The organism is Nitrosophilus kaiyonis (genome assembly GCF_027943725.1).
Classification (GTDB): domain Bacteria; phylum Campylobacterota; class Campylobacteria; order Campylobacterales; family Nitratiruptoraceae; genus Nitrosophilus_A; species Nitrosophilus_A kaiyonis.
Genome location: NZ_AP025696.1, coordinates 1,574,169 through 1,689,511, shown reverse-complemented (window position 1 = coordinate 1,689,511; position 115,343 = coordinate 1,574,169). Strand labels below are relative to the sequence as shown.

The 115,343-nt window shown below is 28.9% G+C and carries 110 protein-coding genes, 2 tRNA genes and 1 other RNA gene (2 of these 113 cut by a window edge); 70 read left to right on the top strand and 43 right to left on the bottom strand.

The annotated features are described in order from the left end of the window. Positions 1-356 carry the 3' end of a penicillin-binding protein 2 gene (mrdA, locus tag QML81_RS08815; RefSeq protein ID WP_281951064.1) on the top strand. 1,438 nt of this gene lie to the left of the window's left edge, so the window shows 356 of its 1,794 coding nt (coding positions 1,439-1,794); its start codon lies beyond the left edge, outside the window; it ends in the stop codon at positions 354-356. Here mrdA and QML81_RS08810 read toward each other — a convergent pair whose 3' ends face one another. Both QML81_RS08810 and ybeY read right to left on the bottom strand, forming a co-directional pair. Beyond that, on the bottom strand, positions 357-1,289 hold the full coding sequence (locus tag QML81_RS08810) for a calcium/sodium antiporter (RefSeq protein ID WP_281951063.1): 933 nt from the start codon (positions 1,287-1,289) through the stop codon (positions 357-359). Between the two features lie 135 nt (positions 1,290-1,424). Further along, on the bottom strand, positions 1,425-1,844 hold the full coding sequence (gene ybeY / locus QML81_RS08805; protein WP_281951062.1) for an rRNA maturation RNase YbeY: 420 nt from the start codon (positions 1,842-1,844) through the stop codon (positions 1,425-1,427). Between the two features lie 118 nt (positions 1,845-1,962). On the opposite strand from ybeY, the gene QML81_RS08800 reads away from it, so the two are divergent. Genes QML81_RS08800 through queC form a run of 4 tightly spaced genes read left to right on the top strand, consistent with a single transcriptional unit; the run spans position 1,963 to position 5,984 of the window. Continuing rightward, positions 1,963-3,960, top strand: a complete 1,998-nt coding sequence (locus tag QML81_RS08800; protein ID WP_281951061.1) for a methyl-accepting chemotaxis protein — start codon at positions 1,963-1,965, stop codon at positions 3,958-3,960. Next, positions 3,957-4,526 (top strand): CheB methylesterase domain-containing protein, encoded by a 570-nt coding sequence (locus QML81_RS08795; RefSeq protein ID WP_281951060.1) that lies wholly within the window; start codon positions 3,957-3,959, stop codon positions 4,524-4,526. The genes QML81_RS08800 and QML81_RS08795 overlap by 4 nt, the downstream gene beginning before the upstream one ends. Then, on the top strand, positions 4,519-5,286 hold the full coding sequence (locus tag QML81_RS08790; protein ID WP_281951059.1) for a CheR family methyltransferase: 768 nt from the start codon (positions 4,519-4,521) through the stop codon (positions 5,284-5,286). Before QML81_RS08795 ends, QML81_RS08790 begins: the two co-directional genes overlap by 8 nt. Before the next feature lie 29 nt (positions 5,287-5,315). Further along, positions 5,316-5,984, top strand: a complete 669-nt coding sequence (gene queC / locus QML81_RS08785) for a 7-cyano-7-deazaguanine synthase QueC (protein ID WP_281951058.1) — start codon at positions 5,316-5,318, stop codon at positions 5,982-5,984. Between the two features lie 335 nt (positions 5,985-6,319). Here queC and QML81_RS08780 read toward each other — a convergent pair whose 3' ends face one another. The 7 genes from QML81_RS08780 to mobB all read right to left on the bottom strand — a co-directional run bounded on the left by QML81_RS08780 (position 6,320) and on the right by mobB (position 13,137). Next, positions 6,320-7,411, bottom strand: a complete 1,092-nt coding sequence (locus QML81_RS08780) for a TRAP transporter substrate-binding protein (protein WP_281951057.1) — start codon at positions 7,409-7,411, stop codon at positions 6,320-6,322. Positions 7,412-7,543: 132 nt separating this feature from the next. Next, positions 7,544-8,701: a calcium:cation antiporter gene (locus QML81_RS08775; protein WP_281951056.1), complete on the bottom strand. Its 1,158-nt coding sequence runs from the start codon at positions 8,699-8,701 to the stop codon at positions 7,544-7,546. Positions 8,702-8,713: 12 nt separating this feature from the next. Beyond that, positions 8,714-9,682, bottom strand: coding sequence for a hypothetical protein (locus QML81_RS08770; RefSeq protein ID WP_281951055.1), 969 nt, complete (start codon positions 9,680-9,682; stop codon positions 8,714-8,716). Further along, positions 9,679-11,595 (bottom strand): methionine--tRNA ligase, encoded by a 1,917-nt coding sequence (gene metG / locus QML81_RS08765; RefSeq protein ID WP_281951054.1) that lies wholly within the window; start codon positions 11,593-11,595, stop codon positions 9,679-9,681. The genes QML81_RS08770 and metG overlap by 4 nt, the downstream gene beginning before the upstream one ends. Before the next feature lie 15 nt (positions 11,596-11,610). Continuing rightward, positions 11,611-11,805: a hypothetical protein gene (locus tag QML81_RS08760; RefSeq protein WP_281951053.1), complete on the bottom strand. Its 195-nt coding sequence runs from the start codon at positions 11,803-11,805 to the stop codon at positions 11,611-11,613. Then, positions 11,790-12,650, bottom strand: a complete 861-nt coding sequence (locus QML81_RS08755) for a class 1 fructose-bisphosphatase (protein ID WP_281951052.1) — start codon at positions 12,648-12,650, stop codon at positions 11,790-11,792. The genes QML81_RS08760 and QML81_RS08755 overlap by 16 nt, the downstream gene beginning before the upstream one ends. Before the next feature lies 1 nt (position 12,651). Beyond that, the gene (gene mobB / locus QML81_RS08750) at positions 12,652-13,137 is read right to left on the bottom strand and encodes a molybdopterin-guanine dinucleotide biosynthesis protein B (protein ID WP_281951051.1); all 486 of its coding nucleotides are present in this window, start codon (positions 13,135-13,137) and stop codon (positions 12,652-12,654) included. A 123-nt stretch (positions 13,138-13,260) separates the two neighbouring features. Between mobB and QML81_RS08745 the strand changes: the two genes are divergently transcribed. Then, positions 13,261-13,737: a hypothetical protein gene (locus tag QML81_RS08745; RefSeq protein ID WP_281951050.1), complete on the top strand. Its 477-nt coding sequence runs from the start codon at positions 13,261-13,263 to the stop codon at positions 13,735-13,737. On the opposite strand, the gene QML81_RS08740 is transcribed toward QML81_RS08745, so the two are convergent. Genes QML81_RS08740 through gltX form a run of 3 tightly spaced genes read right to left on the bottom strand, consistent with a single transcriptional unit; the run spans position 13,697 to position 16,952 of the window. Then, a complete protein-coding gene (locus QML81_RS08740) occupies positions 13,697-15,358 on the bottom strand; it encodes a transglycosylase SLT domain-containing protein (protein WP_281951049.1) in 1,662 nt (553 codons plus the stop codon). The genes QML81_RS08745 and QML81_RS08740 overlap by 41 nt on opposite strands. Then, positions 15,358-15,654: a YggT family protein gene (locus tag QML81_RS08735; RefSeq protein ID WP_281951048.1), complete on the bottom strand. Its 297-nt coding sequence runs from the start codon at positions 15,652-15,654 to the stop codon at positions 15,358-15,360. Before QML81_RS08735 ends, QML81_RS08740 begins: the two co-directional genes overlap by 1 nt. Next, a complete protein-coding gene (gene gltX / locus QML81_RS08730) occupies positions 15,645-16,952 on the bottom strand; it encodes a glutamate--tRNA ligase (protein WP_281951047.1) in 1,308 nt (435 codons plus the stop codon). The genes QML81_RS08735 and gltX overlap by 10 nt, the downstream gene beginning before the upstream one ends. Before the next feature lie 159 nt (positions 16,953-17,111). Here gltX and QML81_RS08725 point away from each other — a divergent pair, with 159 nt between their 5' ends. Together QML81_RS08725 and QML81_RS08720 are read left to right on the top strand one after the other, a co-directional pair. After that, the gene (locus QML81_RS08725; protein ID WP_281951046.1) at positions 17,112-17,930 is read left to right on the top strand and encodes a phosphatidylserine decarboxylase; all 819 of its coding nucleotides are present in this window, start codon (positions 17,112-17,114) and stop codon (positions 17,928-17,930) included. Between the two features lies 1 nt (position 17,931). Beyond that, the gene (locus QML81_RS08720) at positions 17,932-18,210 is read left to right on the top strand and encodes a hypothetical protein (RefSeq protein ID WP_281951045.1); all 279 of its coding nucleotides are present in this window, start codon (positions 17,932-17,934) and stop codon (positions 18,208-18,210) included. Positions 18,211-18,217: 7 nt separating this feature from the next. Here QML81_RS08720 and QML81_RS08715 read toward each other — a convergent pair whose 3' ends face one another. Next, positions 18,218-18,727 carry a rhodanese-like domain-containing protein gene (locus QML81_RS08715; protein ID WP_281951044.1) on the bottom strand — a complete coding sequence of 170 codons (510 nt, stop codon included), beginning with the start codon at positions 18,725-18,727 and terminating at the stop codon, positions 18,218-18,220. A gap of 218 nt (positions 18,728-18,945) precedes the next feature. Here QML81_RS08715 and QML81_RS08710 point away from each other — a divergent pair, with 218 nt between their 5' ends. From QML81_RS08710 to QML81_RS08660, 11 genes are all read left to right on the top strand, one after another. Next, positions 18,946-20,103 carry an OprD family outer membrane porin gene (locus QML81_RS08710; protein WP_281951043.1) on the top strand — a complete coding sequence of 386 codons (1,158 nt, stop codon included), beginning with the start codon at positions 18,946-18,948 and terminating at the stop codon, positions 20,101-20,103. 8 nt (positions 20,104-20,111) lie between these two features. Next, positions 20,112-20,333 (top strand): FeoA family protein, encoded by a 222-nt coding sequence (locus QML81_RS08705; protein WP_281951042.1) that lies wholly within the window; start codon positions 20,112-20,114, stop codon positions 20,331-20,333. Positions 20,334-20,457: 124 nt separating this feature from the next. After that, the gene (feoB, locus tag QML81_RS08700) at positions 20,458-22,554 is read left to right on the top strand and encodes a ferrous iron transport protein B (protein WP_281951041.1); all 2,097 of its coding nucleotides are present in this window, start codon (positions 20,458-20,460) and stop codon (positions 22,552-22,554) included. 55 nt (positions 22,555-22,609) lie between these two features. Further along, complete coding sequence (locus QML81_RS08695; RefSeq protein WP_281951040.1) at positions 22,610-23,383, top strand: M48 family metallopeptidase; 774 nt, start codon at positions 22,610-22,612, stop codon at positions 23,381-23,383. A 46-nt stretch (positions 23,384-23,429) separates the two neighbouring features. After that, positions 23,430-23,861 carry a CoA-binding protein gene (locus QML81_RS08690; RefSeq protein ID WP_281951039.1) on the top strand — a complete coding sequence of 144 codons (432 nt, stop codon included), beginning with the start codon at positions 23,430-23,432 and terminating at the stop codon, positions 23,859-23,861. 184 nt (positions 23,862-24,045) lie between these two features. After that, a complete protein-coding gene (gene ilvA / locus QML81_RS08685; RefSeq protein ID WP_281951038.1) occupies positions 24,046-25,257 on the top strand; it encodes a threonine ammonia-lyase in 1,212 nt (403 codons plus the stop codon). Then, positions 25,257-26,168 carry a Ppx/GppA phosphatase family protein gene (locus tag QML81_RS08680; RefSeq protein WP_281951037.1) on the top strand — a complete coding sequence of 304 codons (912 nt, stop codon included), beginning with the start codon at positions 25,257-25,259 and terminating at the stop codon, positions 26,166-26,168. The genes ilvA and QML81_RS08680 overlap by 1 nt, the downstream gene beginning before the upstream one ends. Before the next feature lie 360 nt (positions 26,169-26,528). Next, the gene (locus tag QML81_RS08675) at positions 26,529-28,223 is read left to right on the top strand and encodes an acetolactate synthase large subunit (RefSeq protein WP_281951036.1); all 1,695 of its coding nucleotides are present in this window, start codon (positions 26,529-26,531) and stop codon (positions 28,221-28,223) included. A gap of 2 nt (positions 28,224-28,225) precedes the next feature. Next, the gene (gene ilvN / locus QML81_RS08670; RefSeq protein ID WP_281951035.1) at positions 28,226-28,693 is read left to right on the top strand and encodes an acetolactate synthase small subunit; all 468 of its coding nucleotides are present in this window, start codon (positions 28,226-28,228) and stop codon (positions 28,691-28,693) included. Positions 28,694-28,842: 149 nt separating this feature from the next. Next, positions 28,843-29,796: a UDP-3-O-(3-hydroxymyristoyl)glucosamine N-acyltransferase gene (gene lpxD / locus QML81_RS08665; protein ID WP_281951034.1), complete on the top strand. Its 954-nt coding sequence runs from the start codon at positions 28,843-28,845 to the stop codon at positions 29,794-29,796. A 55-nt stretch (positions 29,797-29,851) separates the two neighbouring features. After that, positions 29,852-30,145: a hypothetical protein gene (locus QML81_RS08660; RefSeq protein WP_281951033.1), complete on the top strand. Its 294-nt coding sequence runs from the start codon at positions 29,852-29,854 to the stop codon at positions 30,143-30,145. Between the two features lie 10 nt (positions 30,146-30,155). Here the strand turns inward: QML81_RS08660 and QML81_RS08655 are convergent, their stop codons facing one another. From QML81_RS08655 to QML81_RS08605, 11 genes are all read right to left on the bottom strand, one after another. Beyond that, complete coding sequence (locus QML81_RS08655) at positions 30,156-32,105, bottom strand: glycyl radical enzyme family protein (protein ID WP_281951032.1); 1,950 nt, start codon at positions 32,103-32,105, stop codon at positions 30,156-30,158. Between the two features lie 151 nt (positions 32,106-32,256). Continuing rightward, a complete protein-coding gene (locus tag QML81_RS08650; protein WP_281951031.1) occupies positions 32,257-33,420 on the bottom strand; it encodes a pyridoxal phosphate-dependent aminotransferase in 1,164 nt (387 codons plus the stop codon). Positions 33,421-33,461: 41 nt separating this feature from the next. Then, positions 33,462-34,172 (bottom strand): serine O-acetyltransferase, encoded by a 711-nt coding sequence (gene cysE, locus QML81_RS08645; RefSeq protein ID WP_281951030.1) that lies wholly within the window; start codon positions 34,170-34,172, stop codon positions 33,462-33,464. Beyond that, a complete protein-coding gene (gene speA / locus QML81_RS08640; protein ID WP_281951029.1) occupies positions 34,165-36,012 on the bottom strand; it encodes a biosynthetic arginine decarboxylase in 1,848 nt (615 codons plus the stop codon). Before speA ends, cysE begins: the two co-directional genes overlap by 8 nt. After that, complete coding sequence (hisS, locus tag QML81_RS08635; RefSeq protein WP_281951028.1) at positions 36,005-37,243, bottom strand: histidine--tRNA ligase; 1,239 nt, start codon at positions 37,241-37,243, stop codon at positions 36,005-36,007. The genes speA and hisS overlap by 8 nt, the downstream gene beginning before the upstream one ends. Before the next feature lie 2 nt (positions 37,244-37,245). After that, positions 37,246-37,821, bottom strand: coding sequence for a dTMP kinase (tmk, locus tag QML81_RS08630; protein WP_281951027.1), 576 nt, complete (start codon positions 37,819-37,821; stop codon positions 37,246-37,248). A 69-nt stretch (positions 37,822-37,890) separates the two neighbouring features. Further along, entirely contained in the window at positions 37,891-38,364 is a 474-nt protein-coding gene (gene coaD, locus QML81_RS08625) for a pantetheine-phosphate adenylyltransferase (protein ID WP_281951026.1), read from the bottom strand. Continuing rightward, positions 38,357-38,884 (bottom strand): UbiX family flavin prenyltransferase, encoded by a 528-nt coding sequence (locus QML81_RS08620; protein ID WP_281951025.1) that lies wholly within the window; start codon positions 38,882-38,884, stop codon positions 38,357-38,359. Before QML81_RS08620 ends, coaD begins: the two co-directional genes overlap by 8 nt. 90 nt (positions 38,885-38,974) lie before the next feature. After that, positions 38,975-39,049, bottom strand: a tRNA-Gly gene (locus QML81_RS08615). 6 nt (positions 39,050-39,055) lie between these two features. Beyond that, positions 39,056-39,141: transfer RNA gene (locus tag QML81_RS08610), tRNA-Leu, on the bottom strand. Between the two features lie 92 nt (positions 39,142-39,233). After that, complete coding sequence (locus QML81_RS08605; protein WP_281951024.1) at positions 39,234-39,509, bottom strand: HU family DNA-binding protein; 276 nt, start codon at positions 39,507-39,509, stop codon at positions 39,234-39,236. Between the two features lie 278 nt (positions 39,510-39,787). Between QML81_RS08605 and QML81_RS08600 the strand changes: the two genes are divergently transcribed. From QML81_RS08600 to acnB, 5 genes are all read left to right on the top strand, one after another. Then, positions 39,788-41,329: an ABC1 kinase family protein gene (locus QML81_RS08600; protein WP_281951023.1), complete on the top strand. Its 1,542-nt coding sequence runs from the start codon at positions 39,788-39,790 to the stop codon at positions 41,327-41,329. A gap of 132 nt (positions 41,330-41,461) precedes the next feature. Then, the gene (locus QML81_RS08595; protein WP_281951022.1) at positions 41,462-43,507 is read left to right on the top strand and encodes an FtsK/SpoIIIE family DNA translocase; all 2,046 of its coding nucleotides are present in this window, start codon (positions 41,462-41,464) and stop codon (positions 43,505-43,507) included. Between the two features lie 19 nt (positions 43,508-43,526). Further along, positions 43,527-44,789, top strand: a complete 1,263-nt coding sequence (locus tag QML81_RS08590; RefSeq protein ID WP_281951021.1) for an MgtC/SapB family protein — start codon at positions 43,527-43,529, stop codon at positions 44,787-44,789. A 100-nt stretch (positions 44,790-44,889) separates the two neighbouring features. Next, positions 44,890-45,396 carry a hypothetical protein gene (locus QML81_RS08585; RefSeq protein ID WP_281951020.1) on the top strand — a complete coding sequence of 169 codons (507 nt, stop codon included), beginning with the start codon at positions 44,890-44,892 and terminating at the stop codon, positions 45,394-45,396. A 10-nt stretch (positions 45,397-45,406) separates the two neighbouring features. Further along, the gene (gene acnB, locus QML81_RS08580; RefSeq protein WP_281951019.1) at positions 45,407-47,989 is read left to right on the top strand and encodes a bifunctional aconitate hydratase 2/2-methylisocitrate dehydratase; all 2,583 of its coding nucleotides are present in this window, start codon (positions 45,407-45,409) and stop codon (positions 47,987-47,989) included. 23 nt (positions 47,990-48,012) lie between these two features. Here acnB and lolA read toward each other — a convergent pair whose 3' ends face one another. Then, entirely contained in the window at positions 48,013-48,525 is a 513-nt protein-coding gene (gene lolA / locus QML81_RS08575) for a LolA-like outer membrane lipoprotein chaperone (RefSeq protein WP_281951018.1), read from the bottom strand. A 202-nt stretch (positions 48,526-48,727) separates the two neighbouring features. On the opposite strand from lolA, the gene secA reads away from it, so the two are divergent. Together secA and QML81_RS08565 are read left to right on the top strand one after the other, a co-directional pair. Continuing rightward, a complete protein-coding gene (gene secA, locus QML81_RS08570) occupies positions 48,728-51,331 on the top strand; it encodes a preprotein translocase subunit SecA (RefSeq protein WP_281951017.1) in 2,604 nt (867 codons plus the stop codon). Positions 51,332-51,546: 215 nt separating this feature from the next. Next, positions 51,547-52,749 carry an ABC transporter permease gene (locus tag QML81_RS08565; RefSeq protein ID WP_281951016.1) on the top strand — a complete coding sequence of 401 codons (1,203 nt, stop codon included), beginning with the start codon at positions 51,547-51,549 and terminating at the stop codon, positions 52,747-52,749. Between the two features lie 7 nt (positions 52,750-52,756). On the opposite strand, the gene QML81_RS08560 is transcribed toward QML81_RS08565, so the two are convergent. After that, positions 52,757-55,186, bottom strand: coding sequence for a YhdP family protein (locus QML81_RS08560; protein WP_281951015.1), 2,430 nt, complete (start codon positions 55,184-55,186; stop codon positions 52,757-52,759). A gap of 7 nt (positions 55,187-55,193) precedes the next feature. Here QML81_RS08560 and mltG point away from each other — a divergent pair, with 7 nt between their 5' ends. From mltG to rnpB, 13 genes are all read left to right on the top strand, one after another. Then, complete coding sequence (mltG, locus tag QML81_RS08555; RefSeq protein WP_425596325.1) at positions 55,194-56,192, top strand: endolytic transglycosylase MltG; 999 nt, start codon at positions 55,194-55,196, stop codon at positions 56,190-56,192. 106 nt (positions 56,193-56,298) lie between these two features. Beyond that, the gene (locus tag QML81_RS08550; protein ID WP_281951013.1) at positions 56,299-58,509 is read left to right on the top strand and encodes an NADP-dependent isocitrate dehydrogenase; all 2,211 of its coding nucleotides are present in this window, start codon (positions 56,299-56,301) and stop codon (positions 58,507-58,509) included. 51 nt (positions 58,510-58,560) lie between these two features. Beyond that, on the top strand, positions 58,561-59,517 hold the full coding sequence (gene mdh, locus QML81_RS08545) for a malate dehydrogenase (protein ID WP_281951012.1): 957 nt from the start codon (positions 58,561-58,563) through the stop codon (positions 59,515-59,517). Further along, positions 59,518-60,378, top strand: coding sequence for a fumarate hydratase (locus QML81_RS08540; RefSeq protein WP_281951011.1), 861 nt, complete (start codon positions 59,518-59,520; stop codon positions 60,376-60,378). It begins immediately after the preceding gene. Positions 60,379-60,387: 9 nt separating this feature from the next. Beyond that, positions 60,388-60,942: a Fe-S-containing hydro-lyase gene (locus tag QML81_RS08535; protein ID WP_281951010.1), complete on the top strand. Its 555-nt coding sequence runs from the start codon at positions 60,388-60,390 to the stop codon at positions 60,940-60,942. 11 nt (positions 60,943-60,953) lie between these two features. After that, positions 60,954-62,126 (top strand): ADP-forming succinate--CoA ligase subunit beta, encoded by a 1,173-nt coding sequence (sucC, locus tag QML81_RS08530; RefSeq protein WP_281951009.1) that lies wholly within the window; start codon positions 60,954-60,956, stop codon positions 62,124-62,126. Next, a complete protein-coding gene (gene sucD / locus QML81_RS08525) occupies positions 62,126-62,998 on the top strand; it encodes a succinate--CoA ligase subunit alpha (RefSeq protein WP_281951008.1) in 873 nt (290 codons plus the stop codon). Before sucC ends, sucD begins: the two co-directional genes overlap by 1 nt. Continuing rightward, a complete protein-coding gene (locus QML81_RS08520) occupies positions 62,995-63,279 on the top strand; it encodes a heavy-metal-associated domain-containing protein (RefSeq protein ID WP_281951007.1) in 285 nt (94 codons plus the stop codon). The genes sucD and QML81_RS08520 overlap by 4 nt, the downstream gene beginning before the upstream one ends. Before the next feature lie 9 nt (positions 63,280-63,288). After that, positions 63,289-63,627, top strand: coding sequence for a 4Fe-4S dicluster domain-containing protein (locus tag QML81_RS08515; protein WP_281951006.1), 339 nt, complete (start codon positions 63,289-63,291; stop codon positions 63,625-63,627). Positions 63,628-63,636: 9 nt separating this feature from the next. Next, on the top strand, positions 63,637-64,785 hold the full coding sequence (locus tag QML81_RS08510; protein ID WP_281951005.1) for a 2-oxoglutarate synthase subunit alpha: 1,149 nt from the start codon (positions 63,637-63,639) through the stop codon (positions 64,783-64,785). Positions 64,786-64,795: 10 nt separating this feature from the next. Further along, the gene (locus QML81_RS08505) at positions 64,796-65,650 is read left to right on the top strand and encodes a 2-oxoglutarate ferredoxin oxidoreductase subunit beta (RefSeq protein ID WP_281951004.1); all 855 of its coding nucleotides are present in this window, start codon (positions 64,796-64,798) and stop codon (positions 65,648-65,650) included. An 83-nt stretch (positions 65,651-65,733) separates the two neighbouring features. Then, a complete protein-coding gene (locus tag QML81_RS08500) occupies positions 65,734-66,303 on the top strand; it encodes a 2-oxoglutarate:acceptor oxidoreductase subunit OorC (RefSeq protein ID WP_281951003.1) in 570 nt (189 codons plus the stop codon). A gap of 177 nt (positions 66,304-66,480) precedes the next feature. After that, positions 66,481-66,880, top strand: an RNA gene (gene rnpB / locus QML81_RS08495) — RNase P RNA component class A. Here rnpB and QML81_RS08490 read toward each other — a convergent pair. Next, positions 66,879-67,349, bottom strand: coding sequence for a DUF2231 domain-containing protein (locus QML81_RS08490; protein ID WP_281951002.1), 471 nt, complete (start codon positions 67,347-67,349; stop codon positions 66,879-66,881). The two genes, rnpB and QML81_RS08490, sit on opposite strands and share 2 nt — an antisense overlap. Positions 67,350-67,428: 79 nt before the next feature. Continuing rightward, the gene (locus tag QML81_RS08485) at positions 67,429-69,231 is read right to left on the bottom strand and encodes a mechanosensitive ion channel domain-containing protein (RefSeq protein WP_281951001.1); all 1,803 of its coding nucleotides are present in this window, start codon (positions 69,229-69,231) and stop codon (positions 67,429-67,431) included. Positions 69,232-69,304: 73 nt separating this feature from the next. Here QML81_RS08485 and QML81_RS08480 point away from each other — a divergent pair, with 73 nt between their 5' ends. After that, positions 69,305-70,234 (top strand): EI24 domain-containing protein, encoded by a 930-nt coding sequence (locus QML81_RS08480; RefSeq protein ID WP_281951000.1) that lies wholly within the window; start codon positions 69,305-69,307, stop codon positions 70,232-70,234. On the opposite strand, the gene QML81_RS08475 is transcribed toward QML81_RS08480, so the two are convergent. Together QML81_RS08475 and QML81_RS08470 are read right to left on the bottom strand one after the other, a co-directional pair. Continuing rightward, on the bottom strand, positions 70,231-70,677 hold the full coding sequence (locus QML81_RS08475; RefSeq protein WP_281950999.1) for a Fur family transcriptional regulator: 447 nt from the start codon (positions 70,675-70,677) through the stop codon (positions 70,231-70,233). The two genes, QML81_RS08480 and QML81_RS08475, sit on opposite strands and share 4 nt — an antisense overlap. 9 nt (positions 70,678-70,686) lie before the next feature. After that, entirely contained in the window at positions 70,687-71,001 is a 315-nt protein-coding gene (locus tag QML81_RS08470; RefSeq protein ID WP_281950998.1) for a TraR/DksA family transcriptional regulator, read from the bottom strand. Between the two features lie 66 nt (positions 71,002-71,067). Here QML81_RS08470 and metK point away from each other — a divergent pair, with 66 nt between their 5' ends. After that, the gene (gene metK, locus QML81_RS08465) at positions 71,068-72,258 is read left to right on the top strand and encodes a methionine adenosyltransferase (RefSeq protein WP_281950997.1); all 1,191 of its coding nucleotides are present in this window, start codon (positions 71,068-71,070) and stop codon (positions 72,256-72,258) included. Here the strand turns inward: metK and QML81_RS08460 are convergent. Next, entirely contained in the window at positions 72,242-74,638 is a 2,397-nt protein-coding gene (locus QML81_RS08460) for an AAA family ATPase (protein WP_281950996.1), read from the bottom strand. The two genes, metK and QML81_RS08460, sit on opposite strands and share 17 nt — an antisense overlap. A gap of 66 nt (positions 74,639-74,704) precedes the next feature. Between QML81_RS08460 and QML81_RS08455 the strand changes: the two genes are divergently transcribed. From QML81_RS08455 to thiS, 7 genes are read left to right on the top strand one after another with little or no spacing between them, the layout of a single operon-like run. Next, positions 74,705-75,496 carry an HlyD family secretion protein gene (locus tag QML81_RS08455; protein ID WP_281950995.1) on the top strand — a complete coding sequence of 264 codons (792 nt, stop codon included), beginning with the start codon at positions 74,705-74,707 and terminating at the stop codon, positions 75,494-75,496. Further along, complete coding sequence (locus tag QML81_RS08450) at positions 75,493-77,223, top strand: molybdopterin-containing oxidoreductase family protein (protein ID WP_281950994.1); 1,731 nt, start codon at positions 75,493-75,495, stop codon at positions 77,221-77,223. The genes QML81_RS08455 and QML81_RS08450 overlap by 4 nt, the downstream gene beginning before the upstream one ends. Further along, positions 77,220-78,407, top strand: a complete 1,188-nt coding sequence (locus tag QML81_RS08445) for an aspartate aminotransferase family protein (RefSeq protein WP_281950993.1) — start codon at positions 77,220-77,222, stop codon at positions 78,405-78,407. The genes QML81_RS08450 and QML81_RS08445 overlap by 4 nt, the downstream gene beginning before the upstream one ends. Further along, positions 78,407-79,588, top strand: a complete 1,182-nt coding sequence (locus QML81_RS08440; RefSeq protein WP_281950992.1) for a TolC family protein — start codon at positions 78,407-78,409, stop codon at positions 79,586-79,588. The genes QML81_RS08445 and QML81_RS08440 overlap by 1 nt, the downstream gene beginning before the upstream one ends. Next, positions 79,581-80,570 (top strand): SAM-dependent methyltransferase, encoded by a 990-nt coding sequence (locus QML81_RS08435; RefSeq protein ID WP_281950991.1) that lies wholly within the window; start codon positions 79,581-79,583, stop codon positions 80,568-80,570. The genes QML81_RS08440 and QML81_RS08435 overlap by 8 nt, the downstream gene beginning before the upstream one ends. A 60-nt stretch (positions 80,571-80,630) precedes the next feature. Next, complete coding sequence (locus QML81_RS08430) at positions 80,631-81,176, top strand: ankyrin repeat domain-containing protein (RefSeq protein ID WP_281950990.1); 546 nt, start codon at positions 80,631-80,633, stop codon at positions 81,174-81,176. After that, positions 81,173-81,373, top strand: coding sequence for a sulfur carrier protein ThiS (gene thiS, locus QML81_RS08425; protein ID WP_281950989.1), 201 nt, complete (start codon positions 81,173-81,175; stop codon positions 81,371-81,373). Before QML81_RS08430 ends, thiS begins: the two co-directional genes overlap by 4 nt. Here the strand turns inward: thiS and acpS are convergent. Continuing rightward, the gene (acpS, locus tag QML81_RS08420; RefSeq protein WP_281950988.1) at positions 81,350-81,715 is read right to left on the bottom strand and encodes a holo-ACP synthase; all 366 of its coding nucleotides are present in this window, start codon (positions 81,713-81,715) and stop codon (positions 81,350-81,352) included. The two genes, thiS and acpS, sit on opposite strands and share 24 nt — an antisense overlap. Positions 81,716-81,879: 164 nt before the next feature. Here acpS and QML81_RS08415 point away from each other — a divergent pair, with 164 nt between their 5' ends. Continuing rightward, positions 81,880-82,671 carry an MlaE family ABC transporter permease gene (locus tag QML81_RS08415; RefSeq protein WP_281950987.1) on the top strand — a complete coding sequence of 264 codons (792 nt, stop codon included), beginning with the start codon at positions 81,880-81,882 and terminating at the stop codon, positions 82,669-82,671. A gap of 114 nt (positions 82,672-82,785) precedes the next feature. On the opposite strand, the gene QML81_RS08410 is transcribed toward QML81_RS08415, so the two are convergent. The 4 genes from QML81_RS08410 to QML81_RS08395 form a co-directional block, all read right to left on the bottom strand. Further along, a complete protein-coding gene (locus QML81_RS08410) occupies positions 82,786-83,052 on the bottom strand; it encodes a hypothetical protein (protein ID WP_281950986.1) in 267 nt (88 codons plus the stop codon). A 175-nt stretch (positions 83,053-83,227) separates the two neighbouring features. Continuing rightward, positions 83,228-84,568, bottom strand: a complete 1,341-nt coding sequence (radA, locus tag QML81_RS08405) for a DNA repair protein RadA (RefSeq protein WP_281950985.1) — start codon at positions 84,566-84,568, stop codon at positions 83,228-83,230. A 2-nt stretch (positions 84,569-84,570) separates the two neighbouring features. Beyond that, positions 84,571-85,440: a signal recognition particle-docking protein FtsY gene (gene ftsY, locus QML81_RS08400; protein ID WP_281950984.1), complete on the bottom strand. Its 870-nt coding sequence runs from the start codon at positions 85,438-85,440 to the stop codon at positions 84,571-84,573. Continuing rightward, complete coding sequence (locus QML81_RS08395) at positions 85,441-86,019, bottom strand: TlpA family protein disulfide reductase (RefSeq protein WP_281950983.1); 579 nt, start codon at positions 86,017-86,019, stop codon at positions 85,441-85,443. Positions 86,020-86,069: 50 nt separating this feature from the next. Between QML81_RS08395 and QML81_RS08390 the strand changes: the two genes are divergently transcribed. Beyond that, positions 86,070-86,720, top strand: a complete 651-nt coding sequence (locus tag QML81_RS08390) for a 5-formyltetrahydrofolate cyclo-ligase (RefSeq protein ID WP_281950982.1) — start codon at positions 86,070-86,072, stop codon at positions 86,718-86,720. Then, complete coding sequence (gene rny, locus QML81_RS08385; protein WP_281950981.1) at positions 86,632-88,200, top strand: ribonuclease Y; 1,569 nt, start codon at positions 86,632-86,634, stop codon at positions 88,198-88,200. The genes QML81_RS08390 and rny overlap by 89 nt, the downstream gene beginning before the upstream one ends. Before the next feature lie 205 nt (positions 88,201-88,405). On the opposite strand, the gene QML81_RS08380 is transcribed toward rny, so the two are convergent. Both QML81_RS08380 and QML81_RS08375 read right to left on the bottom strand, forming a co-directional pair. Next, positions 88,406-89,287, bottom strand: a complete 882-nt coding sequence (locus tag QML81_RS08380; RefSeq protein WP_281950980.1) for a cation diffusion facilitator family transporter — start codon at positions 89,285-89,287, stop codon at positions 88,406-88,408. A gap of 31 nt (positions 89,288-89,318) precedes the next feature. Next, the gene (locus tag QML81_RS08375; RefSeq protein ID WP_281950979.1) at positions 89,319-89,867 is read right to left on the bottom strand and encodes a hypothetical protein; all 549 of its coding nucleotides are present in this window, start codon (positions 89,865-89,867) and stop codon (positions 89,319-89,321) included. Positions 89,868-90,138: 271 nt separating this feature from the next. Between QML81_RS08375 and cmoB the strand changes: the two genes are divergently transcribed. Genes cmoB through QML81_RS08355 form a run of 4 tightly spaced genes read left to right on the top strand, consistent with a single transcriptional unit; the run spans position 90,139 to position 92,505 of the window. After that, a complete protein-coding gene (gene cmoB / locus QML81_RS08370; RefSeq protein ID WP_281950978.1) occupies positions 90,139-91,041 on the top strand; it encodes a tRNA 5-methoxyuridine(34)/uridine 5-oxyacetic acid(34) synthase CmoB in 903 nt (300 codons plus the stop codon). Then, the gene (locus QML81_RS08365; protein ID WP_281950977.1) at positions 91,038-91,787 is read left to right on the top strand and encodes a TIGR01458 family HAD-type hydrolase; all 750 of its coding nucleotides are present in this window, start codon (positions 91,038-91,040) and stop codon (positions 91,785-91,787) included. Before cmoB ends, QML81_RS08365 begins: the two co-directional genes overlap by 4 nt. Next, positions 91,784-92,122: an arsenate reductase family protein gene (locus QML81_RS08360; RefSeq protein WP_281950976.1), complete on the top strand. Its 339-nt coding sequence runs from the start codon at positions 91,784-91,786 to the stop codon at positions 92,120-92,122. The genes QML81_RS08365 and QML81_RS08360 overlap by 4 nt, the downstream gene beginning before the upstream one ends. Further along, entirely contained in the window at positions 92,122-92,505 is a 384-nt protein-coding gene (locus QML81_RS08355; RefSeq protein ID WP_281952038.1) for a hotdog domain-containing protein, read from the top strand. Before QML81_RS08360 ends, QML81_RS08355 begins: the two co-directional genes overlap by 1 nt. Here QML81_RS08355 and QML81_RS08350 read toward each other — a convergent pair. Continuing rightward, positions 92,502-93,095: an MBL fold metallo-hydrolase gene (locus QML81_RS08350; protein WP_281950975.1), complete on the bottom strand. Its 594-nt coding sequence runs from the start codon at positions 93,093-93,095 to the stop codon at positions 92,502-92,504. The genes QML81_RS08355 and QML81_RS08350 overlap by 4 nt on opposite strands. A 21-nt stretch (positions 93,096-93,116) precedes the next feature. On the opposite strand from QML81_RS08350, the gene QML81_RS08345 reads away from it, so the two are divergent. The 7 genes from QML81_RS08345 (at position 93,117) to QML81_RS08315 (ending at position 100,470) form a co-directional block, all read left to right on the top strand. Beyond that, positions 93,117-93,935: a ferritin-like domain-containing protein gene (locus QML81_RS08345; protein ID WP_281950974.1), complete on the top strand. Its 819-nt coding sequence runs from the start codon at positions 93,117-93,119 to the stop codon at positions 93,933-93,935. 96 nt (positions 93,936-94,031) lie between these two features. Further along, positions 94,032-95,168 (top strand): DegT/DnrJ/EryC1/StrS family aminotransferase, encoded by a 1,137-nt coding sequence (locus QML81_RS08340; protein WP_281950973.1) that lies wholly within the window; start codon positions 94,032-94,034, stop codon positions 95,166-95,168. Between the two features lie 14 nt (positions 95,169-95,182). Next, on the top strand, positions 95,183-96,133 hold the full coding sequence (locus QML81_RS08335; RefSeq protein ID WP_281950972.1) for a tetraacyldisaccharide 4'-kinase: 951 nt from the start codon (positions 95,183-95,185) through the stop codon (positions 96,131-96,133). Then, the gene (gene argB / locus QML81_RS08330; RefSeq protein ID WP_281950971.1) at positions 96,096-96,947 is read left to right on the top strand and encodes an acetylglutamate kinase; all 852 of its coding nucleotides are present in this window, start codon (positions 96,096-96,098) and stop codon (positions 96,945-96,947) included. Before QML81_RS08335 ends, argB begins: the two co-directional genes overlap by 38 nt. A 229-nt stretch (positions 96,948-97,176) precedes the next feature. Further along, positions 97,177-97,491 carry a divalent-cation tolerance protein CutA gene (gene cutA / locus QML81_RS08325; RefSeq protein ID WP_281950970.1) on the top strand — a complete coding sequence of 105 codons (315 nt, stop codon included), beginning with the start codon at positions 97,177-97,179 and terminating at the stop codon, positions 97,489-97,491. A 36-nt stretch (positions 97,492-97,527) separates the two neighbouring features. Further along, on the top strand, positions 97,528-99,003 hold the full coding sequence (gene thrC, locus QML81_RS08320) for a threonine synthase (protein WP_281950969.1): 1,476 nt from the start codon (positions 97,528-97,530) through the stop codon (positions 99,001-99,003). A gap of 27 nt (positions 99,004-99,030) precedes the next feature. Continuing rightward, positions 99,031-100,470, top strand: a complete 1,440-nt coding sequence (locus tag QML81_RS08315) for a DNA recombination protein RmuC (RefSeq protein ID WP_281950968.1) — start codon at positions 99,031-99,033, stop codon at positions 100,468-100,470. Positions 100,471-100,474: 4 nt separating this feature from the next. Here the strand turns inward: QML81_RS08315 and abc-f are convergent, their stop codons facing one another. Next, positions 100,475-102,412 carry a ribosomal protection-like ABC-F family protein gene (gene abc-f / locus QML81_RS08310; protein WP_281950967.1) on the bottom strand — a complete coding sequence of 646 codons (1,938 nt, stop codon included), beginning with the start codon at positions 102,410-102,412 and terminating at the stop codon, positions 100,475-100,477. Between the two features lie 118 nt (positions 102,413-102,530). On the opposite strand from abc-f, the gene QML81_RS08305 reads away from it, so the two are divergent. From QML81_RS08305 to QML81_RS08290, 4 genes are read left to right on the top strand one after another with little or no spacing between them, the layout of a single operon-like run. Further along, the gene (locus QML81_RS08305) at positions 102,531-103,793 is read left to right on the top strand and encodes a M48 family metallopeptidase (protein WP_281950966.1); all 1,263 of its coding nucleotides are present in this window, start codon (positions 102,531-102,533) and stop codon (positions 103,791-103,793) included. After that, positions 103,783-104,631: a peptide chain release factor N(5)-glutamine methyltransferase gene (gene prmC, locus QML81_RS08300; protein ID WP_281950965.1), complete on the top strand. Its 849-nt coding sequence runs from the start codon at positions 103,783-103,785 to the stop codon at positions 104,629-104,631. The genes QML81_RS08305 and prmC overlap by 11 nt, the downstream gene beginning before the upstream one ends. Continuing rightward, positions 104,609-105,085 carry a DUF4149 domain-containing protein gene (locus tag QML81_RS08295; RefSeq protein WP_281950964.1) on the top strand — a complete coding sequence of 159 codons (477 nt, stop codon included), beginning with the start codon at positions 104,609-104,611 and terminating at the stop codon, positions 105,083-105,085. Before prmC ends, QML81_RS08295 begins: the two co-directional genes overlap by 23 nt. A 15-nt stretch (positions 105,086-105,100) precedes the next feature. After that, positions 105,101-105,865 carry an ABC transporter ATP-binding protein gene (locus QML81_RS08290; protein ID WP_281950963.1) on the top strand — a complete coding sequence of 255 codons (765 nt, stop codon included), beginning with the start codon at positions 105,101-105,103 and terminating at the stop codon, positions 105,863-105,865. Positions 105,866-105,894: 29 nt separating this feature from the next. Here QML81_RS08290 and ftsZ read toward each other — a convergent pair whose 3' ends face one another. From ftsZ to QML81_RS08275, 3 genes are read right to left on the bottom strand one after another with little or no spacing between them, the layout of a single operon-like run. Beyond that, complete coding sequence (gene ftsZ / locus QML81_RS08285; RefSeq protein ID WP_281950962.1) at positions 105,895-107,016, bottom strand: cell division protein FtsZ; 1,122 nt, start codon at positions 107,014-107,016, stop codon at positions 105,895-105,897. 12 nt (positions 107,017-107,028) lie between these two features. Then, positions 107,029-108,378 carry a cell division protein FtsA gene (gene ftsA, locus QML81_RS08280; RefSeq protein WP_281950961.1) on the bottom strand — a complete coding sequence of 450 codons (1,350 nt, stop codon included), beginning with the start codon at positions 108,376-108,378 and terminating at the stop codon, positions 107,029-107,031. Next, positions 108,379-109,848: a peptidylprolyl isomerase gene (locus QML81_RS08275; RefSeq protein WP_281950960.1), complete on the bottom strand. Its 1,470-nt coding sequence runs from the start codon at positions 109,846-109,848 to the stop codon at positions 108,379-108,381. A 387-nt stretch (positions 109,849-110,235) separates the two neighbouring features. Here QML81_RS08275 and QML81_RS08270 point away from each other — a divergent pair, with 387 nt between their 5' ends. From QML81_RS08270 to QML81_RS08255, 4 genes are all read left to right on the top strand, one after another. Beyond that, on the top strand, positions 110,236-111,549 hold the full coding sequence (locus tag QML81_RS08270) for an adenosylmethionine--8-amino-7-oxononanoate transaminase (protein ID WP_281950959.1): 1,314 nt from the start codon (positions 110,236-110,238) through the stop codon (positions 111,547-111,549). Between the two features lie 405 nt (positions 111,550-111,954). Next, positions 111,955-112,872 carry a 16S rRNA (cytosine(1402)-N(4))-methyltransferase RsmH gene (gene rsmH / locus QML81_RS08265; protein WP_281950958.1) on the top strand — a complete coding sequence of 306 codons (918 nt, stop codon included), beginning with the start codon at positions 111,955-111,957 and terminating at the stop codon, positions 112,870-112,872. Between the two features lie 3 nt (positions 112,873-112,875). Further along, on the top strand, positions 112,876-113,163 hold the full coding sequence (locus QML81_RS08260; protein ID WP_281950957.1) for a hypothetical protein: 288 nt from the start codon (positions 112,876-112,878) through the stop codon (positions 113,161-113,163). A 138-nt stretch (positions 113,164-113,301) separates the two neighbouring features. After that, positions 113,302-115,343, top strand: partial view of an efflux RND transporter permease subunit gene (locus QML81_RS08255; protein WP_281950956.1) — the 5' portion only. It continues 1,048 nt past the right edge of the window; the window shows 2,042 of its 3,090 coding nt (coding positions 1-2,042); it begins with the start codon at positions 113,302-113,304; its stop codon lies off the right edge, out of view.

Sequence of the window (115,343 nt, the reverse complement as noted above, 5' to 3'; positions counted from 1 at the left end):
ATATTCAAAGAAGAAAATTAAAAACTATACAAAAAGCAATGTATGAGGTTTGTAACCATCCAAAAGGTACAGCTACTGCTCATATAGATACAAAAATAAAAATAGCTGGAAAAACTGGTACTGCTCAGGTTGTAGGTATTCCACAAGATGAAAAGAAAAGAATGAAAGAGGATGAATTAAAATATTTCAGTAGATCTCACGCTTGGCTTACTACATATGGGCCCTATAAAAAACCTAAATATATAGTGACAGTATTAGTTGAACATGGCGGTCACGGTGGTAGTGCGGCTGGCCCAATAGTATCTAAGATATATGATAAACTTATTGAACTAGGATATATTAAAGCTGGCCATTAATTATAAATGTACAATTGAGTTATATGCAAAAAGAGCTAAAATTGATAAAAGTGCAATACCTGCAGATTTATTATACATTCTATTTGCAGTTATAAATACTAAAATTACTGATACAACTAAAGCAGTAGAAATATCAAATATATATTTATGAATATCAATTTTAAGCGGATTTACTAAAGCAGCTGAACCAAGAACAACTGTAAAATTTGCAGCATTTGATCCAATAATATTTCCTATACTCATATCAGCTTTTTTATTTATTGCCGCTACTATACTAACTATTAATTCTGGAAGACTTGTACCAAAAGCTATAAGAAATAGACCAATTATCCATTCACTTATTCCAAACTCTCTTGCTATATTTGAGGCACTCTCTACTGCATAATCTGCTCCTTTTACAACAAAAATAAAACCAAGGATTAAAAATATAATAGTTTTACTCCATTTAAATGGCTCTTTTTCTAAATCTTTATCTATCTCTTCACTTAAAAGTGTTGCCTCTTTTGATAAAAATATCAAATATCCAACCATCAATATTAAAAATAAAATTCCCTCAAATCTTGTTATAACTGAATCAAATGCCATTAAAATAAAGACAAAAACTGGTATTAAAGCCCATGTACTATCTTTTGCAAAAATATCTCTTTTTGGAGATATATTTTTTGCTATTAAAAATATTAGACCAAGAACTAATGTGATATTTAATATCACACTTCCTAAAACATTTGCAACAGCCATTTCACTTTTGTGGTTATAACTTGCTGCAATACTTGCTGCCATTTCAGGTAGGCTTGTGCCAAGAGCAACTAATGTTGCTCCGATAACAAATTCAGATATATTAAAATGCAGAGCAATCCTTTCTGACTCTTTTATAATAATATCAGCACCTTTTATAAGTACCGCCATAGATATTATAAATATTAAAAAATCCAAAAATGCTCCTTTTTTAGTTTGACACTGGATATTAGAATTAGATAATGGTAATTAGTTTTTAACTATCACTATCCACTATCACTAATCCCTAATGACTAATGTCTAATATCTAATGACTTTAATTTTCTAACTAACTTAATTCTCATTTCTTATAATTAAACTTTTAGGAAGATGAAATTTTTCAATAATCTCTTTTTCTTTTTCTCTCATCTCACCAGAATCTTTTTCATGATCATATCCTAAAAGATGTAAAAGACCATGAATAAATAAGAGAGCAAATTCCTCTAAAGGAGAGTGTCCATATTTTTGTGCAGCGTCCAAAACTTTATCCAATGATATGACTATCACTCCAAGCATTGATCCAGGAGTATCTTCTAATGGAAAACTTAATACATCTGTTGGTTTATCAATACCTCTAAACTCTTTATTTAATTTTTTTATCTCTTCGTCATCTGTTAAAATTAACTCTATATCTTTTTGGGTTAAAGAATCTGCAATATTTTCAAGGAGTTTTATATCAAACTGATATTCAGTTCTATTATCAAATTCAATCATTTTTAATCCTTAATTTTTTTATAAATTGTATCAAAATAATCTTTAGAATAATGTTGTTTAATTTAATTTAAATATTAAAATAATAAAATATCTATTATCATTTTTTTAAGGATTTTAGATGGGCTTTTTAAAAGATATGACAATTAAAGCAAAACTAATACTTCTTGTTGCAATATCTGTATTTAGTACTGCAATATTATCTTATATATTAATTTCTAATAATTATCATGATTTAAACAAGAATCAAGATATAAAAAGAGAGATTTATCTTGCTATAAAAATTTCAAATCTTGTTCATGAATTGCAAAAAGAGAGGGGAAGGACTGCAGGATTTTTAGGAAGTGGTGGTAAAAAATTTAGCATGGAGATTAAAGAGCAAAGAAAATTAACTGATAAAAGAAAAAAAGAACTTGAAAATTTTATAAAATCTGAAAGCTTTGAAAAAATAAATATTAAAATTAAAAATAGATTTAAAAAAGCAAATAACTTACTTCAAATTATTAATAAAGTAAGAAATAAAATAGACAGTTTCAAGATTAATGCTAAAGATGCCATTAGCTATTATACTAAGATGAATGGGCTTTTTTTAGATACTATAGCTATGGTTTCAAAAAAAGCACATAATGAAAAGCTAGCAAAAGAGTTAATAGCATATACAAATTTTTTACTCTCTAAAGAAAGAGCAGGAATAGAAAGAGCTGTTCTTTCAAATACCTTTGCAAGAGATAAATTTCTTCCAGGTTTTTTTGTAAAATTTATCACTTTAATAAGTGAGCAAAAGTCTTTTTTAAAATCTTTTGAAGTTGCAGCGCCACAAAATTTTATAAATTATTATAAACAGACTTTAAAAGGAAAAGCTGTAGATGAAGTTAAAAGAATGGAAAATATTGCTATAGAAAAAGCAAATATTGGGGGATTCAATATTGATCCATCTTATTGGTTTAAAGAGATTACTATGAAAATAAATCTTTTAAAAAAAGTGGAAGATTATATCTCTAAAGAATTAATAAAAAGTATTGATATTGAAATATCAAAAGAGGAAAAAAATATTTTGATAAATTCAATATACACTATAGTTGCAATATTTATTACACTATTATTAGGATACTTGATAGCATACAGATCTATAAATCTTCCGATATCTAAAATAAGAAATATTCTTGAGGATATTGCACATAATAAAGATTTAACGAAAAAAATAGAGTTAGATACAAAAGATGAGATAGGCGAAATAGCTACAAGTATTAATGAAGTTTTAAGCTCTTCAAAAAATGCTATTATACAAGCAAAAATAGCAGCTCAAGAAGATGCCTCTATAGCAGCAGAGTTAAGCTCTACAGCAATGGAAATAGGAAAAAGAGCAGAAGAGGAAGCAACTATAGTATCTGAAACTACAAATAAAGCTAATGCAACTAAATCCCCGCTAGAAGAGTCTATAAAAAGTTTAGATGCATCTAGCTCAGATATATCTAAAGCTAATGAAAAGCTTGAGAGTACAAAAGAGACTATTCTTAATTTTATAGATATAGTTAAAGAGAGTGCTGAAAATGAGTCTAAAGTAGTTAAAGATCTTGAAAATCTTGTAAAAAGAGCCGATGAGACAAAAGATGTTTTGGATTTAATAGAAAATATTGCTAATCAGACAAATTTACTAGCCTTAAATGCTGCAATTGAAGCTGCTAGAGCTGGTGAGCATGGAAAAGGCTTTGCAGTAGTTGCAGAAGAGGTAAGAAATTTGGCTGAAAAATCTGGCGAACATGTCGAAACTATAAATGAAACTATAAATCGTTTAATCTCTTCAATAAATGAAATTAGCAATTTGATTTCAAATAATGCAAAAGAGTTCGTAAAATTAACTGATTCAGCAAGTAAAGTAGAAAAAGATGTAGATGAAATTACAGAAGTTATGGAAACAACTGTGAATAAATCAAAAGATTCATCAACAAAAATAAAAGAGATTAGTAAAGAGATAGAAGAGATAATCGCTGATATTGATAAAATCAATGAAATATCATCTTCAAATGCAAGAAGTGTTGAAGAGATTGCAACAGCAACAGAACATTTATACAAACAGATTGAAGATTTAAGTAATTTATTGGACCAGTTTAAAACATGAAAATAGTAGCTATTGGTGTTTCTACTGGTGGGCCTTCTATAATAGAAAAAATTATAAAATCTCTTGATAAAAAAATTGATGGAGCAATAGTCATATGTTTACATATGCAGCCTGAAATTATTGAAAATTTTATAAAAAGACTCTCATCAATAACTAAAATCCCAATTTTAATTACTGATAATTTTTTAAATATTCAAAAAGGATATATCTATATTTGTACAGCTCAAAAAGATACAATTTATAAAAATGATAAAGATGAATATTTTATTTTAGCAAATGATAATCACTCATTTTATAAACCAGATATAAATAGATTTTTTCTATCTTTAGCTAAAGAAAAAAAAGATATAAAAAATACTCTTGCAGTTATTTTAACTGGTATTGGAGAAGATGGTGTAGAGGGACTATTAATGCTAAAAGAAAAGGGGGCTAAAACTATTGCTTCAAATAAAGAGAGTTCTGTTGTATATGGTATGCCAAGGAGAGCAAAAGAGTTAAATGCATGTGATGAAGTTCTCTCTCTTGATGAAATTATAAAAGAGATAAAAAGATTTTTAAATGACTAATTGCCTTATTAATATTTTAAAACTTTTTAAAGAAAGAACTGGAATTGTATTTGAGAGTAGATTAAATATTTTAGAGCAAAAAATCATTAGATTTTTTAAGGATTTAAATTTTTCTAATTGTGAGCTATTTTATGAGGAATTAAAAAGTAATGATGAGCTTTTCCAATATTTTACAAACTTTTTAACTGTTTCTGAAAGCTATTTTTATAGAGAAATTAAACATTTTGAATTTGTAGTGGAAAAGATTAAAGAAAATAGATCAAAATCATATAAAATTTTATCTCTTCCTTGTGCTAGTGGAGAAGAACCTTACACTCTTTTGATATTTCTTTTAGAAAATAATATAGAGAATTTTGAAATAATAGGTGCAGATATAAATTCAAAAGTATTAGAGATAGCAAAAACAGCAATCTATCCAAAAAGAAGAGTTATGTATGTGCCTCAAAATATATTAGAAAAATATTTTGAAAAATTGGGCAATAGTTATATGCTCAAAGATGAATATAAAAAAAATATAAAATTTATTCAACAAAATATATTTGATCATTCAATTTATAGTATCGGAAAATTTGATTTTATATTTTGCAGAAACCTATTTATCTATTTTGATGATGAAAAAAGAGAAGAAGCTTTAAAGATTTTTAGAGATTTGCTACATTTAGGAGGATATCTAATATTGGGACATGCTGATATTGTAAAAAATATAAAAGGTTTTGAAAAAGTTAAATATAATGGATTGCAAATTCTTAAAAAAATTTGATAAAATCACAATAAAAAATTGGGATTTAAATGAAAAAAGCAGTATGTATAATTAGCGGTGGAATGGATAGTGCTGTAGCTTCATATATAGCAAAAAAAGAAGGGTATGAGATAATTGCATTACATTTTAATTATGGACAAAGAACTGAAAATAAAGAGCTAAAATGTTTTAGAGCAATTTCAAATAAATTAAGTGCCAAAAGTTATGAAATAGACCTTCCTTTTTTTAAACAAATTGGAGCCTCAGCATTAGTTGATAAAAATATAGCTGTACCAACTGAAGGGATTAAACCTGGTGTTCCGGTAACCTATGTACCATTTAGAAATGGTATATTTTTAAGTATTGCTGCTGCAGTAGCTGAAAAAGAGGGAGCAGAAGCAATTTATATAGGAATTGTTGAAGAGGATAGTAGTGGCTATCCAGATTGTAAAGAGAGTTTTATAGAAGCAATGACAAAAGCTATAAATCTTGGAACTAAAGATGAAACAAATATAGAGATAAAAACTCCTCTTATACATCTTCATAAAGAAGATATTGTTAGTAAAGCATTAGAGCTTGATGTACCGCTTGAACTTACATGGAGCTGTTATCAAGCTGAAGATGAGGCTTGTGGTGTTTGCGATAGCTGCAGATTAAGACTAAAAGGATTTGAAAAAGCTGGAGTAAAGGATAAAATACCATATAAAATTAGTCATTAGTCATTAGACATTAGTCATTGGGAATTGGGAATTAGGAATTTGGAATTAGTTTTCCTTCAACCTTCAGCCTATTCCACTTTACAGCTTATTTCCCCACTCATCATACTCGCCATACTTACCATATTCAACACACTCAACTAATCTAACCACAAATCTTCATTCGCTTTGCTCATTTGATTTGCTTCAAGGTAAACCAGCTGTTCGTATGCTCAGACACGAAATTCCTTGAATTTCGGCTTCGCATATACTCTCGTCTTCGCTCGGGTACAGACAACAAGCAGTTGTTGTCTTAAAGCTTCGCTTTACCCTCGCTCACTTACCATACTTACCTAAAATTACGATCTCATTCTTAAATAGTTTTTTAAACTTATATTTGTCCATTTTCTATTTTCCATCCAAAAAGGCTCAATTTTTTCCCAAACCATTTTAAAATCTTTGCTTTTTTCACTTTGCTCGCTTATTACTTTTATAAGAGCTTTTTTTGCTTCATCTATAATTTCCTCAGGCCAATCTTTTAATATAACACCATACTCATTTAATTTTTTCATTGCTTTTGCATTTTGAGCTTGAAAATCATAAACCATTGTTGCATTTAACTCATTAGCACAAGAATTAATTATCGCTTTTATATCATTATTTAGCTTATCCCAGAATTTTTTATTAAAAGTAAGCTCTAAAACACTTCCTGGCTCATGAAAACCACTATAATAAAACTTTGCTACTTTATAAAAACCCATTTTTATATCAAGAGCTGGTCCAACCCACTCAGTAGCATCTATAACACCTCTTTCAAGAGCTGTATATATTTCACCTGCAGCAATATTTATAGGATTTACTCCAAGTTTTGCCATAACTTCTCCACCAAGGCCAGGAATCCTCATCTTTAAACCTTTTAAGTCATCAATGCTTTTTATCTCTTTTCTAAACCAACCTCCCATTTGAACACCAGTATTTCCTCCAAGAAGAGGGTAGAGGTTGTATTTGGCGTATAACTCTCTCCAAATATTAAGTCCCTCTCCAAAAAGCATCCATGCGCCCATTTCATCTGATGTAAATCCAAAAGGAAAGCCACCAAAAAGGCTAAAAGCAGCATTTTTTCCTTTCCAGTAATAGGGCCCTGAGTGAAAAGCTTCAATTTGGCCACTGCTACAAGCATCAAATACGCCAAGAGCAGGGACCAGTATATTTTTTGGAAATACTTTTATCTCAATTTCACCATCACTTGCATCTTCTACTTTTTTAGCAAATCTATTTACTCCCTCTCCCATAATAGGAAAATTAGCCGGCCAGCTTGTACAAAGTTTTATCTCAATTTTTCTCTTTTTTGAGATATTTACTGAGCTATAGTGTTTTTCTTCTCTTTTGCAACCAGAAAGAATAGATGCTGTAGCAATAGCTGTAGTTGTTAGAAAAACTCTTCTTTTCATAGTGACCCTTTTAAGTATAAAATAGTTGTGTAGTTAAAAAGGTTAAAATGGTCGAGTAGTTAAAAAAGTCGAGTAATAATGAAATAAAAACCACTCAACTACTCAACCAATCAACCAATCATCCATTCAGCATCAATAAAGTGCTGCAATGACTGCAAAACATGAAAAAAGCATTAAATGTGAAATTCCTTCAATATAGTTTGTTTCACCATCATCTGTTGTTTTCCAAGCTAGTATTACAGTAAATATCAAAGCACCTATTTGTAAAGAGTTAAAATCTAATGTAAAATGGATATGATTTATATATGCTAAAAACATAAGTATTGGAACAGTTAACAAAATAGATACCGTTGATGCCCCCATTGCAATGTTTATAACTCTTTGAATCTGGTCATCTTTTGCAGCTTTAATTGCAGTAAAAAGTTCAGGAGATACACTTATTATAGCTATAATTAAACCTGCGAGCCCAGTCGAGATTCCAAGTTCTTTAAAAACGGGCATACCATCAGTGGCAAATATTTCAGCAACAAAACCAACGTATAGAATCAAAAGAAATATTATAAAAAGGTTTAAAAAATTAGGAAATTTATCAAAAATATAGTGTTCCTCTTCTTCCTCTTCTTCTCCAATTTTTCTTTTCATTCTCATTATTCTACTTCTTGCAGTTGATTTAAAAAAGTGAGAGTGAGTTTTAGTTTGAAAAATATATATAATTACGTAAAAAAGAATAAGCATAACCGATATTATTACACTAGCCTTAGTTAATTTTTCTTCAGGATTATCTGAAAATTGTAGTAAGCTTGGAACTAAAAGTGCAAGTGCTGAAACAAATAAAATTGTTGTATAAGTACTTGATGTATCTTCATTATGCTCTTGCTCTTTGAAAGCAAGTCCACCTACAAAAACAGCAAGTCCAAGCAATACATTCATATCAACAATAACAGCAGATATTATTCCACTTTTTACAGTTGCTAAACTCTCAACTGTAGAATGTCCTTCTCCATTTAAAATCATAAACAATAGTAAAATTTCAACTGCTACTGCACTAAATGTTAATACAAAACTACCATAAGGCTCTCCAAGTCTTTCAGCTAAAATTTCTGCAATTTCTGAGATTGTGACTGAGAGTGCCCCTATTGATATAGCAGCTAAAATTGTACTGGTGTAAGTTAAACCTTTTGTATGAGATAAAAAAGCAAGAATTCCAAAAATAATACCAAAAAAGATGTCCCAATATGCAGAAAACAGGTCAGATAAATGAAGGGATGAGGGTTTATCTGAAGATTCCAATGTATTTACTCCTTAAAAAAGTGTTTTTTGATTTTTAATTTGTGAAAAATTTTTTAATTTAAAGTCTTTAATTCCAATTAATGCAAAATTATAGTTCAAATTGTACAAAATTTCATATATTTTATCAAATTCATTAATGACTAAAAAATTGTTATCTATGTATTTTGGGCTTATAAAAATTTTTTTTGCCCATTTTGCATTATTTTTTAAAAACTCTTTTTCTCTTTTTAAAAGTTTTTCATTAGTTTCAACTATTATAACTCTATCACTTTTACCAAATTCCAATTGATTTAAATATTTATCAACAAAATATGGTTTAAAATGGGGAAAATTTTCAAGATTTTTAAAACTATATAAGATATTAAACTCTTCAAAAATTGATAGAACCTTTTTTAATTCATCAATAAAAATTGGTGATATTTGGACTCTTTCAAAATATTTTTTATTGAATACAAAAGATATTTCAAAAAGATATCTATTTATTATTTTTATCTCTTTTGTTTTATTTAAATTATAAATATCTAAAGCCAATCTTTTTAATAGCTCTTTATCTTTTAAGAAAATCAGTTTTGGGCTATTTTGATAAAAATTTATCAATGAATCGATAAAATCATCTTCAATAAATAGTATTTCACTGTTTAATAATAAATTTTTTGCAAGTTCAAATTCAATATCTGTTACTAAAAAAAGAGGTATTTGCTCTTTTATTATTAAAAATCTTAATAGTTTTAATGCAGCATTTTGAAGATTATCAACTTTTATCCAAGCAATCTCTTGGTCAGTTATTTGAGTCCACCCTTCAAAAACAATAGCATAAGCTCCATTTTTTATAGCAATCTCTATTTCATTTTTATCTTTTGCAAAAAATAGATCACCTCTTTTTATTAAATTTACATCGAAAGTAAAATTATTTATAACAGATATTTCAGGAGAGTTTTTCAACTCTCCGCCAATAAGAAAAATAAGATTTTCAATTCTCATTTAACTAAAGTTCCAGGCTTTTTTCTTTTTTGAGGTGAAATAAGAGTTAAACCATCTTCATCTTTAGCAGCTAAAATCATTCCTTCACTTAAAATCCCCATGAGTTTTGCAGGTTTTAAATTAGCTACAACACAAACTTGCATATCTATAAGATCTTGAGGATTATAGTACTCTTTTATGCCAGCAACTATCTGCCTTGGCTTTTCTTCACCAAGATCAACCATAATTTTTAGAAGTTTTTTGCTTTTTGGAACTTCAACTGCTTCTAATATAGTACCTACTTTTATTTCTACTTTTAAAAAGTCATCAATTGAAATTAAACCTTTTTCTTCTTTAGTTTCTTTTTTTGCCTCTTTTTTAGGCTCCTTTTTTGTTTCTTGCATTAATGGTTCTTCAATTTTTGGAAATAGAGGTGGTATTTTTTTAATTGTAAAATTATTTAAATATTCAAAATTCTCTATATATTTTTCAAAACTTTCTTGGTTTATTTCAAAATCAAGAGCATCTGCAATTTTAGAAGAGGTTTTAGGCATTATAGGATAGAGTAAAATCGCACATTTGGCTAATATATTTGCAACTAATGATATTGTTGCCATAGCTTCATCTGTTTTTCCTTCTTTCATTTTACTCCATGGAGCATAAAAGTCTATAGATCTGTTTGCAATAGATAGAGTTTTCCAAAGCTCTTCTAGATAACGATTGAATTTCATATCATAGATATATTTTTCTAATGATTGAGTTATATTTTTTATCTCTTCAATCTCTTTTTTATGGTATTTTTCTAAATCAGAGCTTTTAATTTCATAATCAAAATATTTACCACTCATCCCTATTATTCTATTTAACAGGTTTCCAAGGTCATTACTTAGATCACTATTTATTCTATCAATTAACGCTCTTTGACTAAAATCTCCATCTTGACCAAAAGGAACTTCTCTTAATAAGAAATATCTAAAATTTTCTAATCCATAAGCATCTGCTACTTTTTTTGGATCAACAACATTTCCTTTTGATTTGCTCATCTTTTCGCCATTTCTTGTCCACCAGCCATGAGCTGCTATATGTTTTGGCAAAGGAAGGCCCAGGCTCATTAGAAATGCTGGCCAATAAATTGCGTGAAATCTTAAAATATCTTTCCCAACAAGATGGTAATCAGCCGGCCAATAATGCATTAATTTTTCATCAGTTCCATACCCTAAAGCAGTTATATAGTTTAAAAGAGCATCAAGCCAAACATACATAACATGTTTTGGATCATTTATGGATTTAGGAAGTTTTATCCCCCAATCAAAACTTGTTCTTGTAATAGATAGATCATTAAGACCAGCTTCAACAAATCTTATAACTTCATTTTTTTTAGATTTTGGTAAAATTGGATCCGCCTCTTCATACCATTTTAGTAGATCCTCTTGATATTTTGAGAGTCTAAAAAAATAGCTTTCCTCTTTTACAATAGTTGTAACTTTTCCACAATCTGGACAAAATTCACCCTCTATCAATTGAGATTCAGGAAAAAACGCTTCACAGCTGATACAATAATGCCCTTCATATGTACCTTTATATATATCTCCTCTTTCATACATAATCTCAAATGCTTTTTGAACACCTATAATATGCTCTTTATCTGTTGTTCTTATAAATTTATCATAGCTAATATCAAAATAGTCCCAAAGCTCTTTAAATTTAGCACTTATCTCATCAGCATATTCTTTTGGAGTTTTTCCTTTTGCTTTTGCAGATTGTTCAATCTTTTGTCCATGTTCATCTGTACCTGTTAGAAAAAATGTATCATATCCTCTTAGCCTGAAAAATCTTGCAGCACTATCTGCTATTATTGTTGTGTAAGCATGACCAATATGTGGAACATCATTTACATAATATATAGGAGTAGTTATATACATCTTTTTTTGCATAAAAATCCTTTTAATTTAAAATTCAAATCCGCCGCCTTGGCCTTTATTCATACTTTCATAAACAGCATTTACATATTCATTTCTTATCTTACACCCAATAATCTCTTTACATTTAAGACAACTATCAATTTTTTTATCTTTTTGGCACTCTTTTAAAATTTTTGTTTTTTCAATAAGAGCTTTTTCATATTGATCTACTGTTTTTTCCACTGTTTCCCTTTTGAGTAATACTCTTTAACTCTTTTGATTTCATAGTGTGATCCAAAAAAGCAAGGAGTTGTTTGATGAATGTTTTCTATATTTAGATCTAAAAGTCTTTCCCCCTTATCATTTATAGCAAATCCACCAGCTTTTTCATAAACATTTGCAAATGGAAAAACTTCAAATACTCTTCTTAACTTACCCATAGGTTTGTCATTTGTCCCTGGATAGCTAAAAATACCTCCACCTTTTACTAAAATTTGATGAAGGTCTGGAACCATACCTCCAGAATATCTTAAACGATAACCTTCTTTAAAAAATGATTCTACAAGTTCTTTATGATGAGGATACCACTCTTTTTGTGTTCCTCCTGGAGCATTTAATTTCCCTTTTTCATTAAGTTTCAACTCTTCCATAAACACAAAATCATCATTTTTTAAAATATATCTTTCTACTTTAATTGTTGCAATTACCAACTCAACTCTTGGTCCATAAACAATATAAGCTGATGCCACAAGATCCTTTCCGTTAAAGCTATTTTCATAAATTCCAAAAATTGATCCTACACTTAAATCAACATCAATTAAACTACTTCCATCAAGTGGGTCATACCCTATTAGATATTTTCCATTTTCATTAATTGTTATTGGATCGCTTTTTTCTTCACTTGCTAAAATTTTTACAGAGTTTATTTTTGAAAGCTCTTCCTCAATAATATTATCACTTAAAACATCCAGTTTTAATTGCTGTTCTCCAGAACAGTTTTCTCCCTCACAATAACCAAAATCCTCATGAATTATAGCTTGATGAATTTTTTTTGCGCTTTTTTTTATAGCTTCAAAAATCTCTTGCATATCAAACCCTTTTTGCGTTTTTAAAAATCCAATCTATTATTGAATCAATATCATTCAAATCTAAAATTTCAATATTTTGTGGAATTTTACTTTTATCTATGCTTTCATCTATAGCTACAGCTTTTATATAATCAAAATAGCTTTCATCTATAGTGTTTCTAAAAATTGCTATTCTTGGAAGCGGCAGAGTCTTTAAACCTTCAACCAACATAATATCAAAATCATCAACCATATTGATAATATTTTCAATATTTTTTTTTCTATGAGAAAAATATGTTGTTCTTGTAGGAGATGTTATGACCACTTCTGCTCCTGTTTGGAAAAATTTATAACTATCTTTTCCCTCTATATCAAATTTTGCTTTATCTTTTGGGTCATTTTTTACAATAACGATTTTATATTTATCAATTAGTTTTTTAGCTATTTTTTCTATAAGAGTAGTTTTTCCGCTATTTGATGGCCCAGTAAAAGCTATAGCCAATCTCATTTTATCCCTTTATTTAAAATCAAATGAATTTTACCAAATGTTAGATAAAAACCAGTTAAGCTGTTTTCTTGTATAATTTTTGTTTGAATAATAAATATTTCTAAAAAGTTTAAAAGGAATTATATGAAAAAAATATCTACTCTTTTTATTTTTTTTGTTTTTATAATATTTACTGGATGTGCACAAAAAAGTGGTTTTTCATTTTTTAGCAAAGATAAGCCTTATGAAAGAGCCATTACATATACAAAAAAGGGTGAGATTGTAGTTTCTATGGAAAATAAAGCTTTCATAATAGCTACATATCTAAATCCAATTAAAAATTATAAAGATGGAGAGTATTTTTTTGTTAGAGTATATATAGCAAATGATTTTAGTGATGAAGAAAAAAGTGGCCTTTTTAATCCAAAATATCATTTATCATTAAATAATAGTAAGCCTCTTGATATAAAAAAATTGACAAATGAAGATTCTCTTTCAAAAGAGATGCCAATGGTAAAACCTTGGTATAAACTATATTTGGTAAAATTTCCAAAAACTGTGGGTACTAAAAAGCTTATATTTAAAAGCGATGATTATGGTCAAACAGTTTTAATTTTTTAATAAGAGAAATTAATTTCTCTTTCTCTTCAAAAATATTAAGATATATTATATAGTTTAATAACACTTTTTTACCATACTTTCTACTTTCACTATATGGGATCATCTCCATTGCTAAAAATGGTTGAAATTTACTATTATCAAAAATATTTTTTTCAACTATTTTTCTTTTCAAAAAACCTATTCCTCCATTATATGCATAAGCAATTAACAGTGGATGAGATAATTTTTTTTCAAGAAATTTGAGATGATAAATAGCAAATTCAATATTTTTTTTCTCATTAAACATCATATCTAAGTCAAAATTTTTTATCTTTTTATCTTTTGCAATTGCTTTAGCCAAAAATGGCATAATTTGCATAACACCTAATGCAAATGAGTGAGAGATAGAAGAGGGTATGAATCTACTCTCTTGTCTTGCAATAGCATATATTAAAGCTCTCTTTTTTACACTCAAATTTTTAAGCAAATTTTCATATGGCGTTATAAATGGGTGAATGCTATATTTTGATAATTTTTCAATTATAAATGCATAAACTGGCAATAGTTTTTTTGATTTAAATTTTTTAGAATAATTAAAAAGCTCTTCTTTATTCATATTTTTTATACTATTTAAAATTTCAAGCCATAAAAATGGGTCATTTATGTTTTGATTTTTATTTGTATCAATTGAAACAGCAGGAGATGAGATATAAATTATTTTTGATCTATTAATATCATTAAATTTAAAACTCTCATTTTCTAATTTTACTTTTTTTATATTTATTTTTTTACCCATTTTCTCATAAGCATAATAGGTATAAATATTTAAATCTTTTGATTTAAGTAGCTCATTTAAATATTTTTTATTTTTTGAAATAAGATATAGCCAAAAATTGCATTTATCAATATCAAAAGTATAGTAAGCTTTTTCTTTTGCATTTTTTAGATATCTCTTTGCCAAATTTAAAAGATTATATTTTATTGCAAGCATTGCTATCATAAAACTGCTATTATGAGATAGTTCATCTGGATTTAAGTTAAAAAAAGAAAAATGTACTTTTTTTAGTTTTGGATTTGTCGCTGCTAAATTAATAAATGAATCAAATCTTTTATCTTTTTTTAAATCATTTAAAATATATGTTGGAATTGCATAATTTAATGTTTCTTCTCTGAATTTATCTCCTACACTCATATAGATATCTAAAAAAAGATGTTTATATTTTAGAAGCAAAAAGAAAGGGTGTTTTTGATGTAATATCCAATATTTTGTATATATTTTAAATGGTTTTATTTTTTTTAAAATTTTTTCTTGGGTTTTAAAATCTTTGTTTATAAATCTATAAGGAGTCGGCCAAACAGCAATACAAGAAGAATCTTTGGGAAATTCTATTTTTTTCATACATTTTGCAATTTTTATAACTTCACTATCCCCACTTTTTGGAGCAAATTTTAAAAAGATTTTTCTATTTACATTTTTTATCTGATAAAAAGCCTCCCAAGCCTCTTTTTTTGTAATATTTTGATCAAAAAATTTCCATATATAATAATCTTTAGCAACAGAAGCTGGTTTTGAAGATAAAAAATCAAGAGTTACCTCTTTTGAAAAAAGTAAAAGAGGTAACAGAAATATTAAAAATCTCATTACAGTGAATATGCTAATTGAAACAATAATTTTACTAAAAACAGATCAATAAATTGAAGCGCAATTATAACGATCAATGGAGCTAAATCTATTCCTCCAATAACTGTTGGAATATATCTTCTTATAAAATGATATACAGGTTCAGTCAATCTATATAAAGTTTGAACAATAGGATTAAATGGATCAGGTCTAACCCAGCTTATTAATGCTGCAATAATCACTACCCAAATATAGATATTTATAACCATATGTAAAATATTTGCTATCGCTTCTAAAAGTGTTGATATTACCACCATTTTGCTACCTCTTCAATTTTATTTTTCAATATTGGAAAAATTTTACTAAGTTCTGGTCCATGCTCTTGATTAGTTAGCATTATTCTTAAAGGTTTAAAAAACTGTTTTCCTTTTAATGAACTCTTTTTCATTAACTCTTTTTTAAATTCATCAAAATTTTCACTATTTTTTATAACTTCTAATATATTTTCTTTTAATATATTAGCCTCTTTTTCAAAATCTTTATAATCTCTTTTTTCATTGAAAATTTTATCTATTTTATTCTTTAATTCATTTAATGTACTTGCTTCTTCAAGATATATTTTTGCTAATTCTCCTATTTGGCTATCTTCATATCCTAACAGTTTTGCAAGTTTTTCTTCTTGAAGTAGTTTAAGATGTTCTCTGTTTATATATCTTAATTTGTCTATATCAAATTTTGGGCTTGAATTTGAAAGATTTTTTAAATCAAACCACTCTATTGCTTCGTTTAGTGTAAATATCTCTTTTGGAGTTTTATTGCCAAGTAAAATTAGATAATTTGCTATAGCTTCTGGCAAAAAACCCTCTTCAAGGAGCCATTTCACACTAGAGGCCTTTTCTCTTTTACTCATTTTTTTACCATGAATATTTAAAATAATTGGAAGATGACAATATATGATATCTTTTGTATATCCGAGAGCTTTTCTTATATGTATCTGTTTTGGAGTATTAGATAAATGGTCTTCGCCTCTTATTACATAGGTAATATCATGTAACATATCATCAATTGCACATGCAAAATTGTAAGTTGGCCTTCCATCTGCTCTTAAAATTACAAATGAATCAACTTCATTTGGATCAAAACTCATTTTTCCTTTTAAAATATCTTCAAACTTTATTGAAGATTTTGGCTTTTTGATTCTAATAACAAAAGGTTCAGCTCTTTTTGAAGCTTCCTCTATGGTAATCTCTTCACATTTTCCACTATATCTATAGGCTCTTTTTTCTTTTTTAGCTTTTTCTCTTTCAATTTCTAATTCTTGTGGTGTACAAAAACAAGCGAAAGCCTTTTTCTCTTGAAGTAGTTTATATGCAAAATTTTGATGAAAATTTATATTTTGGCTTTGATATAAAAGCTCATCCCATTTAATATTAAATTTTTTTAAAATTTCCATTATCTCTTTATCTTTTCCCTCAATATTTCTTTCAATATCAGTATCTTCAATTCTAAGTAAAAATCTCTCATTTTTTTGTTTTGCAACAATATAATTAAATATAGCAACTCTTAAATTTCCTATATGCATATCTCCTGTAGGACTTGGCGCAAACCTTAACATAAAACTCCTTTAAATTAGTAACTGGGAATTAGGAATTTGGAATTAGATTTTAAGTTGAGTGTAATCGACTATTTTAACTAATTCCTAATTTCCAAATAACAGTTTTGTGATTTTATCCAAAATTTGATATATTTAGCATAAATTTTTTTAGGGCTTTATATGAGAAAAAGAGTAGTAACAAATATAATATCAGCTGGGTTTGGAAAATTTGCAAGTAAAAGATTTCACCCAATATTACAAAAATTTATCAATAGTTCATATATTAAACTTCTTGGTTTAGATATGAGCGAATTTAAAGAGGCAAGAGATTATAAAAGCCTTAATGAACTATTTACAAGAGAACTAATCAAAAAAAGAGATATCGATTATCAAGAAGATTCTATAATATCTCCGACTGATTCATTAATAACAGAATGTGGAAAATTAAAAAAAGATAAATCTTTGCAAATAAAAGGCATGGAATATAGTATTGATTCTTTACTTATTGAATGTAAAGAAAATCTAAATAAAATATATGATGGTGATTTTATAAATTTTTATCTTTCTCCTAAAGATTATCATAGATATCATGTTCCTTGTGATATGCAGATTTTAAAAGTTATTCATGTTCCTGGCAAGTTGTATCCTGTTAATTTAAGATATCTTAAAAAAAAGATAAATCTTTTTATAGAAAATGAAAGAGTTATACTTGAGTGTAAAAACAAAGAAGATAGACTTTTTTATATTGTTCTTGTTGGGGCTTTAAATGTAGGGCAAATGACCTTGGTATTTGAAAAAAGAGTAGAAACAAATAAAAATAGAGAATTAAGTATTTATAAATATAATAATCTTTGGATGAATAAAGGCGAATTATTGGGATATTTTAAAATGGGCTCAACTGTTGTTATGCTATTTGAAAAAAATAGTGTAAAATTAGATGTAAGACCTGGACAAAATGTTAAATTTGGTCAAAAAGTTGCAAAATGGATAAAGGATTAAAATGCAAGATAATGATATATTGATAGTAGAAGCTGAAATTTTACCCAATGGAGTTGGCGGATGGGTAATTAAAGCTGTAAATAAAGAGACAAATGAAGAGAGATTTTGTAATACTATAGAAGAGTATAGTGCTTTTTTAAATGAATCTGTATATACTACGCAAAAAGATAATTTCCAAGCTATATGGCTTGAATCTCCAAAAGCAACTCCTGAGATGATTGCAGATGTTAGAGAAAAACTTATGAAGTTTTATAATGAGATGGAAAATAGGGGAGAATAAGCAATATCTATTCTCCACCATATGGTAGATTTGATTTTTTCCAACCAAATATAAAACCATCTTCTACATTATAAACTTCATTTATTCCATTCTTAGCCAATATATTTGCTGCATATTGGCTTCTTGCGCCACTTCTACAAATGATTAACAATGCTCTGTTTGGAAATTTTTTGATAACCTGTTTAACATCTTCTAAAAAATTTCTGTTTTCTATAGGAATAATTTCATACATTTTATGTGAATCTAAAGCTTTAGATTTTTTAAGCTCTAACTTAGAAAAATTTATTCTGCTTTTTATATCTTTTGTTTTAAAAGAGTAATAAAAAATAGGAATATTTATAGCCCCTATGGCATGTCCAGCATAAATAAACTCACCAGGAGTTCTAACATCGATTAAAATTGCTCCATTTTTTTGCATCTCATATGCTTCTTTAGGCGAGATATCATCTTCGTAATAGATTTTATCCTCTGCAAAAACAGCAACAAATATCAAAAAAAATAAAAATATCTTTTTCATAAAATCTCCTAAATTAAAAATATAATTTAATCAAATGCACTATAAAAGTAAATATATATAACTATAATAATTGGAGTGTAATTTTACAACATTTTTCCATCTTGTAAAATAAAAGTTTTGAATTGCACCTATTGTATTAATGATAATGATTATCAAGATTAAGAAATAAATAAGTTTATTTTTTGTACTATTTCATAAAATCTATTTTGGAGACAATTATGAAAAAAGGATTGTTGTTATCTGCAGTTTTGGCAAACATGATTTTTGCTAATGAAAGTTTTTTGGATTACTATTTGGAAATTAGAGGAGGATATATTTATATTGACCAAAAACAAGATATTGATAAAAAAGCTTTTGGAATAGGTGGAAATATTCATTTTGATACAAAAGACTTTTATGGATTTAAAGCTGGAGTTTCATTGTATACTCTTCAAGATTTTGGCTTAAATCCTAAAAAAGAAGAGATTGCTGAAGAGTTTTATGGCGAAAAAAGAGATGGATTTAGTTTTGTTAATGAGGCTTATTTATCATATCAATATAAAGATACACAAATAAAAGCTGGAAGATTTCTATTTGATTCTCCGCATGCTGATAGTGATGATATAATGATGACACCAAACTTTTTTGAAGGGTATCTAATAAAAAACAGTAGTTTTGATAATATCATACTTACTTTAGCCCATTTAAATAAAATGGCAGGATGGGAAAATGGAGCAGATATTAAAAAATTTGTAAATTTAAATGAAACATTAGGAATTGAAGAAAAAACTGACGGGTTAAGTATTGCAGCACTTGAATATGAAAAAGATAATTTAGCATTTTCTATCTGGGGATATAAACTTTATGATATAGCAAATATTTTCTATATAGAATCATCTTATGGATTTAGTATCAATGATTTAGAAATTAATTTTGCTTTGCAATTTGATAGAGCAAAAGATAGTGGAGAATCTTTGATGAATGATATAGATACTAAAACTTTTGGTGCAATGATAGAAAATTCATATAAGAATTTTACTCTATCTTTAGCATATAATAAAGAGTTTGGAGACACAGGCAGTATGTTTAGTTTTGGTGGCGGTCCATTTTTTACATCAATGGAAGACCAAACAATTGACGGGGTAGAAGATAAAGATGCAAAAAGTTATAACATAGGTTTTGATTATGGCTTTGATGAATACAATTTTGGTCTCATTTATGGAAAGTTTGAAGTAGATGATAAAGAAAGTTATGAAACAAAAGAGATAGATGCATATATAGAAGCAAAGCTTTTGTATGATATAGAAGCACAAATAGTTTATGCGAATATTAATGATATGACACAATCAAATGAAGATAAAGATATTTTCAAAGTAATATTAAAAAGAAGTTTTTAGGAGAGATTATGAAAAAAGTATCTCAAATGAATATAGGTGATGAGGCAGTTATAAAGAAAATAACTGCAAAAGAGCCTATAAAAGGAAGACTCTCTGCAATGGGAATAACAAAAGGAAATAGAATAAAACTTCTTGATTACACTTTAAAAAAACAGACATGGGAAGTTGATGTAGAAGGAACAAGAGTGGCTCTTAGAAAAGAGGAAGCAGATTCTATTTTGGTTGAGTAGTTGAGTGGATAAGTGGATGAGTAGTTGAGTAGTTAAGTAGAACTAATAGTTATAAAACCACTTAACAAAATATAACCACTCAACTAATTTAACTTTTTTAACCAATTTCAATAAGAGGTAGATAATGGGAAAGATAAAGGTAGTTATGGTTGGTCAACCCAATGTTGGAAAATCTTCAATTATAAATTCAATGAGTGGAGCAAGGCTTCATGTTGGAAATTTTGCAGGGGTTACTGTTGAAAAAAAAGAGGTTTTTTTAAAAAAAGATGATTTTGATATTGAGATAGTTGACCTTCCTGGAATCTATTCATTAAATGCATATACACCTGAAGAGCATGTAGCAAAAAATTATCTTTTAAATGAAGACTATGATGTTATTATAAATGTAGTTGATGCAAATGTTTTACAAAGAAATTTGATTTTTACAATGCAACTTTTAGATATGCATAAAAAGATGATTCTTGTTGTAAATATGATAGATGAGGTAGAAAAAAAAGGTGGAAAAATTGATGCAGATAAACTCTCAACTCTTCTTGGTATTCCAGTTATTTTAACATCTGCTAAAGAACACAGAGGCGTTGATGAAATAGTAGATAAAATTATTGAAGTTTATAAAAATGCAAAACCAAAAAGAAAGATTTTTTATAATGAAAAAATAGAGGATGAAATAGAAAATATATCAAAAATTTTAATGAAATCTCCACATTTTAAAGATAAAGATTTAGCAAGATTTTATGTCATTAGGCTATTGGAAAAGGATGAAGATATTTATAAAATTGTTCATGATCTTCCAATTTTTTTAGAACTGCATGAAGAGCTTGGTGAAAGTATAAAAAGATTGAAACTTGAATTTGATGAAGATAGTGTAGCAGATATTTTAGCCAATGAAAGAAATGCTCTATCTAAAAGTATTGTTATGCAATCAATGATACTTCCAAAAAAAGAGTCTCTAACAGACAAAATTGATAATATTTTGATTCATCCAATTTTTGGACTTCCGATATTTTTGTTTTTTATGTGGGCTCTGTTTCAATTAACTTTTGAGATAGGCTCAATACCTATGGATTATATTGACCAAACTGTAACAAATTTTGCTAATTGGTTAAGAAGTATTTTGCCTGAAGGCGATCTAAATTCAGTAATAACTGATGGTGTAATACCAGCAGTTGGTGCAATTATAATGTTTTTGCCAAATATTTTAATTTTGTTTTTAGGAATCAATCTACTTGAGCAAACTGGTTATATGGCAAGAGCAGCATTTTTACTTGATGGATTTTTGAAAAAATTTGGTCTTCAAGGAAAAGCGTTTATCCCACTTGTAAGTGGTTTTGGATGTACTGTTCCAGCATATATGGCTGCAAGAACTTTAAAAAATCCAAAAGATAGAATTATTACAATGCTTGTTCTTGGATTTATGAATTGTAGTGCAAGACTTCCTGTATATGTTTTATTAATAGCTGCATTTTTCCCTACACATAGTGCTGGAAATGTATTGTTTGCAATATATATTGGAGGGGCAATACTTGGTTTAATAGTTGCAAAAATTTTAAGAATGGTTCTTTTTAAAGGAGAGCCTGAGCCTTTTGTTATGGAGATGCCACCATATAGATTTCCATCAATAAAAGCGCTTGCTATGGAGCTTTGGATAAAGTCAAAAATATTTATAAAAAAAGCTGGAACATTTATTGCAGGCGCTGCAATGATAATCTGGTTTTTAAGCTCATATCCAGTAAATGAAAATTTAGAAAATGAGTATGCAAAAAAAATAGAATTAGCAACAAGTGATGAGCAAAAAGTTAATCTTCAAAATGAACTTGCTGCAAAAGAGTTGGAAAATAGCTATCTTGGAAGTTTTGGAAAATTTATTGAGCCAGTTTTTGAACCAATTGGATTTGATTGGAGGCTGTCAGTTGCAACTCTAAGTGGACTTGCAGCAAAAGAGGTTGTAGTATCTACTTTAGCAACATTATATGCTGTTGGAGAAGTAGATGAGAGCAGTTCAACTTTGATTAAAAAGTTAAGGGAAAATATTGATTTTAAAGCTGCAATAGCTTTAATAGTTATTATTATGATTTATTCTCCTTGTGTTGCTGCTATGAGTACGTTTTATGCTGAAGTTCCACAATGGGTATGGAGAGCTTTTTATACTATCTACCCAAATGTTTTAGCTTGGATTTTAGCTTTTATAGCATATCATACATTATCCCTTTTTGGTTTATGATTTTTGGGGCTTTGCCCCAAAAATTTGATATCATTTTAAAAAATTAGGGGTAATTATGAAAAGACTTCTTGTAACTATACTTTTTCCTATCTTTTTTTTATCATGTGCAAAAAATCCTTATATTAATAGGTCTCAGCTAATATTAATTTCTCCATCTCAAGAGATTCAGCTTGGATTGCAAGCAAAACAAGAAATTTTAAAAAAACAAAAATTATCAAAAGACCCTTATTATAATGAGCTTGTAAAAAAAGTATCACAAAGAATTGCAAAAGTTGCTGAAAAAGAGTTTCATCCAAATTTTCAATGGGAGTTTTATGTTTTAAAATCAAAAGAGATTAATGCTTTTTGTCTTCCTGGTGGTAAAATTTTTGTTTATACTGGACTTTTAAAAATTGTTGATAACGAAGATCAATTAGCAACAGTTATAGGACATGAAGTAGCCCATGCAATACTTAGACATGGAAGTGAAAGAGCAAGCATTGCAATGGTAAGCAGTATTGCAAGAGATTTAGTTGAAAAAGGCTTAAATGTATCTTCTTCAAAATGGGGTCCACTTTTTGATTTGGCATATGGAGTTGGTTCAAAATATGGAATAATATATCCATATAGTAGAAAATTTGAATATGAAGCTGATCAAGTGGGCCTATATTTAATGTATAAAGCTTGTTATGATTTAAATGAAGCCATAAGATTTTGGCAAAAGATGATACAAATTTCCAAAAAAAATATTCCAGAATTTTTATCTACTCACCCTTCAGATATTCATAGAATTGAAAGAATAAAAAAATATATAAAATATTTAAAAACATTGCCTCGAGATTGTTATTAAGAATTAACTTTAGTTTTGATAAAATCTTTTCAAAAAAGGGGATATAATGGAGTGTGAATTTCCTACAATTAACGCAAATTTAGATGAAATAAAAGAGATTTTCAAAGAGGTAAAAACAATTGCTGTAATTGGACTCTCTCCAAATCCTTCAAAAGATAGTCATAAAGTTGCTGCATATCTTCAAAAAGTTGGATATAAAATAATTCCAGTCTATCCAAAAGAGGAGACTATATTGGGAGAAAAAGTATATAGAAAACTATCAGATATTCCAGAAAAAATTGATATGATAGATATTTTTAGAAAACCTGCTGCAGTATTACCAATTGTAGAAGAAGCAATAAAAAGAAAAGATGTAAAAGTTATTTGGATGCAAGCAGGCATTGTCAATAATGAGGCTGCACAAAAAGCTAAAGATGCTGGTTTGAAAGTCGTTCAAAACAGATGTACTATGGTTGATCATAGAAATTTATTTAGTTGAGTGAGTTGAGTAGGGTGAGTTAGAAAGTAAGAGAGTTAGAAAGTGAGAAAGTTAGAGTCATTAGTCATTAAGTCATTTGTTATTGGGGATTAGTGATAGTGGATAGTGATAGTTAAAAACTAATTCCCAATTACTAATGTCCGATGTCTAATGTCAAACACTACACCAACAACAAAGGTTTTTAATGGTTAAATTGGAAAAAATTAAAGAAGCACAAAAAAGAGTTTCAAAAGTTGCTACAAAAACACCTTTTGCATATGCACCAATTCTTTCAAAAAGATTTGGATGTGATATTTTTTTGAAAAAAGAGAATCTCCAAGTCACTGGTGCATTTAAAATCAGAGGAGCTTTTAATAAAATATCTTTATTAAATGAAGAAGAGAAAAAAAGGGGTGTAGTTGCTGCAAGTGCAGGCAATCATGCACAGGGGGTTGCTTTTAGTGCAAACTATTATAATATAAAAGCAACTATTGTTATGCCTGAAAATACACCACTTACAAAAATCAATGGGGTTAAATCATATGGAGCAGAAGTTTTACTACATGGTTCAAATTATGATGAAGCATATCTATTTGCAAAAGATTTAGCAAAAAAACAAAATAGAGTATTTGTGCATCCTTTTGCAGATGAGGATGTAATGGCAGGTCAAGGAACTATTGCACTGGAGATATTAGAAGAAAATAGTAATATAGATACAGTTGTTGTACCTATAGGAGGTGGTGGTTTAATTGCAGGAATGGCAAGTGCAATAAAACAGATAAATCCGAATATAAAAGTGATAGGTGTAACTGCAGCTGGAGCTCCGGCAATGAGAGAGTCATATATGCTTGGTAAACCAATAGATTCAACTGAAGTTAGAACAATAGCAGATGGTATAGCTGTTAGAGATACTTCAAAAATGACTTTGGATATTATTTTAGAGTGTGTGGATGATATTGTTGAAGTGGATGATGAAGAGATTGCAGATGCAATTTTGTTTTTGCTTGAAAATCAAAAGTTGGTAGTAGAAGGAGCTGGAGCGGTTGGTGTTGCTGCACTTTTATACGATAAACTTGATATCAATAATAATTCAAAAGTTGCTATTTTATTGAGCGGCGGTAATATTGATGTAACGATGCTTTCAGTAATAATTGAGAAAGGTTTAATTAAATCATACAGAAAAATGAAACTTATAGTAACACTTATAGATAAACCAGGTTCTTTAATGAAACTTACTGAAATTTTAGCAGATGCTAGTGCAAATATTGTTCAGATTGGATATGATAGAACTTCTGCATCTTTGGCATATGGAGATGCAAATGTTTCAATAGGTCTTGAGACTAAAGGGAAAGAGCATCAAGAAAAGATAAGAGAACTTTTAACTAAGCATGGATATAGATTTTATGAGGAATCTTAATGATTGCTATTGATATCGGCTCAAATTCTCTTAGAGCAATACAGATAGATTGTTATTCCTTAGATAAGATTTTTGAATATGAAAAAGTTGTTCAGACAGCTGACAATCTTGAAAAAAGCTCTGAAATATCAAAAGAGGCTTTAGATAGAATTGCAAAAGCTATAAAAGAGATACAAAAAAGAATAGATTTTTCAAAAGAGAGTGTAAAAGCTGTAGCAACAGCGGCATTTAGAAAAGCAAAAAATCAAAAAGAGGCAATTGAATATATAAAAGAAAAAACTGGAATTGATATTGAAGTAATTGATCCTGATATGGAAGGATTTTATAGTGCAGTAGCAGTAGAGCATTTGCTTTCAAGACTTGGCCTAAACAGTGAAAAGTTTTTAATGTGTGATATTGGTGGTGCATCTGTTGAATTTGTTATAAAAAATAAAGAAGAGATAGTTACAAAAAGTTTTGATTTTGGTATAGTTACAATTGCTCAAAGATTCAAAACAAAAGAGAATATTGTTTTTGGTATTAAAAAATATATGGAAGAAATAAAAATATTTTTAAATGATACATATGAGATTTTTGGAAAACCTAAAAGATTTGTGGCAACTGGGGGGACTCCTACAACAATTGCAGCAATTAAAAAAAATTTAGATTATCAAAATTATAATAGTGATATTGTTAATGGAACAGTTCTTTTTCCAACTGATATTGATAATGCTTTAAATAAACTTTTAAAATTAAGCAGCAGTGAAAGAGCAAAACTTGTTGGAAAGGGTAGAGAAGATTTTATAATACCAGGAGTACTGATTTTAAAAGAGATTATGAAAACTGCAGATTTTGATGAAGTTTTAGTTAGTGATGAGGGTGTTAGAGAAGGGGTAGCCCTTATAGGATGTAAAAAAATTTTAAGTAAATAAATATAAAAATATAAAGAAAATATTTTTTTAGATAAAATAAGGGCGCCTCTAAAAACTATTTATAACTTATAGCTTTTATAGGTTGTTCTTAGAGGAGGCGTAGCTTTGCAGGCTATGCTATAGCATAGTCAAAAAGCTACAACGAAGTATAAGGCTAAACTTATGAAAGCCCAAAGGGAAGGCAAATATGGTACAATCTTTGGCGAAAAATTTCATCGATTTAGCTTTGGCTAAACCTCAAAAATTTTTCATCCAAATCTTACACCATCTTTGCCTTCTATGAATTATAAATAGTTTTTAGAGGTGCCCATAAGATAAATTTTGTCGTTTTTAATTAAAAAGAAAAGCTTAGGAGATATGATGGAGCAGATGAGTGGTGCGCGTATGGTTGTTGAGGCTATGCGCAAAGAGAATGTTGAAGTAGTTTTTGGATATCCTGGCGGCGCGATAATGAATGTATATGATGAGATTTATAAACATAAATATTTTCAACATATATTAACAAGACATGAACAAGCTGCAGTCCATGCAGCAGATGGTTATGCAAGAGCAACTGGAAAAGTTGGTGTTGCTTTTGTTACTTCAGGACCAGGATTTACAAATGCAGTAACTGGTCTTGCAACTGCTTATATGGATTCGATACCATTAGTTGTAATTAGTGGTCAGGTTCCAATTTCTATGATTGGAACAGATGCATTTCAAGAGATAGATGCTGTTGGTATTAGTAGACCTTGTACAAAACATAATTTTTTAGTAAAAGATGTAAATGAACTTCCTTTAATTTTAAAAGAGGCTTTTTATCTTGCAAGAAGTGGAAGACCAGGTCCAGTTCATGTGGATATACCAAAAGATGTTACTGCTCAAATAGGAGAGTTTAATTATCCAGATGAGATAAAACTTGAAACTTATAAACCTACATATAAAGGAAACAAAAGACAGATAAAAAAAGCAGTAGAAGCTATAGCTAATGCTAAAAAACCTGTTTTTTATCTTGGTGGCGGAATAGTTAGAAGTGGTGCAGCAGATTTAGTAAGAGAATTAGTAAGTTTTACGGGAATTCCAGCTGTTGAAACATTAATGGCAAGAGGTGTTTTAAGATATGATGATCCTTTGCTTCTTGGAATGGTTGGAATGCATGGCTCATATGCAGCTAATATGGCAATGAGCGAAGCAGATCTTTTAATTGCTTTAGGGCCAAGATTTGATGATAGAGTTACAGGAAAACTAAGTGAATTTGCCAAATATGCACAAATTATACATGTTGATATAGATCCAAGTAGTATAGGAAAACTTGTACATGTAGATTATCCAATAGTTGGTGATTTAAAAAATGTTTTAAAAGAGATGCTTCCATTAGTAAAAGAGAAAGTAGATAAAGATAGATATGAGAGTTGGAGAGAAATATTAAAAAGATATGATGAGCTTCATCCTTTAACATATGAAGATAGCGATGAGGTGTTAAAACCTGAATGGGTTATTCAAAGAGTAGGTGAAAAGCTAAAAGGTAAAGCAAGAATATCAACTGATGTTGGTCAGCATCAAATGTGGACTGCCCAATTTTATCCATTTACTAGACCAAATGAGTTAATTACAAGCGGTGGGCTTGGTACTATGGGATTTGGATTTCCTGCTGCTATGGGAGTAAAAAGAGGTGTAAAAGATGAGATATCTATAAATTTTAGTGGTGATGGATCAATTTTGATGAATATTCAAGAATTAATAACTGCTGTTGAATATAGGCTTCCAGTTATAAATATTGTTTTAAATAATCACTATCTTGGAATGGTAAGACAGTGGCAAACATTTTTTTATGATAAAAGGTATGCTGAAACAGACCTTTCAATGCAGCCCGATTTTGTTAAAGTAGCTGAAAGTTTTGGTGGTATAGGTTATAGAGTTGAAACAAAAGAGGAGTTTGATAAAGCTCTTGATGATGCAATAAGTAAAGGTGTAGTAGCAATAATTGATGTTATTATTGATAGATATGAAAATGTATTGCCAATGGTTCCAGCTGGCGGAAGTTTATATAATATGCTTTTAGAGTATAAGGACTAATCATGAATGAAAGAAGAGTTATTTCTGTAATTGTAGAGAATGAACATGGAGTATTATCAAGAATTTCTGGACTGTTTGCTGGAAGAGGATATAATATAGAGACTTTAACTGTTGCTCCAATTCCAAATACAAAATTTTCAAGATTAACTATTGTTACAAGCGGTAGTCCAAGAGTAATTGAACAAATTATAAAACAGCTTCATAAACTAATTCCAGTATATAAAGTTATTGAACATGAAGAGCTAATTGAAAAAGAGATGGTTTTAGCAAAAGTTCCGTTAAGTGAAAAACTTGCTGACATAGAGGCCTTATGTAGAGCTTATAATGGAAGCATTGCTAATGTTGGAAAAGATGGAATTATAGTAATGGTAGCAGATGAGCCAAAAAGAGTGAGCTATTTTATAAAAGCTTTAGATAGATTTAATCCAAAAGAGATTATTAGAGGTGGAGTTGTTGCAATAGAGAGGTAGTTGAATAAGGTGAGTTAGAAAGTTAGGGGATAAGCTGTGAAGTGGAATAGGCTGAAGGCTGAAGGAAATTAATTCCCAATTCCCAATTCCCAATTCCTAATTCCTAATGCCCAATGTCCAATATCTAAATTAAAAATTTAGGAAAATATATGAAATTAAGTTTTTTAGCAAAAGAGTTAAATTTAAAATATATTGGTGAAGATAAAGAAATTGAAGGTATACAAAGTCTTGATAAAGCAGGTCCAAACCAACTCTCTTTTTTGGAAAATAAAAAATATTTAAAAGATTTAAAATCCACAAATGCTGCTGCAGTTATTTTACATGAAAAATTTATAAAAGAACTTCCCTCTAATGTAAGTGCTCTTGTAAGTGATGAACCATATCTTACTTTGGCTTATATTTCAAAATATTTTGCAAAAGAGCCTTATCAAATATCTGGAAATAAGCCAAAAATTGGTAAAAACTGTAAAATTGCTCCAAATGTATATGTAGGTTATGATAGTGAAATTGGTGATAATGTTACTTTGATGAGTGGAGTTGTAGTTGGAGATAATGTAAAAATTGGGAAAAATACATTAATTTATCCAAATGTTACAATTTATAGGGATTGTATTATTGGAGCAAATTGTATTATTCATTCAGGTACAGTTATTGGAAGCGATGGGTATGGGTTTGCTCATACAAAAGATGGCAGACATATAAAAATATATCAAAATGGTAATGTTATTATAGAAGATGATGTTGAGATTGGTGCTAACTGTACTATTGATAGAGCTGTTTTTGACTCTACTGTTATTAGAAGAGGAACAAAACTAGATAACTTAATTCAAATTGGGCACAACTCTATTATAGGTGAAAATGTTTTAATGGCATCTCAAGTTGGAATTTCTGGCTCATCTATTCTTGGTAGAAATGTTGTGATGGGTGGACAAAGTGCAACTGCTGGTCATTTAAAAATTGGTGATTTTGCAATTATAGCTGCAAGAGGTGGCGTTACAAAATCTATAGAAGGTGGAAAAACTTATGCTGGTTTTCCTTTAATGCTTCATAAAGAGTGGTTAAAACTTCAAGCAATTTTAGCAAGGCTTGTAAAGAAAAAGTAAAATTTAAATTAAATTTGTTATACTTATTATAGTTAAGTTAGAAAAAGGAGAAGAGATGGCTAAAACTCAAAGTGAAATAAAAATTTTTAATTTATATGGAACAAAAGAGGGTGTAGTATCAGTAGCTCATGTTACAGAGCCTTATGGACCGAAAAGCGAACCTGTTGTAAGTATTGGAATATCTTTAAATGGAAATGCAAAAGAGCCAGAATGGAAAGTTCATATTCCTTATGAGAATATTGATGATTTAATAGATGCATTAAACTTAGCAAAAAAAGAGTTTGGAAAAGATTATATTCCAGAAGATATTAATCCAGATGTAGATGAAGGCATAGTAGGAGGAGAATAATTATCTCCTTCTATCTAAATGTGCAACTCAAAGAGCTGCAAAATCTCTCTCCCGTTGCTTCATGACCTGTATATTTTGACCAGTCAAGTTTAGGAAAAGATTTCATTAATTTTTCATACTCCTCTTTACTAATTTTAGAAAATGGCATTTGAGGGTAGATGTGATCACTTTTTGGAAGCATAGTTACAGATTTTATCATAGGCAAAAACTCTTTTAAAATATTTGCTATATCTTTTGCTTTATATTCTTTGGAAAATTCTATAGTATTTGATACCATATTGTCTGACCACTCTCTTTGAAGTGTGGCTAAAATCATCATCTGTTCCCAAACAGTTACATCTTGTACACTTTTAGGATTGTCATATTTAATTGGAAATTCAAATACATAAGTGTTTTCATCATACATATCTATTTCATATGGTACATTTGATTCTTTTAAAAATTTTCCAAGCTCTGAATTTTTTCCTATTCTAATTCTTCTTATTGCATAAGTAAATGGAGGATAATGCATACCTGGGCTAGTTCCAGCTAAGATACTTATCGTTCCAGATGGTTTTACTGCAGTAACTTTTAGTGATATTGGTATTCCAGCACCAATTGCTAAATTTTTATTTATTTCTCTTACTTTCTTATATCCTGCTCTTAGCCATTTTATTAGAGTTTCAAAACCTTTTTTTTCTATAAAATCTGCTACACCAGATACACTAACACCGACTCTTCTATTTCTTGCAATAATTTTATTTGTCTCTTCTCTATGAGTTGGAAGTAGATTAACTGTTGAGGCATAAAATGTAGCATATTCAACCATTTTTAAAAATTCATCTATATTTTCGCATCTGCTTATAAAAATTTCTGCTAAATTACAGAGTTCATAACTCTCAAGTGCAATCTCTCCACAAGGATTACTTAACCATGCTTTATCTTTTATCTCTTCGCCAAATCTTCCATAATGTTGCATATTTTCCAAATTTAATATACCAGGCTCTCCATTTTTTTCAATTAATGCTGCTATTTCATCTAATACTTTATAATCATTAATATCTTTTATTAAAATAGAGTTATTCGATATCCAACCAATCTCTGCTCTATCAGGATATTTTTCATAATTTTTTAAATTTAAAAAAGTCTTATCATATGGTGATCCTATGGCAATTTCAGCAGATCTTCTGATATTTCCAGATACTACACATACACCAAGTTCATTAAAAATATCAACAACACATCTTGTTTTATCTATTTTTCCTTCTATATAATCATCCATTGTCTTTTCAATATTTTTATGTAGCCTTTTTAAAGGCTCAGGTCCACCTGCTATTCCTCCAAACATTTTTAGTTCACTTCCAGCAGGTCTTATTTTAGAGTAGTCAAAGCGATAAAATGGTCTATTTTTTATATAACTCTCAAGTAATAGTCTAACTGATTTAACCCATCCCTCTTTTGAATCTTCTATTATATAAATTAGATAATTTTTTTTATCTGGTTTATTTGCTTTGCCATCCCAAGCAGTATTAAAACCTACTCCTGCTCCTACCATTAGCATATCCATTGCCCAATCTGCCGCATTTACAAGATCAGTTGTATCAACTGCTGCACAATTATATAAAGCAGCACTTCCTCTTTCATAAATATATTCTGTACCCATTATCCAAAGGCCTCTTCCTGGAGGAAGCCATTTCATTTTAAAGGCATTTATTGCCATATTTTTAGCAAATTCAATATAATCTTCATCTCTCCAAGAAAGATTATATTTTCTATAGTGGTTTTTTCTTATAGAAAAAATACCTTCAATTACTCTTATAATAGTATCTGGCCAATGTTCATGAGAATTGGGTCCTGTTTTTCTACTATATGTTCTATAGTATGTTGTTTCACCAAATGCACCAAATCCAAAAATTGGTTTTAAATTTTTTAAATATTCTTTAAAGTCATTTGGAAGAAAAAATCTTTCAGTAACATACACGGCTTTCTCCATATTTTTAATAAAGGCATACTATCTTTATTATATCAAAAGAGAATTGTAATAGCTGAAAATTGCAAAGTTTTTGAAGAAAAATGATAGATTTCAAAATATTAAAGTAAAAAAAGAAGGGGGTAGGGCAAAACCCTAAAGATTAGTAGTTTTTTATAAAATTTTCTATTCTTATAATTCCCTCTTTTATAGTATTTAAATCAGTAGCAAAACTAAATCTAAAATATCCCTCTTTACCAAATCCAATACCAGGAACTATAGCAACTCCTGCTTTTTCCAGTAACTCTTTTGCAAATTTCATTGAATCTTTTTCTATTTTTGAGTGGTTAACAAAAAGATAAAAAGCACCATCAGGTTTTATAACATTTAATCCATCAATTTTATTAAAAAGCTCTACTGCTTCATCTCTTCTTTTTTTGAATTCATTTTTCATATATTCAATATCTTTATCAATTGTTCCATCAAGACCTGGAATTGCGGCTTTTTGTGTAATAGAGCAGATATTTGATGTGCTTTGTGATTGAAGTTTTTTCATAGCTTTTATCATCTCTTCATTAGCAGAGGCTAAATAACCAAATCTCCATCCAGTCATTGCTGCAGATTTACTAAGGCCGTTTATTGTTATTGTTCTATTGTACATATCTTCATTGATTGATGCAGTGGAAGTAAATTCTCCATCATAAGTTAATTTTTCATACATCTCATCACTTGCTACATATATATTTGTACCTTTTAAAACTTCTGCTAAAGATTCAAGCTCATTTTTTGAATATACTGCTCCTGTTGGATTAGATGGAGTTGTTAATATAAGAAGTTTTGTTTTTGAAGTTATTGCATTTTTTAATTGATTTGGTGTTATTTTGAATCCATTTTCTTCAGAAGTTTCTATAAAAACAGGCTTTCCGCCGCTATATTTTACAAGTTCTGGATAAGTTACCCAATATGGTGCTGGAATAATAACTTCATCATCTTCATCTATCAATGTTTGAAAAAGATTAAAAAGTGACTGTTTTGCACCATTGCTAACAATAATCTGTTTTCTTGAATACTCTAAATTGTTTTCTCTTTTTAGTTTATCACTTATTGCATCAAGAAGCTCCGGAATACCTTCAACTGCTGTATATTTTGTAAAACCTTCATCTATTGCTTTTTTTGCAGCCTCTTTTATGGCTTTTGGAGTATCAAAATCTGGCTCGCCTGCAGAAAAACTAAGAATATCTTTACCTTGAGCTTTAAGCTCCCTTGCTAATGATGTTATAGCCATAGTTAATGATTCTGAAAGAGATTCAATTCTTTTTGAAAACATTTCTATCCTTTTAAAGTTTTAGAGGTGCCATTGAAATTATACTAACTTTTCATAGATTTTATAAAGGCTTCATATATATGTTCTAACTCTTCTTCCTCTTTTAGTATATTTTTGTTACCAGTTAATAATGCATGCTCTAATATAGCCACCCTTTTTATTAAGTATTCAAACATCTCTTTATCAATATCAGGTAGTTTATTGTGACTTAACATCGATTTATCAAGACCTTTTTTTATTATTCTAGCTGGAATTCCAACTGCTGTTGAGTCATCTGGCACATCTTTTACAACAACAGAGTTTGCCCCAATTCTCACATTTTTGCCTAAAGTTATATTTCCAAGAACTTTTGCACCAGCTCCTATAACAGTACCACTTTTTATAGTAGGGTGTCTTTTCCCTTTTTCTAAACTAACTCCGCCCAAAGTTACTTGCTGATATATTAAAACATCATCTTCAATAATTGTTGTTTCTCCAATAACAACTCCAATACCATGATCTATAAATACTCTTCTTCCAATAGTAGCTGCTGGATGTATATCAATACCTGTAAATATTTGATTTATTCCCATAAGTATTCTTGCAAGAAGTTTAAATCCTTTTTTATATAATCTATTTGCAATTCTATACCAAAATATTGCCCAAACACCAGGATAGTTAGTTAATAATTCAAATTTAGATCTAATAGCAGGATCTCTTTGAAATGCAATAGAAAAATCCTCTTTAATGATCTCCCATAAAGAGATTTTATTCATTGTTTTCCTTTTTAGGTGTCATTTTAAGATAACTATTTTCATTTAAAATAAGTGCTAATAATTCGAAAATTTTCTCTTTTTCTTCACTCTCAATTAGTTCTGAATTTGCAAGATTTGTTTTTAGATTGCTTTGAAGTTCATTTAAATCATAATCCATATCATATAAAATATCTAATATACTTTGGGCTTCAACAATGTTTTCAAGACTATATCCATTATCATCAAACTCTACAGTAACTTCTGTAGGATGGGTAAAAAGATTATGTTTCATTCCTAAAATTTCTTGGTAAGCTCCCACAAGAAAAAAAGCAAGAAAATATTCTTCTTTTTTCAAATCAATATCATGTAAAAATAGAGGATAATCTATATTAAAATCTATCTCTCCATCACTATCACAAGTAATATCCCATAAAGATGCACTTCTTGTAGGTTGAATATTTAGCATATTTAATGGCATAACTGGAAATCTTTGTTTTAAACCCCAAAAATCAGGTAAACTTTGAAAAAGAGAAAAATTTAAAAGATATCTCTCTTGCACTCTATCTTGAATTCTTTTTAGCTCTTGATAATTTGATTTTTTTGTTAGTTCAATCGCTTTTTTGATTATTAAATGAACCAATATTTCAGTGTTGCTTCTATCTTGAAGATCAATATATCCAAGATCAAAAAGAGTAAGCAGTGATTCCATATGATCTAAACTATCATGAAGATACTCTATTGCATTTTTTCTATTTATTGTTTTGTAAAGATCATATAGTTCTTGAACAAGGGGAGGATTATTTTTTTTAAGTTTTAATCCGCGCTCAGTATATTCTTGGCTAAAGAGTTCTAAAACTGGTGCTATTAAAACTGCATGAGGCGCAGCTATAAATCTGCCAGATTCTGTAAAAATATCTGGCTGTACAACCCCTTTTTGTTCTGCAATCTCTTTTAATAAAAAGACAACATCATTTGTAAATTCTGTAATTGTATAATTTCTTGTATGAAGATTTTCATGTTGAGAATATTCAACCGCTAAACCTCCGCCAAGGTTTATAGCAGTTAGATTTTTTGCCCCCATTTTTCTAAGTTCAGCATAAATATTGCCAGCCTCTCTTAAAGCTCTTTTAACAGGGCCAATTTCACTAATCTGGCTTCCAATATGAAAATGTATCATTTTAAATCTATCTAATAGACTGTTTTCTTTTAAAAGTTCAACTGCTTCAAGCAGTTCAGTGGATGTAAGACCAAATTTAGAATTTATTCCTCCACTTTTTGCCCATATTCCAATACCTGAGCTATGAAGTCTAATTCTAAGGCCAATATTTGGGATAGGTTCACCAAGCTCTTTAGAAACTTCCAATATAGTTTCTAACTCATTTAAACCCTCAATAGTTAAAGTTATATTAAAACCCATTTTAGCAGCTATAAAGCCAAGGCTTATCATTCCTTTATCTTTAAAACCATTAACAGTTATAGGTGCATTTTTATTATTGTATGCCATAGCAATAATGAGCTCAGCTTTACTTCCAGCTTCAAGTCCATAATTGTACTCTTTTGCAATATCTACTAAAGATGATATAAAATTTGGAAACTGATTAACTTTAAGAGGAAAAACAGCATTAAATCCACCTTCATAATTGAAGGTTTTCATAGCTCTTTGAAACTCTTTATATAAAGTATCAATCTGCTTTTTTATTAAGTGAGGAAATCTTAAAAGAAGAGGCCCTCTGATACCAGTTTCTCTTATTTTTTTTGTAATTTCAAGTAAAGATGGCTTATTTTTATAATTTACTTTAACAACACCATCTTCAATGAAAAAGTTATTGTTTGACCATATTTTTATTCCATAATCAAACATCAATTTCTCCAAATTTTTTTAAAAAGAAATCTATTTTTAAAATCTCTTCTTTTTTTTCATCAAGATCTTTTACCCATATACTATTTTTCTCTAATTCATCCTCTCCGATAATAGCTGCAAATTTTGCATTTGATTTGTCAGCTCCTTTTAGATGTGCTTTTAAGCTTTTTTTATTATATATAAAAATAACTTTTTGTTTTTTTCTTAAATTTGTAGCAATTTCAAATGCTTTATCTTTTGCATTTTCTGTTAAAACTCCAAGATATATTCCCTCTCTTTTATTTTGAGGCAATTCAATAAGATCTAATATTCTTTCAATTCCAATAGCAAAACCAATTGCAGGAGTTGGTTTACCTCCCATGAATTCAACTAGTCTATCAAATCTTCCTCCACCTGCAATAGCATTTTGAGAACCAAGCGAACTGCTTACAAATTCAAATGCAGTTTTTGTATAATAATCAAGCCCTCTAACTAAAAAAATATCAATTTCATAAGAGATTTTGTTTTTTTGCAAAATATCTTGCAGTTTTTCAAAATCTTTTTTACAATCTTCGCATAAATTATCTAAAAGCTTTGGTGCATCTACATATACATCTTTGCAAGCATCGACTTTACAATCAAGCACTCTTATAGGATTTGTTGCTTTTCTTCTAATACAATCTTCACAAATTTTTGCTTCTTTAGTATCTAAAAACTCTATCAATTTTTTTCTATAAACTGGCATACATTTTTCACAGCCAAGAGAGTTTATTTTTAATGTATAATCGATATTGTAAAAATCTAGTATATCTTTTAATAATATTATCATATTTGCATCTTCATAAACACTTGGCTCTCCAAATGTTTCACATCCAAACTGATGAAACTCTCTAAGTCTTCCCTTCTGTGGCCTTTCATATCTAAACATAGGTCCATAATAGAAATATCTAAAAATTCCCTCTTTTCTATCAAATTTATGCTCAATAAAACTTCTAACGACTCCAGCTGTTCCTTCAGGTCTCAAACAGACGCTATTTCCGCCTTTATCTATAAATTCATACATCTCTTTGCCAACAATATCGCTTGACTCACCAACGCTTCTTTTAAAAAGTGAAGTCTCTTCAAGTATTGGCGTTTCAATATATTCAAAACCAAAATTATTGGCTAATTTAGAAGCGGTATTGATAAAATGAAGATATTTTTCACTAACTGGAGGTAAAATATCTTTCATACCTCTTAAAGCTTTTATCATAATCAACCCTTTTTTATAAAATCTACTATTTTTTTATTTATTTTTAAAACATCATCATTTGCATCTAAAATTAAATGCTTAATATTTGATCTATTTAATGCCTCTTTCATAAAATTTTGAACTTTTAAAAGATAATCAACTCCTCTTTTTTCTATTGAATCAAGTTTTTCTATATGCATTCTTTTTTCAAGTTCATTTTTGTCAATTTCAATAAAAATTATTTTATCTGGAAAAATCTCCTCAAGAGCCAATTCATTTAGTTCAAAAAGTTTTTCATAAGATAGATTTGATTTAATATGGGCATAAGCTATACCAGAAATAAATCCTCTATCGCTTATTATTAATCTTTTAATATTAGGTTTTATTACTTTTTCTAAATGTTCATTTCTATCAGCTAAAAAAAGAAAAACCTCTGCAATTGGTGAAATTGAATCATTTAATACAATTTCTCTTATTTTTTTTCCAAATTCGGTTCCACCAGGTTCCTTTGTAAAAATTGCATCTTTAAACTCTTTTTTTAATAGTTCAATTTGAGTACTTTTTCCTACTCGATCTATTCCTTCTAAAACAACATACATATTTGCTCCGATATTAGTAATGAGTGATCAGTATGTAATTAATTTTATCTGATTACTGATCACTTCTTACTATTTACTAATTTTTAAATCCTCAACAATCTCTTCAGGTACCAAATGACTAACATCACCATTAAATTTAAGTATAGTTCTAACTACAGATGAACTAATAAAGGCATTTTTTAAATTTGGCATAAGATATATTGTTTCCAAATCAGTTTTTAATGACTGATTAGCATATCCCATTTGAAGTTCATATTCAAAATCGCTAACTGCCCTTAATCCTCTTATAACTACATTTGCATTTTGTTCATTACAAAAATCAACTAATAATGAATCAAAAGTTAAAACTTTTACATTTTCATATTTTTTTGTAGCTTTTTTTGCCATATAAACTCTTTTTTCAATATCAAACATCGGCTTTTTCTCTTTGGATAAAGCAATAGCTACAATAACTTCATCAAAAAGTTTTGATGCTCTTTTTATTATATCAACGTGCCCATTAGTTATAGGATCAAAAGTTCCAGGATAGATAACTTTATTCATTTTTACCCCATCTTTTATATAATGAATGTTCTATTCCAATTAAATCGAACCATTTGCCAATTATAAAATTTTCCATATCATCAAGATTTTTTTGTTCACTATAATATCCCAAAATAGGAGGTGCAATTATAACATTTAATAAAGATAGTTTATACATATTTTCTAAAGCAATTGAACTAAATGGAATCTCTCTTGGAGCAATAAGTAACTTTTTTTTCTCTTTTATTACTACACTCGCAGCTCTTGTTATAAGATTATCACTAATACCTACAGCTATTTTTGCTAAAGTATTCATTGAACAAGGAATAATCATCATAGCATCGATACCAAAACTTCCACTCGCTGGACCTTCCCAGATTTCATTATTATTAAATATATTATAGCCTTGCTCTTTTAATGAGACTAACTTTGAATTTTCACTTACAATTAAGTATTTTTGATGATTTTTAGGGATAAGAGAATATGCTTTTAATCCAAGATTTACTCCACTTGCACCAGAAATCGCAATCAAAATTTTCAAAACAATCCTTTAAATAATTTTGTAGAATTATAGAGGTACCCATAAGATTTTATAATAATTAAAATAAGAAGAATATAAAAGGGGGAAATATGGAGCGGGAGACGGGATTCGAACCCGCGACCCCAACCTTGGCAAGGTTGTGCTCTACCCCTGAGCTACTCCCGCACTGTATGGTACCGAGGGAGGGACTCGAACCCTCACGGGCAAAGCCCACGAGATTTTGAGTCTCGCGTGTCTACCAGTTTCACCACCTCGGCAAAATGTTTTGGAATTTTACAATGATAGTACTTAAAAAAGATTTAATTTATCTTGTTAGAAACGGCCCGAAGGCCGTAAATATGAAGAATTATTACTTAGCTACTGCTTCTTTTAATTTTTTACCAACTCTAAATTTTACAACTCTTGTAGCAGGAACTTTAACTACTCTATTTGTACCAGGAACTTTTGCTTCTCTTTCAGCTCTTTGTGCTGTAGTAAATGTACCAAATCCAATAAATGCTACATCTTCACCTTTTGCCAAAGCCTCAGTAATAGTCTCAAGTGCTGCGTCTATAACTTTTTGAGTGTCTTTTTTAGACAATCCAGCTTTTTCTGCAACAGCATTGATAAAATCAGCTTTTTTCATTGCACATCCTTTTAAGAAAATTTATTACATTTCTATTGTACAGATTTTTTTTAAAAAATTCAAGGAAATTTGCATTTTTTTTATCTAAAAAGTGTGATAAATAGGTAAAATTAACTAATATTTATATTTAAAGTTATAAAAAATCAGTTAAAATTATAGTTCCTAAAAAATGGGATTATTAAAAATTGTATTATAGAAGTTAATAAAATGAGATTCAATTTTTTGTTAAAAATAATATTTAATATTGTAAAATTTAAAAAATTAAAAAGTTTAAAATTATGAAAAAATATTATCATCCATTAAGAATTTATAAAATATTTATCTTCTTAGTAACTATTTTTTTATTAATTAAAAAAAAGAAAAGATTTCTATTATTTAAACCTCTTAAACCAAAAGAATTAAAAAATACTATAATTGGTCTTGGAGCATCTTTTATAAAACTTTCGCAAGTACTTGCCACGAGGGCTGATTTTTTTTCTTTGGATTATATAAATGAATTAAAAGAGCTTCATGATGAATTACCTCCTATGAATAAAGAAGATTTTTTAAAAGTTTATAATAGAGCATTTAAGGATGATATTTTTTCATATTTTGAAAATAAACCAATTGCAAGTGCTTCAATAGGAGAAGTTCATAAAGCGAGACTAAAATCTGGTGAATTAGTTGCTGTAAAATTAAGAAGATATAACATTGAAAAGCAGGTAAAAGCAGATATAAAAATTTTAAATTTTTTCAATAATTTATTTAGACCATTTTTCTCTTTATATACAAAAAACTCAATTGATGCTGTTATATCTGAATTTTCCAAAATGATACTTGAAGAGATTGATTTTTTACATGAGGTAAAAAATCTTCAAGATTTTTCTAAAACTTATAAAAAAAGTGGGGTTAAATTTCCAAAAGCTTATTTGAAATATTGTAGTGAGAATGCAATAGTGATGAGTTTTGAAAGAGGCTATAGATTTGATGATAGAGAGAATTTAAAAAGATTAAATATCGATTTTTATGAAATAATGAATAAATTAATTCTTTTTTACACAGATCAAATGCTTATTAGAGGATATTTTCATGCTGACCCACATCCTGGGAACCTTTTGGTAAATGAAGATGGACAACTTATTTTATTAGATTTTGGCATGGTAAAAAAGATTTCAAATCAAACAAGAATTGCAATCATTGAACTAATAAAATCGGCGAATGAAAGAGATTTTGAGTTATATATCGCAGCATGTAAAAGACTCGGTATCATAGCTTATAATGCTCCACAAAATCTCTTAGAAGAGTTTGCTCAAAAAATGTTTGATATCTTTAGTGATGAAAATCTATCAAGTTCATCAATGCAAAAATTAGCTTTTGATCTTTTATCTACAACAAAAGAACTTCCATTTAAACTTCCCCAAGAAGCTATATTTATCCTAAGGGCAAGTGCAATAATTGAAGGTCTTGGAACAACATATATTGAAAATTTTAATGGTATAAAAGATATTTTGCCAGTTTTACAAAAACATATTCCTGATGCATTAGGAGCAAAAGAGAGATTTTTTGAATTAATAAAAAATGATATTACAAGTTTTCCTTTGACCCATAGAAGAATAAAAAAAATTATTACAGATATGAGTGAAAGCGCTTTTGTTATTCATTTAAGTCAAGACTCAATTGAACTTTTTATAGAAAAAATAAAAGTTATTTTAAAACCTATTTTACAAGGAGCAGTTTTTATTATCTTATCTTTTTATTTTTTATATAGCGACTTTTCTTATAAAGAGTATATCTCCATAATATTTTTAGTGTTTGGTATTATAAGATTAATATTTATATGAATTTTGTATAATTTTAATTTCTAAATATTATAAACAAAAGGAGTTTCCATTTTAAAAGATATATTATTTATTGTAATTGGAGTCATTTTTTTATATTTAGGACTTTCTACAATTATTGCAGACCCTGCATATGTGGGAAAATTTGGATATAGATTTGCTAATTTTAATAAAGAGTATTTTGGCTATATCTCTTTTTTGTATCTTTTTATTCTTCTTTATCCTTTATTTAAGATATATAAAAATCCAAAATTTAATAAAAGAAGTGCAGAAATTTTTGTTGCATCATTGCTTATGCTTTTTTCTTTTTTAATTTTTCAATCTTTAGTTACTAATGGCACATTAAGTGGAAAATTTGGCAATTATATTATTGAATTTATCAAACCATATATTGGTCTTGCTGGTGCATGGTTTTTTTGGTTTATCATATTTGCAATATCTTTAATACTAATATTTGACAAAAATCTTGAAGAGTTGATACTTGAAAAAACTGTATCAAAACAGAAAAATGAAAAAACAGTTAATATAAAAAAGCCAAAAGAATCAATTTATACAGATAATTTAGCAAAACCAAATGAGCAGCAAGATTTTATAGATTATAAAGAAAAAGTTGAAGAATTAAAAGAAAATGAAATTGAACAAATAGAAATTGTTGATGAAAGCCCAAAAACGAGTAATGAAAAGATTGAGCAAAACTCCTCTTTGATAACAGAAATTGTTGATGAGTTGGAAGAGAATAAAAAGCTTTTAGAAAGTGTTGAAAAAGGGAAATTGGAAAAACCAAAAAACTTTAAACTTCCTCCTTTAAATTTTTTACAAAAGCCCTCTAAGAAAAAGAGTAGTGTGAATGAGGCTGAAATTGATAAAAAAATAAAAGAGCTTATAGAAAAACTTGCCAAATTTAAAATAGAAGGAGATGTTGTAAGAACATATACTGGGCCAGTTGTTACAACATTTGAATTTAAACCTGCACCTCATATTAAGGTTTCTAAAATTTTAAATCTTCAAGATGATTTGGCAATGGCCCTGAAAGCAAAAACTATAAGAATACAAGCACCAGTTCCTGGGAAAGATGTTGTTGGTATAGAGATTCCAAATAAAGAGATTGAGACAATATATTTAAGAGAGATACTTGAGAGTGATATTTTTAAAAATGCCGCATCTCCTTTAACAATTGCTCTTGGAAAAGATATTGTTGGTAAACCTTTTGTAACGGATCTTAAAAAGCTCCCACATCTTTTAATAGCTGGAACAACTGGTAGCGGAAAAAGTGTTGGAATTAACTCTATAATTATTAGTCTTTTATATAGAAATTCTCCGGATAATTTAAAATTGATGTTAATCGATCCAAAAATGCTTGAATTTTCTATTTATAATGATATTCCTCATCTTTTAACACCAGTTATTACTAAATCTAAACAGGCCGTGATCGCTCTTAATAATATGGTTGCAGAAATGGAAAGACGATATCAATTGATGAGTCAGACAAAAACAAAAAATATAGAAGGTTATAATAAAAAGGCAAAAAAAGAGGGTTTTGAACCTATGCCTTATATTGTTGTCACAATAGATGAATTAGCAGATTTAATGATGACAAGTGGCAAAGAAGTTGAATATTCAATCGCAAGACTTGCTCAAATGGCTAGAGCAAGTGGAATACATTTAATTGTTGCAACACAAAGACCAAGTGTAGATGTTGTTACTGGTCTAATTAAAGCAAATTTGCCAAGTAGAATAAGTTTTAAAGTAGGGCAAAAAATTGATTCTAAAGTTATTTTAGATACATTTGGAGCTGAAAGCCTTCTTGGACGTGGAGATATGCTTTTTACTCCTCCAGGAGTTACAGGTCTTATAAGACTTCATGCTCCTTGGGTTAGTGAAACAGAGATTGAAAAAATTGTAGAATTTTTGAAAGAGCAAAGAACTCCAGAATATGATGAAAAATTTTTAAAAGAAGAAATTAGTTCAAACAATACAAATGAAAATATAGATGAAGAACTTGATGAACTCTATGAAGATGCAAAAGAGATTGTTTTAAAAGAGAGAAAAACTTCGATTAGTTATCTTCAAAGAAGATTGCAAATAGGATACAATAGGGCAGCAAGAATTGTTGAACAATTGGAAAATACAGGAATTCTTTCATCTCCAAATAGTAAAGGAAATAGAGAGATTTTAGTATGAGGGCAAAAAAGAGTTTAAAATGGATATAGATTTTGCAACCTCATTTATTCTTTCTGCAGTTTTAGGTTTTATGATAGGTTTACAAAGGGAATTGCAAACCTATTATGAAAAATCTCAAGAATTTGGGGGTGCAAGAACTTTTGCAATAATATCAATTATAGGATTTATAGCTGCAAAATTAACAGATTATAATAATTTAATTTTCCCTGCCATTTTATTAGGATTGATATTTTTTTTAACATATATTCATATAAAAACATTAAAAATTACAAAAGATATTGGGACTACAACGGAATTTGCTGCAATTGCAACTTTTTTAACAGGCTCTATTGTTTTTTTTCTTGATAAGCAAAGTGGTGTATTTAGTGCAATAATCATTCTTTTTCTTTTAGAATTGAAAAGTAAAATAAAAGAGGTTGAGGGAAAAATAACTAGAAAAGATGTTACTTCAGCTATTCTTTTTGCATTAATGACTTTTGTTATATTACCGATCTTGCCAAATAAAAGTATTGATCCTTTTGGGATTTTTAACCCATATCAAATATGGTTGATGGTTGTTTTGATTGCAGGTCTCTCTTTTTTTGGTTATGTTGCTGTTAAAAGTATAGGAGCAAAACAGGGCCTAATTCTTTCTGGTTTTTTTGGTGGATTGGTCTCTTCAACTGCTGTTGCAATAACTTTTGCTAAAAAATCTGTATTTAATAAAGAGCTTATCCCATATTTGGCTGTTACTATTGGTATTGCCTCAAGTACAATGTTTTTTAGAGTTATTATTGAGGTGGCTTTAATTGATAAGAGATTATTAGAATATATTTTTTATCCTTTTATCTTATCTACCATTTTAGGCTATTTCTATCTATATATTATTTACAAAAAAGCAAAAATCAAAATTTCACACTCTACAATAGAATTTAAAAACCCATTAGAATTAAAAGAAGCTTTAAAAATAGGTATTATGTTTGGAATAATTTTTGGTGCAGTTTCATTAATAGAGAGAAACTTTGGAGATATAGGAGTATATTTATTATCTATAATTTCTGGACTTACAGATGTAGATGCAATAACTCTTTCTCTTGCGAATATGAGTAGAGAAGGTAAAATTGCATTAAACAGTGCGGTTTTATCAATTATTTTTGCATCAATTTCAAACTCTTTTGCAAAAATGTTAATAGTTTTTTATTTAGGTGGTAAAAGAATAGGAATCTATATCTTTATATTTTTCATAATAACCACAGTTCCACTATTAGGATATATAATGTTAAAATTACATAATATGCTGTAACAATATTACACATAGATTTTTTTATGTGTTACATGTTGAAACAATGTTATAAAAGTTATAATTTTATTTGATAAAATTGAATACATCAAAAGGAGGTAATATGGAAAGGGTTTTAGAAAAAGTTGAGGAAAATGTTAAACATTTTGAAGAACTTGTAAAAGAAAGTGAAGAAGAGTTAAAAGAGATTGATTTAAAACTAAATAGCGTTAAGGAAAAACTCTTAAAAAAAGAGGAAGAGATATTAGAAGTCTCATCACAAATAAGAGAAAATGAACATAAGATCAATGAAGTTCTTGATAAGTTAAGAAAAATTAAAAAATTATTAGCTAAAGAAGATAGTCCAAGAGAAAGAGAGAATCTATTAGCCCAAAGAAGAAAGTTGTTAGAAGAACTTGGAGAGTTAAATGAAAAAGATAGTGAACTTAAAAACAGACATAGAGAGTTGACTTTTGAGGAAGATAAACTTTTAGAAGAGGAAGCAAAACTAGAAGATGAAAAAACAAATTGGATGCAAAAACATGAAAGATTTTTAAAAAAATTACAACATAATATTGATATATTGCAAAAAAGATTATCTCAATTTAAACAAATTCACAACATTAAATAAAGGAGTATAAATGGGTTTTATTGAAGAGTATAGAAAAGAGGCTGCTGAGAGAGAAAAGCTTGGTATTCCTCCAAAGCCTTTAACTGCAAAACAAGTTGCTGAAGTTATAGAACTACTTAAACAAGTTCCTATTGTAGAAGAAGAATTTTTAATGGATCTTCTTTTAAATAGAGTTCCTCCTGGTGTTGATGATGCTGCTTATGTAAAAGCTGCATTTTTAAGAGATATCATTAGAGGTCATACAAAAACTGCAGCTATTAGTCCTAAACATGCAGTTGAAATTCTTGGTACTATGCTTGGTGGATATAATGTAGGTCCACTTGTAGAAGCTCTTTCTCATGAAGATGAAGAGGTTGCAAAAGCTGCAGCAGAAGCTTTAAAAAAGACTCTACTTGTTTATGATGCATTTAATGATGTTGTAGAACTTGCAAAAAATAACAAATTTGCAAAAGAGGTACTTGAATCTTGGGCAAATGCTGAATGGTTTTTAAATAGAAAGCCACTTCCAGAATCATTAAAAGTTGTTGTTTTTAAAGTTCCAGGTGAGACAAACACTGATGATCTATCTCCTGCAAGTGAAGCTTGGAGTAGAAGTGATATTCCACTTCATGCCCTTTCTATGTTAAAAGCAAAAATGCCTGATGCTCAAGATACCATTAAAAGATTAAAAGAAGAGACTAAACTTCCAGTAGCATTTGTAGGTGATGTTGTAGGAACAGGAAGTAGTAGAAAATCAGGGATAAACTCTGTTCAATGGTGGATAGGTGAAGATATTCCACATGTTCCAAATAAAAGAACAGGTGGTGTAATTATTGGTGGTATTATTGCTCCAATATTTTTTAATACTGCAGAAGATTCTGGTGCTCTTCCAATAGAGGCTCCTGTTGATAAATTAGAAACTGGTGATATTATTGAAATTAGACCGTATGAAGGAAAAATATTAAAAAATGGTGAAGTTGTAAGCGAATTTAAACTTAAACCAAATACTTTACCGGATGAATATAGAGCTGGAGGAAGAATTCCATTAATCATAGGTAGAGGTCTAACAAGAAAAGCAAGAGCTGTTCTTGGAATGGAAGAGGAAAATATTTTTGCAAGACCAGAGCAACCTGAAGGTAAAGAGGGAGTTGGATATACTCTTGCTCAAAAAATGGTTGGACGTGCTTGTGGAATGGAAGGTGTTAGACCAGGGATGTATGTGGAGCCTGAAACTTTAACCGTTGGAAGCCAAGATACTACTGGAGCTATGACAAGAGATGAGATAAAAGAGTTGGCAGCATTAAGTTTTGGAGCAGATTTTGTTCTTCAAAGTTTTTGTCATACTGCGGCATATCCAAAACCAGCTGATATTGAACTTCAACATACACTACCTGAATTTATCACAAGTAGAGGTGGAGTTAGCTTAAAACCGGGTGATGGTGTTATTCATAGCTGGCTAAATAGAATGGTTCTTCCAGATACTGTTGGAACTGGTGGAGATAGCCATACAAGATTTCCTATAGGTATTAGTTTTCCAGCTGGTTCTGGTCTAGTTGCTTTTGCAGCTGTTACTGGAAGTATGCCACTTAATATGCCTGAATCTGTACTTGTTAGATTTAGTGGAGAGCTTCAGCCAGGAATTACTTTGAGAGATCTTGTTAATGCAATTCCATATTTTGCAATTAAACAAGGACTTTTAACAGTTGAGAAAAAAGGTAAGAAAAATATTTTTGCTGGACGTGTTTTAGAAATTGAAGGACTTCCATTTTTAAAAGTTGAGCAAGCATTTGAGCTTAGCGATGCAAGTGCTGAAAGAAGTGCAGCAGCATGTACTGTTGCTCTTGATGAAGAGCCAGTTGTAGAATATCTAAAATCAAATATTAAACTTATAGAGAAAATGATTGAAGCTGGATATGAGGATAAAAGAACTCTTGAGAGAAGAATGAAAAAGATGCAAGAGTGGCTAAAAGAGCCAAAACTTATGAAAGCAGATAAAAATGCAGAGTATGCTGCTGTTATTGAGATAGATCTAAATGAGATAACTGAGCCAATTGTTGCATGTCCAAATGACCCTGATGATGTTGCAACATTAAGTGAAGTTTTAGCTGATCCTAATAGACCTCATAAAATAGATGAAGTATTTGTTGGTAGCTGTATGACAAATATTGGACATTATAGAGCACTTGGCGAAGTATTAAAAGGCGAAGGACAAGTTCCTGTAAGACTTTGGATAGCTCCTCCTACTAAAATGGATGAAGAAGAACTCATTGAAGAGGGATATTATTCTATTTATGCTGCAGCTGGTGCTAGAACAGAGCTTCCTGGATGTAGCTTATGTATGGGTAACCAGGCAAGAGTTAGAGATGGAGCAACTGTTTTTAGTACAAGTACAAGAAACTTTGACAATAGAATGGGTAAAGATGCTAAAGTTTATCTTGGCAGTGCAGAACTTGCTGCAGTTACTGCTATACTTGGCAGAATCCCAACTAAAGAAGAGTATCTTGAAATAGTTCCTAAAAAATTAGCAGGTAAAGAGGATAAAGTATATAGTTACTTAAATTTTGACCAAATCAATGAGCAACTTCTAGAAGAGATGGTTCATAAATATGTATAATAGTTTAGGCGATTTCGCCTAAACTATTGAAAAATAACATCATATTCTGGATTAATTTTATATTCAAATATTTTATCTTCAATATCTATATTTTTCTTTGGATTCAAAAAAACAATCTCGATATTGTTGTCAAGTTCATCTTTAAAGATTATTTTTTTTAGGTTTTGATTATTATCAAGGAATATTTTAAAATTTTGATCTTTATAGATTGCTATATATAGATTTTCTTTAACTTTTTTTGCATTTTTTAATATATCTATTATATTTTTTGTTTCACTAAAATGGCTAATTGTTACCTGTTCAATTTCTGGTTCAATTATTACTACTTGATCGTTAATAATATATATTGATTTTATAATAGGCTCTTTATACTTCCATAAAATTTTTGCTGGCTTTTTAAAATATAATTCTCCTTTATATTTTACAATTTTGTTATTGCTTTTTACAGTTTGTAAAAAAGAGCTTTTAAAAGAGTCAATATCTATTTGTGCAAATAAAATAATTTGGGAAATGATAAATAAAACTAATGTTTTCACTATTTTTTTCTCCTTAATATAAAAAAAATTTAAAATTATGATAAAATTTCATACTAAAAGCTACTGTTGAGTAGTTAAAATGGTTTATTTTAAAATGGATAATTAATAGTTAAGTGGTGTTATAAAACCATTTTAACTACTTAACAATAAAAATTAAAACCACTTGACTATTTTAGCATTTTTATAAGAACAAAGGAAAAAAATGATTAAAACTTTAGTGCAAAAAGTTATTGGAACAAAAAATGATAGAGAACTTAAAAGATATCAAAAAAGAGTTAAAAAGATTAATGCTTTAGAAAAAAAGTATGAAAAATATAGTGATGATGAATTAAAAGAAGCTTTTAATGAACTTAGAAATAAAGTAATAAATAAAGAAGCAACAATGGATGAAGTTCTTGAAGACTCTTTTGCAATAACAAGAGAGGCAAGCAAAAGAGTTCTTGGTATGAGGCACTTTGATGTTCAGCTTATTGGTGGTATTGTTTTACATGAGGGAAGAATTGCTGAGATGAAAACAGGGGAGGGTAAAACTCTTGTTGCAACTTTAGCAGTAGCCTTAAATGCAATGACTGGAGAAGGGGTTCATGTTGTTACTGTAAATGATTATCTTGCGCGACGTGATGCCACTGAAATGGGAAAACTTTATAACTTTTTAGGTTATAGTGTAGGGTGTATAACAGGTGATATTGATGATGATTTAGAGAGAAAAAAGCAATATGAAGCTGATATAACCTATGGAACAAATAATGAGTTTGGCTTTGATTATTTAAGAGATAATATGAAATATTCACTTGAAGAGATGGTTCAAAGAGGGCACAATTATGCAATAGTTGATGAAGTTGACTCTATTTTAATAGATGAAGCTAGAACTCCTTTAATAATTTCTGGACCTACAAATAGAAAACTTGATAACTATTTAAGAGCAGATAAGATTGCAAAACAGCTTGAAAAAGATAAACATTTTAAAGTAGATGAAAAAGATAGAGTTATATTACTAACAGAAGAGGGGATATCAAAAGCTGAAGAGCTTTTTGGTGTAGAAAATTTATATAGTTTAGAAAATGCAATTTTAGCACACCATTTAGATCAAGCATTAAAAGCAAACTATCTTTTTGAAAAAGATGTTGATTATGTTGTGAGGAATGGAGAAGTTGTTATAGTTGATGAGTTTACAGGAAGACTTAGTGAGGGAAGAAGGTTTAGTGAAGGACTTCACCAAGCATTAGAGGCAAAAGAGGGAGTTGAGATAAAAGAGGAGTCTCAAACTCTTGCTGATATTACATTTCAAAACTATTTTAGAATGTATAAAAAACTTGCTGGTATGACAGGTACTGCACAAACAGAAGCTACTGAGTTTTCTCAGATATATAATTTAGAAGTTATCTCAATACCAACTAATAGACCAGTTATTAGAAAAGATCATGATGATTTAATCTTTAAAACGGAAAAAGAAAAATTTAATGCTGTTATAAAGAAGATAAAAGAGTTACATAAAAAGGGTCAACCTGTTCTTGTTGGTACTACTTCAATTGAAAAAAATGAATTGTTACATGAACTTTTAAAAAGAGAAAAAATTCCACATTCAGTTTTAAATGCAAAACATCATGAACAAGAGGCTGAAATAATTGCTCAAGCTGGAAAAAAGGGAGCAGTTACAGTTGCTACTAATATGGCTGGACGTGGTGTTGATATTAAAATTGATGATGAAGTAAAAGAGCTTGGTGGACTTTTTATATTAGGTACAGAAAGACATGAAAGTAGAAGGATAGATAATCAGTTAAGAGGTCGTGCAGGACGTCAAGGGGATCCAGGTGAGAGTCAATTCTTTTTGAGTTTAGAAGATAATCTACTTAGAATTTTTGGTGGTGACAGAATAAAAAATATAATGGAAAGAATCGGTATAAAAGAGGGTGAACATATTGAATCGAAAATGGTGACAAGAGCTGTTGAAAAAGCACAGAAAAAAGTTGAGGCGATGCATTTTGAATCAAGAAAATATATTCTTGAATATGATGATGTTGCAAATGAGCAAAGAAAAACTATATATAAATTTAGAAAAGAGCTTTTAAATCCTGAATATGATATTGAATCTAAAATTAAAGAAAATCGTGAAGAATTTGTTGAAAATATATTAAATGAGTGCGAAATTTTCTCTGAATCTCCAAAAGAGGATTTCAATTTAGAAAAGCTAATTCTAAAACTCAAAGAGGAACTTAGAAGTGATTTTAATTTAGAAGAGTTATCAAATAAAGATTATGATGAATTAAAAAATTATATTTTAGAGAAACTAGAGTCTGAATACGATAAAAAAATGAGTGTTGTAGATGAAAATCAAAGAAGAGAAATTGAAAGAATTTTATATCTGCAAATTCTTGATAATGGATGGAGAGACCATCTTTATCAAATGGATATATTAAAAACAGGAATAGGTCTTAGAGGATATAATCAAAAAGATCCATTAGTTGAATATAAAAAAGAGAGTTTTAATCTTTTTATGGAATTGGTACAAAATATTAAATTTGAATATATTAGAACACTTCATACAATAGAACTTAGAGACGAAAAAGAAGAGGAAGAGATAAAAAGATTAGAAGAAGAGCTTAAGAAAATGGAAGAAGAGTTAAAATCTCAAGCAGTATTGCAATATGGTGAGAGTATTCAAAATGAAGAGAGAAAAACACCTATAGTTTCTCAAAAAAAACCAAAAAGAAATGAGCCTTGCCCTTGTGGAAGTGGAAAAAAATATAAACACTGCTGTGGAAAAAGCGGCCCTAAAAAGGGTGTATTAGCTGAGTCTCATGTGTAAGTGAGAAGCGGAGAAGAAGCGAAGCAGTGAAGCTGCGAAGCAGGATAGTGGAATAGGGGCATAGTGGAATAGTCGAGTATGTTGAGTTAGAGTTAAGAATTAAGTGTGTAGAATTTAGTGTTAATTTAAACATTTAATATTTAACTCTTAACACCAATTCCTAATTTCCAATTTCTAATGACTAATGTCTAATGTCTAAAATCTCAAGGTAATAAATGGATAAAAATTTTGTTTTTTATATAGTAAAAAGATATCTTCGTTTTGATAAAGATCAGCCGTTTATTTTTCTCTCAGCTCTTCTTGCTTTTTTAGGGATTTGTGTTGGAGTTATGGTATTAATTATTGCAATGGCTATAATGAATGGATTTGATAAAGAGTTTGAAAAAAAACTTTTTACAATGAATTATCCATTAACAATATATCCTAAACTGCCAGGAGCTGTAAATCAACATTTATTAGAAAATTTAGAAAAAAAATTTTCCAATTTTATATTTAGTCCCTATGTTACAACACAAGCTATATTAAAAAAAGGCGATATTATGGAAGGAGGGATTTTATTTGGTGTTGATTTTGAAAAAGAGAAAAAGATAAATGATGTTATAAAAAAATATTTAGGAAATAAAAAAGTTGAAAAATTTGAAGCAATTGTCGGAAAAGGAATATATGATAGATTGTATATAAATGAAGGCGAAAAAGTAGTTTTTATATTTACAAAAAGCGAGCCAGGTGGATTTACTCTTTCTCCATTAATAAAAAGATTCAAAATAAAAGGATATTTTAAATCTGGTCTAATTGCATATGATAAAGCTTATGTATATACAACAATCGATTCTCTAAGAAAAATATTGAGGATAAAAAGAGACGAATTTAGTGGTATTCATATATATTCAAAAAATCCTCAAGAGGATATAAAAATTATTAAAAAATCTCTTCCAAAAAATGTAGGAGTAGTTGGTTGGTGGCAACAAAATGGTAACTTTTTTGCAGCTCTTACTATGGAGAAAAGAGCTCTTTTTATCGTTTTAATGTTAATAATATTAATAGCAGCTTTAAATATTGTCAGCTCTTTATTAATGACAGTGATGAATAGAAGAAAAGAGATTGCTCTTTTATTATCTCTTGGTGCTACAAAAAAAGAGATTAAAGCAATATTTTTCTATTTAGGTTCAATCATTGGTGGATTGGGGATAATATTTGGCTCAATTTTGGGACTTTTAGGAATATTTATACTTGGAAAATTTGATATTGTAAAACTCCCTCCAGATGTATATGGTACAAGTAAACTCCCATTAGATCTATCTATTATTGATTTTAATATGATAATATTTGGAGCCATTATTATAATTTTATTTTCATCCTATTATCCTGCAAAAAAAGCGACAGATATAAAAGTTATTGACGTTTTAAGAAATGAATAAATAATTGCTATTTAAAAATTTTAAAAGGTAGTTGTAGTGTTCTTTTGATAATATTTATAGGAGCTTTTATTGTCTCTTCAGGCAATTTTGTTGAAATTTTGGGCTTAATTAAGTCTCCTTCCAATTTTAAAACAGTTGATATTTTTCCTTCTTTGCCTAAAATAATATATCCAGCTATAGGTATCTTTTTAATAATATCTGTTACCTTTTTTAAAGTCTGTAATTTCAATATCATATTTATTGTGTTTTCTTTTAAATTTATAATTCCAACTCCTTCAATATTTACACTTTTTCCATTAAATTTTAGATCATCTATATATAACATATCTTTTTTTAGTCTAAATTTTATTTCTCCTTTTTTAATTTTTAAACCTTTAGTACTATAACCTGGATCAGAAAATGTGACAAGTGCGGGAATTGTATTTAAAAATGCCATTATATTATTTATTAATGCAAGATCTTTTAATGTAGCATTGTAAAATTTTACTTTTCCACTTAAATTATTTAGGTTGCCTTTAGCTTCTAAATTATAAACTCCACCTATTATTCCATAAATATTTAGAAATGTTTTTACAAATTCATCATTAAGTTTTTTAGCTGATATCGAAAAATAATCAATATTTCCATATGCTTTTATTAAACTTTTTTTATATATATTTTCAAATTCAAATCTTTTTTCAAAATTTTTAAAAGTAAACCTATTAGATAAAATTTTATGATTATCAATGATGATATTACTATTTTTTCCAAAAATGAAAAATCTGCTTGAGTCTTTTTTATCTGTTTTTAGAATATTTTTATTAAGATAAATATCATAAGAATATATATAAATTTTTGGAATTTGAGAGTATAGAAACTTTATCTTATCATTTATAACAATTTTTGTATTATTTTTTTCTATTTTTCCTTTAATTTTAAAAAAAGTTACAGATTTTCCTTTTTTGTCAAATAATATTTTATTTGGTTTTTCTAACTCTCCATCAATCAAAAAAGAGTTAAAATCTTTTGTTTTTATATTTAATTTGCCTTTTTTAATATCTGCTTTTTTTAAAATAGGTGAATAATTTTTTATTTTTGAAAGATCTTTTAATACTATTTCAAAAGATTTATCCTTATAGATTTTAATTACACTGTTTAAATTTTCAAAAGATAGTTGTGTGAAATTATCTTGTTTAAAATCCAAATAGAGTTTTTCATTTAAATTTTGTGCTTTTATCAGTTCAAAACTATTGAATTTTTGATAAATATTTAAATTTGTAAGTATTAATTTTGCTTCTTTTTTATCGAAGAAAATTTTACCTTTAGCATTTGCAGAAACTATATTGCTAATTGCTAATTGAGAATCTATTATTGAAAGAGTCGAGTTTTTCAGTTTTAAGTGAGCATTTTTTATAATAAGATCAAAATCCGAAATGTTTAATACTGAATTTTGTGTATAAAAATCCCCACTTACATCGACATTAAAATTTTTGAAATCAACATTAATTTTTACAATCGCTCTTGTCTCTCCACTTTTTTGATATAGTGGAAGATTGATATTATATGCCAATAAAAGAGATTTTATTTCATTATCAATCTTTGTTTTTGTTTTTATAATAATATCAATATATGATTTTCCATATATTAGATTTTTGATAACTACAAAACTACCTGATAAATCTATGTTTTCATATTTTGGCGTGTGAAGTTTAAAATATAAAGAATCATTTTTAAAAACTACATCTATTTTTTTACATTTTACCTTTTTTGCTTTTTTGTTAAATTCAATTTGTGCATTGTATGCAGTAGCTAAACCTTCTATTTTTTTTGGATCATATATTTTTTTGGAATTTAGATCTATCTCTCCTTTTAAAAATTTTAAAATATATCTTTTTGCAACAATTTTTTTATAAATCCAATCAGAAATATCTTTATTTAAGTGAAATCTATCTGTAATTTTTTTTAGATTTTCATTTTTAAAATATCTGCTTTTTACTAAAAAATCAATCTTGTCATTTTTGTATTTTATATATATATCTCCTTTTATATTGTCAATATCATATTTGCCTCTATAGCTTACAAAGCCCGTTCTTAAATCAAAAATTGCATTGCCAGTAGTATTGAAATTAAAATTTTTATGTAAAAAATTTGGAATATAAGCATAAATTTTATGGTCTTTTAATTTTAGTTTTGCGGCTAATTGATAACTATCGGTATCAATAAAATATATGTCATCAGTGTATAGAAAAGTAACATGATAATTTAAAAAATCGATTTTTTGTACATTGATATTTTGAAATAGAAGTGGTAGATATTTGAAACTTCTTATATAGTTTTCAATATCTTTTTTTCTATTTTTTCTTTTTTCTCTTTCTATTTTTATATTTTCTATATTTAAAATAAGTTTTTTATCAAGTTTTAGGTACAATCCTTTTATATATATTTTTGGTAGATACAAGTTGGAAATTTCAATACCATTTTTGAGAAAAAAATATGTTAAAAAGAGTAATAGGAGAGCAGCAATAAAAAAACTTGTTAAAACCTTTGCAATTTTAGAACTAATTTTTATAATCATATTAATACTTTCATTCTATCTAGCTCAGCCTATAAAATCGACAAAAGTAGTCTATATTCCAAAAGGAAGTATAAATAAGATTATATCATACCTTAAAAGAAAAAACTTTAGTTTGACAAATCTAGATACTATTTTCTTAAGATTTATCGGTTCGCCTCAATCTGGATGGATTGATATTAAAAAAGAGAATTTAAGTAGAGGAGATTTTTTATATAAACTTACAAAAGCGAAAGCTGCAATGGTAAATATTACTTTAATCCCTGGAGAGACTACTGAAATATTTTTAGATCAAGTTGCAAAAAAATTAAAATTAAATAATATTAAATTAAAAAAAATATATTCTAAAATTTCTCCCTATCCTGAAGGAGTATTGATTCCAGATAGTTATAATATTCCTATTGGTATTGATGAGAAACATTTCATTTATTATATGGTAAGAATTTCTTTGGAAAGACACAAAAATTTGTCAATTAAATTTTTTGGAAATTATAACCAGAAAAAATGGTTTGAAAAATATATTACAATTGCATCTATAATAGAAAAAGAGGCCGCAAATAAAGATGAAATGCCATTAATAAGTGCTGTAATATATAATAGATTAAAAATAGGTATGCCTCTTCAGATGGATGGGACTTTAAATTATGGAAAATATTCGCATATAAAAGTTACACCAAAAAGAATAAAAAATGATAATAGTTCTTTTAATACATACAAAAATAGAGGCCTTCCTCCTTATCCAGTATGTACAGTAAGTTTAGATGCAATTAAAGCTGCAATTTTTCCCGCAAAAGTTTCTTATCTCTACTTTGTAAAAAATAAAAATAAAAAACATCTCTTTTCTTCTACATATAAAAAACATTTGATGAATATAAAAGCTGTGAAGAAATGAAACAAAATTAATAACTCTCATTTTATAAACTAATAATTGATAAAAATTAAATATACAAATTGTTACTATTAGAACAGTTAATCTTTATAAAATTAAAGGAGAAAATATGGCAAAAATAGTTTGGACAAAAATTGATGAAGCTCCGGCTTTGGCAACTTATTCACTACTTCCTATCGTAAAAGCTTTTACAAAAGATAGTGGTGTAGATATTGAATTAAGAGATATATCTTTAGCTGGAAGAGTTATTGCGGAATTTAGCGATAGACTTCCAGAAGATAAAAAACAAGCAGATGAACTTGCTTATCTTGGAGAGCTTGTTTTAAAACCAGAAGCAAATATCATTAAACTTCCTAATATTTCTGCTTCTATCCCACAGCTTGTAGCAACTATTAAAGAGTTACAATCTCAAGGATATGATATTCCTGATTTTCCAGAGGAGCCAAAAACGGCTGAAGAGGTTGAACTAAGAAATAGATTTGCAAAACTTCTTGGATCTGCAGTGAATCCTGTTCTTAGACAAGGAAACTCTGATAGACGCCTTAGTAATGCAGTAAAAGAGTATGCAAAAAAGTTTCCACATAAAATGAGACCAGTAAGTAATGAAAGTAAAAGTTATGTTGCACATATGGATAAAAATGATTTTTATCAAAATGAGCAATCTTTTATCAGTGATAAAGATCAGACAGTAAAACTTGTATTTGAAGGAAAAGATGGAAAAACTGAAGTTCTAAAAGAGGTAGAAGTTAAAAAAGGTGAAGTATTTAGTGCAGCTTCATTAAATAGAAAAACATTAAGAGAGTTTTATGAATGTGTTATCAATGATGCAAAAGAAAAAGATATTCTTTTTTCACTACATGTTAAAGCAACAATGATGAAAATATCTGACCCAGTACTTTTTGGTGATGCAATTAGAGTATATTTTAAAGAGCTTTTTGATGAATTTGGAAAAGAGCTTGAAGAGATTGGGTTTGAGCCAAATAACGGTCTTGTAGATTTAGAAAATAAACTCTCAAAACTTCCTGATGGCGTACAGAAAGATATAAAAGATAAAATTCAAGAGATTCTTAAGAAAAATGCACGAATGTATATGGTAGATAGTGATGCAGGAATTACAAATCTTCATGCACCAAATGATGTGATTATTGATGCTTCAATTCCAGCAGTTATTAAAAACGGTCTTCAAGGATGGGGACCAGATGGAGAGACTGCTGATACTGTTATAACTGTTCCAGATAGAACATATGCAAGAATGTATAAAGAAATTGTATCAGACATCGTTAAAAATGGTCAGTTTGATCCTGCAAAAGTAGGTACTGTACAAAATGTAGGCCTTATGGCAAAAAAAGCAGAAGAGTATGGAAGCCATGATAAAACATTCTTTCCACCTGAAGATGGATATATTAAAACAATTGGTGAAGATGGCAATACTTTAATGTGCCATGAAGTAGAAGAGGGTGATATATGGAGAGCATACAGTGCTAAAGATGAAGCAGTGGTAGACTGGGCTAAACTAGCTGTTAGAAGAGCAAAAGAGAGCGGTTATCCTATAGTATTCTGGCTTGATAGCAATAGAGCACATGATGCAAACCTAATCAAAAAAGTTGTAAGCGTTCTTAAAGATGAAGATTTAAGTGGTGTAGAGTTTCATATTATGGCACCAGAAAAAGCGATGCGTTATACATTAAGAAGATTTAGAGCAGGTGAAGGAACAATTTCTGTTACTGGTAACGTTTTAAGAGACTATTTAACAGACCTTTTTCCAATTATTGAAGTTGGAACAAGTGCAAGAACACTTTCTATCGTTCCACTTTTGGCTGGTGGTGGTGTATTTGAAACAGGAGCTGGTGGAAGTGCACCAAAACATGTTGAGCAATTTTTAAAAGAGAGTCATTTAAGATGGGATAGTTTAGGTGAATTTATGGCTTTAGTTGAATCACTCAAACTTGCTGTTAAACAAGGAGCAAGTGAAAAAACTACAATCATTGCGGATGCTCTTGATAAAGCTGTTGGAAAGTATCTTGATTTAGACAAAACTCCAAAAAGAAAAGTTGGAGAGCTTGATAATAGAGGAAGTCATTACTATCTTGCAACATTTTGGGCAGAGGAACTTGCAAAATGTGGCGATAGTGAATTAGAGTCAAAATTTGCTCCTATAGCTGAAAAACTAAAAGCAAATGAAGAAGCAATTTTAAATGAAATAAAAGCTACAGAAGGAAAAGCTGCTGATATTGGCGGATATTATCATCCAGATGATGAAAAAGCAGAAGCTGCAATGAGACCAAGTAAAATTTTTAATGAAATTATAGATAATATATAAAATTGAGTAGGAATTTTTTTAAATTCCTACTCTAATCTAAAAGGAGTGCTAATGGCAAAAAGTTCAAAAGTATCTATCGTTGGCGCAGGTGGTAATGTTGGAAGTATTGTTGCTTATTCAATTGCAATGCAAGGACTTGCGCATGAAGTTATTTTAGTTGATAGAGATAAAGATAGAGCAGAAGGTAAAGCGCTTGATATGAACCAAGCTGCTGCAGCTTTAAGAACACACTCAATTGTTAGAGCAGCAAAAGATTATAGTGATATTGAAGGAAGTAAAGTTGTTGTTATAACTGCTGGATTTCCAAGAAAACCTGGGATGAGTAGAGATGATTTGCTATTTGCAAATGCTGATATTGTAAGTGAAGTTGTTGAAAATATTGTAAAACATGCTCCTGATTCTATTATAATTGTAGTAACAAATCCTCTTGATACGATGACTTATGTTGCTCTTAAAAAAAGTGGTTTTCCAAAAAATAGAGTTATTGGAATGGCTGGGATATTAGATGGTGCAAGAATGACCCATTTTATTTATGAAAAGCTTGGATTTGGTGCTGGTCAAATAAGGGCTACTGTTATAGGAGGACATGGAGATTATATGGTTCCACTTCCAAGATATTCAACTGTCGCAGGCATTCCAATAACTGATCTTTTAACTCCAATGGAGCTTGAAGAAGTTGTTGAACTTACTAAAAAAGGTGGTGCACAAATTGTTCAGCTAATGGGAACTAGTGCATATTTTGCTCCAGGGAAAGCTACAGCAATAATGGTTGAAGCTATATTGAAAGATTCTAAAAAGATTTATCCTTGTTCAACTATGTTAGAAGGTGAATATGGAGTTAATGGTATTCCAAATGGAGTTCCAGTAACTTTGGGTTCTAACGGTGTTGAAGAGATAATAGAATTACAACTTACTCCAAGAGAAAAAAAAGAGTTTCAAAGAAGTGTAGATTCAGTTAAAGAGCTTATAGATGTTCTTGAAAATCAAAACTATTTTGGAGATAAATAGATGAGAGTTATTAAATATGAAACAATAGTAAACTCTATTAAAGATATGATTATATATTCTACAACTCATTTGAGCGAAGATATGTTAGAGGCTTTAAAAAAAGCATATGAAGAGGAAAAGAGTGAAGTAAGTAGAGCTGTACTCGCACAACTTCTTGAAAATGCTGAAATTGCTGCAAGAGATTCTAAACCACTTTGCCAAGATACAGGATTAGCAATATATTTTGTTAAAGTTGGAGAAGATGTAAAAATTGAAGGGGGAAGCCTAAAACAAGCTATTTATGAAGGAACACAGAAAGGTTATAAAGAAGGTTTTTTAAGAGCATCAACATGTGATTGTTTCACAAGAGAAAATCTAAAAGATAAAATCGGTTACAATCTACCTCCAGTAATATATTTTGATATTGTTCCAGGTGATAAAATAGAGATAGAATATGCTGCAAAAGGTGGTGGAAGTGAAAATGTAAGTCGAGCAACAGTTTTAGCACCTGCACAAGGAAAAGAGGGAATTAAAGAGTTTGTAAAAAAAGTTATTAGTGATGCTGGCCCAAATCCTTGTCCTCCTCTTGTTGTTGGAGTTGGAATTGGTGGAAGTTTTGATCTTGCAGCAGTTATGAGTAAACATGCTCTTTTTAGAAGCATTGGTACCAAAAACCCTGATCCTGAACTTCAAAATTTTGAAGAAGAGTTAAAAAATGAACTTAATAAACTTGGAATTGGTGCAATGGGAATGGGAGGAACAGAAACTGTTCTTGCAGTACATATAGAGATGTATGAAGGCAGAATGTGCCATATTGCCTCACTTCCAGTTTCAGTAAATGTACAGTGTCATAGTTCAAGACATTCTCATATAACAATATAAGGGATAAAAATGGCTGAATATAGATTGAAAACTCCATTAACTGATGAAGATGTAGAAAAACTGAAAGCTGGTGATATTGTTTATTTATCTGGAACTATCTATACTGCAAGGGATGCTGCTCATAAAAGACTTGTAGATCTTATCTTAAATGGTGAAGAGCTTCCTTTTGATTTAAAAGGAGCAGTTATTTATTTTGTTGGGCCTACACCTCCAAAACCAGGTGAACCAATAGGTAGTGCAGGTCCTACAACAAGTTATAGAATGGATAGTTATTCACCAATACTAATTGAACATGGTCTTAAAGGAATGATAGGAAAAGGTAAAAGAAGCCAAGAAGTTAAAGAGGCTTGCAAAAAATATAAAGCTGTCTATTTTGGTGCTACAGGAGGTGCTGGAGCACTTTTGAGTGAGAGGATAAAAAGTGCTGAGATTATTGCTTATCCTGAGCTTGGCCCTGAGGCTATTAGAAAATTAGAAGTTGAAGATTTCCCTGTTGTTGTAGTAAATGATATATATGGCAATGATTTATATGAAGAAGGTAGAAAACTTTGGGAACAAAAATAAAGGAGTGATTTATGAATATTCATGAGTATCAAGCAAAAGAGATTTTTAGAGAGTATGGAGTTCCAGTTCCTAGAGGAGGAGTGGCTTTTACTGGACCGGAAGCAAGAGAAGAAGCAGCAAAATTAGGTGGTGATCTTTGGGTTGTAAAAGCACAAATTCATGCAGGAGGAAGAGGAAAAGCTGGTGGAGTTAAACTAGCAAGAAGTTTAGATGAAGTAGAAAAGCTTGCTGAAGAGATGATAGGAATGACTCTTGTTACACATCAAACTGGGCCTGAAGGAAAAAAAGTAGAAAAAGTATATATTGAAGAAGGTGCAGATATACAAAAAGAGTATTATCTTGGAATGGTACTTGATAGAAGCAGTGAAATGCCTGTTATGATGGCTTCAACTGAAGGTGGTATGGAGATAGAAGAAGTTGCTGCTAAAACTCCAGAAAAAATAATAAAAGTTGCAATAGATCCAACAATTGGATTTCAAGGTTTTCATGGAAGAAAACTTGCATTTGGACTTGGACTTTCAAAAGAAGAGATAAGACCATTTATTAAATTTGCTGAGGCTCTATATAATGTTTATATGGATAAAGATGCAAATTTAATTGAGATAAATCCTTTAATTAAAACTGGAAGTGGTGAATTTTTAGCTCTTGATGCAAAAATGGGATTTGATGACAATGCTCTATATAAACATCCAGATATTCACGAAATGAGAGATTTAAGTGAAGAAGATCCAGTTGAGCTTGAAGCTGCAAAATATGGCCTTAGTTATGTAAACTTGGATGGAAATGTTGGATGTATGGTAAATGGTGCAGGTCTTGCTATGGCAACTATGGATATTATAAAACATGAAGGTGGTGAGCCTGCAAACTTTTTAGATGTTGGAGGTGGTGCAAATCCTGAAACTGTTGCTAAAGGATTCGAACTTATATTACAAGACCCAAATGTAAAAAGCATATTTGTAAATATTTTTGGTGGAATTGTTAGATGCGATAGAATAGCAAATGGTATCTTACAAGCTACTCAAGAAGTTGAAGTAAATGTTCCAGTAATTGTTAGACTTGATGGTACAAATGCTGATATAGCTGCAGATATTCTTAAAAATGCCGGAATAAAAAATATTATTGCTGCTACTGATTTAGAAGATGGTGCAAAAAAAGCTGTTGCAGCTGCAAAAGGAGAGTTGTAATGAGTATTTTAGTAAATAAAGATACAAAAGTTATAGTTCAAGGATTTACAGGAAAAGAGGGTACATTTCATAGTGAACAATGTATTGAGTATGGTACAAAAATAGTTGGTGGTGTAACTCCTGGAAAAGGTGGACAAACACATCTTGATAGACCTGTTTTTAATACAGTAAAAGAAGCAGTTGATGCAACTGGTGCTACAGTTAGTATGATCTTTGTTCCACCAGCCTTTACAGCTGATGCTGTTATGGAAGCTGCTGATGCTGGAATTGAACTTGCAGTTATAATAACTGAAGGTGCACCGGTTAAAGATATGATGTACGCAAAAATGTATGCAACTAAAAAAGGTATGATGACAATAGGCCCAAACTGTCCTGGAATTATTACTGCTGAAGAGTGTAAAATAGGAATTATGCCAGGATTTATTTTCAAAAAAGGACCAGTTGGACTTATTTCAAAATCTGGGACTTTAACTTATGAAGCAAGTAATCAGGTAGTAAAAGAAGGATTTGGTATTACTACTGCTGTTGGTATTGGAGGGGACCCAATTATTGGTTTAAGTTATAAGCAACTTCTTCCAATGTTTGAAGCTGATCCTGAAACTGAAGCTATTGTTATGATTGGAGAGATTGGTGGAACACTTGAAATTGAAGCAGCAGAATTCATTAAAGAAAATATTACAAAACCTGTAGTTGCTTTTATTGCAGGGCAGACTGCCCCAAAAGGAAAAAGAATGGGACATGCTGGTGCAATTATTAGTGGTGGTCAAGGAACTGCTCAAGAAAAAATGGACGCATTAGCAGCAGCTGGTGTATATGTTGTTAAGTCTCCAGCAGATATTGGAAAAACTGTTGCAAAAGCTTTAAAGAAATGAAAAAAAGCTTTGAAACTTTAAATATAAAATGCGAAGGTTGTGCAAATAGTATCAAAAAAGCACTATCTTCATATTTTGATTTTATAGAAATTGATTTATCAAAAGAGCCACGAATCGTTACAGTTGATATTAAAAATCAAGATGATGAAGAGAAATTAAAAACAATTTTAAGAGGACTTGGCTATCCTCTTATAAATGATAGATTAACTAAAACTCAAGAGATAGGTTTAAAAACAAAAAGTTTTATCTCTTGTGCTGTAGGAAAATTTACATTAGATTAAGGAGTTGATATGGCATTATTGAAAGCTCCGGAAAATACTCCGGTTTGGGTTGAAGAAAATAGATGTAAAGCGTGTGATTTATGTGTAGCTTATTGTCCAGCTGGTGTTTTGGCTATGGTTCCTGAACCAAAAACAATTCTTGGTGCAATGGTAAAGGTTGTTTATCCTGATAGCTGTATTGGGTGCCAAGATTGTGAGCTTGAGTGTCCAGATTTTGCAATTATGGTTGCAGATAGAAAAGAGTATAAATTTTCAAAATTATCAGCAGAAGCAAAAGAAAGAGCTGAAGCTATTAAGAAAAATCATTTCATGGCTAGAGAAGAAGATCTAGCAGTTTTAAATGCATAAGGAGAGATAATGGCAAGAGAAGTGATATCAAGTGGTAATGAGCTAGCAGCTAAAGCTGCAATTGATGCAGGATGTAGATTTTTTGGTGGATATCCTATTACACCTTCTAGTGAAGTAGCTCATGAAATGAGTGTTTTACTTCCAAGAGTTGGTGGAAAATTTATTCAGATGGAAGATGAAATTGGTGGTATTTGTGTTGCTTTAGGGGCTAGCATGAGTGGTGTAAAATCAATGACAAATACTTCAGGCCCTGGAATAAGTCTAAAAGCTGAACAAATTGGTCTTGGTTTTATTGCTGAAGTACCTTTGGTAATTACAAATGTAATGAGAGGAGGACCATCTACTGGACTTCCAACAAGAGTTCAGCAAGGTGATATTAATCAGGCGAAATCACCAACACACGGTGATTATAAATCTGTAACTTTTTGTCCTGGAAATTTAAGTGAGTGTTATACAGAGGTAGTTAGAGCTTTTAATGTAGCTGAAGAGTTGATGACTCCAGTTTTTGTATTACTTGATGAAACAATTGGACATATGGTTGGAAAAGCAGTTCTTCCTGATTTGGAAGAGGTGGAAAAAAATATAGTAAATAGAGCCCAGCCTGATCCAAGTATTCCTAAAAATGAGTTTTTACCTTATGATGTTCCACAAGATAAACCAGCTGTTCTTCCAAAGTTTTTCCAAGGTTATCATTATCATATTACTGGTCTTCATCATGGGCCTACGGGATTCCCAACTGAAGATGCTGTGATTTGTCAAAACTTAATTGAAAGACTTCATAATAAGATAAATGTAAGAAGAAAAGATCTTCTTGATAGTTGGGAAGAGTATAAGCTTGATGATGCTGAATATATGATTTTCTGTTATGGTTCAGTAAGTCTTGCAGCAAGAGAAGCTGTTGATAGATTAAGAAATGAGGGCAAAAAAATAGGTATGTTTAGACCTATTACTTTATGGCCAAGTCCAGAAGAGAAGATTGCTGAACTAGGAAAAAGGTTTCCAGCAGAAAAGATTTTGATGCCAGAACTGAATATGGGACAATATATAGATGAAGTAGAAAGAGTAATGAAACAAAGACCAGTTGCTTTAAATAAAGCAAATGGTAGACCAATCTCTCCAGCAGAGATGATTGAAAAATTAAAAGAGATGGGAATATAAGGAGTTAATAATGGCATTTAATTATGATCAATATTTAAGAACAGATAAAATGCCAACACTTTGGTGTTGGGGTTGTGGTGATGGAATTATTTTAAAATCGGTTATTAGAGCAATTGATAAGCTTGGCTGGAATATGGATGATGTATGTGTTGTAAGTGGGATAGGATGTAGCGGAAGATTTAGCTCATATATTGATTGTAATACAGTACATACAACACATGGTAGAACAGTTGCATATGCAACAGGAATAAAATTAGCAAATCCGGATAAACATGTAATAGTAGTTGCTGGCGATGGAGATGGTTTAGCAATTGGCGGTAACCATACTATTCATGGATGTAGAAGAAATATAGATTTAAATTTTATTCTTATAAATAACTTTATATATGGGCTTACAAATTCACAAGTTAGCCCAACGACTCCAAAAGGGATGTGGGCTGTTACAACTCAGTATGGAAATATTGATCCTACTTTTGATGCTTGTGAGCTTGCTAAAGGAGCTGGAGCAACATTTATAGCAAGAGAGACAGTTACTGATCCAAGAAAACTGGAAAAAATGTTTATTAAAGGTTTTGAACATAGAGGATTTAGCTTTTTTGATGTTTTTAGTAACTGCCATATCAACCTTGGTAGAAAAAATAAAATGGGCGAGGCTATCCAAAATCAAGAGTGGATAGATAGCATTACAATGCCAGCTAAAAAATGGGAAAAACTAAGTGATGAAGAGAAAAAAGCATATTTTCCAACTGGAATTTTATATCATGATGATTCTCAAATGGAATATTGTGATGCTTATGATTTAGTTATTGAAGCAGCTCAAAACAAGAAAAAAGTTGAGCAACCTATTCAAGTAAAATCGAGATAATTACTTTAAGTTTTCCCCTCTCTGGGGAGGCTCATAGTAGTTATTCAAAGAAATAACAAAAACTAACTCAAAGGAAGTTGACTATGAGATATCAATTAAGATTTACAGGTGTTGGTGGACAAGGTGTTTTATTGGCTGGTGAAATTTTAGCTACAGCTAAAATTAAGCAGGGTGGCTATGGTGTAAAAGCTGCAACATATACATCCCAAGTTAGAGGTGGTCCTACAAAAGTTGATATTATTTTAGATGATGAAGAGATTTTATATCCTTATGCTAATGAGGGTGAAATCGATTTTATGCTTTCAACTGCTCAAGTAAGTTATGACCAATTTAAAAGTGGTGTTAAACCTGGTGGTAGAATTGTAGTTGAGCCAAATTTGGTAACACCATCTAATGAAGATATTCAAAAATGGGAAATTTATGAAATTCCTCTTATTACAATTGCAAAAGAGGAAGTTGGAAATGTTGTTACTCAATCTGTTGTTGCTCTTGGTATAACAGTTGAGATGACAAAATGTATCGATAGAGATTTGGTATTTGAAACTATGATTTCTAAAGTTCCAGCAAAAGTTGTTGAATTAAATAAAAAAGCTTTTGAACTTGGTGAAAAATATGCTAGAGAGGCTTTAGAAAAAGGGCCTTTAAAAGTATAAAAATAGTCATTAGTCATTGGTAATTAGTCATTAAGACTAATCCAATGGCTAAATGATGAATAATATAAAAAATAACTCCTAATTACTTGTTTGAATAACTAAATGACTTAATCTTCAATATCTAATGCTTGATGCTCAAAACTCTTTACTTTCAGAAAATTTTAAGGTATAATTCAATTGGCATAGCAGAGGGCTGCTGCTAATGCAGAGGAAAGTCCGAGCTGCAATGAGACAGGGTTCCACCTAACTGGTGGCTGGCGAAGCCTATCTAGGATAAGCCAAGGGAAAGTGCAACAGAAAGTAAACCGCCCCGCACCTACTTTTGTATATTGTATCGATAATATATAATTTATAAATACATATGCCCAAAAGTAGGTGCGGGGTAAGGGTGAAAGGGTGAGGTAAGAGCTCACCGCTTCTGTAGCAATACAGAAGGCATTGTAAACCCAACCCGCAGCAAGTTAGGCCTGGTTAAAGTCTCATGATATTGAGCCTAACGCAAGAGCTCTATAGTGATATAGAGCCATAGATAAATAGCCCTCAAATACAGAACTCGGCTTACAGCTATGCCAACATTATTTATTTAAGTTATTAAATCTTTCTTTAATTATTTTGTTATCAATTCCTCCAGAATATTTATATACTATTTTTCCGCCCATATTACCTTCATATAAGACAGCTAAAATAGTAAAAATTATAAATAGAAGTGATAATTTTTCTAAAGTAAATGACTTTTTTAATATTGCAAACCATTTTAAAAATGTTGTTACAAAAAGAGTTATTACAGTAATAAATCCAAATAATTTATGTTTATAAATTAGAGATTTTCCATTTTCTAAAATAAGATTATTATTTAAAATATTATTTGCATCATTTAATCCCCCATATATTGCGAAAAAAGAGATTAATAATGAAAGAGCCAGAATCCTTGTTGAAGCTTTTGAATAGGTAAGATCTTTTGTACCTAAATAAGTTAATTGAGAAAACAAAGCTGCAACTGGAAGAGCAATAACAAAGTGTACAAATGGGGGATGCAGTACATTCATTTTTGATCCTTTGGGTGGAATATAATTATTATATTAGTTTATAATTAAATATAATTTAAATTTTGAAAAATTGTAAATTTTATCTTTTAAGATTAACTGAAATTGGCTCTTTGATATGTATATCTCTTTGAGGAAAAGGTATTTCGATACCACACTTATATAAAGATTTATATATAAGTTCTAAAAATTCTGCTTTTGTTCTTCTTGGAAGTAAAGTTTTTTCTCCTTTTACCCAAACAAATAGTTCAAAATCAACACTGCTATTATTCATTTGAGTCATTACAACTAAAGGTCTTTTAAAGGGGTCTTTTCTTATGAAATCTATATCACTTTCATTGAGAGCATTAATAATACATTTTTTAACCTTTTCAATATCTGTTCCATATGCTACACCAAAAGGGATTCTTAATCTTCTAACATCTGAAGTTAATGTCCAATTGATAACATTATTTTGAATAAAAGTTTGATTTGGAATGATTATGTCAATATTGTCATTTGTAGTTATTGTAGTTGATCTCATACTTATATCTGTAACAATTCCTCTTAAATCTTCACTAAGTTCTATAAAATCCCCAATTTTTATACTTTTTTCAAACATTAATATAATTCCAGATATGAAATTTGATACTATATTTTGAAGACCAAAACCAATTCCAACTGATAAAGCACCTGCAATTAAAGTTAATGATGTGAAATCAATACCTATAGCTTTTAAAGATATAAAAAATGATAAAATGATAATAAAATAGTATCCAAGATTACTAAGAAGTGTTCTACTTGATTGAGTCAGATTAACAACTCTTTGACTAAGGCTTTTAATATATCTTTTATATATCTTTCCAAGATATATACCAAATATTAAAATTAAAAGAGCTCTTAAGATATCAAGTGTATCAATATTTTTTTCATTTAAAGTGAAGATTGGTTTTTTAAATAGACTCCATATATATTTTGCAAAATCAATAATTGACTCTTTTGTTTCAGCAACAAAAACTTTTGTTTTGCCCATTTTATATGTTGTAAATTTATCTAGAACAAATAAAAAAGCATTTGTATAATAATTATCTATATCTGCAATATCTGCTATATATTTTTCAATTTTATTTTTATAGTAAAAAGCTTTTTTATTTTTATATTTTACTTCTTTAAAGAAAAAATAAAGATAGTTTTTTATGATATTTTTTATTATTTGAACTCTTTTTTGATTTAAAATTTTTAAAGATTTTTCTATTTTTATTATTTTGTCTTTTCTTTCTAAAAGTTTTAATCTTTCATATTCAAGTTTGAATTGGGCAATTTTATTTTTTAATTCGTCATATTCTTTGGATTTTTTTTCTATAATTTTTTCAATATTTTTTTTATCAAATGTTATTTTGTCTATATTAGCTGATATTGTTTTTATCCAATTGTCAAAATTATTTTCTACATAGCTTATTTGTTTTTTAAGTTTTTGATAACTTCTATAATAAAAGGCATACTGCAGTTGAAGTGTTAAATATTTTTTATCTTCTTTTTTTAAATTCTCAATAGTATGTTTAATTATTTCTAACTTTTTCTCTTTTTCTTTTGCATCATCTAGTTTTTGCAAATAGTCTCTGTAAACATTTACAATATTTAAAAAATTTTCTATTAATTCCTCTGAATTTTTTGCTTGATTTAATGTAAATTTTTTACTCTCTTTTTGATATTTTGATATATTTATTAGTTTATATAATAGTGATTCTTGAAGTTTTATTTCACTATTGTTACTCTCTTTTGATTTTAACTCTTTTAGCAATGATTCATATACTTTTACATTATTTGGTTTAATTAATGTAGTATTAATATCAGAGGCAAAAATTATGCAAGTTAAATATAATAAAATTGATAATATCTTTTTCATGATTCCCTTTATTAGAAAATTTTAATTAATTTATTATATCATTATAGAAATTATAAAATATAAAAGGCTTAATATGGTCAAATTTAACTATTTTTTTGTGAAATCTATAAAAGATGTATTGACAACTGATAGTATTAAATTGGCTTTAATCACAGGCATTCCGGTTTTGTTATTATGGTTTGGGATAGGATGGTTATTGTGGGATGTAGTTACATCATATACATATAAAATAATAACTTGGATACCATTTTCAATAATACGTGCAAATGGTGCTTTTATTATCTCATTTTTTATATGGTTTTTAGCAACAATGATAACATATGCTTTTATAATAGGACTTTTTACAAATTTTTTCTATAAGAATATTGAAAGTAGATTTTATGAATTTTTAAATGTATTATTGATTTTAATGATATCAGTTTTTTGGTCTGCAGTTATCATTTTTAAATGGAATCTTATATATGAAGAAATAAAAAAGCTTTTGACATGGCTGCCTTTTGAAACTGTGGATCAAGGAATTTCTTACCTTTTGGCTATTTATATTTTTTATAACTTTTTTGTTATAACACTATATTTAGTTGTATTTATATATAAAGAGCCATACTTATCAACATTAAAAGATATTCACTATCCTGATATTGACTCACAAAACAATATAAAATCCAATTTTGCATTTGCTATTTTATCTAGAGATATTTTTCTTTTTATAGTTTTTATGTTAGCTGCAGTTCCAGTTTTATTTATTCCATTTGCAAATTTTTTAATTATTTGGTTTTTATGGACTTGGTTATATAAAGAATCAGCATTTCTTGGAGTTTGTTCAATGTTTTGTGCGGATTATGATTTTGATGAATTAAAACATCATAGATTAATTATTTGGAGTATTGCATTAACAGCATCGGTATTGAATTTTATTCCAATTATCTCTTTTTTTACTCCATTTTTTGTTTTAACAATGTATTTTCATTGGATAATGCATCATAAAAAAATAATGAGGAGTTAAGACTCCTCTTTTGTACAATCTTCACATAAACCATACATATTAAGTTCATGTGTAATTAATTTAAATCTATGTTTTTTTGCAATTTTTTCTTGTAATCTCTCTAACTCTTCATCATAAAATTCGATAATTTTTCCGCAATTTAGACATATCATATGATCATGATGAGAACCTCTATTTAATTCATATTTTTTTCCTTCGGCACCAAAAGAGATTGAATTAACTAATCCTTCATTTTCTAAAAATGACAAAGCTCTATATACTGTTGCAAGTCCTATTGAAGGATTTATTTTTTTAACTTCATTATATATCTCTTCTGGTGATAGATGTTTATTTGAATTATATAAAACTTTTAAAATCTCTTCTCTTTGAGTTGAATATTTTAAACCTTTTGATTTTACAATCTCTTTTAATCTATCCTTATATTCATCAAAGCTCTTTGTCATAATTTTCCTTTAACATTTATGAAGAGGATTTGCATATAAAATATCGATAGAAATTTCGCTTCCATCTTTGCATTTACCATATGTTCCTTGTTTTATTTTTAATAGAGCTTCATTTATATCTTTTAACTCATCTTCTAGTCTTTTAATAATAGCTTGGTTATCTTTATCTGTGTTTTCTAATACAGCCATATCCTCCATATCATCAATAGCATCATCTCCTATCATACTTTCGACTTCTGCTCTTATATTTTTAAGCTCATTTTCTACTTCTTTTTTTCTTTTTTCTAAAATCTCTTTAAATTCATTAAGTTGTTCTTGAGTCATATTTTCCCCTTTGTTTTTTTATAGTAAACTCTCATGTTATAATACCAAAAATTAAATAGGAGTAGTATGTATTTATATACTTCAGAGTCAGTTTCTCCAGGACATCCGGATAAGTGTGCAGATATTATAGCAGATAGAATTGTGGATGAGTTATTAAAACTTGATAAAAATGCTAGAGTTGCAACTGAAGTTTTTGTAGTTGGTAAAAATGTAATAATAGGTGGTGAGGTAAAAATTGATAAAAATATAGATAAAAATTTTTATATAAACTGCGCAAAAGAGGCTTTAAAATATATTGGATATCCTGAAAAAGGATTTAGTGAAAATGAAACAATTTTTCCTGAAGATTTAAATTATGAAGTTTACATAAGCAGACAATCTCCTGAAATAAGTATAGGAGTAGATAAAGAAGGAGAAATTGGAGCTGGTGATCAGGGAATGATGATAGGCTTTGCAACAGATGAGAGAGAAGATTTTATGCCAGCAGCTTTGATGATGGCAAGAGAACTCAGAGATATTTTATATAATAATGCAAAACTGAATCCACATATTTTTGGTATTGATTTAAAAACTGAAGTTGTACTTGATTATGAGAGTAAAGAAAACTTTGATAAAAATATTCCAAAAAGAGTGGATAAAATTATAATAGCTCAATCACATTCAAAAGATTTTAATGAAGAAGATATTAGAAAAAATTTAAAAGAGCTTATATTTAAACAGGCTTCATTTACAGATATGATAGATGAAAAAACTGAATTTTTCATAAATGGAACAGGTAAATTTGTTATTCACGGTCCTATTGCGGATTCAGGTTTGACTGGCAGAAAAGTAGTTGCTGACACATATGGAGCCTATGCTCCAGTTGGTGGTGGTGCTCAAAGTTCAAAAGATTATACAAAAGTTGATAGAAGTGGACTTTATGCTGCAAGATGGATTGCAAAACATATTGTAGCAGCAGGACTTGCTAAAAAAGCAGTAGTTGAAATATCCTATGTTATAGGAATAGCCAAACCTCTTTCTGTTACTGTAAATACATTAGGAACATCCAAAACAAAATTAAAAGATGAAGAGCTTTCAGATTTGATAAAGAATAGATTTCCTTTAACTCCTCTTTGGATTACAAAAAAATTTGGACTTGATGAACCTATAAAAAATGGTTTTACTTATGTCCAAACTGCTGCTCGTGGACAAGTTGGATATGAAGAGTATCCTTGGGAGAAGCTTGATGAATTGGAATGGTTTAAGAGCCTTCCATAATTTTTTTAAGCTCATTCCCATCGATAATCTCTTTTTTAATTAGCTCATTTGCCACTTTTTCTATCTTATTCCAATATTTATCAACCAAATTTTTTGTTTTTTTAGTTGCCTCTTGTATCCAATAGGATATCCTTTCTTCAAGTTTTTCTTTAAATAGAGATTTGCTAACATTTTGGTTTAATGTATCTATATTTACATATCCTATCTCTTCATCCATTCCAAAATTTGCAATTGCATTATATACTTCCCAGGTTGCCTGCTCTAAATCTTGAGATGCTCCTGTATCTTCTCCCTCTTTTGGAAATTTTTTTAGTTTTGCTATACGTCCAGCAAGAGCAACACATACATCATTAAAAAGCTCCTCTTTTGATATATTGGTAATAAACTCTTGGTCTGTATATGAAACAAATCCTAAAGTTTCAGCTCTTGGAGTAATAGTTACTTGCTCTATTTTTATATCTGGAAGCAAAATATAGCTTAAAACAGCATGTCCAGCCTCATGATAGGCAGTTTTGTGAAGATCTTTTTCAATATTTCTTATTCTTTTTTTCTCTAATTTATATCCATATTTTATATTGTTTATCTGCTCAATTAAAATATCTTCAGTAATGACTTTTAAATTTTTTCTAATTACATATAATGCAGCCTCTTTTCCAACTCTTTGCATCTCATATCCACTCATTCCAGACATATACCTTGCAACTCTATTAATATCTATTTTTCCATCATTTGGTTTTTCTAAAATCTTTTTAATAAAAAATTTTCTAGCCTCCATATCAAGCTCTGGAACCTCAACAAATATATCAATTCTTCCTGGAGCTATAATATTTTTATTGATATCTTCTTTATTTATAGCTGTTGCTATTGTAAAAACAAAATTTTTCCCTTCTTGGTTTAAAGAATCAAGCTCATTTATTAAAGTTTCAGGTGGCATTGTTGTATAAACACCCTCAATCAAACCTTTTGTATCTATCTCATCCAAAAATATAATAGCTGGTGCAAACTCTTTTGCTTTTTCATAAGCAACTCTTATTAGGTTTTCATCAAAAAGGTCACTTCCAGTTAAATAGATATACGGAAGATTTGCCTCTTTTGCAAAAGCTAATCCAAGAAGGGTTTTCCCAACCCCTTTTGGGCCGTATAAAAGCATTCCTTTTGGCATATCTATTGAAAATTTTTTTATTAAGTTTGGATGTTTTAAAACTTCAATAATCTCTTTTAAACTCTTTTTAACACTTTTTTGTCCAGCAACATCATCAAAAGATATATTTGAGTATAAAAGTGCTGGTTTTTCATATGGAGAGATATAAAGAGGAAGTCTCTTTTTTGTTGCTTTTTTTATACTAATATCTAAAATATTATCTTTTATTTTAGAATCAAATTTTAATTCAACACTTTCGTTTCTTTTTATTATATCTTTTACAAACTCCTCTTCATCTTTAATTTTATCAATAAAACTTAAAGCTTCTTTATCTACTTCAAAAACAGTTTTTTTAGGGGTTATGTTATGTTTTGTAATATTTGTATAAATAAGATCAATTATAAAATCTGGTAATTTTTTATGGATTCTTCTTGCATTTATATATGGAGAAAAGCTAAAAACAATAAGTTTTATGAAATCTTTACTATTTTTAATCTCTATAGAAATTTTACTTTTTTCTTTAAAAATTTTGATAGTTTCGTTTAATACTTTTTGGGCAATTTTATAAATAGAGTCTATTTTTAATGGTTTAAATAAAATTATGTAATTTTGTACAATTGTTGATAAAAGTTCTGGATCTATTGCATTTTCAACTAAATCATAAATAACTTTTTTCTCTTTTGCTATATATTCTATGATTTTTGCTTCAGCTTTTAACTTATCCTTTTTATAAAAAGATAAAAAGTCCTCTCTTTTTATATAGTTTGAGCCAAGAGTTGATGTGAAAATAATTAAAATATTACTAAAATCAACACCACTCTCTTCATATGGTGCTTTTATATAGTTTAATATTGCTAATTGTATAACATTGTCAGCTTTATCAATATCTTTAAAAACAATTATAGAATTTGGATATTTTTTTACAAAATTTGTTAAAGAGCCATTCTCTCCTATCAGCTTTTTTTGATCATTTGGATCTGTAAATTCAGCCATATCAAAAATTTTTATATTGTCAAACTCATCACTATATTTTGCTAAAAGTTTTGCAAGATATACTTTTCCGCTGTTATGTGGCCCTAAAAAGGTAAAAAGAGCTTTGAAATTTTGTTTTGTTGGAGAAAAATTTATATGAATTAATGCATCAACAACCTCTTCAATTGCTTCATTTTGTCCAAAAATCTCTTTTTTTAGCTTTTTCTTAAGTTCTTGTGCTTTTATAAAAATAGTTTTGTTTTCCATGGTTTTCCTAAATATTATTTTTTTATTATTATAGTAAAATATCCACTACTATTTAATGGAGCTTATATGAAAAAAATATTTTTTGTAATTTTTTTATTTTCTTGTACTGTTTTTGCTGCAGAGCATATTGCAAAAGTTGAACCTTTTGAGATATATTCAATAAAATCAGCAGTTAGCGGAAAAGTTGTAAAAAGTTTGATAGATTTAGAAGGCAAAAGTGTAAAAAATAAAGAGATTATAAAAATAGATAGCTATATAGATGAAAAAACTCTAATAGATTTGCAAAATAAGCTAAAAAATTTAGAAGATATTTTGAAAATTGAAAAAGAGAGTCTAAAAAATTTAAAAAAACTTAATGAAATTAAAAAAGATAACTACAACAGAATAAAAAATCTAAAAACAAAATCAAAATTTGAAAAAGATTTAAAACTAAGCGATTATCTAAATACATACAATCTTTATCTATCACAAAAAGAGAAGATAAAAAATTTACAGATTCAAATTGATGATATAAAATTAAATATAGAAAAAACAAAAGATATTTTAGATAAAAAGAGTATAAAAATTGATGGATATATATATAAAATATATGTTAAAAGAGGAGATTTTGTAAATTTTGGCTCACCTTTGGTAGATGTTGCAGATATATCAAAAGCAAAAGTTGTTATATATCTTGATAAAGATGAGATGAAAAATATTGAAAATAAAAAGATATATATAAACGGGAAAAAAACAGATTTAAAATTTTATAAACTTTTTAAAATTTCAGACCCAATTCATATCTCGGCTTATAGAGCTGAAATATTATTAAATAGACCAAAACTATTTTCAAAATTAATTAAAGTGGAGATAAAATGAAAAAAACAGCTTGTCCTTTAGATTGTTATGATGCTTGTAGCATAGTTGTAGAAGAGAAATTAAAAGGAGATAAAGACCATCCTATTACAAAAGGCCATCTTTGCTATAAACTAAATCATTATTATAATTATCCACAACTCAATAGTGCTTATTATAAAGGCGAGAAAATCTCAATAAAAGAGGCTCTAGATATTTTAGAAGAGAGGTTAAAATCATCAAAGAATACTCTTTTTTTTAGAGGAAGTGGTAATGTTGGAAAGATGCAAAATGTAACTGATCTATTTTTTAGCAAAATTGGTGCAACTTTTACTGAGGGTAGTTTATGCGATGCTGCTGGCCAGCTTGGTATTATTGAGGGAAGAGGGAAAAATCTAATTTTGCCAATTTCTCAAATCAAAAAGAGTGAGCTTGTTATTGTTTGGGGTAGAAATATAACCTCTACAAACTCTCATATTTTGCCATTTTTAAGCGGAAAAACGGTTGTAGTGATTGACCCTGTTAAAACAGATATAGCAAAAAGAGCCTCTATGCATCTGCAAATCAATCCAAGAACAGATTTGGAGCTTGCTTGTATGTTAGCAAGATTTATCTATATGCAAAATGCAGAGGATGAAGAGTTTATTGAAAATAAAACTGAAGATTATGAGTTTTTTGCAGATTTTATAAGAACATACAGAATTGTTCCTACAGTTGATAAGATTGGTATTGATGTGCTTGATGTTGCAACTTTGGCTGAGCTTATGAGCTCTATGAAAACAGTTATTTTAGTTGGGAATGGTGTTCAAAAATATTCTCATGGAACAGAAGTTGTAAGAATGATTGACTCTCTTGCTGCAATGCTTGGACTTTTTGGAAAAGAGGGTTGCGGAGTTTCATTTTTAGGAGATACTGCTGTTAATTTAGATGATCCATTTAGGGTTGAAGCAAAAAGAGTGCAAAAGGCTGTTGTTGATTTTAGTAAGTTTGATGTTGTATTTATTCAAGGAAGCAATCCAGTTGTTACTATGCCAAACTCAAAAAGGGTAATAGAGGGATTAAAAAATAGTTTTAGCGTAGTGTTTGGATTATATATGGATGAGACAGCAAAATTGGCTGATTTAGTAATTCCAGCTAAAAACTTTTTGCAAAAGAAAGATATTAGATTTAGCTATGGCCATGAATATGTAGAGTTAATGCCAAAACTGCAAGATAATGATAAAGCTATAAGCGAATATGAGTTTACTAAAGAGATGTTTAAAAGATTTAATTTTGATGGCCTAAAAGATGAAGATGAATATATAGAGCATTTTAAAAAACAGTTAATAAAAGATGGAGATTATTATAAACTTCCATCATTTATGGAAAATCCATATAGCGATGATTTTTATACAGATGCTGGACTTTTTTGCTTTTTGGATGAGGTAGAAGATGAATTTGACCATGAAGAAGAGGGATTTTATTTAATAACTCCAAAATGCAAAACATCTTTAAATTCTCAATTTAAAAGGGATAACTTTTTATATGTCCATCCATCAACAACACTAAAAGATGGCGATATTGTCATAGCAACAAGCAGGTACGGAGAGGCTGAATTTGAAGTAAGAGTTGATGAAAATTTAAAGGAAAATTTAATCTTAGCATATAGCGGAAATGAAAAAGTAAACTTTTTAACACCGTCAAAAACAGATAATTATGGAAATAATGCAATTTTTCAAGAGGTGAAAATTAAGATAAGGAAGAAAATATGACACTAAAAGAGATGGATTTAGAATATGTTCTTCATACATATGCAAGAAATTATGTAAATTTTAAAAATGGTATTGATGCAACTCTTTATGATGAAGAGGGAAAAGATTATATAGATTTTACAAGTGGTATTGGAGTAGTTAGTGTTGGACATGGAAATAAAAGATTAAGTGAAGCTATATGTGAGCAGGCAAAAAATATTATCCATATTTCAAATCTATATCTTATCGAGCCTCAAGCGATTTTGGCCAAAAGGCTTGTTGAATTAAGCGGATATGATATGAGGCTATTTTTTGCAAATAGTGGGGCTGAGGCAAATGAGGGAGCTATAAAGATAGCAAGAAAATATGGTGAAGTTGATGGAGAGATAAAAAGATATAAAATTATAACTTTAAAACACTCTTTCCATGGAAGAACAATTACTGCTTTAAAAGCAACAGGTCAAGAGGCTATGCATAACTATTTTGGTCCATTTCCAGATGGATTTGTATATGCAGAAAATATTGATGAGATTGAAAAATTGATTGATGAGCATACAGTTGCAGTTATGATTGAGCTTATTCAAGGAGAGGGCGGGGTAGAGCCTCAAGACAAAGAAAAAGTGCAAAATTTAGCAAAAATGTTAAAAGAAAAAGATGTTTTACTCATTGTTGATGAAGTACAAACAGGAATCTATAGAACAGGAGAGCTTCTTGCAAGCAATCTATATGAGATTGAGCCAGATATTATAACACTTGCTAAAGGTCTTGGCGGTGGAGTGCCAATTGGAGCAATTATGACAAGTTTAAAAGATATATTTAAACCTGGTGATCATGGAAGCACTTTTGGAGGAAATTATTTAAGTACAAGAGCAGCAAATGAAGTTATAGATATTTTAGAAGAGTATAAAAATAGTGGAAGGCTTGATGAATTGATGATATATTTTGAAGATAAGTTAAAAGAAATAGCAAAAAGATATGAAAATCTTTTTGAAAAAGAGGTTGGTATCGGTTTTATGAGAGGCTTAAGAGCAAAAAGTGCAGATATTCAATCAAAACTACTTCAAAAATCTTTTGAAAATAGGGTATTGGTACTTAAAGCTGGTAGAAATACTGTAAGATTCTTGCCTCCATTAACTATATCTAAAGATGAGATTAATGAAGGAATTGAAAGATTTGAAAAAGCTATAAAATCTTTGGAGCAGTAATGAAAAAAAAGATTTTTATACTTTTTTCTTTTTCACTTTTATATTGTGATGAATCTATACTTTCATCATTAAAACAAAAAGAGTTTGATATTGATTATAAAAAAAGTGAGGTTGAATCGAAAAAATTAAGAGATTCTTGGATAAATCCTATAAATATGAGCTATATTAAAACAAAAAATGATCAATATGGACTAAACTCTGAAACAAAAAGCTTTAAAATAAGTATAGATCAGCCTATTTTTAAAAGTGGCGGGATATATTTTGCTATAAAATATGCCGATGCAAATAAAGAATTTTCTAAATTATCAATTAAAGAGAGAGAAAAAGAGTTAATTGCAAAAGCTTTAGATCTTTTATATAAATATTATAAAACAAAGCTAATGATAGAAAAACAAAAACTGTTGATTGAAAATGCAAAAATTGATGTTTTAAGGAAAAAAGAGCAGTATCTAAGCGGATTTTTGGATAGCTCATTTTTAGACCAAGCAATTTTAAATAAAAATCAACAGGAATTAAAACTGCTTGAATTACAAGATAGTTTAAATGAGATATATAAAAATTTTAAAAATATTAGCGACAAAGAGCCAGATAATATAAAACTTCCTCATTTTACCATTATAAATAAAGATGAATACTTAGAAAAGAATATAGCTATAAAAAAATATAAAGAGGATGAGAAGGTAAAAAAGTATTTTAAAAATATGACAATTGCACGATATCTTCCATCATTTTCATTAACTGCAAGTTATAATGAGATAGAAAATAAAGCAGCTTTATTTATGCCTTCAGGAAAAGAGAGCTACAAAGAGTATGGATTTAAAATAACTATGCCTCTTTTTGATATAAACTCTTTTAGAAATATAGAATCTACTAAACTAGATTTTTTAAAATCTAAAATTTTAAAAATAGATAACAAAAGAGAAGAGCTAAATAGATATGAAATTACCTTGAAAAAGATAAAAATACTTGATAAAAAAATCAATCTTGCAAAAGAGGATATTAAGCTTTATTCCTCTTTATTACAAGATACAAAAAGCAGATATGAAGCTGGAGAAAAGACAATTTATGATGTAGATACTTTAAAAAACTCACTTGATAATAGAAAAATTGATATTAAAATATATGAAATAGAAAAACAAGAAAATCTTCTTGAAATTTATAAAAGAGTTGTAAATGGTTAGATTTAGTAAATTTATGCAAGAGTGGCTTTATGCATATGATGGATATTATGCAAACTTTAAAGCTATAGGAAAAGAGGGGGATTTTTATACTGCTGTAAGTGTTAGCAAATTTTTTGGTGGGGCTATTGCTAATCATTTGATAAAACTTATTGAAAATGGTGTTTTATCTAAAGATTGTGCTATCTTTGAAATAGGGGCTCATCAAGGATATCTTTTAGCAGATATTATTGAATTTATCTATACTTTAAAACCAGAACTTTTAAAAACACTCTCTTTTAATATCATTGAGCCATTTGAAAATCTAAGAAAAACTCAAGAAGAGTATTTTAAACAAAGCTTTGGAGATGTAATAAAGCTAAATCATTACAAAAGTCTAAAAGAGGTTAATAAAAAAGAGGCTTTTGTTGTTGCAAATGAGATATTTGATGCATTCCCTTGTGAGTTAATATTTAAAGGTAAAATGGCATATGTTGATGATTTTAAAATAGTTTGGAAAGAGATGAATAAAAATATTGAAAAAATTGCCTCTAAATATCATCAAATAAAAGGTGAAGTTGCCATAGGATATGAAGAGTTTGCAAAGGATATGGCAAATGCATTTGAAAAGTGCTATTTTTTAACTTTTGATTATGGAGATTTAGAAGTAAGAGAAGATTTTTCCATAAGAGTATATAAAGAGCATAAGGTTTATCCACTATTTGATGAAGAGTTAAATTTAAAAGAGGTATATAAAAAAAGCGATATTACATATGATGTTAATTTTTCTTATTTGATTGACTCTTTTGAAAATGCAGGATTTAAAAAAGACTCTTTCAAAACGCAACTTGTTGCATTGGTTGATTTTGGTATTTTAGACCTATTAGAGATAGTTAAAGAGAAAAAAGGATTTAATGCATATCTAAGAGAGGCAAATAAAGTTAAAACTCTCATAAATCCAACTATGATGGGCGAAAGATTTAAAATGGCAAGTTTTATAAAATAGAAAAATTATTTATTAATAAAATATGTTATAATTTATAAAAAAAGTGATAGGAAAAATATAATGAAAAAAATATTATTAATTTTAACTCTTGCTATCTTTTCATTTGCAGATAGTGTTAATGGTTGGACACCTTTGCATGAAGCTGTTTTTAATCATGATATTAAAAAGATAAAAGAGCTTTTGAAAAATGGAGTAGATATTGATGCAAAAAGTAAAGCTGGAATTACGCCACTTCATATTGCAGTTAAGATAAGAGATTTAGATGAAGTAAAACTGTTGATTAAAAATGATGCTGATATTGATATCCAAGATAATAATGGTCTAACTCCCCTTCATTATGCAGTTGGTCAAAGAAGATTAAATATTGTTAAATATTTAGTATTAAACGAAGCAGATATAAATAAAAAAAACAGTTTTGGTATAACTCCTCTTCATCAAGCAGCTTATACAGGGGATATCGATATAATAAATTTTTTATTAGATCACGGTGCTGATCCAAATTTAAAAAATAATCTTGGAGCAAATCCCTGTAACCTTGCTTATGCAAAGCACAGATGGGCAGTTGTGAATATTTTAAAGTATGTAACAAAGGGGGAGTGTAAATGAAACTTATAGTGAATGGTGAAAAAAAAGAGTTTAAAGAGAATATTACATTGAAAGATATATTAAATGAATTGAAAATTGAAGATAAAGTTATGGCAATAGCAGTTAATATGAATATTGTAAAAAAAGAGAATTGGGATAATTATCATCCAAAAAATGGGGATAAAATTGAGATGTTAACATTTGTGGCTGGAGGATGACTCTATAACCGCAACAGCTATAGCAAATCCTCCATCATGAGAAATTGATAGTGAAGTATCACATATATTATATTTTTTTATAAATCTTTCGGGCAATTTGAAATTAACAGCGCCGCTTTTTTCTTTATAAAGCTCAATATCTTTAAAATTTAGCTCTTTTCCAATTCCTGTTTTTAAAGCTTTTGCGATAGCCTCTTTAGCAGCCCAGTATCCAGCTGCACTTTCAATTTTTTTAACCATTTTTATTTCATTATCATTTAAATATCTTTTTAATGCCTTTTCTCCAAACTTATCAATCATTTTTTTTATTCTTTCAATTTTTACTAAATCTACTCCTATCATAGTCACCTTTTTTGCTTTATTTTAACATTGTTTTGATAAAATTTGCTTAGAATTAGAAATAAGTTAAATTAGTTGAGTGGTTAAAAAAGTTAAAATGGTTGAGTTGTAATTTAATAAAAACTACTCAACTAAAATCCCAATTCCTAATTCCTAAAAGGTATTAAATGCAAGCAATATTTTATTATTTAGGTCTTCCTTTTGTTCAATTTTATAAAAGTTTAGAAAAATTTGGTGCTTTTTTAATATTTCAGATAAAACTTTTACCTCTTTTTTTTATACCTCCTTATAGATTTAAAGAGACATTTAAACAGATTGAAATAATAGGGGTAGGATCAATTTTTGTTATATCTTTAACTGCTCTTTTTACTGGGCTTGTAGAAGCTATTCAGCTTTATCACGGTTTTCATAAATTTGGAGCAGAGAATTTTATGGGATATACTATTTTTGTTTCTATTTCAAAAGAGTTAGGTCCAGTATTTGGTGCTTTGATGTTAGTTTCGCGTGCTATAAGTGCAATGGCAGCAGAACTTGGTACCATGAGAGTAACTGAGCAGATAGATGCAATAGATACATTGGCAATAAATTCAAAAAAATATTTAATAATACCAAGAATAATTGCAACAACTATATCTTTACCTCTCTTGGTTATTATGTTTGTTTTTATAGGAAATATTAGTGCATATTTTATATCTACAATGGCTCTTGGTGTAAATCCTACATCTTATAAAGATACTATTACAACATATCTTGAATTTAGTGATATTGGAACGGGTATTATTAAAGCTTTTGTTTTTGGATATTTGATTAGCTGTATTGGAACATATATAGGATATTTTACAAGAGGTGGTGCAAGAGGGGTGGGCCTTTCAACTACTAGAGCAGTTGTTTATAGTGCTATGACTATATTTGCAGCTAACTATTTTCTTTCAAGCCTATTTTTATATTTGGATTGGTAGTTTAGTTAAAAAAAAGTTGAGTGGTTAAAAAAGTTAAAAAGGTTGAGTAATAATGAAATAAAAACTACTCGACCACTCTACTACTTAACTACTAAACAATTTTAACTAACTATATCAATCACACTTTTTAATATCTAATTTTTTTAATAAATCCTCAAAAAAATCACCAGCTTTTTTGTCATAATCATCATGAAATTCTATAATATATTCTCCAGTTTCAGTTGTTTTAGGTTCAACTGTGATTTGAGGAGAAATTTTATGAACCGCTATCAAATCATTTACGAAATTACATATAGCTTTTTTCTCTTCTAAATTATCATAATCAATTTCTAATCTTGCATATCTCTCTTCCATTTGTATATGAGCTTTTGGCTTACTCATAAAAACTCCTCATTTGGTTATATTTGTTAAAAAAGTTAAATTGGCTTAGTTGTTTTTTTGTTGAGTGGTTAAAAAGGTCAAAATGGTTGAGTAGTAGCGAAATAAAAACAACTTCACTACTTCACTACTTAACCACTTAACCATTTTAAACCGTCTTAACTAAATTTATATCAATCTACATCCAATCTAAAATCTTTGAAACTTCATCAACAATATAACATTTTATTTGTAAATTTTCAACAGGATTAGCAGGCGTAATAGCTTTTTTAAATCCTTGGGATTGGGCCTCTTTTAGTCTATTGTCCAACATACTAATTTCTCTAATATCACCTGTTAAACCAACTTCACCTAAAAATATTGTTTCACGATTAATGACTCTATTTCTAAAACTGCTTAAGATTGCTGCTATTACTGCTAAATCTGCTGCAGTTTCATTTATTTTAATTCCACCTGAAATATTTACAAAAACATCATATTGATTAAAGGGAAGTTCTAACTTTTTTTCAAGTAATGCTAAAAGCATTGTTAATCTATTTGAATCAAAGCCTGTTGCACTTCTTTTTGGATTTGCATATCCACTTTCACTTACCAGTGCTTGGACTTCTATAATTAATGGGCGAGAGCCTTCCATAATAACAGTAAGGGCAGAACCAGCTTGAGTTTTTTTCCTATTGAAAAATTTACTTGAGATATTTTTTGCACTTACAAGACCTTTTTTTGTCATTTCAAAAATTCCAACCTCACTAATACTTCCAAATCTATTTTTAAAACCTCTCAAAATTCTAAGATCTTTTGAAGACTCCCCTTCAAAATACAGCACTGTATCTACCATATGTTCTAATACTCTAGGTCCTGCAATTGATCCCTCTTTTGTAATATGTCCAATAATAAATATTGATATCTTTTTTGATTTAGCAATTCTCATAAGCTCAAATGTTACTGCTCTTACTTGTGATACTGTTCCTGGAGCAGAAGTTACTTCTTCAGTATATATTGTTTGAATAGAATCAATAACCAATAGTTCATAATTTTGTGAAGAGATTTCAGATATTATATTTTCAAGTTTAATTTCTGGTAGAAGATATAAATTTTGATGATTAGCTTCAATTCTATTTGCTCTTAATTTTATCTGTCCAGCTGACTCTTCAGCACTGACATATAATACTTTTTTACCTTTTTTTGCAATATTTGAGCACATTTTTAATAAAAGTGTTGATTTTCCAACTCCTGGACTTCCCCCAATTAAAACCAAGCTTCCAGGAACAATTCCTCCACCAAGAACTAGATCTAGCTCTTCATCATCTGTTGAAAATCTTGTTATTTGATCCTCTTTTATTTCTGTAATAGGAGAGGCTTTAAATGTTGATAGAGTTTTTGTTTTTTTAATAAAATCAATCTGCTCTTCATTTAATTCTATAAATGAATCCCATGCTCCGCAATTAGGGCATTTGCCCATCCATTTGCTGCTTTTAAATCCACAAGCTTGACACTCAAAAAATTTTTTCTTTTTTGCCATTTTTATTCTGCTTCAAAAATTGCATCTAAAATAGTATCTACATACTCATTTGGATCAAATTCTATTAAATCTTCCATTTTTTCACCAACTCCAACATATAAAATAGGAAGTTTTAATTCATGGCTTATACTAATTATTGCTCCACCTTTTGCAGTTCCATCAAGTTTTGTGATAATAATTCCATCAACTCCTACCATCTCATTAAATGCTTTTGCCTGATTTATAGCAGAATTTCCTTGTGTACCATCTAAAACAAGTATTTTTCTATGTGGAGCTCCTTCCATTGCTTTTGAGCATACTCTAACTATTTTTTTTAGTTCTTCAGCTAAGTTTGATTGAGTATGAAGCCTTCCAGCAGTATCAATTAAAACTCTATCAATTCCTTTTGCTTTTGCAGATTCAATTGTATCGTATGCTACTGCTGATGGGTCGTGTCCTTGTTTTGTAAAAACTATTGGAACATTTAAAATTTCAGCCCACTTTTTAAGCTGATCAATAGCTGCAGCCCTAAAAGTATCTGCAGCTCCAAGCATAACACTCTTTCCCTCATTTTTATATTTGTAAGCAAGTTTAGCAATAGTAGTAGTTTTTCCAGCTCCATTAACTCCAAGTATTAATTCAACAAAAGGTTTTACATCTATCTCTTTTTTCTCAACTGGTGTAAAAAAATATAAAAGGTCATTTTTTAATACTGTTCTGTTTACTTTTTGAGGTAGGGATTCAACTATCTTTTCAACTATGTCATATTCAACATCAGCTTCAATTAATATCTCTTCAATCTCTTCAGGTGTGGCATATTTTTTCTTTTTAGGGGAAACAGATTTTATATTATCAATAGTCTTTTTTAGCCCTTTTTTTAAAAAACCAAACATTTATTCTCCTAAAATATTTTTTATATCACTAACTATCATCTCTTCAGGTACAGCACCTAAATAGTGAGTTTTATATTTTCCATCTTTAAATATTACCATCAATGGTATAGGCATATTCCTTGGAGCTTGCACTGCAGCATAAATGATTTTAGCTATTTCAAAATTGTCTTTTGAATTAGAAACAAAATAGTTTATTTTAAACTCTTGAATAAATCTTTTTAACTCGCCAATATTTTTATCTTTTTCTAATAAAATTCCTATTATTTTTATCTTATCACCAAATCTATTTTGTATATTTACAAGATGAGGAATTTCTGCTTTACATGGTGGACACCATGTGGCAAAAAAATCAAGCATTACAATTTTATTATCTAAATTTTCAATTTTTATACCATTTTCATTAACTTTTATAGATATTTTTGAACCATTTATATCCTGTAACTCAAGTTCAAATTTTTTCTTTTCATTAGATTGCTGTTGTGATTGTTCTGCTTTTTTGATTTTTTGGCTCTCTTTAGAGCATCCTGTTAATAAAAAAACAGCTAAAAAAATAGTAAAAACAGATTTTATATATCTCATTATATTCCTTTTGATAAAATATTGTAATTATATATTATTAAGGTTAAAAAATGGCTGTTTTTAATAATAAGAGTGAATTTAGAAATTTTTGTTTAAAAAAACTAAATTTAATTACATCATATGAAAGAAGAGTATTTAGTAAGAAAATTAATCAAATTATAGAAGATATTATTATTTCAACTAATGTAAAAAATATACTTTTTTATATGCCGATGATACATGAGCCAGATATAAGAGTACTTTTTAAAAAATATAGAAAAAACAAAAATCTATTTCTTCCATTTATGGAAGGCAAAAGTTTTAAAATGGTAAAATACAGATTGCCTCTAAAAACCAAAAAATTTAATATAAAAGAGCCTGCGAACTCTTTTTATAAATTATCAAAACTTGATATTGCTATAGTTCCTGTTATCGGGGTAGACAGGGACTTTAGAAGAGTAGGATTTGGAAAAGGGATGTATGATAGATTCTTTGCAAATCTATCATATAGACCATTGATAATATTTGTAGAATTAAAAAGATGCTTAACATATTCTAAAATTACAGATAGTTATGATGTTTTAGGAGATTTATATATTACCCCGAAAGAAATAATTATAAGAGGGGAATCGGATGTGGGTAGAGATATTGGTAGGAAGTTCTGCCGCTATAATAAGTGGCGCTGCAGGATATTTAATAGCAAAAAAAGTAGAAAAAAGTAAATTTGAACTTTACGAAGAGCAAGCACGTGCAAAAGCTAAAGCTATAGAGCATGAGGCTGAGATTGTATTACAAAATGCAAAAATGAAAGTTCAAGAGGCTGAACTTGCAGTAAAAAAAGAGTATGAAGATAAAGTTGAAAAACTTCAAAATGAGTATGATAAACGTTTTAAAGAGCTTATGGAGAAAGAAGAAGCTCTAAAACAGATGTTTAAGGATGAATTAAAGCATATTACTTTAGAGAGACAAGAGATTAAAGCTGAAAGAGAAGAGGCTTTAAATCTAAAAGAAGAGGCAAAAAGATTAGAAGAAGAATATAAGAAAAAATTAGCAGAAACGATAAAAATCCTTGAAGAGCATGCAGGTTTAACTTTGGAAGAAGCAAAAGAGCTAATTCTTAAAAAAGCTGAAGAGGAATCACGTGCGGATATTGCACATATTGTTAGAAAATATGAAGAAGAGGCAAAGAGAGAGGCAAAAAGAAAAGCAAACTATATTTTAGCTCAAGCAACAACAAGATATGCTGGAGAATTTGCGGCTGAAAGACTTATAAATGTTGTAAATTTACCAAGTGATGATTTAAAAGGAAGAATTATTGGTAAAGAGGGTAGAAATATTAAAACTCTTGAGATGCTTTTAGGAGTAGATATCATAATAGATGATACCCCAAATGCAATAATTTTAAGTTCATTTAATCTATATAGAAGAGCAATAGCTACTAAAGTTATAGAGCTTTTAGTAGAGGATGGAAGAATTCAGCCAGCACGCATAGAAGAGATTTATGAAAAAGTTAAAAATGAGTTTGACCAAAAACTATTAGAAGAGGGTGAAAATATTGTTATTGATCTTGGAATTGGACAAGTTCATCCAGAAATATTGAAACTCATTGGAAGATTGAAATTTAGAGCAAGTTATGGACAAAATGCACTTGGACATTCATTAGAAGTTGCATATCTCGCTGGAATTATGGCTGCTGAAATGGGTGGTGATGAAGTTTTAGCAAAAAGGGCTGGACTTTTACATGATATAGGAAAAGCTTTAACCCATGAGTATGCAGGAAGTCATGTTGATTTGGGAGCAGAAATTTGTAAAAGATATAAAGAGAATGAAGTTGTAATTAATGCGATATATGCACACCATGGTCATGAAGAGCCAAAAACTGTAGAAGCTGCAGCAGTTTGTGCTGCTGATACTCTAAGTGCTGCAAGACCTGGGGCTAGAAGAGAGGTATTAGAAGCTTTCTTAAAAAGAGTCCAAGCAATAGAAGAGATAGCTTTAAGCAAAAGAGGAGTTAAAAAAGCTTATGCTATAAATGCAGGAAGAGAAGTAAGAGTTATAGTTAATGCTGAACTTATCAATGATGATGAAGCAGTTTTACTTTCTAAAGAGATAGCAAAAGAGATAGAAAATTCTGTTCAATATCCTGGTGAAATAAAAGTAAATGTTATTAGAGAAAATAGAGCTATAGAATTTGCAAGATGAGCAAAGACAAAAGCCGAAGGCTTTTAGGAGGATAACTGCTTATCCTCCGTGTCTTTGCGAAAAGCTGCGAGTATATGTGAGTCCAAAATTCAAGGAATTTTGTGGCGAACATCGAGCAGCTGGTTTACATTGAAGCAAATCAAGAAAGCAAAGCGAGCGAATTTACAATTATTTTTTAGCTTTTTTATGGACTATTGACTATCGACTAATGCTCATGCATCTCAAAATCATCATATGGATCTAAATGTATTGTAAAATGCCATCTTGCATTTGGATCAATCTTTTTTATCTCCTCTTCAATTCTATCAGAAACACGATGTGCTGCTAAAAGAGAAATATCAGGAGTAAAAACAATATGAACATCTACAAAATTATCACTTCCAGATTTTCTTGTTTTTAAATAATGGTAACCTGTGACCTCTGGCTGATTTGTTATAACATCTTTTATTTTTTCAACAATTTCTTCTTCTAAAGATACATCAAGGAGCATTAAGGTTCCCTCTTTTATAAGCTCATATGCCTCTTTTATAATATAAAGTGCTATAGCCATACCAAAAATTCCATCTATAAAATGCCAATTTGTAAAATATATAATTGCTAAGGAAATTAAAACCGCTGAATTTGAAAAAAGGTCAGTTTTATAATGCAAAGCATCAGATTTTACTACCATATTTTTAGTTTTTTTATAAACTCTGTTTAAAAATATAACAAGTCCACCTGTTAATATAATTGATATTATCATTACTAAAATGGAGCTATCTAAATATTCTATCTTTTTGTGCTCTATGATATTAATCAAGCCTTTGTAAAATATAAATAATCCAGAAATTGTAATAACTGTTCCCTCAATGACAGCTGCTAAAGCTTCTATCTTTCCAAGACCATAGTTAAATTTTTCAGTTGGTGCTTTTTCTGCTTTTGAGAGTGCAAAATAGTTAAACATAGAAACTGCAATGTCAAGAATTGAATCTATTGCACTTGCTAAAACAGCAGCAGATCCACTTAAAATTCCAACAACAAGTTTAATAATTACCAATATTGTTGCAACAGCACTTGCAACTACTGTAGCACTTTTTTGAAGAGTCATTATATCCTTTCAAAATTTTTTGAAATAATAACTAAAAATTTCTTAAAACATTGAGTATATCATTGATATTAGTTGATATTAAATCATATACAGTTTTTATTTCAAAATTCTCAGGCTCAAAATAGTCTGATACAACTTTTAATATTATTGCCTCTTTTTTATAAACTTTTGCAGTTTTATAAACTGCACTTCCTTCCATATCTCCAAGATCAGTTTTTGCATTATGCAGAGGTCTTGATGAAGTTGTAAGAGAAGAGTTTTTTAAATTTTTTAAATCATTTAGAAAATATACTGCTTGGGTATCTTTATCAATAATTTTGTTTACATTTACAAGTTTTGCAATTGGTAAATTTTTAGTTGCTCCTGCAATTCCTATACTTAAAACTTTATTTGAAAAACTGTTATATTTTGTAAAAATATGAGAAAGGGATATTGCAGTTAAAATTTTTCCTATTCCAGAAACTATAAGAATGTACTCTTCATTTTTATATATATTAAAAAAAGGATCATCAACTTTTTTTAAATTTAAAAACTCTATAATTGGTTTTGCTTCAGCATAAAGAGCAGTATGGATGAACATTTTTTCCCTTAAGTTTTTAATAAATAGTTTAGCAAAAAAATTTGTCAAACAGTTAAAAAAGTCATTAGTCATTAGTAATTGGTGAGTGAGGTGAGTGAGAAAGTAGTATATTGGTGTATTGGTTATTAGTATATTAGCGTTAAATATAAGTGTGAGATTTGAATGCTGAGTTTTTCTATCACTAAACCCTTTTTCTTCAGTCTTTAACGTTCTCCTTTAATCCAATAACCAATATACCAATATACTAATTACCAATCATAAAAGGATTCCTGTGGATATTGAGAAAATTAAAAAAGAGCGCCAAAGCTGGTTAAAATGGAAAAATATCGCACCTTTAAGAGAAAAACTTAAAAATTTACCAAATATAGAAGTAATAGAAATAGAGTTTAAAGATATTATAAAGATAAAAGGTGAAGCAACAAAAGAGCAGTTTTTGTTTATAAAAGAGTTTGCACTTGAACTTCGTCCTTGGAGAAAAGGACCTTTTGATGTTTTTGGAGTATTTATAAATAGTGAATGGAGAAGCTATATAAAATATAATCTTTTAAAACCCCATTTTAATTTAAAAGAAAAAAGTGTAGCAGATATTGGATGCAATAATGGGTATTATATGTTTAGAATGTTAGAAGAAAGCCCAAAAGAGATTGTTGGGTTTGATCCATCACCACTTTTTAAAACACAGTTTGATTTTATAAATTTTTATATTAAAAGTGATATTAAATATGAGCTATTAGGGGTTGAGCATCTTCCATTTTATGGTAAAAAGTTTGATGTTATTTTTTGTCTTGGTGTTTTATATCATAGAAGTGATCCTATTGCAATGTTAAAATGGCTAAAACAGGGATTAAATGAAAATGGAGAGGTTTTTTTGGATACATTTTACATTGAAGGAGATGAGCCTATTGCTTTATGCCCAGAAAAAACATATTCCAAAATTCCTAATGTGCATTTTGTACCAACTATCAAAGCTTTACAAAATTGGTGCAAAAAGGCTGGATTTGAATATTTTGAAATATTGGCTAAAAAGCCCACCACATTTGAAGAGCAAAGAAAAACAGAGTGGATTTTAGGAGAGAGTTTGGAGAATTTTTTAGATAAGGAAAATCCAGATTTAACAGTTGAAGGATATCCTGCACCAAAAAGAGTCTATGTAAAGTTAAGGAAAGAGAGATGATAAAAGGTATTTTACTTGATATTGGAGGGGTTTTGTATGAAGGTGAAAATGTAATAGATGGAGCTATTGAGGCTTTGAATGATTTAAAAAAGAGCTATAAAGTAAGGTTTTTATCAAATACAAGTAGGATTCCTCCAAAAAAGCTTTATGAAAAGTTAATCAATATGAGATTTGATATAAATGAAAATGAGATATTTACAGCTTTAAGTGCTGCAAAACTATTTTTAAAATCACAAAATGCAAATGCTTTTGTAATAGCTACTGATGAAGCAAAAGAGTATTTTAATGATTTAGATAGTGAGATAAAATATGTTTTAGTTTGTGATGCATATAAAAATTTTACATATGATGCTTTAAATCAAGGATTTAGATATCTTGAAAATGGAGCTGGGTTTTTAGCTACAAATATAAATAGATACTTTAAAGATAGTGATGGATTAAGCCTTGATGCAGGCGGATTTGTAAAATGTTTAGAGTATGCAAGCTCTAAAAGTGCTAAAGTTTTGGGTAAGCCAAATTGTGAATTTTTTAATTTGGCCATAAAAAGTATGAATTTAAAAAAAGAAGAGGTTTTAATGATTGGAGATGATATTGAAAGCGATATTTTAGGAGCAAGAGCCTGCTGGATAAAAACTGCTATGGTAAAGAGTGGAAAATATAAAGAGAGTGATTTATTAAAAGGAAAACCAGATATTTTGATAGATAGCATAAAAGATTTACCTAAGATATTAAAGGAGTTAGTATGAAAGTTTATGGGATAAAAAATTGTGGAAGTGTAAAAAAGGCTTTAAAGTTTTTAAATGATAAAAATATGGATTATGAATTTATAGATTTTAAAAAGAGTCCAGTTGGATGTGAAAAGGTAAAAGAGTGGTTAAAGAGTGTTGATATTAATACTCTTTTTAACAATAGAGGGACAAAATATAGACAGTTAAAACTAAAAGAGTTAAATTTAGATGAAAATAGAAAAATTGAATGGTTATGTAAAGAAAATCTTTTAATAAAAAGACCTGTTATTGAGTTTGACAATGACAAGGTAGTTGTAGGCTTTGATGAAGAAAAATATGAGGAGATTTTTTGATGGATATTAAGACACATAAAAAAATAGATGAGAGATTTAGTGGAAAAGTTATTGAATTAAAGAATAATTATTCTAAAGTTTTACTAAAAACAATTCCTGAGATGGTAGCTGATGAAGAGGGGCTTGTACATGGAGGATTTACATTTAGTGCGGCTGATTATGCCGCTATGGTTGCTGTAAATGATCCTTATGTTGTTTTAGTTGCAGCAGATGTTAAATTTACTGCTCCTGTAAAAGTTGGAGAAGAGGTTATTTTTGAAGCTAATCTGATTGAAAGAGATGGGAAAAAATCAAAAGTTGAAGTTGTAGGAAAAGTTTATGAAGTAAAAGTTTTTGAAGGTGTTTTTAAAACCTATTCTCTTGATAAACATATTCTTAGTTAAATAGCTTTTAGCCAATAATCAACATATCTTTGCTCTTCTTTTATAGTTGTTGGACCTCCATGTCCCGGATATACTGGCTTATCGTAAGGGATATTTTTAAATTTTATAAGTGAATTTTTCATATCTTGAGGATTGGAGTAGGGCAGATCGACTCTTCCTATACTTCCTTTAAAAATAAAATCTCCACTAAACCAAGCCTCATCAAACTCTATAACACAGCATCCAGGAGTGTGTCCTGGAAAATGTAAAAATCTAAATTTAAAATCTTTTATCTGTATAATATCTTCATTATCGATTAACACATCTGCATGAGATTTTGGCATGCCTAAATTAAACTGATCAATTTCTAAAAGAAATGCATCTTTTTTATGAATATATATTGGAATATTATATATTCTTTTTAACTCTGCATTACTCCATACATGATCAAAATGTCCATGAGTATTCAATATTGCAACAGGATTTTTTACATTTTTTTCTATCCAGGGAGTTGCACCCATCCCAGGGTCTATTATAATTTCATTTTCATTTATTGATAAAATATAACAATTTGTTTGATAATCGCCCATTGGTCTATATTTTAGATTCATTATTATCCTTTAGGAGCTATTATGGATTATTTCAAAAGTTTAGAAGAGATAATTTTAACATCAAATCCTTATAAAAAGATAGAAAAATTTCAAAAATTTTATAAAGCGTATATAGAGGATAAAATAGAAAAAGAAAAAAGTTATACTCCTTTAATTTTTGAGATACCTTCATATAGCAATTATTGCAAAATAGTTGATCCCAAAGAAGTGCCAAAAAGAAGAAGATTAGATAAAAAAGAGGGAAGATCAATACTGCTACATGCTATAGCACATATTGAATATAGTGCTATAGATTTGGCTTTAGATGCTGCATATAGATTTAAAAATTTGCCAAAAAATTTTTATGATGATTGGTTGGAAGTTGCTAATGATGAGTGTAGACATTTTTTAATGATTGATGATCTTTTAAAAGAGATCGGATATAAATATGGAGATTTTCCTGTGCATAGTGGACTTTTTGAAGCTGGGAAAAAAAGTTTGAATTTTATAGAGAGAATGGCAGTGGTTCCAAGATATCTTGAGGCAAATGGACTTGATGCAAATCCTAAAATAATAGAAAAACTTAAAAATTTTGATGATGATTTTGCAAAGAGAATGGTTGATGCGTTAGAAATAATTTTGAATGAAGAGATTGATCATGTGAAAAAAGGAGATTATTGGTTTAAATTTGCTTGTGAAAAAGAAAATATTAAAAATATAAGTGAAAAATATTTTGAAATTGTAGAAAAAATTTATCCAGGAACTATTCATAGTAAAGGTTTTTTAAATATAAAAGCTAGAAAAATTGCCGGATTTAGTTGTAATGAAATGAATTTGTTATCGAAAAAAATTATTTGTTGAAATTCTTTAGTTTAAAAATTTTTACTAAATTTAGAAGTTCTAATTAAGCTTTATTTTAGTATAATCATAATAACGATTTAGAAAAAGGAGAAAAAAATGGCTAAAGAGATCCCTTTTTATATTCCTGATATAGGAAATCAAGAGTTAGAGGAGATAAAAGAGGTATTAAGTTTAGAGGGTGAATCTAAAATAGAAAAATTGGAAAAAGATTTTTCAAAATATGTAGGTAGTGAGTATGCATTATCAACATCAAGCGGTACAGGAGCTCTTCATCTTTCCATGACTGCTATTGATTTAAAAAGAGGAGATAAAATAATCTGTTCAGTAAATGCTTTTCCAAATGTACCAGAAGTTGTCAGACATTTTGATGCAGAGCCAATTTTTGCTGATATTGATAGTGAAGATTTTAATATAAATCTTGATGCATTAGAAGATATTTTATCAAAGAATAGATCAAAAAAGCTAAAAGGAGCCATAATAAATCATGTTGGTGGTCAGCCGACAGATCTTGATAGATTATATGAAATTGCAAAAAAATATAATATTTTAATAATCGAAGATGCAAGTGAGGCTTTAGGAGCTACTTATAATGGACAAAAAATAGGTTCAACGGGAGCAGATATAACTACATTTAGCTTCAATCCACATTTAAGAGAGTCTGTTTGTAATGGTGGTATGTTGGTTACTGATAATGATGAGCTTGAAGAGAGAGCAAAACTTTTAAGAAATCATGCTATTGTTTCAGGAAAATGGAATAAAGATGGAAGTTTAGGATATATCTATGATGTAGTTGATATAGGTTTAAAATATGATATGAGTGAATTGGAAGCTGCATTTAATCATGCTCAGCTTAAAAAAGTAGATAAGCATATAAAAAGAAGACAAGAGATAGCAAAGATATATGATAAAGAGCTAGAAGGTACACCTCATATCTCTTTACCTATTAAAAAAAGAGAGCATACTTATCAGCTTTATATAATTAAGATTGACAAAAACAGAGATTCATTTGCAAGAGAACTTGTAAAAAGAGGCGTTTATGTTGGACTTCATTATATCCCTCTTCATTTATTAAGTTATTATAAGCAAAAATATAATTTAAGAGTAAATGATTTTCCAAATGCATTAAGAAACTATCAGCAAATATTGTCAATTCCAATTCATGCAAAAATGAGTGATGATGATGTATATTATGTAATAGAGCAGATTAAAGAGGTTGCAAAAACAAGAGTTTAATAAAAGTTTGAAGTTTGAAGTTTGAAAATTTAAATAGTTGGATAGAGGGGTATTTTTATAACCCTTCTATTTTACAAAGAGCTGTTTCAATTTTATTTCTTCCACTAACAGCTATTTATTGCACAGTAGTTATTACAAAAAGAGTGCTTTGTAAATCAAAAGATTTTGATATTCCCATTATATCTATTGGAAATCTAACAGTCGGTGGTAGTGGTAAGACTCCATTTTTGATTGAAGTTGCAAAAAGATATGAAGATGTTTTTGTTATATTAAGAGGTTATAAGAGAGAGAGTAAAGATATAATCATTGTAAGCAAAAATGGAGAAATATTAACTGATGTAAAAAAAAGCGGTGATGAAGCAATGCTAATTGCAAAAAGTTTGCCAAAAGCTTCAGTTATTGTCTCCAAAGATCGTATAAAGGCCATAAGGCTTGCCAAAGAAAATAAAGCAAAAGTAATATTTTTAGATGATGCATTTCATAGATGTGAGATAAAAAAGTTTGATATTTTAATAAAAAGGAATTTGAAAAACAGTTTTTGTCTTCCAAGTGGTCCATATAGAGAGCCAAAAAGTTTTGAAAAATATGCAGATTTGGTTGTAGAAGAGGGTAAAGATTTTAAAAGAGTTGTTAATATTTTAAATCCAACAAAAAATATGCTCTTAGTAACTGCAATAGCAAATCCAAAAAGATTAGATAAATATATTCCTAAAAATATAAAAAAGATCTATTTTGAAGATCATCACTTTTTTACAAAAGAGGAGATTAAGGAGATAATAAACAAATTCCATCCAACATCTTTGCTAGTTACGCAAAAAGATGCTGTAAAACTTGAAAATTTTAATTTGAATCTATCAATTTTAGATTTAAAATTAAAAATAGATAGAAATATTTTAAAAAAAATAGACAAATATATAAAGGATTATTATGCAAAAGAAAATACAGACAGTTCAAACGCTTCTTGATGCATTGCCTTTTATAAAAGATTTCAGAGATGAGATATTTGTTATAAAATATGGAGGAAGTGCACAAATTGATACTAAATTAAAAGAGAAGTTTGCTAAAGATATTCTTTTAATGTATTTAGTTGGAATAAAGCCTGTAATAGTACATGGTGGAGGCAAAAGAATAACTTCTATTTTAGATAGACTCAATATTCCAACAAAGTTTATTGATGGACAAAGAGTTACAACCCCAGAAGTTATGGAAATAGTAGAAATGGTTTTAAGTGGAGATATAAATAAAGAGATTGTTAGTTTATTAAATAATCATGGTGCAAAAGCTATTGGAATAAGTGGCAAGGATGCTCATTTTATAACAGCTAAGCCAAAAGATTTTGAAAAGTTTGGATATACCGGAGTTATAGAAAAAATTGATCCATCAGTTGTTTTTAATCTATTAGAGGAAAATTTTGTTCCAGTAATTGCTCCAATTGCTGCAAGCGATGAGTTAAGTCATCCCGGATATAACATAAACGCTGATTTATGTGCAAGTAAGGTTGCTGGAGCCCTAAAAGCCAAAAAGGTTATATTTTTAACAGATACTCCAGGTGTTTTAGATAAGGAAGGAAACCTTATCTCATCTTTGAATGAAGAAAAAATAGAAAAATTAAAAAAAGACCAAACAATAAGTGGTGGAATGATTCCAAAAGTTGATGCTTGTATTGAAGCGATAGAGAGAGGTGTTGAAAAAGCTCATATAATTGATGGAAGGGTAGAACACTCTATCTTGCTTGAAATTTTTACAAGTGCAGGAATTGGAACGCAGATTGTTAAGTAGATGAGTAAGATGAGTTAGAAAGTGAGAGAGTTAGAAAGTTAGATAGTCATTAAGTCATTAAGTCATTGGTCATTAGTGAAATAAATTTAATGACTAATGACAAATTATGTCCATATTCTTAATATGTATCAAAAATTGTTAAATTTTTAAATGGCTTTTAAATATTCGAAACTTAATGACTAATGACACTAATTACTACAAATGTCCAATGTCCAATTTAGGAGTTAAAATGAGCTATATTTTAGTTTTATCCACTGCTTCAAATAAAGAAGAAGCTAAAAAGATAGCTAATATTTTGGTAAAGGAAAAATTGGCTGCTTGTGTTAATATTATTGATAATATTTTTTCAGTTTATGAGTGGAAAAATGAGATTTGTGAAGATAATGAAGTTTTAATGATTATAAAAACTAAAAAAGATAAATTTGAAAATCTTTCAAAAAAGATAAAAGAGATTCACTCCTATGAAGTTCCTGAAATTATAGCTTTAGATATAACAGAAGGAAGTAAAGAGTATTTAAATTGGATAGATGATATATTAAAATAGTATGTTAAAATTTCAAAAAATTTTAAAAGGATTTGGATGAATTTTATAGAAACAAGAGGAAATGACGGAGTAAAACCAGTTGAAGTTAGTTTTAGTGAAGCTATTTTAAATCCAAGTGCAAGTTTTGGTGGGCTTTATGTTCCAAAAAATTTACCTACATTAAAAGAGGATTTTTTAAAAAACCATATAAATAGTTCATATAAAGAGTTGGCATTTGATATTTTAAAAAGTTTTGATATCGATATAGAAGATGATTTAATAAAAGAGGCTTTAAATCTTTATGATAAGTTTGATGATCCAAAAAATCCTGTTCCTGTAATAAAAGTAGAAGAGAATTTATACATTAGTGAGCTATATCATGGGCCAACAAGAGCTTTTAAAGATATGGCTTTGCAACCATTTGGATATATTTTATCTTCATTAGCCAAAAAAAGAGGCGAAAATTATCTTATTTTAGCAGCAACAAGTGGAGATACAGGTCCAGCAACGCTACATACTTTTAAAAACAAGCCAAATATTAAAGTTGCATGTTTATATCCAGAGGGTGGGACAAGTGATGTTCAAAGACTTCAAATGGTAACCGAAGATGGAAAAAATCTAAAAGTTATTGGAATTATCGGCGATTTTGATGATGCACAGACAGCTTTAAAAAATCTTTTAGCTTCTAAAAAATTTAATGAAATCCTAAAAGAAAAAGGTATAAAACTTAGTGCTGCAAATTCTGTAAATTTTGGAAGAATTATTTTTCAAACAATATACCATTTTCACAGCTATTTAGAGCTTGTAAGACAAGATGAGATAAAAATAGGAGAACAGGTTAATTTAATAGTTCCAAGCGGTAATTTTGGTAATGCTCTTGGTGGATATTATGCTAAAAAGATGGGACTTCCTGTTAAAAAGATACTTATTGCATCAAATGAGAATAATGTTTTAACTGAGCTAATTAAAAATGGAAGATATGATTTAAGGAATAAATCATTGATTAAAACAACATCTCCAGCTATGGATATTTTAAAATCATCTAATGTTGAAAGAGTTCTTTTTGATAAGTTTGGAGCAAAAAGAACAAAAGAGTTAATGGATAGTTTAAATGAGAATAACTACTATGAATTAACAAGTGAAGAGTTAAAGGAGCTTCAAAAAGATTTTGATGCTGATTTTAGCAGTGATGAAGAGATAAAAAAGTATATCAAAGAGTATGCACTTGAAAAAAATTACTTAATGGATCCACATACAGCAACAACTATAAAACTTTATGAAAAATATAAAGATGAAAAAAATATTGCATATTCAACTGCAGAGTGGACAAAATTTGCTCCTACCGTTTTAAATGCATTGAATGAAGATAATAAAAAATATAGTGATTTAGAAGCATTAACTACTATTGCAAAAAGACTTCATATTATGATTCCTGTAGTTATAGAAGAGCTTTTCAATAAACCAATCATTCACGATACTGTGGTTGAAAAAGATGATATTGAAAAAGAGATTTTAAAATTTTTAGAAAAGTGATTTTTGGAGTTAGAAAAAAGGTAATAAATGTTAATTATAGAAATGTTACTCGGCGTATTGATTATCTCTGTTTTATTAACTTTTATTTTTTTAAAAAAAGAGATAAATAAATTTAAGATAAATGAAGAGTTATTGACAAAAAATTTTTATGAGTTTGGCGAAAAATTATCAAAAAATTTTGAAGAACAGAAAAATTTTTTACATCAAAAGTTAGAAAAAATTGATGAAAAACTTTTTTTAAATGCTAAAGAGAATCAAGAACAAATCACAAAAAATATAGAGCTTTTCAATAAAATAGAAAAAGGTATAAGTGATTTTAAAAATGATATGAAAAGTTCATTGGATAAACATTTTTATGAATTTTCAAATGCTCTAAAAAATCAGAGTGAAAAACTTAATCAAGATTTTATTTCATTAAATAACGGTATTGAAAAAACTTTAAAAGAGAGTTTTGAAAAAAATAATCAAATATTGCAAGAGATTATGGATAAAAATTCAAAACTTTTTATAGACTCTTTAAATTCTCAAAAAGATTTTAAAGATGAAATATCAAAAGCTTTAAAGGTAAATTTTGAAGAGTTAAATAGTAAAGTTAGTTCAAATCTTGAAAAGATAAGCAACAAGGTTGATGAGAGATTGAAAGAGGGTTTTGAAAATGTTGATAAAACTTTCAAAGATATAATAACCGGTATTGCTAAAATTGCTGAAGCTCAAAAAAATATAGAAAATTTATCTCGTGAGGTTGTAAGTTTACAAAATGTTTTAAGTGATAAAAAGAGTAGAGGTATTTTTGGAGAGGTTCAGTTAAACTCTATTTTAAAATCCATCTTTGGAGAAAACAGAGAGCTTTATGATATTCAATATCCATTGAAAGATGAGGGAGAAAAAGTTATAGCTGATGCTGTTATAAAAGCTCCTGAGCCAATTGGTTTAGTTGCAATAGATTCTAAATTTCCATTGGAAAACTATACAAAAATGATTGAATCAAATAGTGAAAATGATAAAAAAAGATATGAAAGAGAATTTAAGCAAAATCTTAAAAAACATATTAACGATATATCATCAAAATATATTATAAAAGGCAAAACTGCTGATATGGCAATTTTGTTTTTACCAGCTGAAGCTATATTTGCAGAAATTAATGCTTATCATCAAGATATTATAGATTATGCTAGAAAAAATAGTGTATGGATAGCAAGCCCAACAACTTTAATGGCACTTTTGACAACAGTTCAAGCTATTGTTAGAGATGTAAAAACTCAAGAGCAAGCCAAAAGAATTCAAGAAGAGCTTAGAAAGCTATCTAAAAATTTCAAATTATATAAAGAGCGTTGGGAAAAACTTGCACGTCATATTGATACAGTTAATAAAGATGTTAAAGATATACATGTAACTACTAAAAAGATATCTGATGAGTTTGAAAAGATTGAAAAAGTTGAGTTTGAAGAGAAAAGCTTATTGGAGTAAAATTTTAAACTCCATTTTCTATTCTTTCTCTTTTCTCTTCAAGTTCCAAATATTTTTCTACTAACTCTTCATACTCATTTTTAAAAGATTCTAATTCATTTGCTAAATTGTTAATACCTTTTTCTTCATAACATTTAGGATTTGCCAAACAATCATTTATTTCTTTTAGTTTTTCTTCAAGCTCTTCTATTTTTATAGGAAGCTCTTCTAAAAGCCTTTGTTCTTTATATGAGAGCTTTTCTTTTTTTATTTTAATTCTTTTCTTTTTTGGTTTTTCAATCTCTTTTTCAAAATTTTCTAAATTTTTTAACTCTTTTTCAATTGAGAGATATTCTGAATAGTTTTGATAAGACTCTTCAATATATCCATTTCCATGGAAAATAAAAAGCTTTGATGCCAATTTATCTACAAAATATCTATCATGACTAACAAAAATTACAGCGCCACTGAAATTTTGAATATACTCTTCTAAAATATTAATAGTTGGAATATCTAAATCATTTGTTGGTTCATCTAAAATTAAACAATCTACTTTTTTTGTAAAAAGAAGAGCAAGAGCGACTCTGTTTTTCTCTCCTCCACTTAATACTCCAATTTTTTTATCTAAAAACTCTTTGGGAAATAAAAAGTTTTTTAAATATCCATATACATGCATATTTTTGCCCTGAACTTCAACTCTATCTCCACCATTTGGGCAGAACGTTTCAATTAAATTTTTATTATCATCAAGCATAGCTCTATGCTGATCAAAATATCCTATCTTAAATTCACCTCTTTTAATAGTCCCTGAATCTGGTTTTATTTCACCAAGTAAAAGTTTTAAAAGTGTAGATTTTCCGCTTCCATTTTTACCAACTATAGCAATTCTATCTTTTTGTAATATTCTAGCAGTAAAATCTTTGATTAGAAGTTTATCGCCTAAAGACTTGCTTACATTTTCAAGCTCAAATAGCATTTTTTTCTTGTTTATACCATCTTCACGGTTAAAATGTTTCTTTTCACGCTCTAATTCAAGTTTGATTTTTCTTATAAGGCTTGGATTTTTCTTTGCTTTTTCTCTAAGTTCTAATACCCTTTTTTTTCTTCCTTCATTTCTTTTAATTCTTGCTCTAACTCCTCGTCTTAGCCACTCCTCTTCCTGTTTTAAAAGTCTTAGCAGATTTTCGTGCTGCTTTTGCATCGATTTTAAAAGTTCCTCTTTTTGCTCCAAATAGCTACTATATCCACCTTTAAAACTTCTAAGTTTACACTCATCTATCTCTATTACTCTTGTGGCAATATTATCAATAAAATATCTATCATGTGAGATAAATAGAAGTGTAAATTTTTCTTTTAAAATCATCTCTTCTAAAAATTCAACCATATAAACATCAAGATGGTTTGTTGGTTCATCAAGTAAAAGCAAATCTGGCTTTTGAAGAAGAAGTCCCGCTAAAGCAACTCTTCTTTGTTCTCCTCCGCTTAATATATTTACAGGTCTATTTTCATAAATTTTAAGATCAAATTCTTGTAGGACTCTTTCCACTTTATCTTCTAAATTCCAAGCATTATGAAAATCTAAAAAATTGGCTAAATTGTTTAAAGATTCCAATAGATTTTTATTATCAGGATCTTTAGCTAATAGTGATGCTATCTCTTCATATCTTTTTTTTGCCTCTTTTAATTCTTTTAGCTGATTTTCGATCTCCTCTTTTACAGTGATATTTTCATCAAATTTAGGTTTTTGTGGAAGCATTTTTATCTTAATATTTTGTTTTACTCTTCTCTCTCCCTCATCAAAATCTAAAGTTCCTGCAACTATTTTCATCAAAGTAGATTTTCCACTTCCATTTTTTCCAACAATAGCAACTCTTTCATTTTCATCTATATAAAAATCCACATTACACAATATTTTTTGCGCTTCAAACTGTTTTGAGATAGATTTTAAATCAACTAATGCCATTTATCACCCTTTTCTAAGAAAACAACTTAAACTTTAAAAATAGTTTAAATTGACATGCAATTTTAACTTATCTTTGATACAATATCAAAAAAATTTGATAAAAACATTAAGGAAAATTATGATTATGGCGATTTCGATAATATACTTTATATATGTATTAATAAAAGTATATCTTTCAGTTATGCAAGCTGGATATGTTTTAAAAGCAAAAAATCAAAAGCCAGTATTGATGCTTCCTTCTAAATTTATAAAATCAGCAAGATATACTGCAAAAAAAGAGAAAATTGCAATTGTAGAAACTATAGTAGAATATCTTCTTTTTATCTTTTGGATAGGATTTGGTTTAGAGTGGCTAGATAAAAATATTGTTATTGACAATATAGTTTTAAAATCAGTCGTTTATGTTGATATTTTCTTGGCAATAAACTATATTGTAGGACTACCTTTTGATTATTACCAAAAATTTGTACTTGATGAAAAGTTTGGATTTAATAAATCCACTTTAGCTCTTTTTATAAAAGACCAGATAAAAGGTATTTTGCTGTTTTTAATATTTGGCTCATTAATAATAGCTGCTGTAAGTTATATTATTTTAAATTTTCAAAACTGGTGGATTTGGGGATTTTTATTTGTATTTGGAATAATTATTTTAATAAATGCTATTTATCCAACTTTAATTGCTCCAATATTTAATAAATTTAAACCTTTAGAAGATAAAGAGCTTGAAAAAGATATTCATTCTCTTTTAAATAGAAGCGGTTTTAAATCAAAAGGTGTATTTGTTGTAGATGCAAGCAAAAGAGATAATAGATTGAATGCTTATTTTGGCGGGCTTGGTAAAACAAAAAGAGTAGTTTTGTTTGATACATTAGTAAATAAATTATCTAAAGATGAATTGCTTGCAGTTCTTGGTCATGAACTTGGCCATTTTGTAAATAAAGATATACTAAAAAATATATTTATGATGGCTATTATGATGTTTGCTCTATTTTTTATTTTTGCAAATCTACCTCAAGAGCTGTTTACACAAATTGGTATAAGTAATCAGCCATATACAATTATCACTCTATTTTTACTTTTAAGCCCAGTTTTTACATTTTTCTTTATGCCATTAATTAGCTTTGTTTCTCGTAAAAATGAGTATGCGGCTGATAATTATGGTGCAAGTTTAACATCAAAAAGCTCATTAAGAAATGCACTTTTAAAGCTTGTAGAAGAAAATTCTCAATTTCCGCTTTCACATCCATTTTATATCTTTTTTTACTACTCTCATCCACCAATTTTAGAAAGACTTAAAAATTTAGGCTTTCAAGAAGATGAAGAGACATCTAAAGAGGCTTTGAGAGAAAAATGCGTTACAGAGGAAGAGCTTGACAATTAAAAAAGCCTTAGATTTAGGAAAGATTGCTTTAAAAGATGTGGCTCAAAGACCTGCATTTGAGGCTGAAATATTACTTAGTCACTTTTTAAAGATGGATAGGGTAGGGCTTATTTTAAATTCCCAAAAAGAGATAAGTCCAAATATTTTATCTTTATATATAAAAGCTTTAAAAAATAGGAAAAAGCATTTTCCAATAGAGTATATTACAAAAAAGGTCTCTTTTTATTCAGAAGAGTTTTATATTAACCAAAGAGCTCTTATACCAAGACCAGAAACTGAGCTTTTAATAGATGAAGTTTTAAAAAATGTTGAAATTGAAAAAAAATATAATATAGCAGAAATTGGCACAGGTAGTGGAGTTATCTCCATAATTCTTGCTTTAAAATTAAAAAATTCTAACTTTTTTGCAACAGATATATCAAAAGATGCTCTTGAAGTAGCAAAGAAAAATATTGAAAAATTTAAACTCACAGATAAAATTGTATTAAAAAACTGTTCTTATATTGATTGTTTAGAGGAAAAAATTGATATTTTAGTATCAAATCCACCATATATTTCAAATAGTTTTAATTTAGAAAAAAATGTTTTATATGAGCCTCATAATGCTTTATTTGGTGGGGAAAAAGGAGATGAGATTTTAAAAAAGATTATCGATATTGCAATAGAGAAAAAAGTTAAACTATTAGCTTGTGAAATGGGATATGATCAAAGAGAATCGATATCTAAATATTGTGAAGAAAAAGGTTTAAAACCAAAATTTTATAAAGATTTTGCAGGTTTTGATAGAGGATTTGTAATAAAAATAGGGGGAGAAGATGAAGATTTTAAAATGGGTTGATATAATTTATATAATACTTATTGGTATTGGTTTAGGCGATGTATTGGTATTGGGTTCGATTGTTGCACCTACGATTTTTCATAGTGAAATATATTTGCAAAAAGAGATACTCTCTCATTACCAAGAGGGGCTTTTAATGACAGCAATCTTTTTGAAAAGTAATTATCTGCTAAATTTTATTGCACTTTTTATTATAATTAGAGAAGCTTATAGCTTTAAACTTTTTCAAAGAGATAAAATAACAATTGCTGCTGCAATGACTGCTGTTTTTGCAATATTTATGTTTAGCTTTTATTATACACCTGATATTTTGGCTTATCAAGCAGCTGGTGAAGAGATGACAAAGAGTGAGATTTTTGATAAGATTCATAAAGGAAGCGAAATAGATTTTGGACTGTTGGCTTTCTCTTTATTTGCATTACTATTTAGAAAGGTTCAACTATTAATGAAATAATTTTCAAGGGAAAATATGGAAATTGCAATTTCAATAAAAAACTTAAAAAAAAGATTTGGTCAAAAAGAGGTGTTAAAAGGTGTAAATTTAGATATTGTTAGAAATAAAACTACAGTAATTTTAGGTCTATCTGGCAGTGGAAAATCAACAATAATAAAGCATATAGTAGGCCTTTTAAAAGCCGATAATGGACAAATTTTGGTTGATGGTATAGATGTAACAAGAGCAGATGAAGAGACAATTTATAAAGTAAGAAAGAAAGTTGGATTTCTTTTTCAAAGTGGAGCATTATTTGATAGTATGAATGTTATGGAAAATGTTGCATTTCCATTAAGAGAGCATACAAAATTAAGTAACATTGAGATATTAAAAAAAGTTGAAAAATCTTTAGAGATGGTTGGATTAAAACCAAAAGAGGTTTTAAGGCTTTTTCCAGATGAATTAAGTGGAGGTATGAGAAAAAGAGTAGGATTAGCTAGAACAATTATTATGGAGCCAGAAATTATTCTTTATGATGAACCCACTACAGGTCTTGATCCAATTACAAGTGATTTAATCTCAAGAATGATAAAAAAACTTCAAAATGAACTAAATGTAACATCTGTTTTAATAAGCCATGATATCAAGGAGAGTTTTAAAACTGGCGATTTTTTTGCATTTTTATATGAAGGTAAAATCATAGAATATGGAGATAAAGAGAGTTTTAAAAATAGTCAAAATGAATATGTACAACAATTTTTACATGGCGAAAGTGTTGGACCTATTAAAATTATAGGCTGATTGTTGATGGGAATCCCATCAACTTTTTTTTAATCCATCTGTTTTCTTAAAAATGTAGGAATATCTAAAACCTCTTCATTAGTATTATCAAAATCACTACCACTAACTTTAACTTTTGTAGTTACTATTTCAGTCTGTTTTGGGGTAACAAGCTTTAATTCTTCTTTTTTCTCTTCTTCATGATCAAAACCTGTTGCAATTAGAGTTATTTTGACTCTATCTGGTTCCATATTTTCATCAGTTGTTGTTCCAAATATAACATGAGCATCTTCATCAGCACTTTCATATACAATATCCATAGCTTCACCAATATCTACAAGAGGATAATCTGGATGAATAGTAAAATGAACCAATACTCCCATTGCACCATTAATAGACATATTATCAAGAAGAGGAGATTCAATGGCGCTTTTGATAGCTTCATAAGCTGAATTACTTCCTTGAGCTTCACCTACACCCATTAGTGCAAGTCCCCTGTGACTCATTACTGTTTTAACATCTGCAAAGTCAAGATTGATATCATTTTGTCCATATGATAATATCACACCACTTATACCACTTACTGCTCTTGCTAAAACATCATCAACAATTTTAAAACTATCTTTTATTCCAAGATTTTTTTCTACAATTGCAAGTAGCTTATCATTTGGTATAACTACAATTGAATCGCTCTCTTTTTTTAGTTCCTCTAAGCCCTCTTCTGCAAGTCTAGATCTTTTTCTACCTTCAAATTTAAAAGGTTTCGTAACTACAGATATTGTTAAAGCTCCAACCTCTTTTGCAGCTTGTGCTATAATTGGTGCAGCTCCAGTGCCAGTTCCGCCACCCATTCCAGCAGCAACAAATACAATATCGGCACCTTCAAGCTTTTCTTTTATTTCATCATAGCTCTCAAGTGCGGCTTCTTTTCCTTTTTCAGGAACCATACCAGCCCCAAGGCCTCTTGTTGTTTTTTCGCCAAGCTGTATCTTTACATGTGCATTTGAAGTATTTAATGCTTGTGCATCTGTATTTGCTACAAGTAGTTCTATTCCATTAATTCCTTGATTTATCATATGACCTATCATATTACCGCCGCCACCACCAACGCCAATAGCTTTTATATTTGCACCTGTCACTTTTTTATTTTCTTCAACAATAAAAGGCTCCATCCAATCTCCTTTTTAAAATAACTGAGTTATCCATCTAAAAAATTTAGAAATTTTCTCTTTAAAACTTTCGCTGTTATCTTTGATATTTTCAAGCTTTGTTAACTGAGCCATTTCGCTCTCTTCTTTTTCTTCAACTAAATTCTCATTTTCTCGCATAGGGATTTTTTCTTTACCTAAATTTTCTCCTCTATATCTTAAATTTTTGTTGGAGTCTATTTCATATTGGGTAAAATGTCCTGCTCCGTACAATACAAGACCAATAGATGTTGAAAAAGCCGGATCATTCAATGTATCAAACATACCTTCAAGATGTTTTGGTTTTCCTATTCTTACAGGCATATTATCAAATATTGCAACTGCCAAGTCTCTTAATCCTTCTAATTTTGTCATACCACCTGTCAAAACTATGCCGGCGCCTATTTGATCTTTAAGACCACTTTTTTCTATCGATTTTGCTAATATCATTAGAGTCTCTTCAACTCTTGCAAAAATTACATTATAAACAATTTCTAATGATACTTCATGAGTATTTTTTTCATCTCCAATAACTGGGATCTCAATAATTTCATTTTTTGAAGATTTTAAGCTTCCATGCTCTATTTTTATTTTTTCAGCTACTGATAAAGGAGTGTGAAGTGCCATTGACAAATCATTTGTTATATGGTTTGAACCAACTGCTAAGAAATCATTATATCTTATAGAGTTTCCTAAATGAATCACTACATTACTTGTTGCAGCTCCCATATCAATTACAGCAACACCAAGCTCTTTTTCATCCTCATTTAATACTGCAATTGATGAAGCATATCCACTTAAAACAACATTTCCAATATCTACACCAGCCGATCTTACTGCTTTTTTAAGATTAAAAAGATTTGATTTTTGTGTAGTGATAATATGAACATCAACTTCCAGTCTGCTTGCATTCATTCCTAGTGGATCTTCTATAAAATCTTGGTCATCCACTTTAAAATTGTATGGAAGAACATGTAAAACTTCATATTCATGAGGAATGTTTGCATTATAAAGGGCTGTTTGCATAACCCTGTTAATTTCTTTAATAGTTATCTCTTTATTAGGAATATTTACTATTCCATTACTATTTACGCTTTTTGTATATGCACCAGATATTGAAACAATAGCTTTTGTAAAGTTTGTACCTGCTACTCTTTTTGCATCATTTAAAGCTGATTTTATTGATTTTGAAGCAAGGTCTATATTTGTTATAGTGCCTTTTTTTAATCCTTGAGACTTAGATATACCTGTCCCAATTATTTTTATTTCATCATTATCTTTAATTTCAGCAATTATTGCACAAACTTTACTGGAACCAATATCTATTGCCAATATTTGGTTTTGCAATTATTGTCCTTTATAGAAAATTTCAATGTTATATCTTTTTTGTAAAGCATCAAGCAGATTACTGTTAAGCAAACTACTTTTTACCTTTATACTATTATCGGTAATAAAATCTTTATTTTTATCCAATTTTGTCTTATTAACAAGTTTTTGGTCTAAAATCTTATACAGAACGATCTTTTGATTGTCCAACTCTATAAAATTATTATTTTTTTGTGAAGCAAAAAGTTTATTTAAAAATTCGGCAGCCTCTACTTCTTCTAGCGGAGGAATTTTGTCAATATCATCTCTTGATATAAAATCAGTTATTTTACCATCAAAATTTTTGTACATTTTTTTTGCTAAAGATAACAATTTCTCTCTCTTTTTATATTTAATAAAATCCCTAACTACCTCATTTTTAGCTTCAAGAAAACTCTTTGGACGCGATGGTACTTTTTCGTCTAATCTTATGATAACATATTTTTCTTTAATTAACTTTGGTTTTAAAACATATTTTTCATTTTTTTGAGATATCTCTTGCATAATGTTACTTGGAAAAATATTATTTGTAAGTTCTAATTCTAATTTTTCGCTCTCTTTTATTTTTCCTTTTTTAAATTGAATATATTTTTTTAAAGCTATTTTTTTTGTTTTTTTCAAAATTAATGCTTTTTTGACTTCCTCTTTTGCATTTTCAAAACTTTTAATTTTTCCATTTTCATCAACAAATCTATTTCTATTTTTTGTGTAAAACTCTTTTAACTCTTTTTCATCTATTTTAATATTTTTAGGTTCAACCCATAAAAGAGAGAGTTTAAATTTTGGTTGCGTCATATAATTTTTTTTGTTTTTTTCCCAGAAATTTTTTAAATCATTTTCATTATATGATATGTTTATATCATTTGCAGTTAGGACTTTATATTTAATCTTGTCTGACATAAATAAAGATGAACCAAAAGTTTCAAACTCTAAAGGAGTTAAAACAGGTTTTAATATATTTTGCAATTTTGAAAGTAAAATCTCTTTTTCAATACTTTTTTCAAAATCTTTTGGTTTAAGTCCTGCTCTTTTTAATACCTCTATATATAATTTTTTATCAAACTTACCATTCTTTTGAAACTCTTCCATAGAAAAGATAGTATTTGCAACTTCATCTTCTAAAACTTTGATTCCAAGCTCTTTTGCAAGATTTAAATATAAAGCTTCAGTTATCAAAGATTTTAAAGCCTCTTTTTCTAGTCCAAGCTCTTTTGCTTTTTTTTGATCAAAATTGCCTTTAAAAAGATTATTGTAGTATGAATAAATATTTGCATATCTTTGTGAGAGCTCTTTTGTAGTTATTTTTATATCACCTACTTTGGCTACTGCACCAGCACTTGAGCCGTATTGATAGGCTCCCCAGCCAACAAAACCTGCACCAACAAATGCAATAGTACTTATCCAAATTGTAATAACAAGCCATTTCTTATGTTTTTGCATCCAACTAATCATTTGCATCCTTTAGGAAAAATTCTCTAAATTTTAGTAAAATTGCCTTTAATAAATGGTTAAATTTAGTTGAGTAGTTGAGTAAGGTGAGTAAGGTGAGTGAGAAGGGTGAAGCTGTGAAGTGAGCGAGGGCAAAGCGAAGCTTTAAGATAACAACTGCTTATTGTCTGTGCCCGAAGCGAAAGCTTAGAGTATATGCGAAGCCAAAATTCAAGGAATTTCGTGTCTGAGCATACGAACAGCTGGTTTACATTGAAGAAAATCAAATGAGCAAAGCGAATGAAGATTTTCGGTTAGATTTAAGGTTGGAGGTAGAAGGCTGAAGGAGATAAAGGGAGAAGTGACCACTTCCCAATGTCTAATGCCCAATTAAAAAGGAGAAGAAAAGTAATGACAAACAATGAATTGATGAAAAGAGATTTGTCTCATATTTGGCATCCATGTACACAGATGAAAGATCATGAATTTTTACCTCTTATTCCTATAAAAAAAGCAAAAGGTGTATGGCTATATGATTTTGATGGAAACAGATATATTGATGCGATAAGTAGTTGGTGGGTAAATCTTTTTGGACATAGTAATGAATATATTAATCAAAAAGTAAAAGAACAGATTGAAAAACTTGAACATGTCATATTTGCTGGGTTTACACATGAACAGATTGTAACTTTGAGTGAAAGATTAGTAAAAATTACTCCTGATGGATTAAATAAATGTTTTTTTGCAGATAATGGTTCAAGTGCTATAGAAGTTGCATTGAAAATGAGCTTTCATTATCACAAAAACAAAGGCGAAATAAAGCCCTTTTTTGTATCTTTGAAAAACTCATATCATGGAGAAACTATTGGAGCATTATCAGTTGGTGATGTAGAACTTTATAAAAGTACATATAAAGAGATATTAATAAACACAATACAAGAAGATGTTCCAAAAGATATGAGTGAAGCTGCTGCAATTGAAGCAGCAAACAATTTAGAAAAACTTTTTGAAAAAAGACATCAAGAGATTTCTGCATTTATTTTAGAGCCTTTAGTACAATGTGCAGGTTATATGCATATGTATAATCCTTTATATATTAAGCTCTCTTATGAATTATGTAAAAAATATAATATCCATTTTATTGCTGATGAAATTGCGGTGGGTTTTGGAAGAACAGGGAATATGTTTGCATGTAATAGTGTTGATATTACTCCAGATTTTATGTGTTTATCAAAAGGTTTAACAGGTGGATATCTTCCATTATCTGTTGTTTTAACAACTGATGAGATTTATGGTGCATTTTATTGTGATTATAATACATATAAGGCATTTTTACATTCACACAGCTATACAGGAAACCCTCTTGCTTGTAGTGCGGCAAATGCAACGCTTGATATTTTTGAAAATGAAAATATCATAGAAAAAAATAGAATAAAAATAGAATATATAAATAAAAAACTTCAAAAATTCAAAGATTTGCCAAATGTAAAAGAGATTAGACAGACAGGAATGATAGCTGCTGTTGAATTAAAAGGTTATACACCTCAAGAAAGGATTGGACTAAAAATATACCAATATGGACTTAAAAATGAAGTTTTATTAAGACCGCTTGGACATATAATATATTTTATGCCACCATATGTCATAAGTTTTGATGAGATAGATAAGATGATGGATGTGGCATATGAGGGAATAAAGAAGGTGAGTTGGGAAGTTAGAAAGTGAGAGAGTGAGGAAGTTAGAAAGTGGAATAGCAGGATAGTGGAATAGGTGGTAAGGGGGTAAGTGAGCGAGGGCAAAGCTAAGCTTTAGGACAACAACTGCTTGTTGTCTGTGCCCGAAACGAAAGCTGAGAGTATATGCGAAGCCGAAATTCAAGGAATTTCGTGTCTGAGCATACGAACAGCTGGTTTACCTTGAAGAAAATCAAATGAGCAAAGCGAATGAAGATTTTCGGTTAGATTTAGACGAATGAGGTAGAAAGTGGAATAGAGCATAGTGGAATAGCTAGATAGGTGATAAGCAGTGAAGCGGGATAGGGACATAGGAGGTAAGGTGATGAAGCGGCCAATTTCAAATTCCAAGTTATTATTAACGAATCAGGAATTACGAATTACGAAAGGATAAAAATTGAATATACCACATATACCGGTATTATTAAATGAAGTGGTTGATGTTTTTAAAGATATAAAAGATGGATATATAATAGATTGTACTTTAGGGTATGGCGGACATAGTGAAGCTATTTTAAAATCAAATCCTAATGTAAAAATTATTGGAATTGATCAAGATATTGAAGCTATTGAATTTTCAAAAAAAAGATTAGAATCTTTTAAAGATAGGGTAAAAATTGTAAAAGGTAGATTTTCACAAAAAATAGAAGAACTTATAAAAAAATATGAAATTAAAGGAATACTTGCTGATTTAGGAGTTTCATCTTTACAGCTTGATAAGAAGGAAAGAGGATTTAGTTTTGATAGTGAAACATTAGATATGAGAATGGATAAAGAGAGTTCTTTAAGCGCTTATGATGTAGTAAATTTTTATCCAAAAGAGAAATTGGAATTTATTTTTAAAGAGTATGGTGAAATTAGAAATTATAAGAAAATAGCTGATATTATTGTTAAATATAGAGAAAAAAACAAAATTACAAGTCCCAAAGAGCTTGTGAAAATATTGGAAAAATATTTGCCAAAAAACAAAAAAATTCATCCAGCTACTTTAGTTTTTCAAGCAATTAGAATAGAAGTCAATCAAGAATTAAAAGAGTTAGAAAATCTTTTAGATATTTTAGAAAAATTTAGACCATCTAATGCAAAAGTAGCTATAATAACATTTCATTCTTTAGAAGATAGAATAGTTAAAAATAGATTTAGAAATTGGGCAAAGGGCTGTATTTGTCCATCATATGCAATTAAATGTGAATGTGGTGGTAATAATGAAATAGGTAAAATTTTGACAAAAAAGCCAATCGTTGCCACTCAAGAAGAGATTTTAAAAAATCCAAGAAGCAGAAGTGCTAAACTTAGAGTTTTTCAGTTTAGGTAAAAAATGAGAAAAAATAGTGAAAAAATTGAACTTTTAAAAAGTTTTGATAAAACACAAGAAAAATATAAAAATCTTGATTTCAAATTTATAGTTACAATATTTTTATCAATGCTTATTATTTTTATGCTAACTTTTCCAAAAATTTATATCACTAACCATATCTATTATACAAGCAGAGATATAAATAAACTTTTAGATGAATATAAAGCTTTAAAAGAGGAAAATAGATTATTAAAACAAAAGCTTGAAAAGATTAAATATAAAAATCAAGTTCTTGATACTATGTTTTGAGGATAGTTGAGTTAGGTGAGTAAGGTTAGTGGGGTAGGTTGAAGGATGAAGGGGTGAGGTGGTAAGGGAGTAAGGGGGTAAGGAATGCGGCCAATTTCTAATTCCTAATTACCAATGACTATATTACAAAGGAATTAAGTGTTTAAAAAATTTATAGAGTTTGCTATAGATAAGCCATCATTAAATCATATCTTTTTAATTTTTATTTTTATTCTATCTATATTTGCTTATATTAATGTACCAAAAGAGATATTCCCTCCAGTATCATTAAATAAAATTTTAATAACAGGTTCATATCCTGGAGCGAGTGCTGAAAATCTTGATCAAATGGTTGTTAAAAATTTAGAAGATAGCTTAAAAAATGTAAACAATTTATCAGATATTGATACTATAGTTAAAAATGGAAGATTCACAATTGTATCTGATATAAAAGAGGGCGCGGATGATATTCTTGTTTTAAATGATGTAAAAGATCAGATTTCTAAAATAAAAAGAGACCTTCCATCAGATATGGATGAACCTGTTGCAACAGTTTTAGAAAAGAGTTTTCCTTTAGTTTTAATAGCTATTGCTTATGAAGGGGATAAAAGAAAACTATTAGATGTAGCAGATGAGCTTAAATCAAAACTATCTAATATAAAAGAGTTAAGAGAGATAACTATTAGAGGTGATAGTGATGAAGAGCTAGATATTTTAATTGATGAAGAAAAAATTAGAGCTTATGGATTAAATTTTTTAGCTACAGTTGAAGCATTAAAAAATTTATCTTCTATATTTCCTATAGGAAACATTAAAGAAAAAGGCAATCATTTATATATTACAACCCAAAATGGTAAAAAGATAAAAAAAGAGTGGGATGAAATAGTTTTAAAAATTCAAAATAAAAAAGTTTTTCTAAAAGATATTGCAAAAATCAAGTTTACTTTAGCAGACCCTACACAATTATCTCATTTTAATGGGAAACAAAATGTATCTTTGAATGTTACAAAATCCAAAAATGGTAATGCAATAAAGCTAGTTAAACATATTAAAAATATTTTAAAAGAGTTTAAAAAAAGATATCCAGAGTTTACATTTCAAGTATATACAGATACCTCTATTTGGATAAGAAACAGGCTCAATACTGTTACATCAAATCTTTTATTTGGTCTGCTTCTTGTATTTATTTCTCTTCTTTTAACAGTTAATTATAGAATAGCTTTAGTAGTTGGTATGGGAATACCAGTTAGTTTTATGATTGGATTGATTGCGTTAGAAATATTTGGGTATAGTCTAAATATGCTCTCTTTGCTCGGAGCTTTAATAGCCCTTGGCATGCTTGTAGATGAAGCTATAGTTGTTGCAGAAAATATTTATAGGCATCTTGAAAATGGAGAAAATCCAAGAGATGCAACTATTATTGGTACTATTGAGATGTTTCCAGCGGTATTAACAGCAACTGCTACAACAATTTTTGCTTTTTTACCGCTTTTGATAATGAGTGGAGAGATGGGTAATTTTATAAAAATTTTACCAATTATGATATCTATTTTACTTTTAAGTTCTCTGTTTGAAGCTTTCTACTTTCTTCCTCTTCATGCTAAGGATATTTTAAAGGTAAAAAAAAGTAAAAAAGAAAATAGTAGTTTTTGGAAAAAAATGGGAGAAATTTATGAAAAAATATTGGGATTTTTATTAAAAAGAAAATATATCGCTTTAGTATCTATTATTTCTTTGATTTTAATTTCGACTTTTATAATGCTAAAAAAATCTAAATTCCAACTTTTTCCAGAGTTTGATACAACTCAAATATATGTTAGTGGGAGAGTTAATGTAAATAATGATATTTTCGAGACAGAAAAAATTGTATCTAATGTAGAAAAAGATATTTTAAAAAATATTAAAAAAGATGAGGTAAAAAGTGTTACTACAATAGTTGGAATGAAACTAGATGCAAAAAACAATGCTGAACAGGGTGAAAATCTTTTTCATATTTTTATAAATCTACATGAACCAAAACCTAAAAATTTTGTGGATAAATATATAACTCCATACTTTTCTTTTGAGTATGATTCATCAGATATGATTAGAGATAGAGTTGCAAAAGATATAGCAAAAGATATTAAAAAAATTGTGGAAAAATATAAAAAAGATAAAGAGTTTGAAGAGATTAATGTAATAGTACCACAAGCAGGTATAGT

What these genes read in the sequence shown, in the direction of transcription:
- ybeY (WP_281951062.1), bottom strand. Translation starts at nt 1,844, where the DNA reads ATGATTGAATTTGATAATAGAACTGAATATCAGTTTGATATAAAACTC.
- QML81_RS08800 (WP_281951061.1), top strand. Translation starts at nt 1,963, where the DNA reads ATGGGCTTTTTAAAAGATATGACAATTAAAGCAAAACTAATACTTCTT.
- QML81_RS08795 (WP_281951060.1), top strand. Translation starts at nt 3,957, where the DNA reads ATGAAAATAGTAGCTATTGGTGTTTCTACTGGTGGGCCTTCTATAATA.
- QML81_RS08790 (WP_281951059.1), top strand. Translation starts at nt 4,519, where the DNA reads ATGACTAATTGCCTTATTAATATTTTAAAACTTTTTAAAGAAAGAACT.
- queC (WP_281951058.1), top strand. Translation starts at nt 5,316, where the DNA reads ATGAAAAAAGCAGTATGTATAATTAGCGGTGGAATGGATAGTGCTGTA.
- QML81_RS08780 (WP_281951057.1), bottom strand. Translation starts at nt 7,411, where the DNA reads ATGAAAAGAAGAGTTTTTCTAACAACTACAGCTATTGCTACAGCATCT.
- QML81_RS08770 (WP_281951055.1), bottom strand. Translation starts at nt 9,682, where the DNA reads ATGAGAATTGAAAATCTTATTTTTCTTATTGGCGGAGAGTTGAAAAAC.
- metG (WP_281951054.1), bottom strand. Translation starts at nt 11,595, where the DNA reads ATGCAAAAAAAGATGTATATAACTACTCCTATATATTATGTAAATGAT.
- QML81_RS08755 (WP_281951052.1), bottom strand. Translation starts at nt 12,650, where the DNA reads ATGCAAGAGATTTTTGAAGCTATAAAAAAAAGCGCAAAAAAAATTCAT.
- mobB (WP_281951051.1), bottom strand. Translation starts at nt 13,137, where the DNA reads ATGAGATTGGCTATAGCTTTTACTGGGCCATCAAATAGCGGAAAAACT.
- QML81_RS08745 (WP_281951050.1), top strand. Translation starts at nt 13,261, where the DNA reads ATGAAAAAAATATCTACTCTTTTTATTTTTTTTGTTTTTATAATATTT.
- QML81_RS08740 (WP_281951049.1), bottom strand. Translation starts at nt 15,358, where the DNA reads ATGAGATTTTTAATATTTCTGTTACCTCTTTTACTTTTTTCAAAAGAG.
- QML81_RS08735 (WP_281951048.1), bottom strand. Translation starts at nt 15,654, where the DNA reads ATGGTGGTAATATCAACACTTTTAGAAGCGATAGCAAATATTTTACAT.
- gltX (WP_281951047.1), bottom strand. Translation starts at nt 16,952, where the DNA reads ATGTTAAGGTTTGCGCCAAGTCCTACAGGAGATATGCATATAGGAAAT.
- QML81_RS08725 (WP_281951046.1), top strand. Translation starts at nt 17,112, where the DNA reads ATGAGAAAAAGAGTAGTAACAAATATAATATCAGCTGGGTTTGGAAAA.
- QML81_RS08720 (WP_281951045.1), top strand. Translation starts at nt 17,932, where the DNA reads ATGCAAGATAATGATATATTGATAGTAGAAGCTGAAATTTTACCCAAT.
- QML81_RS08715 (WP_281951044.1), bottom strand. Translation starts at nt 18,727, where the DNA reads ATGAAAAAGATATTTTTATTTTTTTTGATATTTGTTGCTGTTTTTGCA.
- QML81_RS08710 (WP_281951043.1), top strand. Translation starts at nt 18,946, where the DNA reads ATGAAAAAAGGATTGTTGTTATCTGCAGTTTTGGCAAACATGATTTTT.
- QML81_RS08705 (WP_281951042.1), top strand. Translation starts at nt 20,112, where the DNA reads ATGAAAAAAGTATCTCAAATGAATATAGGTGATGAGGCAGTTATAAAG.
- feoB (WP_281951041.1), top strand. Translation starts at nt 20,458, where the DNA reads ATGGGAAAGATAAAGGTAGTTATGGTTGGTCAACCCAATGTTGGAAAA.
- QML81_RS08695 (WP_281951040.1), top strand. Translation starts at nt 22,610, where the DNA reads ATGAAAAGACTTCTTGTAACTATACTTTTTCCTATCTTTTTTTTATCA.
- QML81_RS08690 (WP_281951039.1), top strand. Translation starts at nt 23,430, where the DNA reads ATGGAGTGTGAATTTCCTACAATTAACGCAAATTTAGATGAAATAAAA.
- ilvA (WP_281951038.1), top strand. Translation starts at nt 24,046, where the DNA reads ATGGTTAAATTGGAAAAAATTAAAGAAGCACAAAAAAGAGTTTCAAAA.
- QML81_RS08680 (WP_281951037.1), top strand. Translation starts at nt 25,257, where the DNA reads ATGATTGCTATTGATATCGGCTCAAATTCTCTTAGAGCAATACAGATA.
- QML81_RS08675 (WP_281951036.1), top strand. Translation starts at nt 26,529, where the DNA reads ATGGAGCAGATGAGTGGTGCGCGTATGGTTGTTGAGGCTATGCGCAAA.
- ilvN (WP_281951035.1), top strand. Translation starts at nt 28,226, where the DNA reads ATGAATGAAAGAAGAGTTATTTCTGTAATTGTAGAGAATGAACATGGA.
- lpxD (WP_281951034.1), top strand. Translation starts at nt 28,843, where the DNA reads ATGAAATTAAGTTTTTTAGCAAAAGAGTTAAATTTAAAATATATTGGT.
- QML81_RS08660 (WP_281951033.1), top strand. Translation starts at nt 29,852, where the DNA reads ATGGCTAAAACTCAAAGTGAAATAAAAATTTTTAATTTATATGGAACA.
- QML81_RS08650 (WP_281951031.1), bottom strand. Translation starts at nt 33,420, where the DNA reads ATGTTTTCAAAAAGAATTGAATCTCTTTCAGAATCATTAACTATGGCT.
- cysE (WP_281951030.1), bottom strand. Translation starts at nt 34,172, where the DNA reads ATGAATAAAATCTCTTTATGGGAGATCATTAAAGAGGATTTTTCTATT.
- speA (WP_281951029.1), bottom strand. Translation starts at nt 36,012, where the DNA reads ATGTTTGATTATGGAATAAAAATATGGTCAAACAATAACTTTTTCATT.
- hisS (WP_281951028.1), bottom strand. Translation starts at nt 37,243, where the DNA reads ATGATAAAAGCTTTAAGAGGTATGAAAGATATTTTACCTCCAGTTAGT.
- tmk (WP_281951027.1), bottom strand. Translation starts at nt 37,821, where the DNA reads ATGTATGTTGTTTTAGAAGGAATAGATCGAGTAGGAAAAAGTACTCAA.
- coaD (WP_281951026.1), bottom strand. Translation starts at nt 38,364, where the DNA reads ATGAATAAAGTTATCTATCCTGGAACTTTTGATCCTATAACTAATGGG.
- QML81_RS08605 (WP_281951024.1), bottom strand. Translation starts at nt 39,509, where the DNA reads ATGAAAAAAGCTGATTTTATCAATGCTGTTGCAGAAAAAGCTGGATTG.
- QML81_RS08600 (WP_281951023.1), top strand. Translation starts at nt 39,788, where the DNA reads ATGAAAAAATATTATCATCCATTAAGAATTTATAAAATATTTATCTTC.
- QML81_RS08590 (WP_281951021.1), top strand. Translation starts at nt 43,527, where the DNA reads ATGGATATAGATTTTGCAACCTCATTTATTCTTTCTGCAGTTTTAGGT.
- QML81_RS08585 (WP_281951020.1), top strand. Translation starts at nt 44,890, where the DNA reads ATGGAAAGGGTTTTAGAAAAAGTTGAGGAAAATGTTAAACATTTTGAA.
- acnB (WP_281951019.1), top strand. Translation starts at nt 45,407, where the DNA reads ATGGGTTTTATTGAAGAGTATAGAAAAGAGGCTGCTGAGAGAGAAAAG.
- secA (WP_281951017.1), top strand. Translation starts at nt 48,728, where the DNA reads ATGATTAAAACTTTAGTGCAAAAAGTTATTGGAACAAAAAATGATAGA.
- QML81_RS08565 (WP_281951016.1), top strand. Translation starts at nt 51,547, where the DNA reads ATGGATAAAAATTTTGTTTTTTATATAGTAAAAAGATATCTTCGTTTT.
- QML81_RS08550 (WP_281951013.1), top strand. Translation starts at nt 56,299, where the DNA reads ATGGCAAAAATAGTTTGGACAAAAATTGATGAAGCTCCGGCTTTGGCA.
- mdh (WP_281951012.1), top strand. Translation starts at nt 58,561, where the DNA reads ATGGCAAAAAGTTCAAAAGTATCTATCGTTGGCGCAGGTGGTAATGTT.
- QML81_RS08540 (WP_281951011.1), top strand. Translation starts at nt 59,518, where the DNA reads ATGAGAGTTATTAAATATGAAACAATAGTAAACTCTATTAAAGATATG.
- QML81_RS08535 (WP_281951010.1), top strand. Translation starts at nt 60,388, where the DNA reads ATGGCTGAATATAGATTGAAAACTCCATTAACTGATGAAGATGTAGAA.
- sucC (WP_281951009.1), top strand. Translation starts at nt 60,954, where the DNA reads ATGAATATTCATGAGTATCAAGCAAAAGAGATTTTTAGAGAGTATGGA.
- sucD (WP_281951008.1), top strand. Translation starts at nt 62,126, where the DNA reads ATGAGTATTTTAGTAAATAAAGATACAAAAGTTATAGTTCAAGGATTT.
- QML81_RS08520 (WP_281951007.1), top strand. Translation starts at nt 62,995, where the DNA reads ATGAAAAAAAGCTTTGAAACTTTAAATATAAAATGCGAAGGTTGTGCA.
- QML81_RS08515 (WP_281951006.1), top strand. Translation starts at nt 63,289, where the DNA reads ATGGCATTATTGAAAGCTCCGGAAAATACTCCGGTTTGGGTTGAAGAA.
- QML81_RS08510 (WP_281951005.1), top strand. Translation starts at nt 63,637, where the DNA reads ATGGCAAGAGAAGTGATATCAAGTGGTAATGAGCTAGCAGCTAAAGCT.
- QML81_RS08505 (WP_281951004.1), top strand. Translation starts at nt 64,796, where the DNA reads ATGGCATTTAATTATGATCAATATTTAAGAACAGATAAAATGCCAACA.
- QML81_RS08500 (WP_281951003.1), top strand. Translation starts at nt 65,734, where the DNA reads ATGAGATATCAATTAAGATTTACAGGTGTTGGTGGACAAGGTGTTTTA.
- QML81_RS08490 (WP_281951002.1), bottom strand. Translation starts at nt 67,349, where the DNA reads ATGAATGTACTGCATCCCCCATTTGTACACTTTGTTATTGCTCTTCCA.
- QML81_RS08485 (WP_281951001.1), bottom strand. Translation starts at nt 69,231, where the DNA reads ATGAAAAAGATATTATCAATTTTATTATATTTAACTTGCATAATTTTT.
- QML81_RS08480 (WP_281951000.1), top strand. Translation starts at nt 69,305, where the DNA reads ATGGTCAAATTTAACTATTTTTTTGTGAAATCTATAAAAGATGTATTG.
- QML81_RS08475 (WP_281950999.1), bottom strand. Translation starts at nt 70,677, where the DNA reads ATGACAAAGAGCTTTGATGAATATAAGGATAGATTAAAAGAGATTGTA.
- QML81_RS08470 (WP_281950998.1), bottom strand. Translation starts at nt 71,001, where the DNA reads ATGACTCAAGAACAACTTAATGAATTTAAAGAGATTTTAGAAAAAAGA.
- metK (WP_281950997.1), top strand. Translation starts at nt 71,068, where the DNA reads ATGTATTTATATACTTCAGAGTCAGTTTCTCCAGGACATCCGGATAAG.
- QML81_RS08460 (WP_281950996.1), bottom strand. Translation starts at nt 74,638, where the DNA reads ATGGAAAACAAAACTATTTTTATAAAAGCACAAGAACTTAAGAAAAAG.
- QML81_RS08455 (WP_281950995.1), top strand. Translation starts at nt 74,705, where the DNA reads ATGAAAAAAATATTTTTTGTAATTTTTTTATTTTCTTGTACTGTTTTT.
- QML81_RS08450 (WP_281950994.1), top strand. Translation starts at nt 75,493, where the DNA reads ATGAAAAAAACAGCTTGTCCTTTAGATTGTTATGATGCTTGTAGCATA.
- QML81_RS08445 (WP_281950993.1), top strand. Translation starts at nt 77,220, where the DNA reads ATGACACTAAAAGAGATGGATTTAGAATATGTTCTTCATACATATGCA.
- QML81_RS08440 (WP_281950992.1), top strand. Translation starts at nt 78,407, where the DNA reads ATGAAAAAAAAGATTTTTATACTTTTTTCTTTTTCACTTTTATATTGT.
- QML81_RS08435 (WP_281950991.1), top strand. Translation starts at nt 79,581, where the DNA reads ATGGTTAGATTTAGTAAATTTATGCAAGAGTGGCTTTATGCATATGAT.
- QML81_RS08430 (WP_281950990.1), top strand. Translation starts at nt 80,631, where the DNA reads ATGAAAAAAATATTATTAATTTTAACTCTTGCTATCTTTTCATTTGCA.
- thiS (WP_281950989.1), top strand. Translation starts at nt 81,173, where the DNA reads ATGAAACTTATAGTGAATGGTGAAAAAAAAGAGTTTAAAGAGAATATT.
- acpS (WP_281950988.1), bottom strand. Translation starts at nt 81,715, where the DNA reads ATGATAGGAGTAGATTTAGTAAAAATTGAAAGAATAAAAAAAATGATT.
- QML81_RS08415 (WP_281950987.1), top strand. Translation starts at nt 81,880, where the DNA reads ATGCAAGCAATATTTTATTATTTAGGTCTTCCTTTTGTTCAATTTTAT.
- QML81_RS08410 (WP_281950986.1), bottom strand. Translation starts at nt 83,052, where the DNA reads ATGAGTAAGCCAAAAGCTCATATACAAATGGAAGAGAGATATGCAAGA.
- radA (WP_281950985.1), bottom strand. Translation starts at nt 84,568, where the DNA reads ATGGCAAAAAAGAAAAAATTTTTTGAGTGTCAAGCTTGTGGATTTAAA.
- ftsY (WP_281950984.1), bottom strand. Translation starts at nt 85,440, where the DNA reads ATGTTTGGTTTTTTAAAAAAAGGGCTAAAAAAGACTATTGATAATATA.
- QML81_RS08395 (WP_281950983.1), bottom strand. Translation starts at nt 86,019, where the DNA reads ATGAGATATATAAAATCTGTTTTTACTATTTTTTTAGCTGTTTTTTTA.
- QML81_RS08390 (WP_281950982.1), top strand. Translation starts at nt 86,070, where the DNA reads ATGGCTGTTTTTAATAATAAGAGTGAATTTAGAAATTTTTGTTTAAAA.
- rny (WP_281950981.1), top strand. Translation starts at nt 86,632, where the DNA reads ATGTGGGTAGAGATATTGGTAGGAAGTTCTGCCGCTATAATAAGTGGC.
- QML81_RS08380 (WP_281950980.1), bottom strand. Translation starts at nt 89,287, where the DNA reads ATGACTCTTCAAAAAAGTGCTACAGTAGTTGCAAGTGCTGTTGCAACA.
- QML81_RS08375 (WP_281950979.1), bottom strand. Translation starts at nt 89,867, where the DNA reads ATGTTCATCCATACTGCTCTTTATGCTGAAGCAAAACCAATTATAGAG.
- QML81_RS08365 (WP_281950977.1), top strand. Translation starts at nt 91,038, where the DNA reads ATGATAAAAGGTATTTTACTTGATATTGGAGGGGTTTTGTATGAAGGT.
- QML81_RS08360 (WP_281950976.1), top strand. Translation starts at nt 91,784, where the DNA reads ATGAAAGTTTATGGGATAAAAAATTGTGGAAGTGTAAAAAAGGCTTTA.
- QML81_RS08355 (WP_281952038.1), top strand. Translation starts at nt 92,122, where the DNA reads ATGGATATTAAGACACATAAAAAAATAGATGAGAGATTTAGTGGAAAA.
- QML81_RS08350 (WP_281950975.1), bottom strand. Translation starts at nt 93,095, where the DNA reads ATGAATCTAAAATATAGACCAATGGGCGATTATCAAACAAATTGTTAT.
- QML81_RS08345 (WP_281950974.1), top strand. Translation starts at nt 93,117, where the DNA reads ATGGATTATTTCAAAAGTTTAGAAGAGATAATTTTAACATCAAATCCT.
- QML81_RS08340 (WP_281950973.1), top strand. Translation starts at nt 94,032, where the DNA reads ATGGCTAAAGAGATCCCTTTTTATATTCCTGATATAGGAAATCAAGAG.
- argB (WP_281950971.1), top strand. Translation starts at nt 96,096, where the DNA reads ATGCAAAAGAAAATACAGACAGTTCAAACGCTTCTTGATGCATTGCCT.
- cutA (WP_281950970.1), top strand. Translation starts at nt 97,177, where the DNA reads ATGAGCTATATTTTAGTTTTATCCACTGCTTCAAATAAAGAAGAAGCT.
- thrC (WP_281950969.1), top strand. Translation starts at nt 97,528, where the DNA reads ATGAATTTTATAGAAACAAGAGGAAATGACGGAGTAAAACCAGTTGAA.
- QML81_RS08315 (WP_281950968.1), top strand. Translation starts at nt 99,031, where the DNA reads ATGTTAATTATAGAAATGTTACTCGGCGTATTGATTATCTCTGTTTTA.
- abc-f (WP_281950967.1), bottom strand. Translation starts at nt 102,412, where the DNA reads ATGGCATTAGTTGATTTAAAATCTATCTCAAAACAGTTTGAAGCGCAA.
- QML81_RS08305 (WP_281950966.1), top strand. Translation starts at nt 102,531, where the DNA reads ATGATTATGGCGATTTCGATAATATACTTTATATATGTATTAATAAAA.
- QML81_RS08295 (WP_281950964.1), top strand. Translation starts at nt 104,609, where the DNA reads ATGAAGATTTTAAAATGGGTTGATATAATTTATATAATACTTATTGGT.
- QML81_RS08290 (WP_281950963.1), top strand. Translation starts at nt 105,101, where the DNA reads ATGGAAATTGCAATTTCAATAAAAAACTTAAAAAAAAGATTTGGTCAA.
- ftsZ (WP_281950962.1), bottom strand. Translation starts at nt 107,016, where the DNA reads ATGGAGCCTTTTATTGTTGAAGAAAATAAAAAAGTGACAGGTGCAAAT.
- QML81_RS08275 (WP_281950960.1), bottom strand. Translation starts at nt 109,848, where the DNA reads ATGATTAGTTGGATGCAAAAACATAAGAAATGGCTTGTTATTACAATT.
- QML81_RS08270 (WP_281950959.1), top strand. Translation starts at nt 110,236, where the DNA reads ATGACAAACAATGAATTGATGAAAAGAGATTTGTCTCATATTTGGCAT.
- QML81_RS08260 (WP_281950957.1), top strand. Translation starts at nt 112,876, where the DNA reads ATGAGAAAAAATAGTGAAAAAATTGAACTTTTAAAAAGTTTTGATAAA.